The 112,860-nt window shown below is 65.4% G+C and carries 100 protein-coding genes (1 of these 100 only partly in view); 51 read left to right on the top strand and 49 right to left on the bottom strand.

Features of this window, described 5'->3' with window-relative positions:
* The 5 genes in view from CDV49_RS02675 to CDV49_RS02655 are tightly spaced (at most 54 nt apart) and all read right to left on the bottom strand, a layout consistent with a single transcriptional unit that may run on beyond the window.
* Positions 1–1,207: the 5' portion of a gamma-glutamyltransferase family protein gene (locus tag CDV49_RS02675; protein ID WP_088214038.1), read on the bottom strand. The gene continues 575 nt to the left of window position 1, outside the view; the window shows 1,207 of its 1,782 coding nt (coding positions 1–1,207); the start codon lies at positions 1,205–1,207; its stop codon lies beyond the left edge, outside the window.
* Positions 1,208–1,216: 9 nt separating this feature from the next.
* Complete coding sequence (locus CDV49_RS02670) at positions 1,217–2,089, bottom strand: ABC transporter permease (protein ID WP_088214037.1); 873 nt, start codon at positions 2,087–2,089, stop codon at positions 1,217–1,219.
* Entirely contained in the window at positions 2,086–3,033 is a 948-nt protein-coding gene (locus CDV49_RS02665; protein ID WP_088214036.1) for an ABC transporter permease, read from the bottom strand. Before CDV49_RS02665 ends, CDV49_RS02670 begins: the two co-directional genes overlap by 4 nt.
* 54 nt (positions 3,034–3,087) lie before the next feature.
* Positions 3,088–4,593, bottom strand: a complete 1,506-nt coding sequence (locus CDV49_RS02660; RefSeq protein ID WP_088214035.1) for an ABC transporter substrate-binding protein — start codon at positions 4,591–4,593, stop codon at positions 3,088–3,090.
* The gene (locus CDV49_RS02655; RefSeq protein WP_088214034.1) at positions 4,590–5,381 is read right to left on the bottom strand and encodes a FadR/GntR family transcriptional regulator; all 792 of its coding nucleotides are present in this window, start codon (positions 5,379–5,381) and stop codon (positions 4,590–4,592) included. Before CDV49_RS02655 ends, CDV49_RS02660 begins: the two co-directional genes overlap by 4 nt.
* Positions 5,382–5,726: 345 nt before the next feature.
* Between CDV49_RS02655 and pdxY the strand changes: the two genes are divergently transcribed.
* A complete protein-coding gene (gene pdxY / locus CDV49_RS02650; RefSeq protein WP_088214033.1) occupies positions 5,727–6,548 on the top strand; it encodes a pyridoxal kinase in 822 nt (273 codons plus the stop codon).
* Here the strand turns inward: pdxY and CDV49_RS02645 are convergent.
* On the bottom strand, positions 6,545–7,423 hold the full coding sequence (locus CDV49_RS02645; RefSeq protein WP_179209098.1) for an alpha/beta hydrolase: 879 nt from the start codon (positions 7,421–7,423) through the stop codon (positions 6,545–6,547). The genes pdxY and CDV49_RS02645 overlap by 4 nt on opposite strands.
* Positions 7,424–7,596: 173 nt before the next feature.
* Between CDV49_RS02645 and CDV49_RS02640 the strand changes: the two genes are divergently transcribed.
* The 5 genes from CDV49_RS02640 to CDV49_RS02620 all read left to right on the top strand — a co-directional run bounded on the left by CDV49_RS02640 (position 7,597) and on the right by CDV49_RS02620 (position 10,651).
* Complete coding sequence (locus tag CDV49_RS02640; protein ID WP_088214031.1) at positions 7,597–8,022, top strand: acyl-CoA thioesterase; 426 nt, start codon at positions 7,597–7,599, stop codon at positions 8,020–8,022.
* A 75-nt stretch (positions 8,023–8,097) separates the two neighbouring features.
* Positions 8,098–8,625 carry a sigma-70 family RNA polymerase sigma factor gene (locus CDV49_RS02635; RefSeq protein ID WP_088214030.1) on the top strand — a complete coding sequence of 176 codons (528 nt, stop codon included), beginning with the start codon at positions 8,098–8,100 and terminating at the stop codon, positions 8,623–8,625.
* Complete coding sequence (locus CDV49_RS02630) at positions 8,612–9,364, top strand: anti-sigma factor family protein (RefSeq protein ID WP_088214029.1); 753 nt, start codon at positions 8,612–8,614, stop codon at positions 9,362–9,364. Before CDV49_RS02635 ends, CDV49_RS02630 begins: the two co-directional genes overlap by 14 nt.
* A 16-nt stretch (positions 9,365–9,380) precedes the next feature.
* Positions 9,381–10,106: a Bax inhibitor-1/YccA family protein gene (locus CDV49_RS02625; protein ID WP_088214028.1), complete on the top strand. Its 726-nt coding sequence runs from the start codon at positions 9,381–9,383 to the stop codon at positions 10,104–10,106.
* A gap of 20 nt (positions 10,107–10,126) precedes the next feature.
* Positions 10,127–10,651 carry a DUF2076 domain-containing protein gene (locus tag CDV49_RS02620; RefSeq protein ID WP_088214027.1) on the top strand — a complete coding sequence of 175 codons (525 nt, stop codon included), beginning with the start codon at positions 10,127–10,129 and terminating at the stop codon, positions 10,649–10,651.
* Between the two features lie 35 nt (positions 10,652–10,686).
* Here CDV49_RS02620 and CDV49_RS02615 read toward each other — a convergent pair whose 3' ends face one another.
* The 8 genes from CDV49_RS02615 to CDV49_RS02580 all read right to left on the bottom strand — a co-directional run bounded on the left by CDV49_RS02615 (position 10,687) and on the right by CDV49_RS02580 (position 19,821).
* Complete coding sequence (locus CDV49_RS02615; RefSeq protein WP_088214026.1) at positions 10,687–11,478, bottom strand: SDR family NAD(P)-dependent oxidoreductase; 792 nt, start codon at positions 11,476–11,478, stop codon at positions 10,687–10,689.
* Positions 11,475–12,317 carry a PCC domain-containing protein gene (locus CDV49_RS02610; RefSeq protein ID WP_088214025.1) on the bottom strand — a complete coding sequence of 281 codons (843 nt, stop codon included), beginning with the start codon at positions 12,315–12,317 and terminating at the stop codon, positions 11,475–11,477. The genes CDV49_RS02615 and CDV49_RS02610 overlap by 4 nt, the downstream gene beginning before the upstream one ends.
* Entirely contained in the window at positions 12,314–13,891 is a 1,578-nt protein-coding gene (locus tag CDV49_RS02605; protein ID WP_088214024.1) for an acyl-CoA synthetase, read from the bottom strand. Before CDV49_RS02605 ends, CDV49_RS02610 begins: the two co-directional genes overlap by 4 nt.
* The gene (locus CDV49_RS02600; protein WP_088214023.1) at positions 13,888–15,057 is read right to left on the bottom strand and encodes an acetyl-CoA acetyltransferase; all 1,170 of its coding nucleotides are present in this window, start codon (positions 15,055–15,057) and stop codon (positions 13,888–13,890) included. The genes CDV49_RS02605 and CDV49_RS02600 overlap by 4 nt, the downstream gene beginning before the upstream one ends.
* On the bottom strand, positions 15,057–15,884 hold the full coding sequence (locus tag CDV49_RS02595) for an IclR family transcriptional regulator (protein ID WP_088214022.1): 828 nt from the start codon (positions 15,882–15,884) through the stop codon (positions 15,057–15,059). Before CDV49_RS02595 ends, CDV49_RS02600 begins: the two co-directional genes overlap by 1 nt.
* A gap of 2 nt (positions 15,885–15,886) precedes the next feature.
* A complete protein-coding gene (locus CDV49_RS02590) occupies positions 15,887–16,903 on the bottom strand; it encodes a TRAP transporter substrate-binding protein (protein ID WP_088214021.1) in 1,017 nt (338 codons plus the stop codon).
* Between the two features lie 37 nt (positions 16,904–16,940).
* On the bottom strand, positions 16,941–18,806 hold the full coding sequence (locus CDV49_RS02585) for a TRAP transporter large permease (protein ID WP_088214020.1): 1,866 nt from the start codon (positions 18,804–18,806) through the stop codon (positions 16,941–16,943).
* A 220-nt stretch (positions 18,807–19,026) separates the two neighbouring features.
* The gene (locus tag CDV49_RS02580; protein ID WP_088214019.1) at positions 19,027–19,821 is read right to left on the bottom strand and encodes an SDR family NAD(P)-dependent oxidoreductase; all 795 of its coding nucleotides are present in this window, start codon (positions 19,819–19,821) and stop codon (positions 19,027–19,029) included.
* 408 nt (positions 19,822–20,229) lie between these two features.
* On the opposite strand from CDV49_RS02580, the gene CDV49_RS02575 reads away from it, so the two are divergent.
* The 3 genes from CDV49_RS02575 to proX all read left to right on the top strand — a co-directional run bounded on the left by CDV49_RS02575 (position 20,230) and on the right by proX (position 23,469).
* Positions 20,230–21,453: a quaternary amine ABC transporter ATP-binding protein gene (locus CDV49_RS02575; protein ID WP_088214018.1), complete on the top strand. Its 1,224-nt coding sequence runs from the start codon at positions 20,230–20,232 to the stop codon at positions 21,451–21,453.
* Complete coding sequence (locus CDV49_RS02570; RefSeq protein ID WP_088214017.1) at positions 21,440–22,378, top strand: ABC transporter permease; 939 nt, start codon at positions 21,440–21,442, stop codon at positions 22,376–22,378. Before CDV49_RS02575 ends, CDV49_RS02570 begins: the two co-directional genes overlap by 14 nt.
* Positions 22,379–22,440: 62 nt before the next feature.
* On the top strand, positions 22,441–23,469 hold the full coding sequence (gene proX, locus CDV49_RS02565) for a glycine betaine/L-proline ABC transporter substrate-binding protein ProX (protein WP_088214016.1): 1,029 nt from the start codon (positions 22,441–22,443) through the stop codon (positions 23,467–23,469).
* Between the two features lie 45 nt (positions 23,470–23,514).
* Here proX and CDV49_RS02560 read toward each other — a convergent pair whose 3' ends face one another.
* On the bottom strand, positions 23,515–25,248 hold the full coding sequence (locus CDV49_RS02560) for an FAD-dependent oxidoreductase (RefSeq protein WP_088214015.1): 1,734 nt from the start codon (positions 25,246–25,248) through the stop codon (positions 23,515–23,517).
* A 131-nt stretch (positions 25,249–25,379) separates the two neighbouring features.
* Here CDV49_RS02560 and CDV49_RS02555 point away from each other — a divergent pair, with 131 nt between their 5' ends.
* From CDV49_RS02555 to CDV49_RS02540, 4 genes are all read left to right on the top strand, one after another.
* Positions 25,380–26,270: a helix-turn-helix domain-containing protein gene (locus tag CDV49_RS02555; RefSeq protein ID WP_256947203.1), complete on the top strand. Its 891-nt coding sequence runs from the start codon at positions 25,380–25,382 to the stop codon at positions 26,268–26,270.
* A 74-nt stretch (positions 26,271–26,344) separates the two neighbouring features.
* Complete coding sequence (locus tag CDV49_RS02550) at positions 26,345–26,920, top strand: NIPSNAP family protein (RefSeq protein ID WP_088214014.1); 576 nt, start codon at positions 26,345–26,347, stop codon at positions 26,918–26,920.
* Positions 26,921–26,937: 17 nt separating this feature from the next.
* Positions 26,938–28,107 carry a 4-hydroxybenzoate 3-monooxygenase gene (gene pobA / locus CDV49_RS02545; RefSeq protein WP_088214013.1) on the top strand — a complete coding sequence of 390 codons (1,170 nt, stop codon included), beginning with the start codon at positions 26,938–26,940 and terminating at the stop codon, positions 28,105–28,107.
* A gap of 93 nt (positions 28,108–28,200) precedes the next feature.
* Complete coding sequence (locus tag CDV49_RS02540) at positions 28,201–28,713, top strand: MarR family winged helix-turn-helix transcriptional regulator (protein WP_088214012.1); 513 nt, start codon at positions 28,201–28,203, stop codon at positions 28,711–28,713.
* A gap of 30 nt (positions 28,714–28,743) precedes the next feature.
* On the opposite strand, the gene CDV49_RS02535 is transcribed toward CDV49_RS02540, so the two are convergent.
* The 4 genes from CDV49_RS02535 to CDV49_RS02520 form a co-directional block, all read right to left on the bottom strand.
* A complete protein-coding gene (locus CDV49_RS02535) occupies positions 28,744–30,060 on the bottom strand; it encodes an MFS transporter (RefSeq protein WP_088214011.1) in 1,317 nt (438 codons plus the stop codon).
* 142 nt (positions 30,061–30,202) lie between these two features.
* Complete coding sequence (locus CDV49_RS02530; RefSeq protein WP_088214010.1) at positions 30,203–31,699, bottom strand: acetyl-CoA hydrolase/transferase family protein; 1,497 nt, start codon at positions 31,697–31,699, stop codon at positions 30,203–30,205.
* A 158-nt stretch (positions 31,700–31,857) separates the two neighbouring features.
* Positions 31,858–33,117: an MFS transporter gene (locus CDV49_RS02525; RefSeq protein ID WP_218821870.1), complete on the bottom strand. Its 1,260-nt coding sequence runs from the start codon at positions 33,115–33,117 to the stop codon at positions 31,858–31,860.
* 273 nt (positions 33,118–33,390) lie between these two features.
* Complete coding sequence (locus CDV49_RS02520; protein WP_373447779.1) at positions 33,391–33,993, bottom strand: lytic transglycosylase domain-containing protein; 603 nt, start codon at positions 33,991–33,993, stop codon at positions 33,391–33,393.
* Between the two features lie 152 nt (positions 33,994–34,145).
* Between CDV49_RS02520 and ssb the strand changes: the two genes are divergently transcribed.
* From ssb to CDV49_RS02475, 9 genes are all read left to right on the top strand, one after another.
* Positions 34,146–34,667 carry a single-stranded DNA-binding protein gene (ssb, locus tag CDV49_RS02515; RefSeq protein ID WP_088214008.1) on the top strand — a complete coding sequence of 174 codons (522 nt, stop codon included), beginning with the start codon at positions 34,146–34,148 and terminating at the stop codon, positions 34,665–34,667.
* A gap of 557 nt (positions 34,668–35,224) precedes the next feature.
* Positions 35,225–36,121 (top strand): LysR family transcriptional regulator, encoded by an 897-nt coding sequence (locus CDV49_RS02510; RefSeq protein ID WP_088214007.1) that lies wholly within the window; start codon positions 35,225–35,227, stop codon positions 36,119–36,121.
* A 66-nt stretch (positions 36,122–36,187) separates the two neighbouring features.
* Positions 36,188–36,676, top strand: a complete 489-nt coding sequence (locus CDV49_RS02505; protein ID WP_088214006.1) for a formate dehydrogenase subunit gamma — start codon at positions 36,188–36,190, stop codon at positions 36,674–36,676.
* Positions 36,673–38,199: a formate dehydrogenase beta subunit gene (locus CDV49_RS02500; RefSeq protein WP_088214005.1), complete on the top strand. Its 1,527-nt coding sequence runs from the start codon at positions 36,673–36,675 to the stop codon at positions 38,197–38,199. The genes CDV49_RS02505 and CDV49_RS02500 overlap by 4 nt, the downstream gene beginning before the upstream one ends.
* A gap of 85 nt (positions 38,200–38,284) precedes the next feature.
* The gene (fdhF, locus tag CDV49_RS02495; protein WP_088214004.1) at positions 38,285–41,176 is read left to right on the top strand and encodes a formate dehydrogenase subunit alpha; all 2,892 of its coding nucleotides are present in this window, start codon (positions 38,285–38,287) and stop codon (positions 41,174–41,176) included.
* A gap of 40 nt (positions 41,177–41,216) precedes the next feature.
* Positions 41,217–41,423, top strand: coding sequence for a formate dehydrogenase subunit delta (locus CDV49_RS02490; protein WP_218821869.1), 207 nt, complete (start codon positions 41,217–41,219; stop codon positions 41,421–41,423).
* Entirely contained in the window at positions 41,424–42,038 is a 615-nt protein-coding gene (gene mobA / locus CDV49_RS02485; protein WP_088214002.1) for a molybdenum cofactor guanylyltransferase MobA, read from the top strand. It begins immediately after the preceding gene.
* Positions 42,035–43,375, top strand: a complete 1,341-nt coding sequence (fdhD, locus tag CDV49_RS20640) for a formate dehydrogenase accessory sulfurtransferase FdhD (protein ID WP_088214001.1) — start codon at positions 42,035–42,037, stop codon at positions 43,373–43,375. Before mobA ends, fdhD begins: the two co-directional genes overlap by 4 nt.
* A complete protein-coding gene (locus CDV49_RS02475) occupies positions 43,372–44,499 on the top strand; it encodes a molybdopterin molybdotransferase MoeA (RefSeq protein WP_179209097.1) in 1,128 nt (375 codons plus the stop codon). The genes fdhD and CDV49_RS02475 overlap by 4 nt, the downstream gene beginning before the upstream one ends.
* Here CDV49_RS02475 and CDV49_RS02470 read toward each other — a convergent pair.
* A complete protein-coding gene (locus tag CDV49_RS02470; protein ID WP_088213999.1) occupies positions 44,496–45,254 on the bottom strand; it encodes a nitrilase-related carbon-nitrogen hydrolase in 759 nt (252 codons plus the stop codon). The two genes, CDV49_RS02475 and CDV49_RS02470, sit on opposite strands and share 4 nt — an antisense overlap.
* 95 nt (positions 45,255–45,349) lie before the next feature.
* Between CDV49_RS02470 and CDV49_RS02465 the strand changes: the two genes are divergently transcribed.
* A complete protein-coding gene (locus CDV49_RS02465; protein WP_088213998.1) occupies positions 45,350–47,023 on the top strand; it encodes a flavin monoamine oxidase family protein in 1,674 nt (557 codons plus the stop codon).
* A gap of 205 nt (positions 47,024–47,228) precedes the next feature.
* Here CDV49_RS02465 and CDV49_RS02460 read toward each other — a convergent pair whose 3' ends face one another.
* Both CDV49_RS02460 and CDV49_RS02455 read right to left on the bottom strand, forming a co-directional pair.
* On the bottom strand, positions 47,229–48,068 hold the full coding sequence (locus CDV49_RS02460) for a hypothetical protein (protein WP_088213997.1): 840 nt from the start codon (positions 48,066–48,068) through the stop codon (positions 47,229–47,231).
* A 1-nt stretch (position 48,069) separates the two neighbouring features.
* Positions 48,070–48,618, bottom strand: coding sequence for a TetR/AcrR family transcriptional regulator (locus tag CDV49_RS02455; RefSeq protein ID WP_218821868.1), 549 nt, complete (start codon positions 48,616–48,618; stop codon positions 48,070–48,072).
* 93 nt (positions 48,619–48,711) lie between these two features.
* Here CDV49_RS02455 and CDV49_RS02450 point away from each other — a divergent pair, with 93 nt between their 5' ends.
* Positions 48,712–49,161, top strand: coding sequence for a MaoC family dehydratase (locus CDV49_RS02450; RefSeq protein WP_088213995.1), 450 nt, complete (start codon positions 48,712–48,714; stop codon positions 49,159–49,161).
* A gap of 5 nt (positions 49,162–49,166) precedes the next feature.
* On the opposite strand, the gene CDV49_RS02445 is transcribed toward CDV49_RS02450, so the two are convergent.
* The 3 genes from CDV49_RS02445 to CDV49_RS02435 all read right to left on the bottom strand — a co-directional run bounded on the left by CDV49_RS02445 (position 49,167) and on the right by CDV49_RS02435 (position 51,821).
* The gene (locus tag CDV49_RS02445) at positions 49,167–50,447 is read right to left on the bottom strand and encodes a DUF3422 family protein (RefSeq protein WP_088213994.1); all 1,281 of its coding nucleotides are present in this window, start codon (positions 50,445–50,447) and stop codon (positions 49,167–49,169) included.
* An 81-nt stretch (positions 50,448–50,528) separates the two neighbouring features.
* Positions 50,529–51,161 carry a GntR family transcriptional regulator gene (locus tag CDV49_RS02440; RefSeq protein ID WP_088213993.1) on the bottom strand — a complete coding sequence of 211 codons (633 nt, stop codon included), beginning with the start codon at positions 51,159–51,161 and terminating at the stop codon, positions 50,529–50,531.
* Positions 51,162–51,218: 57 nt separating this feature from the next.
* Positions 51,219–51,821: a GNAT family N-acetyltransferase gene (locus tag CDV49_RS02435; RefSeq protein WP_088213992.1), complete on the bottom strand. Its 603-nt coding sequence runs from the start codon at positions 51,819–51,821 to the stop codon at positions 51,219–51,221.
* 140 nt (positions 51,822–51,961) lie between these two features.
* On the opposite strand from CDV49_RS02435, the gene CDV49_RS02430 reads away from it, so the two are divergent.
* The gene (locus CDV49_RS02430) at positions 51,962–53,140 is read left to right on the top strand and encodes a pyridoxal-phosphate-dependent aminotransferase family protein (protein WP_088213991.1); all 1,179 of its coding nucleotides are present in this window, start codon (positions 51,962–51,964) and stop codon (positions 53,138–53,140) included.
* 31 nt (positions 53,141–53,171) lie between these two features.
* Complete coding sequence (locus tag CDV49_RS02425; protein WP_088213990.1) at positions 53,172–53,525, top strand: YigZ family protein; 354 nt, start codon at positions 53,172–53,174, stop codon at positions 53,523–53,525.
* A gap of 12 nt (positions 53,526–53,537) precedes the next feature.
* Here the strand turns inward: CDV49_RS02425 and CDV49_RS02420 are convergent, their stop codons facing one another.
* The gene (locus CDV49_RS02420; protein ID WP_218821867.1) at positions 53,538–56,591 is read right to left on the bottom strand and encodes a hybrid sensor histidine kinase/response regulator; all 3,054 of its coding nucleotides are present in this window, start codon (positions 56,589–56,591) and stop codon (positions 53,538–53,540) included.
* A 155-nt stretch (positions 56,592–56,746) separates the two neighbouring features.
* Between CDV49_RS02420 and CDV49_RS02415 the strand changes: the two genes are divergently transcribed.
* From CDV49_RS02415 to CDV49_RS02405, 3 genes are all read left to right on the top strand, one after another.
* On the top strand, positions 56,747–57,706 hold the full coding sequence (locus CDV49_RS02415; RefSeq protein ID WP_088213988.1) for a 3-hydroxyacyl-CoA dehydrogenase NAD-binding domain-containing protein: 960 nt from the start codon (positions 56,747–56,749) through the stop codon (positions 57,704–57,706).
* A gap of 74 nt (positions 57,707–57,780) precedes the next feature.
* Positions 57,781–58,104 (top strand): GNAT family N-acetyltransferase, encoded by a 324-nt coding sequence (locus CDV49_RS02410; protein ID WP_088213987.1) that lies wholly within the window; start codon positions 57,781–57,783, stop codon positions 58,102–58,104.
* Between the two features lie 9 nt (positions 58,105–58,113).
* Positions 58,114–58,752 carry a hydrolase gene (locus CDV49_RS02405; protein WP_088213986.1) on the top strand — a complete coding sequence of 213 codons (639 nt, stop codon included), beginning with the start codon at positions 58,114–58,116 and terminating at the stop codon, positions 58,750–58,752.
* A gap of 16 nt (positions 58,753–58,768) precedes the next feature.
* Here the strand turns inward: CDV49_RS02405 and CDV49_RS02400 are convergent, their stop codons facing one another.
* The gene (locus CDV49_RS02400; RefSeq protein WP_088213985.1) at positions 58,769–59,668 is read right to left on the bottom strand and encodes a LysR family transcriptional regulator; all 900 of its coding nucleotides are present in this window, start codon (positions 59,666–59,668) and stop codon (positions 58,769–58,771) included.
* 135 nt (positions 59,669–59,803) lie between these two features.
* Here CDV49_RS02400 and CDV49_RS02395 point away from each other — a divergent pair, with 135 nt between their 5' ends.
* The 5 genes from CDV49_RS02395 (at position 59,804) to CDV49_RS02375 (ending at position 65,743) form a co-directional block, all read left to right on the top strand.
* Positions 59,804–60,736, top strand: a complete 933-nt coding sequence (locus CDV49_RS02395; protein ID WP_088213984.1) for a ring-cleaving dioxygenase — start codon at positions 59,804–59,806, stop codon at positions 60,734–60,736.
* A 68-nt stretch (positions 60,737–60,804) separates the two neighbouring features.
* Positions 60,805–61,410, top strand: coding sequence for an alpha/beta hydrolase (locus tag CDV49_RS02390; protein WP_088213983.1), 606 nt, complete (start codon positions 60,805–60,807; stop codon positions 61,408–61,410).
* A gap of 123 nt (positions 61,411–61,533) precedes the next feature.
* On the top strand, positions 61,534–62,490 hold the full coding sequence (locus tag CDV49_RS02385) for a bile acid:sodium symporter family protein (RefSeq protein ID WP_088213982.1): 957 nt from the start codon (positions 61,534–61,536) through the stop codon (positions 62,488–62,490).
* Positions 62,491–62,546: 56 nt separating this feature from the next.
* On the top strand, positions 62,547–63,176 hold the full coding sequence (locus CDV49_RS02380; RefSeq protein WP_088213981.1) for a TetR/AcrR family transcriptional regulator: 630 nt from the start codon (positions 62,547–62,549) through the stop codon (positions 63,174–63,176).
* A 137-nt stretch (positions 63,177–63,313) separates the two neighbouring features.
* Positions 63,314–65,743 (top strand): membrane-bound PQQ-dependent dehydrogenase, glucose/quinate/shikimate family, encoded by a 2,430-nt coding sequence (locus tag CDV49_RS02375; protein WP_088213980.1) that lies wholly within the window; start codon positions 63,314–63,316, stop codon positions 65,741–65,743.
* A 56-nt stretch (positions 65,744–65,799) separates the two neighbouring features.
* Here CDV49_RS02375 and cydX read toward each other — a convergent pair whose 3' ends face one another.
* The 5 genes from cydX to cydD all read right to left on the bottom strand — a co-directional run bounded on the left by cydX (position 65,800) and on the right by cydD (position 72,068).
* Complete coding sequence (gene cydX / locus CDV49_RS02370) at positions 65,800–65,925, bottom strand: cytochrome bd-I oxidase subunit CydX (RefSeq protein ID WP_088213979.1); 126 nt, start codon at positions 65,923–65,925, stop codon at positions 65,800–65,802.
* A 12-nt stretch (positions 65,926–65,937) separates the two neighbouring features.
* Positions 65,938–67,089, bottom strand: coding sequence for a cytochrome d ubiquinol oxidase subunit II (cydB, locus tag CDV49_RS02365; RefSeq protein WP_088213978.1), 1,152 nt, complete (start codon positions 67,087–67,089; stop codon positions 65,938–65,940).
* 4 nt (positions 67,090–67,093) lie between these two features.
* Entirely contained in the window at positions 67,094–68,674 is a 1,581-nt protein-coding gene (locus CDV49_RS02360) for a cytochrome ubiquinol oxidase subunit I (protein WP_088213977.1), read from the bottom strand.
* An 83-nt stretch (positions 68,675–68,757) separates the two neighbouring features.
* Positions 68,758–70,434: an amino acid ABC transporter ATP-binding/permease protein gene (locus CDV49_RS02355; RefSeq protein ID WP_088213976.1), complete on the bottom strand. Its 1,677-nt coding sequence runs from the start codon at positions 70,432–70,434 to the stop codon at positions 68,758–68,760.
* Positions 70,431–72,068: a thiol reductant ABC exporter subunit CydD gene (gene cydD / locus CDV49_RS02350; RefSeq protein WP_088213975.1), complete on the bottom strand. Its 1,638-nt coding sequence runs from the start codon at positions 72,066–72,068 to the stop codon at positions 70,431–70,433. The genes CDV49_RS02355 and cydD overlap by 4 nt, the downstream gene beginning before the upstream one ends.
* 141 nt (positions 72,069–72,209) lie before the next feature.
* Here cydD and CDV49_RS02345 point away from each other — a divergent pair, with 141 nt between their 5' ends.
* The 3 genes from CDV49_RS02345 to CDV49_RS02335 are packed head-to-tail and all read left to right on the top strand — an operon-like array spanning position 72,210 to position 76,355.
* Complete coding sequence (locus CDV49_RS02345) at positions 72,210–73,544, top strand: c-type cytochrome (protein WP_218821866.1); 1,335 nt, start codon at positions 72,210–72,212, stop codon at positions 73,542–73,544.
* A gap of 20 nt (positions 73,545–73,564) precedes the next feature.
* A complete protein-coding gene (locus tag CDV49_RS02340; protein ID WP_088213973.1) occupies positions 73,565–74,035 on the top strand; it encodes a (2Fe-2S)-binding protein in 471 nt (156 codons plus the stop codon).
* A complete protein-coding gene (locus CDV49_RS02335) occupies positions 74,028–76,355 on the top strand; it encodes a xanthine dehydrogenase family protein molybdopterin-binding subunit (RefSeq protein WP_088213972.1) in 2,328 nt (775 codons plus the stop codon). The genes CDV49_RS02340 and CDV49_RS02335 overlap by 8 nt, the downstream gene beginning before the upstream one ends.
* Here the strand turns inward: CDV49_RS02335 and CDV49_RS02330 are convergent.
* Complete coding sequence (locus CDV49_RS02330) at positions 76,352–78,586, bottom strand: glycoside hydrolase family 3 N-terminal domain-containing protein (protein WP_218821865.1); 2,235 nt, start codon at positions 78,584–78,586, stop codon at positions 76,352–76,354. The two genes, CDV49_RS02335 and CDV49_RS02330, sit on opposite strands and share 4 nt — an antisense overlap.
* 262 nt (positions 78,587–78,848) lie before the next feature.
* On the opposite strand from CDV49_RS02330, the gene CDV49_RS02325 reads away from it, so the two are divergent.
* On the top strand, positions 78,849–80,339 hold the full coding sequence (locus tag CDV49_RS02325) for an MDR family MFS transporter (RefSeq protein ID WP_088213970.1): 1,491 nt from the start codon (positions 78,849–78,851) through the stop codon (positions 80,337–80,339).
* 9 nt (positions 80,340–80,348) lie between these two features.
* Here CDV49_RS02325 and CDV49_RS02320 read toward each other — a convergent pair whose 3' ends face one another.
* From CDV49_RS02320 to CDV49_RS02310, 3 genes are all read right to left on the bottom strand, one after another.
* Positions 80,349–81,026, bottom strand: coding sequence for an SDR family oxidoreductase (locus CDV49_RS02320; protein WP_088213969.1), 678 nt, complete (start codon positions 81,024–81,026; stop codon positions 80,349–80,351).
* A gap of 36 nt (positions 81,027–81,062) precedes the next feature.
* Positions 81,063–83,099 (bottom strand): NADH:flavin oxidoreductase, encoded by a 2,037-nt coding sequence (locus CDV49_RS02315; protein WP_088214177.1) that lies wholly within the window; start codon positions 83,097–83,099, stop codon positions 81,063–81,065.
* A gap of 128 nt (positions 83,100–83,227) precedes the next feature.
* A complete protein-coding gene (locus CDV49_RS02310; RefSeq protein ID WP_088213968.1) occupies positions 83,228–83,845 on the bottom strand; it encodes an NAD(P)-dependent oxidoreductase in 618 nt (205 codons plus the stop codon).
* Positions 83,846–83,950: 105 nt separating this feature from the next.
* Here CDV49_RS02310 and CDV49_RS02305 point away from each other — a divergent pair, with 105 nt between their 5' ends.
* The gene (locus tag CDV49_RS02305; RefSeq protein WP_088213967.1) at positions 83,951–84,334 is read left to right on the top strand and encodes a winged helix-turn-helix transcriptional regulator; all 384 of its coding nucleotides are present in this window, start codon (positions 83,951–83,953) and stop codon (positions 84,332–84,334) included.
* A gap of 35 nt (positions 84,335–84,369) precedes the next feature.
* Here the strand turns inward: CDV49_RS02305 and CDV49_RS02300 are convergent, their stop codons facing one another.
* From CDV49_RS02300 to CDV49_RS02270, 7 genes are all read right to left on the bottom strand, one after another.
* Positions 84,370–84,771 (bottom strand): type II toxin-antitoxin system VapC family toxin, encoded by a 402-nt coding sequence (locus CDV49_RS02300; protein ID WP_088213966.1) that lies wholly within the window; start codon positions 84,769–84,771, stop codon positions 84,370–84,372.
* Positions 84,771–85,016 (bottom strand): type II toxin-antitoxin system Phd/YefM family antitoxin, encoded by a 246-nt coding sequence (locus tag CDV49_RS02295; RefSeq protein ID WP_088213965.1) that lies wholly within the window; start codon positions 85,014–85,016, stop codon positions 84,771–84,773. The genes CDV49_RS02300 and CDV49_RS02295 overlap by 1 nt, the downstream gene beginning before the upstream one ends.
* A 128-nt stretch (positions 85,017–85,144) precedes the next feature.
* Complete coding sequence (locus tag CDV49_RS02290) at positions 85,145–86,524, bottom strand: aminotransferase family protein (protein ID WP_088213964.1); 1,380 nt, start codon at positions 86,522–86,524, stop codon at positions 85,145–85,147.
* Positions 86,525–86,609: 85 nt separating this feature from the next.
* Positions 86,610–87,920 (bottom strand): glycolate oxidase subunit GlcF, encoded by a 1,311-nt coding sequence (gene glcF / locus CDV49_RS02285; RefSeq protein ID WP_088213963.1) that lies wholly within the window; start codon positions 87,918–87,920, stop codon positions 86,610–86,612.
* Positions 87,920–89,005 (bottom strand): FAD-binding protein, encoded by a 1,086-nt coding sequence (locus CDV49_RS02280; RefSeq protein WP_088213962.1) that lies wholly within the window; start codon positions 89,003–89,005, stop codon positions 87,920–87,922. The genes glcF and CDV49_RS02280 overlap by 1 nt, the downstream gene beginning before the upstream one ends.
* A gap of 11 nt (positions 89,006–89,016) precedes the next feature.
* Complete coding sequence (locus tag CDV49_RS02275; protein ID WP_088213961.1) at positions 89,017–90,453, bottom strand: FAD-linked oxidase C-terminal domain-containing protein; 1,437 nt, start codon at positions 90,451–90,453, stop codon at positions 89,017–89,019.
* A 172-nt stretch (positions 90,454–90,625) separates the two neighbouring features.
* A complete protein-coding gene (locus CDV49_RS02270; protein ID WP_088213960.1) occupies positions 90,626–92,782 on the bottom strand; it encodes a malate synthase G in 2,157 nt (718 codons plus the stop codon).
* A gap of 106 nt (positions 92,783–92,888) precedes the next feature.
* Here CDV49_RS02270 and CDV49_RS02265 point away from each other — a divergent pair, with 106 nt between their 5' ends.
* Complete coding sequence (locus CDV49_RS02265) at positions 92,889–93,698, top strand: IclR family transcriptional regulator (RefSeq protein ID WP_088214176.1); 810 nt, start codon at positions 92,889–92,891, stop codon at positions 93,696–93,698.
* A gap of 506 nt (positions 93,699–94,204) precedes the next feature.
* Here CDV49_RS02265 and CDV49_RS02260 read toward each other — a convergent pair.
* Positions 94,205–96,526 carry a molybdopterin-dependent oxidoreductase gene (locus CDV49_RS02260; protein WP_088213959.1) on the bottom strand — a complete coding sequence of 774 codons (2,322 nt, stop codon included), beginning with the start codon at positions 96,524–96,526 and terminating at the stop codon, positions 94,205–94,207.
* 406 nt (positions 96,527–96,932) lie between these two features.
* On the opposite strand from CDV49_RS02260, the gene CDV49_RS02255 reads away from it, so the two are divergent.
* A complete protein-coding gene (locus CDV49_RS02255) occupies positions 96,933–97,118 on the top strand; it encodes a hypothetical protein (protein ID WP_088213958.1) in 186 nt (61 codons plus the stop codon).
* Positions 97,115–97,339: a hypothetical protein gene (locus CDV49_RS02250; RefSeq protein WP_088213957.1), complete on the top strand. Its 225-nt coding sequence runs from the start codon at positions 97,115–97,117 to the stop codon at positions 97,337–97,339. The genes CDV49_RS02255 and CDV49_RS02250 overlap by 4 nt, the downstream gene beginning before the upstream one ends.
* 263 nt (positions 97,340–97,602) lie before the next feature.
* On the opposite strand, the gene CDV49_RS02245 is transcribed toward CDV49_RS02250, so the two are convergent.
* Positions 97,603–98,616 (bottom strand): zinc-binding alcohol dehydrogenase family protein, encoded by a 1,014-nt coding sequence (locus CDV49_RS02245; protein WP_088213956.1) that lies wholly within the window; start codon positions 98,614–98,616, stop codon positions 97,603–97,605.
* A gap of 260 nt (positions 98,617–98,876) precedes the next feature.
* Between CDV49_RS02245 and CDV49_RS02240 the strand changes: the two genes are divergently transcribed.
* From CDV49_RS02240 to CDV49_RS02220, 5 genes are all read left to right on the top strand, one after another.
* Entirely contained in the window at positions 98,877–99,902 is a 1,026-nt protein-coding gene (locus tag CDV49_RS02240; RefSeq protein ID WP_088213955.1) for an ABC transporter substrate-binding protein, read from the top strand.
* A gap of 6 nt (positions 99,903–99,908) precedes the next feature.
* A complete protein-coding gene (locus CDV49_RS02235) occupies positions 99,909–100,676 on the top strand; it encodes an ABC transporter ATP-binding protein (RefSeq protein WP_088213954.1) in 768 nt (255 codons plus the stop codon).
* A 289-nt stretch (positions 100,677–100,965) separates the two neighbouring features.
* A complete protein-coding gene (locus CDV49_RS02230; protein ID WP_088214175.1) occupies positions 100,966–101,706 on the top strand; it encodes an ABC transporter permease in 741 nt (246 codons plus the stop codon).
* Positions 101,707–101,790: 84 nt separating this feature from the next.
* Positions 101,791–102,948, top strand: a complete 1,158-nt coding sequence (locus tag CDV49_RS02225; protein WP_088213953.1) for an Hsp70 family protein — start codon at positions 101,791–101,793, stop codon at positions 102,946–102,948.
* A 130-nt stretch (positions 102,949–103,078) separates the two neighbouring features.
* Positions 103,079–104,146: an AI-2E family transporter gene (locus CDV49_RS02220; RefSeq protein WP_088213952.1), complete on the top strand. Its 1,068-nt coding sequence runs from the start codon at positions 103,079–103,081 to the stop codon at positions 104,144–104,146.
* 9 nt (positions 104,147–104,155) lie between these two features.
* Here CDV49_RS02220 and CDV49_RS02215 read toward each other — a convergent pair whose 3' ends face one another.
* Together CDV49_RS02215 and rocF are read right to left on the bottom strand one after the other, a co-directional pair.
* Complete coding sequence (locus CDV49_RS02215; protein ID WP_088213951.1) at positions 104,156–105,202, bottom strand: ornithine cyclodeaminase; 1,047 nt, start codon at positions 105,200–105,202, stop codon at positions 104,156–104,158.
* A 6-nt stretch (positions 105,203–105,208) separates the two neighbouring features.
* Positions 105,209–106,135 carry an arginase gene (rocF, locus tag CDV49_RS02210; RefSeq protein ID WP_088213950.1) on the bottom strand — a complete coding sequence of 309 codons (927 nt, stop codon included), beginning with the start codon at positions 106,133–106,135 and terminating at the stop codon, positions 105,209–105,211.
* Between the two features lie 119 nt (positions 106,136–106,254).
* On the opposite strand from rocF, the gene CDV49_RS02205 reads away from it, so the two are divergent.
* Positions 106,255–106,689, top strand: a complete 435-nt coding sequence (locus tag CDV49_RS02205) for an Lrp/AsnC family transcriptional regulator (RefSeq protein ID WP_088214174.1) — start codon at positions 106,255–106,257, stop codon at positions 106,687–106,689.
* 50 nt (positions 106,690–106,739) lie between these two features.
* Here the strand turns inward: CDV49_RS02205 and CDV49_RS02200 are convergent, their stop codons facing one another.
* Positions 106,740–107,618 (bottom strand): universal stress protein, encoded by an 879-nt coding sequence (locus tag CDV49_RS02200; RefSeq protein ID WP_088213949.1) that lies wholly within the window; start codon positions 107,616–107,618, stop codon positions 106,740–106,742.
* Complete coding sequence (locus CDV49_RS02195; RefSeq protein WP_088213948.1) at positions 107,615–109,084, bottom strand: amino acid permease; 1,470 nt, start codon at positions 109,082–109,084, stop codon at positions 107,615–107,617. Before CDV49_RS02195 ends, CDV49_RS02200 begins: the two co-directional genes overlap by 4 nt.
* A 428-nt stretch (positions 109,085–109,512) precedes the next feature.
* Here CDV49_RS02195 and CDV49_RS02190 point away from each other — a divergent pair, with 428 nt between their 5' ends.
* The 3 genes from CDV49_RS02190 to CDV49_RS02180 are packed head-to-tail and all read left to right on the top strand — an operon-like array spanning position 109,513 to position 112,059.
* Complete coding sequence (locus tag CDV49_RS02190) at positions 109,513–110,616, top strand: methionine ABC transporter ATP-binding protein (protein WP_088213947.1); 1,104 nt, start codon at positions 109,513–109,515, stop codon at positions 110,614–110,616.
* A complete protein-coding gene (locus tag CDV49_RS02185; protein ID WP_088213946.1) occupies positions 110,585–111,259 on the top strand; it encodes a methionine ABC transporter permease in 675 nt (224 codons plus the stop codon). Before CDV49_RS02190 ends, CDV49_RS02185 begins: the two co-directional genes overlap by 32 nt.
* Positions 111,260–111,282: 23 nt before the next feature.
* Positions 111,283–112,059, top strand: a complete 777-nt coding sequence (locus tag CDV49_RS02180) for a MetQ/NlpA family ABC transporter substrate-binding protein (RefSeq protein ID WP_088213945.1) — start codon at positions 111,283–111,285, stop codon at positions 112,057–112,059.
* The last annotated feature ends 801 nt before the right edge of the window (positions 112,060–112,860 follow it).

Raw genomic sequence — 112,860 nt, 5'->3', positions numbered from 1 at the left:
TGTCCCCCCGCTTCTCCGTCAGGTGCGACATGGTCGGTTCGTAAACGGCGCCCTTCTCCAGCCCGCCAATGACGGAGAGCGCAAGCTTCCGCTGGGCCTCGAAACCGGGCACGACACCGGGGCGCAGCTCCATCGACGCCTCCGCCCCGATCAGCTTCCGCCGCGCGTCGTTGTAGCCGTCCGACAGCAGCGCGCCGAGCGGGACATCCGCGAAATCCGGGTCACCGTAGTAAACCTCGCGATCCGCATAGGCGAGCTTCATCGCCTCCACCACCGTATGCACGAAATCAGGGCCCAGCGGGTCCATGGCGGCAAGGTCATACCCCTTCAGCAGCGCCAATGCCTGCGCCATGACGGGCCCCTGCCCCCACGGCCCCGTCTTGGCAACCTGCCAGCCGTGGTAATCATAGGTCAGCGGCTCCTCCACGGTCGCCTGCCAACCGGCCATATCTTCGGCCGACAGCACGCCCTTGTGCCGCGCGCCGGTCGCATCCATCACTTCTGCCGTATCAAGGTAGCTCTGAATCGCCTCCGCGACAAAGCCGCGATAGAAGGCGTTCCGGGCCGCTTCGATGCCCTTCTCGCGGGAGCCGGCTGCTTCCGCCTCCGCCACTATGCGCTTCCACGTCTCCGCCAGCACCGGATTGCGGAAGTTCGATTCCGGCGCAGGCGCGGAGCCCCCCGGCAGCCACGTTTCATGCGAGGTCGGCCATTCCTTCTCGAAGAACTCGCCCAGCCCCTCGATGGTGGCCGAGACGCGGGCCAGCACGGGATGACCGTCCTCCGCATAATGGATCGCGGGTTCCAGCACCTCGCGCACCGTCATCGTGCCATAATCCCGGAGCATCAGCATCCAACCGTCGAATGCACCCGGAATGACCGTGGAGAGCAGCCCGTCACCGGGGATCAGGTCGATGTCCTCGGAGCGGTAATGTTCGATGGTGGCTTTCGCAGGGGCCGGTCCCTGGGCGCAGATCACGTCCACACGATCATTGGCGGCGGAATAGACGATGGCCGGCATGTCGCCGCCCGGCCCGTTCAGATGCGGCTCCACGATCTGCAGCACGAAGCCGGTGGCGACAGCGGCGTCGAAGGCATTGCCGCCCTTCTCCAGTATGCTCATGCCAACCGCGGTGGCGATCCAGTGGGTGGAAGTGACAGCGCCGAAACGGCCGAGGATTTCGGGACGGGTGGTGAACTTGGTCATCTCTATCTCTCAGTTTTCGCGCGGGTCGAGCGCATCGCGCAGCCCGTCGCCGAGCATGTTGAAGCCGATCACGACAAGGAAGATCGCAACCCCCGGCCAGAGCGCGAGCCACGGCGCCTGGCTGAGGAAGTTCTTGGCGGTGTTGAGCATGGAGCCCCAGCTCGGCGCAGGGGCCTGCTGGCCAAGGCCGAGGAAGGACAGCGACGCCTCCGCGATGATCGCGGTCGCCACGGTCAGCGTCGCCTGCACGATGATCGGGGGGATGATGTTCGGCAGAACGTAACGACCCATGATCTCTGTGTGCGACAGGCCGATGGAGCGCGCGCCTTCTACATAGTCCTCGGTCTTGACGGCCATCGCCTGACCACGGGTCAGCCGGATGAAGATCGGCATGGCGGAAAGCCCGATGGCGATCATCGCGTTTGTCAGGCTCGGCCCGAGGAAGGCGGCGAGCGCGATCGCCATGATGAGAAACGGCATGGCGAGCAGCGCCTCCGTCACCCGGCTGATGACCAGATCGACCCAGCCGCCGAAATACCCGGCCAGCAGACCGAGCGGCACGCCGGTCAGTACCGCGATGGCCACCGACACGATCCCCGCCATCAGGGATGCCTGTGCACCCCAGATCATGCGGGAGAACACGTCGCGGCCGATCTCATCGGTCCCCATCCAGTGCTCGGCGGAAGGCGGAAGGCGAATGGCCGTCCAGCTCGTGGCGAGCGGATCGGCGATGGGCAGCAGAGGTGCCAGCATCGCGAGCGCGGCAAAGAAGGCGATGACGATAAACCCCGCCAGAGCCGCGCGGTTGCGCTTGAACTTCCGCCAGGCCCGGCTCGGGGACCGGGCGGCGACGGGGGCGATTGTGGTGTCGGCGGCGCTCACAGCGTTGACCTCATACGCGGGTTCAGCACGACGTAGAGCACGTCGGCAATCAGGTTCATCAGGATGAAGGCGACGGCGGTGCACAGCACCACGCCCTGCACGACGGCGTAATCCCGGTTGAAAACGGCATCCACGATCAGTTTGCCGAAACCCGGAATGGTAAAGATCTGCTCTGTCAGCACCGCCCCGGCCAACAGTTCTCCGAACAGTAAGGCGGAAAGCGTGATGATCGGCAGCAGGGCGTTACGGAAGGCATGGCCCATGACGATCTCCCGCCGTGTCAGCCCCTTCGCCTTGGCGGTGCGGATATAGTCGCTCCGCAGCACACCCAGCATGGCGGAGCGCGTGTGCCGCATCAGCGCTGCGGCAAGCCCGGTCCCCAGTACGAAGGCCGGCATCACCATGGTCTGGAGCGAACGCACCGGATCGACGAAGGGCGACTCGTAACCGGAAGCGGGCAGCCAGCCGAGATTCACAGAAACCAGCAGGATCAGCAGGATGCCCAACCAGAAGTTGGGGATAGAAAGCCCGCTCAGCGCCACGAAGTTGGCGGCATAGTCGATGAAGGTGTTCTTTCGCGTGGCCGCAAGGATGCCGAAGGGCACACCGATCACCAGTGCGAAGGCCATCGCCATCACCGCAAGTTGCAGCGTGACGGGAAGTTTCTCGAGTATCAGCTCCAGCACCGGCTGACCCGTGCGAAGCGATGTGCCGAAATCACCGGTAAGCACCCCGCCCAGCCAGCGGAAATACTGACTGATGAGCGGATCGTTCAGATGATACTGCTCCCGCAGGAAGTCGAGCGTCGCCGCATCACGCTCCTCCCCCGCAAGCGCGAGGATCGGATCGCCGGGCAGCAGCTTCTGCAGCAGAAAGACGAAGATCGACACCAGAAGCAGCGTCGGCAGCGCCACCAGAAGGCGGCGGGCGATGTAGCGGAGCATGTCGCTCTCCCTTGCGTGGGACGTCGCGCGACCAGGCCGCGCGACGCCAAAGGCTTACTCGACGTTGACGCCCGTAAGGCGGATCATCCCATCCGGATAGGCGGTGAAGCCGGTCACCGACTTCTTGAAGCCGAACACATAGGACTGGTGGCCGAGGTAGATGATGGGCAGGTCACGATCGAGGATCGCGGTCGCGGCGGCGTATTTCTCCTTCCGCGCGGCGGTATCCGTCGCAGCGCGGGCTTCGTTCAGAAGCTGGTCCACCTCCGGGTTGCAGTATTTCGTATCGTTGATCCCGCCGTTGCAGGTCACGAACTGATGGAGGTTTCCGTCCGGGTCCGGCCGCCCGGACCAGTCGGAACGGCTGAGCTGGTAGTTGCCCGCCGTCTGCTCGTTCAGCAGCGTCGCGAACTCCGTCGCGCGGAGCGTGACGTCAAAGCCCGCCTCCGCCACCATCGCCTGTATCATCTGCATGACCTGCGAGACGACGGGGTTGTTGGCGTGCTGGATCTCCACCTGCACCCGATCGACCCCCGCTTCCTTCAGGAGCGCCTTCGCCGCGGCAACGTCGCGCTTGGGAACCGGGATGTCCTTGTCATACCACGGGCTGGTGGGCGGCCAGGGCTGGTTGCCCGCGCGCCCGATGCCCGCAAACACGACCTGGATCAGCGCGTCCCGATCAATGGCGAGCGAGAAGGCCCTGCGCACGCGCGCATCCTGCCCGATCGGATTTTCCGCCCGCGGCCCGTTCGCCACATTGGCATAGATCGCCATGTAACCAAGCCCCACGGACTCGGCAGTCTGGAGACCGGCATCGCCCTGCACCGTGGCGACATCCGTCGCGGCGACGCGCTCCACCATGTCGAGGTCACCCGACCGCAGGTTCGCCACGCGCACCGAGGTATCGGGGATCGGCAGATAGGTCACCTTGTCCAGATGGATGTTGTCGGCGTTCCAGTAGTCCGCGAATTTCTCCAGAACGATCCGGTCCTGCTGCACGCGCTGAACGAATTTGAACGGTCCCGAGCAGACAGGGTTGGAGCCGAAATTCGCGCCCAGCTCCTGCGCGGCCTTGGGCGACAGCATCATTCCAGCCCGATCCGAAAGCTGCGCGAGAAGCGAGGCATCGGGCGCCTTCAAGGTAAAGGTCACTTCAAGCGGACCGGTTACCTCCACCTTCTCGACAGAGGAAAGCTCGCTCTTACGACGGGACTCCGGCATGGTCATCGCACGTTCGATGTTGAACACGACCGCTTCCGCGTTGAACGGCGTGCCATCGTGGAACTTCACCCCGTCGCGCAGCTGCATGACCAGCACCTTGCCCTCCTCGCGATACTCCCACGAGGTCGCAAGTTGGGGGACGATCTCCACGTCCTGCGACACGTCCACCAGCTTGTCGCACAGGCCGGTGTAAACAATGCGCGCGACGAAGGCGCGGGACTGGTGCGGGTCCAGCGTGTCGGGATCGTCCTGAAGCCCGATGCGGATATCCGCGGCACTGGCAGGCATCGCGGCCATCAGCGCGACAAGCGCGGCGGCGGACAGGAGAGAGGTCTTCATGGCGTCGGGTCTCCGTCTGGCAGGGACTGTGAAAGATTGGAGTTGTGCTGTGCCTCGCGAAAGAGCGCGGCGTCGTAGATTGTCTGACCGATCAGCTTGTTGTGGAGGAACATCAGGTGGTCACGCATGGCCTCCCCCGCAGCGCCCGGATCCCGGTCGGCGATGGCCTGCACCACGGCGCTGTGCTGCTCGAAGATCGGGGCGCGGGATGTCTCGCTTCGCATCTGATCCCGTGTCCGCTGCCAGGCATCGTCCTGACGGATGCGGTTCACGATGTCGAACAGCGACAGAAAGAGCGTGTTGCCCGCCGCCTGTGCGATCAGACGGTGGAGCGCGCCATCCCAGAGTTCACCCTCGTCGGGATCCTGATAATCGCGGATCCGCTCCGCGATGACCCGCATCCGCGAGACCTGCTCGGGACGCGCGCGCAGGGCAGCAAGCTGGGCGAGTTGCGGCTCCAGGCGCAGGCGGACTTCCATGATCTCCAAGAGATCTGTCATCGTCACCAGATCGCGCGTGGCTTCTGGAAGCGGGTGCAGGCCGCCCACGAACGTCCCTGCTCCTTGCTTGCGGCGGATAAGACCTTCGGCTTCCAGCACCTCCAGCGCGCGCCGAACTGCCCGCCGCCCCACGCCCAGCTCCACGACGAGTTGGCGCTCCGTCGGCAGGCGCGCGCCCGGCTGATGCAGAAGATCGTCGATATAGCGGCGCAGCCGCTCCAAGGCGTAGGTGGAACTGCCACTCGCCTCCTCAGCCGGCGCGGACTTCGTATGAACCAATCTCGTCATTTGGTTCTTCTTGAACCAATAGCCGCATTGGTTCAACTGGTTCGCTTCTTCTTCTGCAACATTCTTTTCAATCCTCTTATTATTGCACATTAATAAGGCATATATCTGCGGAATTTGTCATCATATTAATCAGAGTATCCCTCAACCCCTCATCTCAGACAGAATCAGATCCCAAGACCGCGTCAAAAGAAAGGACTGGCCAGAGATAGGAGGCATTGCGCTGAAGTTTGCGCGTGAACCATTTACCGGGATGAGCATGTTGCACTTTCTTCCCCGCTGCGCGGCAAGTATTGAAGGCCAGGCGTGGGGACACGCCAATTCTCCAATTCCATGCCAGGAGGCCCGATGCACGTCATCTCGATCCAGAGCCAGGTAGTGCATGGTCATGTCGGCAACAGCGCCGCGCTGTATCCGATGCTGGCCACTGGCGTGAGCGTGGCGCCGGTGCCGACCACTCTGCTCTCAAACCATCCACGCTATCCCACAACCCGCGGTCGGGTGCTGGACGCCGATCTGGTGGCCGACCTTCTGCGTGGCGTTGAGGAGCGCGGATTGGTCGATACAGCGTCCGTGGTGTTGTCGGGCTATCTCGGCTCCGCCGCCAATGCCGGGGCGGTGGCGGATTTCATAGAACGCGCCCGGTCCCGCAATCCGGCGCTGCGCTATGTCTGCGACCCTGTGCTCGGCGATGACGGCAAGGTTTTCGTCGCTCCGGGCATCGAAGAGACCGTGGCCACGCGCCTGCTACCCTGCGCAGATGTCATCACGCCGAACCAGTTCGAGCTTCAACGCCTCTCCGGCTGCGACACCGCTACCGAAGACGACCTTCGTACCGCCTGCGCGACGCTTGCCAAGCGGGGGCCGCAGGTCATCGTGGCGACGGGATGCACGCTCACCGACACGGGGCAGAACCAGCTCGAGACCGTTCTCTGGCAGGACGGAAACCTTACCCGGATCGCAACGCCCCGCCTGCCCATCCGGCCCTGCGGAACGGGAGACCTTCTGGCCGGGCTGTTTGCGGCACATCTGGCCTTGGGAAAACCCGTCGAAGGCGCACTTCGCGCGGCGGTTGCCGCGACTCTGGCAGCCATCGACCTCACCTGGCGCTCGGGCGAGGCGGAACTGCGCCTGACGCCATCCGAGGGCGGACCGGCTTTCGCGCCCTAAACCGCCCCGGCGGCAAAGGCAGCCGGAAACGAAGCGGCAAAGGTCGCGCCGTGTCCCAGACCCTCAAGCACGGTCACGCGGACGGCCAGGTCCGGTCGTTCGCCCAACCGCTCTACAAGGGCCATTGTCTGCGGAGAGGGAGCGGGCGTGGAAGCCGCGGAGCTATTGCGCCTGCGCTCCCGGTCTCCCAGCAGGATATGGACCGGTGCGATACCGCCCGGCACCCGACGCGCTGTCCGCTCCGCCACAAAGAGCGCCCCTTCACCGAACCCTGTCGAGGGGCTGACGGGCACCCAACAGCGGAAGCTTTCCGGTGACGCGAACAGGGTCGAGATCGTAAATAGCCCGCCGTAGGAGTGCCCCCAAAGCGTGCGCCGCGCAGGGTCGAGGGGCATCCGCTCCTCCACCGCCTGCCGGAGCGGGCCGGTCAACGCCGTACGGAAAGACGCATCGCCGCCAGTCTGCCGGTCGGGGTGACGAGGATCGACATTGGAACCGGCGGTCGCAGGCGTATAATCGAGGGTTCTGCGCCGCAGGTCCACCCCCTCCCTCGCGGGATAGCCCACAGCGATGACTGCAACATCGGGATGGGCCGCAAGCAACTCAGGCGACAGGCGGTCGAAGACCGAATTTCCATCGAGCATCCAGAGGGATCTCCACCCCTTTGGCGGCGGCTCTCCCCGTGGAGTGAAGAGAAAGAGCCAGTAGGCACCCGCCGCGGTGGAAATCTCCAACCGGGAAAAATCGTGACTGGCGTGGGAAGCATCGACCGATGTGTCTGAAAATGGCGCAGCCTCGGCTGAGGCAGAAGACGCCATGGCACCAAGACCAAAAGCGAGGGGTGTCATCATCAACTGGCGCCTGGTCAGGGTCATCGCGGCTCCACAAGCGCAGAACATTGGCTGGCGACGGCTGGCTCTGGATCGTCTAGACCGGAATGGCGAACCATTGCAAGCCATTGGAGCGCCTTCCGCCGCTTGCACAAGGGAAGGACCGCCGCTACCGTCCGGCGGCTGACAACCGCCAGCCTCGCCCACGGAGATGCAGAATGACACAGACCCCCGAGCCCGCGCCAGAGGATTTCCAGCTGCTCAGCCGCGACAAGCTGCGCTACGGCGACACGGACCGGCAGGGCCATGTCAACAACGCGGTGTTCTCCACGCTTCTGGAGACGGGGCGCGTGGAGCTGCTGTTCGATGCCGCCTCTCCCCTGCGTGAGAATGGCGCCTCCTACGTCATTGCGCGGCTGGAACTGGACTTCCGGGCGGAACTGCGCTGGCCCGGAGAGGTGCAGATCGGCACGTCCGTGGCACGTGTCGGGCGGAGTTCGCTCACGCTCCGGCAGGCGATCTTTCACAATGGACGCTGTGTGGCGACCGGCATTTCCGTTCTGGTGTTGATGGATGAAGAAACGCGCCGGTCCCGCCCGATTTCGGAAGCGGCGCTGGCCTATCTGCAGTCCGTCGCTGTCTGACCGGCGCGGCCTGCGACAGTTTGTCAGCCCCTGAGCAGGGAATGTTTCGCACCGTGACTCCGTATATGGAGCACGATGACCCGCAAGACCGACCCGATCCTTGACGATCTCCCCGCGCTCCGCCGCTATGCCCTGACCCTTTCCCGCGATGAGGGAGAGGCCGAAGACCTCGTGCAGGAGGCCCTGTTGAGAGGGCATGAGGCACGCGGCACGCTCCGGGCAGGCGGCAATATCCGCGGTTGGCTGTTCGGCATCCTGCACAACGTCTTCGTCGACCGCTACCGCAGCCGGACGGCGGAGGCGCGGCGGATCGTGGCAACCAGTCTTGCCGCCCCGCAAAGCGCCGAGGCACCGCAGGAAGCCGTCGTCCGCCTGTCACAGATCCGCACGGCCTTTCTCGATCTTCCGCAGGACCAGCGCGAAGCACTGCACCTCGTCGCGATTGAGGGGCTCACCTATGCGGAGGCCGCCGACGTCGCGGGGGTTCCGATCGGCACCATCATGTCGCGCATTTCCCGCGCCCGCGCGCGACTGCGGGAATTCGAGGAAGGGCCCGCGCGGCCGGCACTTCAGGTTGTCGGAGGGCGCAATGGCCGCGGCTGATCAGGTAACGGAGATCGATCTCGACGCCTATGTGGATGACCAGCTCGACCTTTGGCAACGCGCGCGGGTGGAGCAGTGGCTCGCAGCGCGCCCGGATGCCGCCGCGCGGGTGATGGCCGATTTGCGCATCCGCGACGAGCTTCGCCTCGCAACGGCCGTACCGGCTGCCGGAAACCGCAGGACGGGCCGGGCCGCAGGGAAGCTCGCGCGGGGTATCGCCCGTGATCGCCATCTTCGCCGGGCGCTGCGCCTCCTGCCGGCCTGCGCGCTGATGGTTGCGGGTTGGGTGGCGCATACGGGGATCCGCCCCCTGTCGGCCTCTGTCCCGCCGCCGGCCGTCGTGGAAGCTGCCCTTGCGGCACGCGATGCGGGCAACCTGCGCTTTTCCATGCCGTCACAACCGCCGTTCCAGCACATGGATCGGGGGGAAATCCGCGCCGCCACCGGCATCATCCTGCCGCTCTACGACAGCGGCTGGACCCTCCGGGACGCGCAGATCTTTCCCTCCCCGCAGGGACCGGGCGTGGAGATCACCTTCGACACCGAAGACATGGGTCGCCTCCATGTCTTCGCCGCGCGCCCGGGTGGCTTTGCCGTCACTCTGCCAGCGTCCGAGCAGCGGGGCGGCATCGCCATCGTCTGGTTCCAGATCGGCGAGACGGCGCATGTCCTGCTCGCCGAAACGGATACCGAACGGCTGCGTGTCGCAGCGGAGCGGCTGTCCAGAACCCTCTATTGACCAACAGGAGTATCCCATGAACGACAGTTATCGCGGGCGGAGCGCCGGCTTCGCGCCCGCGGCGGCAAACCCTGCTGCCTTCGACGCGGGTCTGCGCGCGCATATGCTGCGCGTTTACAACTACATGGGCATCGGGCTCGTGCTTACCGCGGCGGTGGCAATGCTGGTGGCCTCCGTGCCGGCGCTCTATGTTCCCATCTTCTCCACCCCCTTGAAATGGGTGGTGATGTTTGCGCCGCTGGCGTTCATCTTCTTTTTTTCCTTCCGCATCGAGGCCATCAGCGCGAGCACGGCGCAGACGCTGTTCTGGGCCTTCTGTGCGGTCATGGGACTGTCGCTCGCCTCCGTATTCCTCGTGTTTACCGGCGTATCGATCGGGCGCGCGTTCTTTGGTGCGGCGGCCATGTTCGGGGCGATGAGCCTCTACGGCTACACGACCCGGCGCGACCTGACCAAAATGGGCAGCTTCCTGTTCATGGGCCTGATCGGCGTGGTTCTCGCCAGCGTCATCAATATCTTCCTTGGTTCCTCGGCCCTGCAGTTCGCGGTCTCCGTCATCGGCATCATTGTGTTTGTCGGGCTGACCGCCTGGGACACGCAGAACATCAAGCTTCAATACTCCGAGCATCATGACAGCGAAACGCAGGGCAAACTGGCCGTGATGGGTGCGCTGTCGCTTTATCTGAACTTCGTCAACATCTTCCAGCTCCTGCTGAGCCTTACCGGCGAGCGGGAGGAATAACCGAAAGGACATCGGCTCTCATGGATCACAACGACAAACAGGCGATCGCGGGCCTTTTCGGCAAGCTCGCGGATGTAGAGCGTCAATCCCCCCAGCGTGACGGAGAGGCGGAAGCCTTCATTGCGCAGCAGGTCGCCCGTCAGCCCGGCGCACCCTATTATCTGGCCCAGACGGTTGTCGTGCAGGAGCAGGCCCTGAACGCTGCGGAGGCACGGATTGCCGATCTGGAAGCGCAGGTCCATGCGGCGCGGCAAGGCGGTCAGGGCGGTTTTCTCTCGCGTCTTCTGGGCGGCCCCGGGGCTGCGCCTCGGCCCCGTCAGCCGGTCGGCCAATCCCTCGGTCAGCCGGCGCCGGGCATGGCACAACCCGGCCGGAGCGGCGGCTTTCTGGGCGGTGCGGCGCAGACAGCAATGGGCGTCGCGGGCGGCATGATGCTTGCCAATGCCATAGGCGGCATGTTCGCAGGCTCTGCAGAGGCAGGCGAAAGCCCTGAAGAGCCAGCGGACATGGGGTTTGACGACGGCGGAGACTGGGAGGAGTTCTGATCTCTCCCGCGGGGTGGGCAATCCACCCCGCACTGTCAAACCGCGGCGTTGGCCTCCGCAGCCGTGCCGCTCATGATCCCCGCGATCGTGAAGCCGCCATCGACGGCGAGCGTCTGCCCCGTAACATAACCCGAACGGCTGGCATCCAGAAGAAACAGCGCCACCTGCGCGATGTCCTCAGGCGCACCATAGCGCCGCATGGGAACAGTGGACATCCATGTCTCCCTGACCTCCGGCGTGTGCACCTCGCGGACCATGGGCGTTTCGATGGGGCCGGGCGCGATCACGTTCACCCGGATGCCAAGCGGCGCAAGTTCAACCGCCATCACCCTGCTCATGGTGATGACAGCTCCCTTGGACGCGCCGTAGGCCACCCGCCCCTCATTCCCCTTTATACCGGAGACGGAGGCCACGTTCACAATGGCGCCGCCCCGCCCCCGCATGACCCGCGCAGCCTCCCGTGCCATCAGGAAGGATCCGACCACGTTCACGTCGAGTATACGGCGGAACAGCCCCGGATCGGTCTGCATGACCGCCACGTCCCGCGCGATACCCGCCGAATTGACCAGTCCGGTGATGGGGCCCAGTTCATCTTCCAGCTGCGCAACGGTTTCCACCACGCGGCCCTCATCAGCCACGTCGAGCGCGACTGCACGCGCCCGCGTATTGTCCAGCCTGGCCGCAAGACGGTCGAGCGGTTCACCGGGCAGGTCGATCGCCACGACCCCCCAATTCTCCGCCAACGCTGCATCCACGACCGAAAGACCAATGCCGGATGCCCCGCCGGTGACCAGAACCGTGCCCTTTTCCGGGATAGCGTCTTTCATTGATCCTCCAAGTTTTCTACCAATATTTCAAAGGTTACTCCGACGATATTCTCACCTTTGGTGAGCTTTCCGGAGTGGACGCGCCCCTCGACATCGACAAGAGACACAGTAAGCATGCAGACGCCGTCCACGATATCACCCGCATCGATACGGACTTCGGTTGCAACACAGTCCACCTGCCTGCCATCAGTGAAGACCGGATCGCAGATGGACCCGATCCCATGGACACGACCGCGACTCAGACCGTGCGTTGCCGCGACCTGTTCAATTGCCGTCACCACGTCCTCGCCGGGGCGAAGACGGAGCAGGATTGAGCCTCCGTTACCGCCTCCTGCAGCCGAAAAGAGTGTGAAATTCGTCTCCTCATCCGGCAGTGCCTCGAACCAGGCCGCGGGCGCGCCCAAGCCACGAACGCTGACCGGCTTCGCAACCCGACTTTCGAGCGGCAGCAGATGTCCCATCGCGACCGCGCCGTCCTCCATCTGCCATTCACCGTGGCAGTGAAGAAACCGGGCACCATCCCGCCAACCGACAACGGCCACGCAGGAGCCAAGCGTGACCCGCCCGGAAGGTGCATGGGTCTTGCTGTAATAGGCCGCGTGAACCCCGTCGGTGGAAAGTGCGGGCAGGACGTAGCGGAACGGGTCCGCCGTTACTCCGTCAAGCCACATGACCCCGCCCATGCAGCCTGCGTCGTCGAAGATGCGCGCGACTTCGTCCATCAGAACGCGGCCCGCCACCAGATCGCCCTCCAGCGGCTGAAGCCGGGTCGGGACAGCCTGCCGTCGATCAGCCGCGGGGGGGCCGGGATGTCGCAGCCCCTGGCGAAGCGCTGTCATGCCAGGTGCCTTTCCAGCTCTGGCATGCCCCGGCGCTCGATCTCCTCCCGCACCAGCTTCTTGGTGATCTTGCCATAGGCGGATTTCGGTAGCTCGTCCCAGAACAGGAAGCGCTTGGGCATCTTGTAGCGCGCTATTCGCCCGTCGAGATGGGCGGAAAGCTCTGCCTCCGTCACCGTCGCATCAACCACGCAGACCGCAACGCCAACCTCCCCCCAAAGCGGATCCGGCAGACCCAGAACCGCCACTTCCCTTACCGCCGGATGGGTGAGAAGCTTCTCCTCGATCTCACGCGGATAGACGTTGGAGCCGCCGGAAATATACATGTCCGAAGCGCGCCCGGTGATGTAGAGGAACCCCTCCTCATCGACATGGCCGAGGTCGCCGGTCCTGAACCACCCGTCCCGAAACGACTTGGCGTTCGCCTCCGGATTTTCCCAGTAACCCGCGAATACGGCGGGTCCGATCACGCAGATCTCTCCCGTCTCGAAGGGCTGAAGCGGCCGGCCGTCGTCGCCCTGTATCTGCAACTCCATCCCGGTCCGTTCAAATCCGCAGGTGGCAAGACGAACATCCGGCCCGTCCTCCGCCGCATGCAGCCGATTGGGGAGCACGGTGATCGCGCCGGTCACTTCGCCCAGACCGAAGTATTGCACAAGCACGGGACCAAGAGCGGCCAATGCACGCTTCTGATCCTCACGATACATGGGCGCGCCCGCATAGATCACGTAGCGGAGGGATCGGTGATCGAAACGCCCGACACTCTCATGCTCCACCATCAGTTTCAGGATAGTGGGAACGGTGAAGATCGTGGAGATATGCCAGCGCTCAACCAGATCCCACGCAGTCGCCACATCGAAACGCTCGGAGGGCATGAGCACCGTCTTGACGCCCCGCGCCACCTGGGTGAGCTGATGCACACCCGCGCCATGGCTCAGCGGCGCCACCACCAGAGACGCGTCCTCGGGCGTCAAACCCGGCATCAGGTCAGCCAGATGGTTGGTCACCACAAAAGCCATCTGACCATGCGTCAGCACAGACGCCTTGGGCCTTCCGGTTGTTCCAGAGGTGAAGAAGAACCAGCAAGGATCATCGCGGTCCACCGCCACGGGTTGCGGCTTTCTCCCCAGAAAATCCGCCACGATGGCGTCGTAGGAGGGGCCGAAAGCCGCATCCCCGATGGCGATTGTCAGGCCCATGCCGGTGCAGGCCGCCGCATGCTCCGGGAATGTGGCATTGCATATCAGTGCCCTGGCCCCCGAACTCTCCGCCAGAAACGCGACTTCCTCGGGGGTCTGGCGGAAGTTGGTTGGAACATAGATCGCACCGATGCGGAAACAGGCGAACATCGTTTCGAACATCTGGTTGCAGTTCTGCGACTGGACGAGAACACGGTCACCCTTGGCGATGCCGTAGCTTTGCAACGCGGCCGCCATGGCATCGATACGGGCGTCGAACTCCGCCCAGGTCCAGACGTTCTCGCGCCAGACGATAGCGATGTCTTCCGGCGCGCGGCGGGCGTTCTGGCTGACGAAGGTCGCGAGGTTCATCACCCGTGTCGAACAGGGTTTCATTTCACGCGCTCCAGAATGGAAACATAGTTGGCCACCGCAGCGCCACCCATGTTGAACACGCCGGCCAGTTCCGCCCCCGGCACCTGCATGTCGCCAGCCTCACCCATCAATTGCATGGCAGCCATCACATGCTGGGAAACGCCGGTCGCCCCGATCGGATGCCCGCGGGACTTCAATCCGCCGGAAGGGTTCACGGGCAGGTCGCCCCCCATCCGCGTGCGCCCTTCGCGGATGACCTTCCAGCCTTCGCCCCGCGCGGCAAGGCCCATGATCTCATATTCGATCATCTCGGCCATGGTGAAGCAATCATGCGTCTCCACGAGATCGAGATCGCCGATACCAAGGCCCGCATTTGCCAGAGCCCCCGCCCAGGCACGACGCCCGCCTTCAAAGGCGGTCGGATCACGGCGGGAAAGCGCGAGGATATCGTTCGCCTGAACACGGGAGCGGAAGCCGATGGCACGTTGCAGGGAGGCCGCAGTCTCGGCATCCGCCAGCACGAGAGCCGCCGCCCCATCGGAGACGAGCGAGCAATCCGTCCGCCGCAGCGGCCCGGCGACATAGGGGTTCTTGTCCGAGACCGTATTGCAGAAGGCGAGACCGAAATCCTTCTGCATATGAGCATAGGGATTGTTCATGCCGTTCGCATGGTTCTTGGCCGCGATCATGGCCAGCTCCTCAGAGCGGTCGCCATTCTGCTGGAAATAATGGTTGGCGATCTGCCCGAATATCCCGGCGAAACCACCCTCGACCCCGCCTTCCTCCTCACGGTAGCAGGCGGTCAGCAGCACATCGCCGACATCCGCCGTTGGTATGGCAGTCATCTTTTCCGCGCCGACGACCAGTGCGACCCGCCCTCTGCCCGCGGCGATGAAGTCCATGGCCGCGTGAAGGGCTGCGGAACCCGTGGCACAGGCGTTTTCACATCTCACGGCCGGAACATGCGTAAGTTCAGGCAATCCCATCGCAACAAGGGAACCTTGAAAATCCTGACGTTGGAAGCCATTATTAAAGCTTCCTACAAAGATTCCATCTACGCTCCCGGCAGGCAGCCCCGCATGGCAGAGCGCGGGCGCAGTTACTTCCGCCATCAGCGCCATGGTGTCCTTTGCCTCGGACTTCCCGAACTTCGTGTGCGCCCAGCCGACGATCATCGGATCTGCCATCACTTCCTTCCTTCCTCAGTGCCCCCTTGCGGAGCAAAAACCTTTTGCAATCGCGCCTCTATTGCCGCGCCCTCGCGCGCCAGAAGCGTGGCCAACTCTTCCTGGCGCTGCGGGCCGAGCCTGCTATCCACTGCCGCTATGGAAATCGCGCCCGCAACCTCACCATCGGGCAGGCGGATCGCCCGACCGATCCCCCAGGACGAACTGACGAACAGGCCCGGATTGAGCGCATGCCCCGCCTTGATGGTCGTCTCCACATCCAGCCGGACCTGATCGGCGGAGTAGCTGCCGATCAGAGCGTATTCCTGTGCCATCTGCGCGATGATCGCGCTCCGTTCCTGCTCCGGTAGGGCCGCCAGAATAGCCATCGCGCCTGCGCCCACTCCGAGCGGATGCTGATCGCCAACCTGCAACGCATGGGTACGGACAGGATGAGAGCCTTCCTGCCGGTGCAGGCAAAGCGCGTAACTGCCTTGCCGCACAGTCAGGAAACTCGTGTCACCCGTCTCTTCCGAAAGACGCCGGAGCGCGTCCATGGAATGGGCGAGCAGCCCATGCCGCCGCCCTGCCAGAACCCCCAGCACATAGAGCTCCGGCCCCAGCGTGTACTTGCGGCTCGCCGGATCCTGATCCACCAGCCGGGCACGCATGAGCGCCATCAACAGGCGTCGGGCTGTTGGCTTGTTCAGGCCGCTTGCTCCGACGATCTGTGACAAACTGGCACCGCTGTCCCCGTTGCGACCCACGAGCGACAGCAGTGCCAGTGCCCGTTCCACCGATTGGGCGCCGGTAACCTGACTTTCGGCAAAGGGACCGGGCTGGTTCATGATCAGCCGAGCGTCAGCCCTGTCGCCTTTTCAAGGATCGACCAGGCCTCATCACCAAACTTGCCATGCCACTCCTTGTAGAAGCCCGCGTCCAGAAGTTTCTGCTGGAAAGCAGCCGGATCAACGGAGTTGAATACCATACCATGCCCCTCAAGTTCTCCTTGAAGAGAAGCATTCAACGTCATGATATCTTTTCGCTGATCAAGAGCAGAGGCATTGAAGTTCCGCGCCACGATCTCTTTCAGGTCATCCGGCAGAGCACCCCAGGCACGCCGCCCCGACAGCATCCAGAATCCGTCCCACATATGGTTCGTCATCGAGACGTATTTCTGTACCTCGAACAGCTTGAAGTTTGACAGGATCGCCAGCGGGTTCTCCTGCCCGTCCACGATCCCGGTCTGAAGCGCCGTATACACCTCGGCAAAGTTGATGGAGGCGGGAGCGGAGCCGAAGGCCGAGAACATGGATGTCCAGAGCGGACTGACCGGAACCCGGATCTTGAACCCTTCGAGATCCGCGGGCGATGCGATCGGCTTGGTAGAGCTGGAAATCTGACGGAAGCCATTGTCGTAGATCCGGTCGAAGGCGTAGAGGCCCTTCGCCTCGATCTCCTTGCGGACATAGGCGCCCAGTTCGCCGTCCATCGCCGCCCAGACCGCGTCATAATCCTTGAAAGCGAACCCGATGCCGTTCAGCGAAGCATTCGGCACAAAGGTGGAGAGGATCAGCGGCGAGAGCATGAAGAACTCGACACCCCCGGAACGGAGCTGCCCCAATACTTCGGTGTCACCCCCGAGCTGGCTCTGCGGAAACACGTTGATTTCCATCCGGCCACCGGATTCCTCGCGGATCTTCGCGATCGCCTCAGCCACGCGGACGTTGGATGGATGCGACAGCGGCTGATTGTTCGCAAGCTTGTAGGTATACTCCGCGGCCATTGCGGGGCGTACCCGGATGAAGGGCGCGGCCAGCGCACCTGCGGACGCGCCGATGATCAGCGAACGACGGCTGAGGGTCATGGGTCTCCTCCCTGAGACATGACGAAGTGATATGCCTTCAGAGGAAGGCGAGCGAAAACCAGGGGACTGCCGCGATAATGACAAGTCCGATGAACAGCGCCCCCAGATAGGGCCAGATTGCGCCCATCGCGGCATCGGGCGGCACGTTGCCTATCTTGCAGGCGAGGTAGAAGCCGATGCCGATGGGCGGGGCCATCAGACCAAGATTCATCGCGACAACGATCACCATCGAATAATGGATGTCGTTGATGCCAAGGGCGCGGGCCATCGGGAACATGATAGGCGCCATGAGCACGATCGCCGGAATCCCCTCAAGAAAACAGCCCAGAACAAGGAAGATCGCAATCGTGACCGCCATGAAGGTGAAGGTCCCCCCCGGCAGGTCGGACACCGCGCTCAGCAAGTGCCCCGCGAACCCCGACTGGGTCAGCGCCCAGGCCATGGCGGAGGCCGTGCCGAGGATGAGCAGGATCGCACCGGAAAGGGCCGCCGTCTCCACCAGCATCGTCCCCATGCGCCGGAGCGGGATGCCACCGTAGAGCACCATCCCGATGAAAGCCGCATAAACCACGGCGACAGTGGACACTTCCGTCGCCGTGGCGATCCCGCCGCCCACGAACCAGCGGATCAGGAACGGCAGCGTCAACGCGGGCGCCGCAATCAGCAGCGTATTCCACATCATGCGAAGCGGAACACGGCGCGCATGGGTCATATCCTCTCTCCGCGCCTGCCAGCGGGCAAGCAGAGCCAGCACCACAAGCAACACCATCGCGATGGCGAAACCGGAGGTAAACAATCCGGCGATGGAAACACCAGCCGCAGAGCCCAGCACGATCAGCACGATGGAAGGCGGAACGGTATCCGCCATGGCGGCGCCGGTGGCGAGCAGGGCAATCATGTTGGAGGGTTTATGGCCCCGCCGCTTCATCTCCGGGAAAAGCGCGGGCGCCACCGTGGCCATGTCCGACACTTTGGAGCCGGAAATACCCGAAACAAGAAACAGCGACCCGAGCAGGACATATGACATGCCTGCCTTCACATGGCCGAGCAGAGAGGCAAGGAATTCCACGATGGCCTTGCCCATGCCCGTCGCATCCAGAATGCAACCGAGCAGCACGAACACCGGAACAGAAAGCAGGATGAGCGCCGACATCCCTTCGTCGATGCGCCCGATCATGACGAAAACAGGCACATTCGTCGCGAATGTTAGATAGGCCAGCGTGCCCAGCCCGAAGCAGAAGGCAATGGGCACACCCATGACCAGCAGCGTTCCCACACCAAGCGCGAGGAACAGCGGCAGATTCCAGTTGCCAAAGCCCAACAAAACGGGCCGGGCGAGCCAGAGCACCCCCACCAGAATGGCAATCGACACCGCCGCCATGACGAGCGGCTTCAGCCGCGTCTCCCGCACCGCCTGCACGAGGGCGAGGAGAGCCATCAGCACCATGCCCGCGGGCAGCGCCGCAGCACGATACGTCATCGGCAATTCCAGCGCGGGCGAGGTGATGTAGCTTTCCTCGTAGGCATATTCAAAGGCAGTGGGCAGCAGCGCCACGAGGAATGTCACCACCAGCAGGAGCGCAAGGCCGTTCAAGAACTCCTGCACGCGTGCGGGAAAGAGCGCCACGAACACCCCGAGCCGCATATGTTCATGACGGTCGATCGCCAGCGCAGCGCCGAGCATCGCGAGCCAAAGAAAGCTCATGGACGCGATCTCATCCGCCCAGATGATCGGACGCGCGAAAACGTACCGCGAGGCGACGTTGGTGAGGATCATTGTAATCATCGCCACCAGCAATGCAGCGGCGATCACTTCCACCGGTCTCATCCAGCGTGAGCCGGGATGTGATGTCTCCAGCTGAGCGAGATCCTCAGCGGGAATCGCTTCATAGGCCATTGTCATGGCTCCCCTCCCCCAATGGCGGCTCCTCTCCGCCAGATGGTGCGGTCTTGCGCCGCTACGCCAAGCGCGACCCTCCCAGATACGCGCCTGACATCCATATGGTGGACCAAATTCAGGCCCTCACAGCGCTACATTGTCGCGACTCGGCAGTAGATGCAATGGATCCGTGTGAATTTAACTGACTTTCTTTCGGATGTGATCCATATTATGGAATAATCGATCACTGAACCGAGCCGGCCATTGTGCAGGACTGACCGCCGTCGACAGGAAGCTCAACTCCGGTGATGAACTTTGCCTGGTCGGAGGCAAGGAAAACCGACGCCCATGCGATGTCCCAGCCGTCTCCCTGACGCTTCATCGGAACCATCGCGGCCCGCCTGCGCCGCATGTCTTCCGCATCGGCATGATAGCCGCCGATCTGCTTCACCACATGCGGCGTGTCGATGAGGCCGGGAAGGATGACGTTCGCCCGGATACCCTGAGCCGCATATTCAATGGCAATGCTTCGCGTCAGCTGGTTCAAGCCGGCCTTGGAGGCGCAGTAGGACACGTAGGGATAGCCCGTCCACCTTATCGAGGCGAGCGAAGAGACATTGACGATTGCCCCGCCTCCCTGCCGGACCATCCAGGGGAGAACCGCCTTGCACGTGAGGAACACGGACGTGAGGTTCACGTCGAACACGCGCCTCCAGCTTTCCTCCGTTGCCTCCGTGACGCCCCCGGGCAGGTTCATGCCGACGTTGTTGTGCAAAACGTCGATGCTCCCCCACCGATCCGTCATGCTTTGAACAACGGCATCAATCTGGGCGGCACAGGTCACATCCGCTGACAAGGCGAGCGCATCACCCCCCTCCGACCGGATGATGGCGGCGGTGGTTTCCGCAGATGCGGCGTCGATATCAACGCAGGCGACCCGACCTCCCTCACGCGCATAGGCGACCGCGGCCGCCTTGCCATTGCCCCAGCCATCTCCGACAGAGCCCGCGCCGAATACCAGCACGGCCTTTTCCTTCATTCGTTCCACTTTTCCTCCTCAGGACCCGCATGAATCCCCGCCCTCTCCCCAGGGCCGGGCGAGAGTGGCGCTCCGTTGCCGAACTGTCAAACCGGCGTGAAGTGGGAAACCGGCCAAATCCCGCCATGACTTGGAAAAATCTTCGCTTCTCCGCGGCGAGCAATCGCCGATCGATCAGGCGCGCAATTGCCTTTGCGGGGCTTCCGATCACGCGCGCGCTCACGTTTCATCACAACGCAGGGAACCAAAATCTGGGCTTTTGGTTGTAAAATCGAGCACTATGCGCTAAATGTAGGGGCATCTGACATATCGGTGATCATTCGCACATGGGGCAAGGCGGCCTTCCCGCTCTGCCACAAAGGGCATTTTCATGTCGCCCCAAGACGCGAGAAAACAGCAAGGAGAGGCATGCAAGCCAAACTGAGTGTAAAGAACGTCAGCAAGATTTTTGGCGACAAACCGGAGGAGGCCCGTGCGCTTCTCCAGAAGGGCGCCACCAAGCAGGACATCCTCGAAGCAACCGGCGCCACAGTCGGCGTGAGGGACGCGACGTTTGACGTGGCCGAGGGCGAGATCTTCGTCATCATGGGGCTTTCAGGCTCTGGCAAGTCCACCCTTGTGCGGATGCTGAACGGGCTGATCCCTGCCACCTCGGGAAGCATCCTGATCGACGGCGACGATATCGCATCCGCTTCCCCCAAGGAGCTCCGCCGCATCCGTCGCGACAAGATCGCAATGGTGTTCCAGCATTTCAGCCTGTTTCCGCACTGGACTGTCGCCCAGAACGTCGCCTACGGGCTGAAGGTGAAGGGGGTTGACGCCGCGAGGCGTGACGCCGAAGCGCGCGAGGTGCTCGACCGTGTGGGCCTCGCTGCCTGGGCGGATGCGCTCCCCTCCGATCTTTCCGGTGGCATGCAGCAGCGCGTGGGGATCGCACGCGGGCTGGCGTCCGGGCCCGAGATTCTGCTGATGGACGAGCCGTTTGGCGCCCTCGACCCGCTTATCCGCCGCGAGATGCAGGAAGAGTTGATCCAGTTGCAGCGCAAGATGCGCAAGACCATCGTCTTCATCACCCACGACCTGAACGAGGCGATGATGCTTGGCGACCGCATCGCCATCATGAAGGACGGCGCCATCGTGCAGATCGGCACGGCGCAGGAAATCGTGACCTCGCCGGCCGACGACTACGTCGCAGCTTTTGTCGCGGATATCGACCGGGGCCGCGTCTTTACCGTGGAAGACATTTCCCTTCGTCCTGCGGCGATCCAGCTCGGCCGTCACACCGCCGCCGCCGCGCTCAAGAAGATGGAAGAGAGCGAAGCAGGCGCGCTTCATGTGCTGGACGGCGACCGTATAGTCGGCATCGTCACCTATCGCGATCTCGCGGCCATCGTTTCGCGCAAGGGCGAAGGTCCCGGAGCGGTGCTTGAGGCGATGCGGGAGGATTTCCCCTCCGTGGACACGAAATCAGCGCTTGCGGATGTGTATGAGGCCGCCGGCACCGGTCTTCCCGTTGCGGTGACGGACCGCCATGACCGTCTTGTCGGTGTCGTCGAACCCAAGGACGTGCTGGCCCAGCTTGCCACCGCCAAAACCGAAACAAACGGGGAGGCCGCCAATGAGCCCCGCTGATATTGCGACACTACCTTTCGACGAGTGGGTGAACGGCTTTGTCCGGGGCTGGCTTGTTCCCAATTTCCGTACTTTCTTCCGGGCGGCTCAAACCCCGATCACGAGCGTTCTGAACGGTCTGAATGGCTTCCTGCTGGCAGTCCCCATGCTGGTGATGCTGCTGGGTTTTGCCGCGGCGGCCTGGCGTTACGCAGGCAAGGGCATGGCGATCTTCGTGATCGTCGGGTTTTCCTTCATCGACATGATCGGCCTCTGGCCGCAGACGATGACGACGCTCGCCATGATCCTGACTTCGGTCTTCTTCTGCGCGATCATCGGCATCCCTGCGGGTATCCTTGCCGCACGCTCCGACATCACGTGGAAGATCATGCGCCCGGTGCTGGACGTGATGCAGACGATCCCGTCCTTCGTCTATCTGGTGCCCATCGTGATGCTTTTTGGTGTCGGCATGACGCCCGGCATCATCGCGACGATCATCTTTGCCTTGCCGCCCATCGTGCGGCTGACCAATCTTGGCATCCGCAACGTCCGGGCCGATCTTATCGAAGCTGCACAGGCCTTTGGCTCCACGAGCTGGCAGATGCTCTGGGATCTTCAGCTTCCGATGGCGATGCGGACAATCATGGCCGGCCTGAACCAGACACTGATGATGGCGCTTTCCATGGTGGTCATTGCCGCGCTGATCGGCGGCGGCGGACTCGGGCTGGTCGTGAATACAGGCCTCGGTCGACTGGACGTGGGTTCCGCAACTGCGGGCGGTGCGGCCATCGTGATCCTCGCCATCACGCTCGACCGTATCACGCAGGGTCTGGCGGATGAAAACGGGGCGCGCCGCGTTTCCCTTTTCCAGACGCTGAAAGGCTTCTTCGGCGCGGGATCCACCGCGTCTGTTGCCGAGCCTGCCCGTGAGCCGAAGGTCGGCTGATCGAAACGGCGGTCCTTCAGGATCGCCCCTTCCCTCCCATTAAACAGAAAGGAGACGATCCTATGTCCCGTCTCAAATCCTCTCTTGCCACCACGCTTTCCGTTGCCGCTCTGGTGCTCGGCGCTCCTGCTGCGATGGCACAGGACCGGCCCGGCGAAGGCGTTTCCTACATCATGGCGCAGCCGAGCTGGGATACCGGCTGGTTCCACACCGAGATCGTCAAGCAACTCATGGCCGAACTGGGGTTCAGCGCGGGTGCGACGATGACGCTCGACAATCCCGCCTTCTACCAGTCCGTTGCGTATGGCGATGTGACGATGTGGGTCGATGGCTGGTTCCCCGGCCACGATATCTACCGTCCCGTGTTCGAAGGCCAGGCCGAGACGGTTGGCGCTGTTGCCAAGGGGGGCGCGCTGGAGGGCTATCTGGTGGACAAGGCCTCCGCCGAGAAATTCGACATCAAGACACTGGACGATTTCAAACGGCCGGAAGTTCAGGAAGCCTTTGACCGGAATGGCGACGGCAAGGCCGACATGGTCGCCTGCCCTCCCGGCTGGGCGTGCGAAACCAATATCGAACACCATATGAAGGCCTATGACCTGCTCGACCACGTCAACCCGATCAAGGCGGGCTATGCGGCGGCTATGGCTGATGCGATCGCCTCTTATCAAGCCGGCGAACCTATCTTCTTCTACACTTGGACGCCGAACTGGACCATCGACCAGCTCAAGCCCGGGGAGGATGTCGTCTGGATCGAGGTTCCGCGTATCGACCTGCCGGAAAACCTGATGCCGCTGGCGGATAATGCCGTGCAACCTGACATCGAGGGATGCGTCGCAAACCCCTGCATGCTGGGTTTCCCTGCGAACGACATCGTTTCCGTTGCCAATACGGAATTCCTCGACGCCAACCCTTCGGCACGGGCACTGCTGGATGCAGTGGAGATCCCCCTTGCCGACATGTCGTCGCAGAATGCCAAGATGAATGCCGGTGACCGCAACATCGAAGCACATGCGGCTGCCTGGATCGAAGCGAACCGCGAACTTGTGGATGGTTGGATGGAGCAGGCGCGCGCCGCCGCCACTCAGTAATCACCGGTAAAGAAAAACGCCGCCCCACGGGGCGGCGTTCTGGTCTCAGGCAGAGGCGATCTTCTGCGGTACCTCAGGTTGCGCGCTCGCGCCAAGGCCAGCAAGATGGCGCCCGGTGATGTAGCCAAACGTCATCGCTGGCCCCAGGGTGATACCCGCTCCTGGATAATTGCCCCCCATGATCGAAGCCCGGTCGTTACCGACCGCGAACAGGCCCGGGATCACCTGCCCCTGACGATTCAGGACTTCCCCCGGCACAGTGGTTTCGAGCCCGTCGAAGGTGCCAAGGTCACCCATCTCCAGCTTTACAGCGTAATATGGCCCATCGCCCACCGGCGCGACCGCCGGGTTCGGCTTGTTGTCCGGGTCGGCAAGATAGCGGTTGAAAGCCGTGCTGCCCCGCCCGAACTGACGATCCTCGCCGACGCGCGCACCGCTATTGTAGTCCGCCACGGTTTTCTCCAGCCCCGCCGGGTCGATGCCGCATGCACTGGCCAGATCGGCGAGCGTCTTGCCCTTCTTCAGATATCCGCTGCGGAGCCAGGAGCCGAGTGGCATCGGCGCAGGCTTTGCATGGCCAAGGCCGTATTTGCGTATCGCCCGGTGATCGCAGATGAGCCATGCCGCGCCTTCACCGGACGCGCTCATGGCCGCGCCGACATCATGATAACTGTTCGACTCATTGGTGAACCGCTTGCCCGTGGACAGGACCGCCATCATTCCGGGTTTGTAACGGTCGAGCAGGTGCGGGAAGATGCCCTCCCTGCCGCCCCGTCCCGGAACACGTGAAACCGGCATCCATGCCGCGGGCTCGGGATAGCGGGCGTCAAACGCGCCGCCGACCTCCTCACCAAGACGGATACCATCGCCGGCGTTCTCCGCCGGAACAGGAGAGTGATGTGTCTTGCCCCCGCGAAGGTGCGAATAGGACTGCGCCCGACGTGCGAGGTCGTGGGCATAGCCGCCACAAGCCAGAACGACACCCTTCCGCGCCGTGATCCGCGCCTTGACCTCACCGCCGACTTCGGCACCCACGACACGGTCTCCTTCACGGACCAGAGACAGAGCGGGGGCGTCCGTCAGGATCGGAATGCCCAGCGACAAGGCCGACCGGGCCAGCCGCGCGGCGAGCGCATTGCCGCTTGTCACCTGCACACCCCGGCCATGGCGCACGACCTCGACCCCGTGCGCGGCGAGCCGCTTTGCCACATAGGCAAAAGATTTCAGAGACTTGGTTGCATTGAAGAAATGCTTGATGTCTGCGTTGGAGGAGTTGAACATCATCCCCATGAAGGTGATGGTGGACAGCGGCGGACGCAGGCGCTTCAGATCATCGCCCAGCACACTCGCGTCATAAGGCGCCGCGAGCACGGAACGCCCGACATCCACGCCGCCTTCGACATCGGGATGATAATCGGGATAAAGGGTGGGAACGAACTTCACATCCGTCTCCCGTTCGAACCAATCCACCATTTCGGGGCCGGTCTGCAGGAACGCTTCCACCGCTTCCGGCTGATACCAATTTCCGGTTTCGGCACGCATGTAGCGGCGGGCGGCGTCGATGGTGTCGGATGGGTTCTGCGCCTTGCCGTAGTGGCTGCCGGGAATCCAGAGGACGCCGCCCGAGAATGCCGTCGTGCCACCAAAGACCGGCGCCTTTTCGATCACGATCACCTCAAGCCCGAGCTTCCGCGCAACGATCGCGGTTGCCAGACCGCCGGCACCGGAACCGATCACGAGCACGTCGCAGTGTCTGTCTGTCGTGGAGACTGTCGCCATGGCTCCCCTCCATGAGTTCTATGTTGCGTTCGCAACAGTGGATAGCTTAGGGCCGCCGGGCGATCAATGGACCTTTCACGATCCCTATGGCACAATTCCGTAACGAAACGCATGACGGGCGACAGAGTCCCATGATGGATCGCCCCGCGGCCATCCCTCGCTATTACCTGTATGGCGATCCGGCCCGGGACGTGGAGCTGGACTTTCTGCACGTGGAGCCGATCCTTGACCGTTCCGGACCGAACGACTGGACGATCCGCCCGCATTTTCATCCCGATCATTCACAGGTGATGTTCGTGGCACAGGGCGGCGGCGAGGTGCGGCTGGAGGAGGCGGTATACAAGCTCTCCGCCCCGACCTTCATCGTCATTCCCGCAGGCGTCATTCATGAAATCCGGTTTCAGGAGAATACCGAGGGCCACGTCCTCACGGCAGCGCTCGTAGGCTTGCGCGCGGCTGCACGGGACGATGTGGGACTGCTGCGGGTGGGCACGACGGCGGGCGTGCTGCCCCTCCGGCATAGCGGTCTGGACCCGGCCGGTGTCTCGCTGCTGCTGAACGACATGACGCGGGAATTCGTCTGGCAAGCACCGGGGCGGCGCGCGGCGCTGCTTGCACAATACACGCGGCTTCTGGTCTTCGTGCTGCGCGCGGGCGACGCCGCAGAAGCCCCGCCGCCCGACCGGGATCTGGATCTGCTGAACCGATACCGGGGGCTGATCGAGACCCACTTCCGGCAGGAGCGGGCGCCCTCTTTCTATGCGCGGGCGCTTGCCGTCACCCCTGCGCGGCTGAACGCCGCGTGTCGGGCGCGGGCGGAGACCACCGCCTCGGACCTGCTTTACCAGCGCATCCTGATCGAGGCGAAGCGCCACCTGGCCTATACCGACCATACGGTGGGTGAGGTGGCGCATATCGCGGGTTTCGACGATCCCGCCTATTTCAGCCGGTTCTTTTCCCGCCATGTGGGACTTTCGCCCGCGGCCTATCGCCAATCGGTGCGCGCGGGCGCGGCGGGCTGACGTCCAAGCTTTTCACCCGATCGTCCATTTTCCTTTTTCGCCGCTGCTGACAGGGTTTGCGACGGAGGACTTCCATGCTTTACGAACTTCGTACCTATCGGCTTCGGCCGGGCACGGCACCGCGCTATCTCGACCTTCTCCGGCGGGAGGGATTGCCGCTGGTGACCCGCCATCTGCCGCTCCTCGGCTACTGGATGACAGAGACCGGACGGCTCAACGTGATCCACCATCTCTGGGCCTACGAGGGTTGGAACGACCGGGCTGCCTGCAGGGCGAGCCTCGGGACGGAGAAAGCCTGGGGCGAAGGGTTCATCCCGCGCGCCTTCGTGGATGTCGTGGCGCAGGAGAACCTGTTTCTGACCACGGAGCGGACGGCGCCCGCCTTTGATACCGCCGTGGCCAACCGCCGCACGGAATATCCTGTGGAAACAGCCGAGATGCCGCTCTTCTCCGCCGATTGCGGGGCGCTGGCCCTCTCAGATGCGCCGCTCGCCGAAGACGCTGACGCCATCGCCGTGTTTCGCGTCCAGTCGGGAGAGCGTCCGGGGAGCGTGGTGACGCTCTGGCCAGCGCGCGCGGGACTTCACATTGCTCCGGGCGCGGCCGCCCGGCACGAAATCATCCGGCCGCTCGGCTTTTCGCCGCTCTGATGGCCAAGGGAGGACAGATGAAAACTCAAGTCTGCATTATCGGCGGCGGTCCTTCCGGCCTGTTGCTGTCGCAAATCCTGCATCGCGCGGGCATCGACACCGTCGTGTTGGAACGCAAGAGCCGGGACTACGTGCTCTCCCGCATCCGCGCCGGCGTTCTGGAGCAAGGCACCTGCGAGATGCTGCGCGAGGCAGGTGTCGGCACCCGCATGGATGCCGAAGGCTATGTCCATGACGGCACGATCTTTGCCGCGGGCGGGCGTCAGATCCACATCGACTTCAAAAAGTTGGTGGACAAGAGCGTCATGATCTACGGTCAGACGGAAGTGACCCGCGATCTGTATGAGGCACGCGACGCCATGGATGGGGTCGTCGTGCATGACGCGGACGGTGTGACTATCCACGACGCAGACAGCAACGCCCCCTATGTCACCTACGTCAAGGATAGCACGGAGCACCGCGTGGACTGCGATTACGTCTGCGCCTGCGATGGCTTCCACGGCGTCGGCCGCAAGACCATCCCGGAAGGTATCCGCAAGGAATACGAGCACGTCTATCCCTTCGGTTGGCTGGGCATTCTCTCCGAAACGCCGCCGCTGCTCGATGAGTTGGTCTATGCGCGTCATGAGCGCGGGTTCGCGCTCTGCTCCATGCGGAACGCTCATCTGAGCCGTTACTACCTTCAAGTGCCGCTGACCGACCCGATCGAAAGCTGGACCGATGAGCGTTTCTGGGATGAACTGAAGCGCCGCCTTCCTGAAGAGTTGGCGGACAAACTGGTCACCGGCCCCTCCATCGAGAAATCCGTGGCCCCCCTTCGCAGCTTCATCAGCGAGCCCATGCGCTGGGGCAGGCTGTTCCTTGCGGGAGACGCGGGTCACATCGTGCCCCCCACCGGCGCGAAGGGCCTGAACCTGGCCGCATCCGACGTCTATTACCTGTCACGCGCTCTCAAATCCCGCTATGCGGGCGAGGGAGAGGCGCTGCTCGACGGTTACTCCGAAACCGCGCTGGCACGGGTGTGGAAGGCTTCCCGCTTCTCCTGGAGCATGACGCGGATGCTCCACAGCTTCCCGGAGGAAGGCGAATTCCTCAAACGGATGCAGGAGACCGAACTGGATTACCTTGCCGGTTCACGCGCATTCCAGACCTCCATCGCCGAGAATTACGTGGGCCTCCCCTACTGATATTCCCGGTCCGGGGCACATCGCCTTTCCTGGCCCCGGCTGGACAGAGAGGCTTTCTGAGGCTATCACGGCGGAAACCAAAGGTTTCACGCCGTGGATCAGATTTCTCATCAGCATCTGCCGGACGCACCGGATCGAGGGGAGCCGTTCGACCTCGCCCGTTGCATTGGTGCCATCACGACAAGTCTCTCCAACAAACTGTCGAGCGGTGCGTCGCATGAATATAGACGGCTGTTCGACTTCGGTGTCGTCGAATGGCGGGTGCTCTGTCAACTTGCCGCCGAGCCATGGTCCATCGGGGCGCATCTTTCCAACAGCATCGGATTGGACAAGGCTTCCATCAGCCGGAGTCTTAGCCTCCTTGCCGACCGCGGGCTGATCGAGATGCGGGAGGGCGACGGTCGGCGGCGCGAAGCCGCCCTCACCGAAGCGGGTTGGGCCATGCACCGGCAGGTGCTTACCGTCGCGCGTGCGCGGGAGGCCGCGTTGCTCACGGGGTTTTCCGGCGAGGACGTCAATACGCTCCTCAGCTTGCTGAACCGCCTGCTCGCCAATCTGCCGGAGGTGGAGGCGGACGGGGCGCGGCGGATGAACGGCGAGAAATAGGGGGGCAGGCCCGCAGACCTGCCCTCACCCTCACCGTGCGCGGATAAACCAGGCTGCGGCTGCGGCGATCAATAGCGGCAGGGCAAAGATCGCCATCAGCGTCGAGAGCGTGACGCCCTGCCCGATTAGCCAACCGCCCAGAAGCGGCCCGATCACCGCGCCGAAGCGCCCGACGCCCATCGCCCAGCCGATCCCCGTGCTCCGCACCGCTGCAGGATAAAGCTCCGCAGCAAGACCATAAAACGCGTTGAACCCCCCATTCGTCGCCATCCCGGCGAGGAACGCCATCGTCAGCGTCATTGCGAGCGGCATGGAAAGCGCGCCAAACAAGGCGATCAGGCAGGCCGCGATCATCATGGTGATCGTGGTCACACGCGGCAGGCCGTGCCGGCTCCCGAGCCAACCCACTATGAGCGTGCCGACGAAGCCGCCAAGGTTGAACAGCGCACCCGCATAGATCGCCCGATCCAGCGGCAGCCCGGCACGAACGGAAAGCTGCGTGATCCAGGAGACGACGAAGTAGAAGGTCATGAAACCCATGAAGATGCCGAGCCAGAGGCAGAGCGTCCCGATCTTGCGACCGCCGCCGAACACTTCGCCCGCGTCATAGGTGCGCGTTGCGGCAGGCTTGGGAGGCAGGCGGTCCAGCACCTCCTCCCCCAGCCGGGCCCGGAGCCTGTTCAGCCGCGCAAGCGCATTGCGTGGCTGTTTTCGCATCAGATAGTCTTGGGATTCCGGCAGGATCAGGAAGATCACCGGGATGACGATGAGCGAGATGGTTCCCGCCCCCAACAGCATGAAGCGCCAGCCGTGCACGGGCAACAGATGCGCGCTGAGCAGGCCTGTCGTCACGGCGCCCAGCGGGTAGCCGGCAATGGCCATGCTGACCACCAGCCCCCGACGTGCCGGTGGCGCGAAATCCGCAGCAATCGCTGTCACGCCCGCCAGAATGGCGCCGATGCCGATACCGATGACGAACCGGGCCGCCACAAGCTCTGTCAACGTCTGTGCGAAACTGCTGATCAGCATGCAAAGGGTGATGATGCTCAACATGCCGAGGATCAGCGGCCGTCGTCCCCATTTGTCCGCCAGCGGCGCAACGAAGAGGCAGCCGATCGTCATGCCCGCGAGGCTCGCGCTGAAGACGATGCCGAGGTTTTCCGGTGTCAGGCCCCAATCCGCTGCCAATACAGGCGCGATATAGGACATGATGACGATATCCATCCCGTCCAGCGCGTTCAGCAGAAAGCTCAACGCCACCACGGCGATGCGAACGGGCGTCCAGCCGATATCGACAGCAGCCATCCCCGGGCGCGCGGCAGGCGACGAAAAGTCAGCGCTGCTCATGCCTTGAGCTCATGCGATATCGCGCGGGCCGCTAGGCCTGCGGTGCAACTCCTCCACAACACGGATTTCCTCCCTCAAGGACCGCAATATATGTTGCGATCCCTACTATATCGGTGTTGTGAAAGCAACATTGAACGCTGCGTCAGTCCATCCGCCCTGTTTCCTGCGAGCGGACATGCCAGGACAGCGCTTCTTCCAGCACATGCGGCGTATGACCGCTCCGCGTCAGAGCGCGGGCATAATAGTCCTCGATCCGCGGGCGCCATGCGGGATGAACACAATTGGCGATGATTACCCGCGCCCGCTCCCGCGGGGCAAGACCGCGCAGATCGGCCAGGCCCTGTTCGGTCACCAGAATGTCCACGTCGTGCTCGGTATGATCGACATGGCTGACCATCGGCACAACGCAGGATATGCTGCCACCTTTTGCGATGGATTTCGTCACGAAAACAGAGAGGTAGGCGTTCCGGGCAAAGTCGCCAGAGCCCCCTATGCCGTTCATCATCTGCGTCCCGGTTACATGGGTCGAGTTGACGTTGCCATAGATGTCGAACTCCAGCGCCGTGTTGATGGCGATGATCCCCAGACGCCGAACGACCTCCGGGTGGTTGGAGATTTCCTGCGGGCGAAGCAGAAGTTTCGGTTTGAACTCCGCAAAGCGCGGGAGCATCTGCGCATATTTCCGGGCGGAAAGGGTCACCGAGGAGCCGGAGGCAAAGGTCATCTTGCCGGCATCCATCAGGTCGAAGGTCGAGTCCTGCAGGACCTCGGAATACATCTTCAGATCATGGAACGGTGTATCCAGAAACCCGTGCAGCACAGCATTTGCGATGGTGCCGATCCCTGCCTGAAGCGGAGCGAGCCGCTCGTCAAGTCGCCCCTGCCGCACCTCATGCATCAGAAACTCGGTGAGGTGACCCGCAATGGCGCGCGTATCCTCATCGGGGTCGAGGATGGTGGATGAGCTGTCCTGCTTCTCCGTCAGGACGATAGCCGCGATCTTTTCCGGCGGGATCGGGATATATGGCAAGCCCACGCGGCTTTCGGGCGTGACGACGGGGATGGGCATGCGGTTGGGGCGATAGCTTGGTATATAGATGTCGTGAAGCCCCTCCAGCCCGACCGGCTGGCTCAGGTTGATCTCCACAATCACTTTCGGCGCGAGAATGGCGAAGGAGGCGGAGTTCCCAACCGATGTCGTGGGCACCACCCCGCCATTCTCGGTGATGGCAACCGCTTCGATCACCGCTATGTCCACACCGGGGATCTGGCGATTTCTGAGCTGTTCGACGGTTTCGGAGAGGTGTTGATCTATGAACATCACCTCTCCCGCATTGATTTTTTTCCGCAGGAAAGGATCGGACTGGAAAGGTATGCGCCGGGAGATGGCATGAGCTTCGGCTAGGGTCTTGTCCAGATCGTTGCCAAGACTCGCGCCCGTCATCAGGGTGATCTGCAAAGGCTCCTTGCGCGCGCGCTCGGCAAGCGCAAGCGGCACGGCCTTTGCCTCTCCAGCCCGCGTAAAACCCGACATGCCGAGCACCATGCCATCCCCGATAAGCCGCGCAGCCTCCTCAGCCGACATGATCCGGTCACGAAGGCCAGCATGGCGTATCCGATCATCGAGGTTATGGGTCATGGGCTCCTCCTGACATGGCTCATTTGAAAAGTGCTAAGTGGCGGGGGCAAGAAACTCAATCTGAGGCAGCCATGCAAAGTTTGCATGGCTACGCCGAAAAGCAAACGGCCCCGACAGCAACCGGGGCCGAAAACAAGGTCATGCCGTCCTGTGATACGTCAGCGATAGACGCGAACCACGCTGAGCGAGAGGGCCAGTGCCCCGACAAGGCCAACCGCCGCGAAGATGAAGAACCCCCACGGATGGCCAAGACCAAGCCCCACCAGCATACCGCCAAGGAGCGGCCCCATGATGGCACCGAGACGACCGACCCCTGCCGAGAGGCCGATAGCCGTCGCGCGGACTTCCGGAGGATGGTTCGCGGCGGTGAAGGCATATACCAGCACCTGCGCCGAAAACACGAAGCAGCCCGTGAGGAACACCACCGGATAGAGCAGCGAAAGCGGCATACGGATCGCCAGCAGCGCGAGCAGAACGGCACCGGCGAAGAACCACAGGCAGGCCGCGCGCTTCAGCCCGATCGCGTCACCGACGCGCCCGGCGACAATGAGCCCCACGATCGCCCCGACGTTCAGCAGGAGCAGGAACCACAGCCCGCGTTGCAGCCCATAGTCCGCCGCCACCATCAGAGCGGGAAGCCAGGTGTTCAGACCGTAAACCAGCAGCAGCCCCATGAAGGAGGTCACCCAGATCGCGAGGCTGTTGCGCAGAAAGCCGGGGCCGATCAGTTTGCCGGGCGAGACGCGCTCCGCCTTCGGCGGGGGTTCCGACAGGGTCAGACCATAGGCGTCGGCGATGCGCTCGGCCTCTGCCCGCCGTCCTTGCGACAGAAGGAACGCCGGGGACTCAGGCAGCCATTTCATCATGAGCGGGATGAGCACGAAACCCGGAATCGCCCCTGCCAGAAACATGGCGCGCCAGCCGAACGGCGCAAGCAGAATAAGACCAAGGATCGCCGTCGCCACCGCGCCCACGTGATACCCGGTCATCACCGTGGTGCTCGCCTTGCCCGCCTTGCCGCGGGAGAACTCCGTCACCAGTGCGATGGCCGTCGGCAGGCACCCGCCCAGACCAAAGCCAGCGAGGAAGCGGAACGCCCCGAGCTGGAATGGCGTCGCGGCGATGGCGCACCCCAGCGTCATCACCGAGAAAAATCCCACCGCCCAGAGCATCGCCTTGCGCCGGCCGATCCGGTCAGTCGCCCAGCCGATGGAAAGCGCCCCCAACGTCATGCCGACAAGGCTCGCCGTCGAGATCGCGGTAGCTTGAGCCGTACTCATCCAAGGCCCGGCGGGATCGGTCATCGTCGGGATAAGCGCACCCAGGACGACCAGATCGAACCCGTCCAGCACGACCGCTGCCCAGCAGAGTATCGCCACCATGCCCAGACCGCGCGAGGCGGTCGAATCTTTTGTCATAGTCATGTCTCCCCTCGATCCCCTGCCGCGCTCCTCAGAAACGCACGGTGGTCGGACCTGCGCCATGGCGCCGCATTCATCCGAAAGATGGAGGGTTCGGTAATGGATCACACGCTTCCGGGCAATTCTGGAACAGGAAGCGCCTGCATTTCAGGCGATAATTAAGAAGTTACCGGCATCCCCCATAACACCAAGGTAATAACTAGCTGCCGGACGGATTATTGATACCGCAACATATGGGAAGCATGAGCACGCAACCGCATCAGCCGCGAATCATCCGTTGCCGAGAATCGCGACAACATACGACTGGGTTTCCTGATATGGCGGCACGCCACCATGCTGTTCCACAGCGCCCGGCCCGGCGTTGTACGCCGCCAGCGCCAGCCGCCAGTCCCCAAACCGCTCGAACATCCGGCGCAGGTAACGGGCCCCTCCTTCGAGGTTCTGATGCGGGTCGTTGACGTCCACGCCCAGCAGCACCGCAGTATCCGGCATAAGCTGCGCCAGCCCCGTTGCACCCTTGTGGGAAACCGCCTGCGGATTCCAACCGGATTCACGCTGCACAAGGCGAAGGAACAGGTCCTCCGGCACATTGTGCTTGCGCGCCGCGCCGCGGGCGACCGCCAGATATTGGCCTTTGTAATTTCCCGCATACTTGGGAAGTGTAGGTGCCTTGCGATCCACGGTCTTTGGCTGAAGCCGCGTGGAGCTCTGGTATTGATCGGAGAGGCGCGTATCCAGAAGCCGGGTCTGGCTCTGGAAAAGCTGCATTCGGGATTTGGTTGACCGTGTTGCGGTCAGCCCTTCTGCCGCAACCGTACTTGCACCGCCCAGCATCACCGCAACCGCAGTGAGCGTCATGACTGTGTGACGCATATTCAGATGTCCCCCGCTCGGGTTCTTCTTATCGGTCGCAATCTTAGTAATAATCTTCGCCCTGACCAGCGGAAATCTGCAGGAGCGCAATAGTCGGTTGGCCTCCCCCCCTCGTCGCGGTTATGTGGAGCAAGCAATGAATCGGAGGCGAAATGGCGGGTTCGGTCAACAAGGTTATTCTGGTCGGCAATCTGGGCCGCGACCCGGAAGTCAGGAGCTTTCAGAACGGCGGCAAGGTCTGCAACCTGCGGATCGCCACCTCGGAGAATTGGCGCGACCGGCAATCCGGTGAGCGCAAGGAACGCACGGAGTGGCACACAGTCGCAATCTTCTCCGAACCGCTGGTCAAGATTGCCGAGCAGTATCTCCGCAAAGGGTCCAAGGTCTATATCGAGGGCCAGCTTGAAACACGGAAGTGGCAGGACCAGTCAGGTCAGGACCGCTACTCCACCGAGATCGTCCTGCGCCCGTTCCGCGGTGAGCTGACGCTTCTCGACGGTCGCGGCGAGGGCGGAAGTGGTGGAGGCGGCGGAAGCCAGGGCGGCGGCTACGATGGCGGCTACGACGAGGGTCCCTCGTACGGCGGTCAGGGCGGTGGTCAGGGCGGAGGGCGTTCGGGCGGTGGCTACGGCGGCGGACGGTCCAACGATCTTGACGACGAAATTCCTTTCTAAACAATTAGATATACCACCATTTTCAAGTGGTATGTGAGAATTGTTGAGATTTTGAGAAGCGAATGCGGCGCATGCCTTGAGGGTCGGAGGGGATACCGCCGGCTCTCAAGGCGGCATTTCAGCCCTTCCGCCACAAGCTCACCGCTCACATAAAATCCGCTATCCGCATCCGTCATCAGCACTACGAGGAAATCCGGCCCGACCGCCCTAAGCTGCGTATCCTGCACGGCACGTGTTAGGCGGGGCGTTCCCCGTCATCGATGCTTGAAGTTTCGAAGAGGCGAAACCGCTTCCGCCATTATGGGGGCATAGACGCGGGGGCCGCGATCGCCAGCCGTGCTAAGCACCGGGGGAGCCGGGGGGATGGGGGAATAGCATGGACCGCAAGCGCACGCCGAACACTATCCCTTTGCACACCCAACGCTCCATCCCCGATGGCGGAGCAGGTCAGGCAAAACAAGGCCGGACTTGATGCCTCGCCCGACCGGAGTGCCGCGGGTGTCGCCTGACAGAGTTCCCATCCCAGCTTGCACGACAGGGCCACAGGAGGAAGCGCCATGATCGACAAACTCGAGATGTTCATCGCTTTGGCCAACGAGCGACACTTTGGGCGCGCAGCAGAGGCCGTGGGCGTAACGCAGCCGACGCTCTCCTCCGCCATCCGGCAGTTGGAGGATATCCTTGGCGTGCAACTGGTGCGTCGTGGTGCCCGATTCGAAGCGCTGACGCCGGAGGGGGAGCGCGTCTATGAACGGGCGCTCGTCATCGTCGGGGATGTGCGGGCCATGCGGGAGGAGATGCGCGCGGCCCGGATCGGCTTGTCAGGCGAGTTGCGGATCGGGGTCATCCCCACCGCGCTGCCCATGGTTCACCGGCTGATCGCGCCCTATAGCGAGCGTCACCCGGAGGTGACGTTCCGCATTCTCTCCCGCGCCGCAACGGAGATCATGGAGGAGATCGACCGGCTCGAACTGGATGCAGGCATCACTTATACCGGGGACAGCAAACGTCACCTCGAAATCCCGCTTTATGAAGAGGACTACTGTCTCCTCGTGGCCGCCGATGCCGAAGAGGCGGGCCGGGACAGCATAAGCTGGGCGGAGGTGGGACGCCTGCCACTCTGCCTGCTGACCACCGACATGCAGAACCGCCGGATCATCGACCGTCTGCTGGACGCGGCAGGCACCCCGGCCCGCCCGATCGTCGAGTCGAATTCCACCATCGTTCTGGCGAGCCACGTTGCCACGGGTCGTTGGGCCTCCGTCATGCCGGTGCTGATTGCGGAAAGCCTTGGGACCGGGCGCGGGCTTGTCGCCATTCCCATCCGCCGGTCCCGGGCTGGCAATCCGGGGCGGATGGTGGGCCTGATCGTGGCGCGGCGGGATCCGCACAGCCCGACCGTGAACGCGCTTCTTACGGAAGCGAGAACGCTGGTTGATAGAAAACTCCTATAGCTCCACGGAAAGTCGGAATTGATCGGGCCCCCATGATGCCTAGAATGGCGCTTGAGGGAGGAGCCGATGCAAGCACTCAAGCCAGCCGCGCCCATTGCCGATCTGGAAGCCCAGATGGCCGCGATCATCGCAAATCATATTGGGCGGGAAGGCCCGTTGCTGGCGCTTCTGCATGAGGTTCAGGAAAGCTTCGGCTTTGTTCCTGATGGCGCCGTACCGCTGATCGCGGAGGCGCTCAATCTCAGCCGTGCCGAGGTTCATGGCGTTGTCAGTTTCTATCACGACTTCCGCAAGGCTCCTGCCGGGCGGCACGTCCTGCGACTGTGCCGGGCGGAAGCCTGTCAGGCGGTGGGCGCAGACGCTTTGGGCGATCATGTTCGCCGGGCGCTTGGCATCGACTGGCATGGCACGACGCCGGACGGGGCCGTGACGCTGGAGCCCGTGTTCTGCCTCGGCCTGTGCGCCTGCGGCCCGTCCGCGCAAATCGACGGGCGGTTGGTCGCGCGGGCAGATGAGTCGCTGATGGATGGCATCATCGCGGAGGCACGGGCATGAGGATTTATGTCCCGAGAGACGCTGCTGCGAAGGCGCTTGGTGCGGACAAGGTGGCTGCCGCGGTCCTCGCGGAAGCGGCGCGGCGCGGGTTGCAGGTGGACCTGATCCGTAACGGATCCCGCGGCATGATTTGGCTTGAGCCGCTGGTGGAGATTGTCACCGACCTTGGCCGCATGGCCTTCGGCCCCATGGAACCGGGCGATGTGGCCCGGCTGTTTGATGCGCCGGACAGCCATCCGAAGGCCCTTGGCCTGACGGAAGAACTGCCGTGGATGGTGCGCCAGACGCGGCTGACATTCGCGCGTGTCGGCGTCATCGACCCGCTGTCTCTCAAGGAGTACGAACTTCATCACGGGCTGAACGGGTTGAAGCGTGCCCTCTCCATTACGCCCGCGGAGGTGGTGAAGGAGGTGACGGACTCCGGCCTTCGGGGCCGCGGCGGTGCAGGCTTTCCGACCGGCATCAAGTGGAAGACCGTTCATGACGCGCCCGGCTCCCGGAAATACATCGTCTGCAACGCCGATGAGGGGGATAGCGCCACATTCGCGGACCGGATGCTCATGGAAGGCGATCCCTTCTGTCTGATCGAAGGTATGACCATCGCGGGCATCGCCGTGGGTGCAACGCGCGGATATCTCTACACCCGCTCCGAATATCCTGACGCGATAGAGATGATGGAGTCCGCCATCCGCGTGGCGCGGGCCGAAGGTCTGCTTGGCCCGAACGTGCTGGGATCGGGCCATGCCTTCGACATGGAGGTCCGCACGGGTGCGGGCGCCTATGTCTGTGGCGAGGAAACCTCGCTCCTGAACAGTCTCGAGGGGAAGCGCGGGACGGTTCGGGCCAAGCCGCCACTCCCGGCGCTTGAGGGTTTTCTGGGCCGGCCGACCGTGGTCAACAACGTCATATCGCTCGCCTCCGTGCCCATCATCATGGATCGCGGCGCGGCGTTCTACCGGAACTTCGGCATCGGACGCTCGCATGGCACCATGCCTCTTCAGATCGCCGGGAATGTCCGGCATGGCGGGCTGTTCGAGACGGCCTTCGGCCTCACGCTGGGCGAAATCGTTGAGGATATCGGCGGAGGCACCCGCACCGGCAGGCCGGTCAAGGCCGTGCAGATCGGTGGACCTCTCGGCGCCTACTTTCCACGCGATCTCTTCGATACCCCATTCGGCTACGAAGAATTCACGGCGGCGGGTGGTCTCATCGGCCATGCGGGGCTGACCGTGTTCGACGACAGTGCCGACATGCTGAAACTCGCCCGCTTCGCGATGGAATTCTGCGCCATCGAGTCCTGCGGCAAATGTACCCCCTGCCGCATCGGAGCGGTTCGGGGCATGGAGACGCTGGACCGGATCGCCGCAGGAGATGCGGCGGCCATGCCGGTTCTGGCATCGCTCTGCGACACGATGAAGGCAGGCTCGCTCTGCGCGCTCGGCGGCTTCACGCCCTATCCCGTCATGTCCGCAGTCACCCATTTTCCCGATGACTTCGCACTTCAGAAGGAGGCTGCGGAATGATTGCCCTCATCGCGCGATGGCTCGGCCTCGTGGCCCCTGTTCCTGTGCGCATCCCCACCCGCAACCGCCGCATCGGAGACAGGTCATGAAGGATTTCATCATCCCCGATGATCGCGATTTCGGCACCCCCCGGTCAAAGTCGAAGACGATGGTCAGCCTGACCATCGACGGGTTCGAAGTGACGGTGCCGGAGGGCACCTCGATCATGCGGGCGGCTGCCGAAATCGGCATTACCGTGCCCAAGCTGTGCGCCTCCGACAATCTGGAGGCCTTTGGCTCCTGCCGGCTGTGTCTGGTGGAGATCGAGGGTCGGAACGGCACGCCTGCTTCCTGCACCACGCCGGTGGCACCGGGCATCAAGGTAAAGACCCAGACCGGACGCCTGAAGGACCTGCGGCGCGGGGTGATGGAGCTTTACATCTCCGACCATCCGTTGGATTGCCTGACCTGCGCCGCGAACGGAGATTGCGAGCTGCAGGACATGGCCGGTGCAGTCGGCCTGCGCGAAGTGCGCTATACCGCGCCCAAGGGCGGCATGGCCACGCATTTCGCCCGCAACACATCCGGCGAGGCCAATCCGCAATGGCTCCCCAAGGACGAATCGAACCCGTATTTCACCTATGATCCCGCGAAGTGTATCGTCTGCAACAGGTGCGTGCGCGCCTGCGAGGAGGTGCAGGGAACCTTCGCCCTGACCATCACCGGGCGCGGCTTCGACAGCCGGGTAGCGGCGGGTGCCGCAGGCGACAGCTTCCTCACCTCCGATTGCGTATCCTGCGGAGCCTGTGTGCAGGCCTGCCCGACGGCAACGTTGCAGGAGAAATCCGTCATCGAAATCGGCACGCCCGACCGCTCCATCGTGACGACCTGCGCCTATTGCGGTGTCGGCTGTCAGTTCAAGGCGGAGATGCGGGGCGACGAGCTGGTCCGCATGGTGCCATGGAAGGAAGGCAAGGCGAACCACGGCCATTCCTGCGTGAAGGGCCGGTTCGCATGGGGCTACGCCACGCACCCGGACCGCGTCCTGTCACCCATGATCCGCGAAACCATCAACGACCCGTGGCGCGAAGTGTCGTGGGAGGAGGCGATGACCTTCGCGGCGGCTCGGCTGAAGGGCATCCAGCAGCGGTACGGCCGGAATTCCGTCGGCGTCATCACCTCCTCCCGCTGCACGAACGAGGAAACCTACCTCGTGCAGAAGCTGACCCGCGCCGTTTTCGGCAATAACAACACCGATACCTGCGCCCGTGTCTGCCATTCGCCCACTGGCTACGGGCTCGGCCAGACCTTTGGCACCTCTGCGGGGACGCAGGATTTCGACTCGGTCGAGGCTGCGGATGTGATCGTGGTGATCGGCGCCAATCCGGTTTCCGGCCATCCCGTGTTCGCCAGCCGGATGCGGAAGCGGCTGCGGCAGGGCGCGAAACTCATCGTGATCGACCCGCGCCGGACAGAGATGGTGGAGGGTCCGCATGTGAAGGCGGACCACCATCTCCCCCTCCGGCCCGGGACCAACGTGGCCGTCGTCACCGCCATCGCCCATGTGATCGTGACCGAAGGGCTGGTAAACGAGACTTTCGTCCGTGAGCGCTGCGACTGGGACGAATACGAGGATTATGCCGAATTCGTCTCCGACCCGCGCCACAGCCCCGAGGCGACGGAGGCGCTGACCGGCGTTCCGGCGGCAGAGCTCCGCGCGGCGGCCCGGCTCTATGCCACGGGTGGAAACGCGGCGATTTATTACGGACTGGGCGTGACGGAGCACAGCCAAGGGTCCACCACCGTCATCGGCATAGCGAACCTCGCCATGCTGACCGGAAACATCGGGCGTGAGGGCGTAGGCGTAAACCCCCTCCGCGGTCAGAACAACGTTCAGGGTTCCTGCGACATGGGCTCGTTCCCGCATGAACTGCCGGGCTACCGCCATGTGAAGAACGCCGACGCGCGGGCGATCTATGAGACGGAATGGGGAGTGTCCATAGACCCCGAGCCGGGCCTGCGCATCCCGAACATGCTGGACGCGGCGGTTGAGGGTGGTTTCAAGGGACTTTACTGTCAGGGTGAGGATATCCTGCAGTCGGACCCTGACACGAAACACGTCTCTGCCGGGCTGGCGGCGATGGAATGCGTTATCGTCCACGACCTGTTCCTGAACGAGACGGCGAACTACGCGCATGTCTTCCTGCCGGGTTCCTCCTTCCTTGAAAAGGACGGCACCTTCACCAACGCTGAACGCCGGATCAACCGCGTGCGCAAGGTGATGGCACCGAAGGCGACCTATGCGGATTGGGAAGTCACCCAGATGCTGGCGAATGCCATGGGGGCGGATTGGCGCTACACCCACCCCTCCCAGATAATGGCGGAAATCGCCCGCACCACGCCGACCTTCACCGGCGTCAGCTATGACCGGCTGGACTGGATGGGGTCCGTGCAGTGGCCCTGCAACGATGAGGCCCCCGAGGGCACGCCGATCATGCATGTGGACCATTTCGTGCGCGGCAAGGGCAAGCTTATCCGCACCGAATACGTGGCAACGGATGAACGGACCGGGCCGCGTTTCCCCCTGCTCCTGACCACGGGGCGGATCCTCAGCCAGTATAACGTCGGTGCACAGACCCGGCGGACGGCCAACACCGTCTGGCACGCGGAGGATGTGCTGGAGATCCATCCCCACGACGCGGAGGTGCGCGGCATACGGGAGGGAGACTGGGTCCGGCTTGCGTCCCGCGCCGGAGAGACGACCCTCCGGGCGGAGCTGACGGATCGGGTAAGTCCGGGTGTGGTCTATACCACCTTCCACCACCCCGAAACTCAGGCTAACGTGATCACGACCGACTATTCCGACTGGGCCACTAACTGTCCGGAATACAAGGTGACGGCTGTGCAGGTGGCGCCCTCCAACGGGCCGAGCGCCTGGCAGGAGGAATATGCCGCTCTGGCGGAACGCTCCCGCCGCGTTCTGCCAGCGGCGGAGTGAGTGAGGGGTCATGAGCAATACGGACGAACGGCTGGTCCGCATGGCGAACCAGATCGCGCTTTTCATGGAAACCAAGCCCCCGGAAGAAGCGGCCATCGGCTTGGCTTCACATATCAACGATTATTGGGAGCCGCGCATGCGATCACGGCTTCTGACCCTTGCCAAGGAACCCGAGGGTGATGCGCTGCGCGCCCTTGTCCGGGAAGCGCTGCCGGCGATCCGCAAGCCTGCAGCCGAGCGGGTCTGAATGGTCGGCACAGGGCTGCCTGCGGTCATCCTAGCCGGGGGTCTGTCGCGGCGGATGGGCGGGGGCGACAAGGCCCTCAGACGTCTAGGGGGCGGAACACTCCTTTCACATGTGATCACACGCTTGGGCGCGCAGGCGTTTCCATTGGCACTGAATGCCAACGGAGACGCCAAGCGTTTCGACGTTGACCTGCCGGTTCTCGCCGACAGCATTTCCGACCATCCGGGGCCGCTTGCGGGCATACTGGCCGGGATGGAATGGGCGGCCGCCAGAGAGGCCGACTGGATCGTCACAGCGGCCTGCGACACACCCTTCCTGCCGGCCGATCTGGTTGCGCGGCTTCGGGCGCGGCAGGAGGAAACCCGCGCCGCCGTGGTCCTTGCGGCCAGCGGATACGACGGCAGGCCCGTTGCCCATCCCACCTTCGGCCTGTGGTCCACCGCGCTCGCCCCTGCCCTGCGCCGGGATATCACGGAGGGCACCCGCCGTATCCGTGATGTGGCAGAACGCGCCGGGATGGTGCTTGTCATGTTCGACGGCGATCCATTCTTCAACGTCAACACTCCCGAAGATTTGGATGAAGCCCGCCAACGGCTCGCGGCGTGCCCGGTATGAGGGTGTTCGGCATCACCGGCTGGAAGAACAGCGGGAAGACCGGGTTGATGGAACGGCTCGTCACGGAATTCACCCGCGTCGGCTACCGCGTCTCCACGCTGAAGCATGCCCATCACGACGCCGACGTCGATGAGCCGGGCCGGGACAGCTATCGCCACCGGGCAGCCGGGGCGGAGGAGGTGCTGCTTTCCACCTCGCAACGCTGGGCGTTGATGCATGAGCTGCGGGGTGCGGCGGAACCCTCCCTCGCGGATCACCTTGCCCGATTGGCGCCTGTTGACATCGTGCTGGTGGAGGGCTGGAAGCGTGATGCGCACCCCAAGATCGAATGCCACCGGGCGGAGACGGGAAATCCCCTGATCCAGCCCGGCGATTCAACGATCCGGGCCGTGGCGAGCGACAGCCTCCCTCCCGGCAGCCTTGCGGTTCCCGTGCTTGATCTGGACGACACCGCCGCCATCGCCGCCCTCATCCTCAGGGAGACGGAACCGCAAACGACACCCGCCCTATCGCCGCCCTTCCCCAGTCAGCGCAGCATCCGCCGCCTGCGGTTCGGAGACGATCAGGTCAGCGAGGGAGAGCGTGTTCTGCCCGCGGAAACGGCGGTCGCCCTGTCCTATAACGGGTCGACGCAGGCGGTGATGATGGCAACGCCGGAGGACCTGCACGACTTCGCCCTGGGCTATTCCCTGACCGAAGGCATCGCCCGTCCCGCTGAAATCGAGCGGATCGAGGCTGTCGCAACCTCCCGTGGGATCGACCTTCAGATCTGGCTGGCCCCGGGGGCCGAGGCCCGGCAGGTGGCCCGGCGGCGGCAGAGCTTCGGTCCGATGGGATGCGGTCTTTGCGGGATCGAGAGCCTTGAGGAGGTGCTGCGGGACGTGCCCCGCGTCGCGACCCCGCCGTGGACCGTGAGGGCGGAAGACATCGCCCCTGCGGTGGCGGGAATCGGGGCGCAGCAGCGGCTCCGCGCGCAGAGCGGTGCTCTCCATGCGGCCGCCTTCTGGCAACCTGCGCGGGGTATCGTCATGGTGCGGGAGGATGTCGGACGCCACAATGCGCTCGACAAGCTCTGCGGGGCGTTGAAGACGGCCAATATGGATCCGGCCTCGGGGGGCGTGGTGATGACAAGCCGCCTCTCCATCGACCTCGTGCAGAAATGCGCAATGCTGGGTGCCCCCCTGCTCATTGCCGTCTCCGCCCCTACCGCAGAAGCGGTGGCACTTGCGGAGCGGTCCGGTATCACGCTCATCACCCTCGCGGGAGCGGCGGGATGCGATGTCTGGAGCCATCCGGGGCGGGTGACAGAACCTGCCTTGCCGGATCCGCTCCGATGACAATGCCTGCGTGCATCGGCCCGGTCTCCCTCTCCGTGGCGGAAGCGGCGGCAAGGGCACTCGCCCAACCCGTGACCGGAGTGGAACGGGTTCCGCTGGCTGCGGCCAAGGGCCGAGTTCTGGCGGAGCCGCTTCTCTCCCCGCTGGACCTGCCGCGTTTCGACCTTGCCGCGATGGATGGTTATGCACTCGCCGGGGATGCGGCGGCGGGGGCCATAGTGGAGAATGCGCTGCCCATCCGAACCGGTGCCCCGCTCCCGCCCGGAACGGACCGGGTGGTTATGCTGGAAGACGTGGAGCATCGAACCCCCGGCATCCGCTGTCGCCGCCCCCCCGCGATGTGGGAGAATGTGCGCCGCGCAGGATCCGAGCTTAGCCTCGGCGACGCCGTGTTGAGCGCGGGGATCCGCATCACACCCGCCGCAGCCCTCGCGGCGGCCATGGTCGGCGCCGACACGCTTTCCCTTCGGCGGCGGGTCCGCGTGGGGTTCTTCTGCACCGGAAACGAAATCGCGCCTCCCGGCGCTTCCCTCGCGCCCGGGCAGGTCTGGAACGCAAACCGCCCCTTTCTTCTGTCCACACTCGCCCGCACAGAGGTCGATCTTCAGGATGCCGGCGATCTCCCCGACGATCCGGCTGCGATCACGGCCGCTCTCACCGATCTGGCGGGATGCGACTTGATCGTCACCACCGGCGGGTCTTCTGTCGGAGAGGCTGACTATATGGCGGAGGCTTTCCGTCGGGCGGGCGGGCGGTTCGCGGTGCGTGGCGTAGCCCTCAAGCCCGGAAAGCCGGTCATGATCGGACAGATCGGCGCAGCTCTCTGGCTCGGTCTGCCGGGGACGCCGGTTGCTGCCTTCACCTGCTGGCATCTGTTCGGCGAGCCGTTGCTGCGCACGCTGGCGAGCCTGCCGATGGTCGAGCGTCGCACCGAAACCGCCGCCTTCGCCGCCTTCCCCCGCTGCGGTCGGTCGGAGGTCGTGCTGGTGCGGCTGATGCAGGGCGTGGCACAGGCGCTCCCACTCCTGCCCACCGCCACCGCGATCGCGGATGGCCTCGCGATTCTGCCCGACACGGGTTCAGAGCTGCATCCGGGCGATGCCGTCACCGTCCTGCCCGTCTAGCCGAGCCGCCGCGCCTTCAACTGTCGTGCGCCCTCTGTCTCAGCGCGTGGCGGAAGTTCCGCGATCAGCAATGCCTCCCCCGCCCCGGCAGAGGCCAGGATCATCCCATCGGGCGCCACGATCACCGAGCCGCCGCCATAAGTCAGCCCTGCTTCCGTTCCCGCATAATTGGCATAGGCAATGGCCACACCCGACTCCGCCGCCCGCGCGCGCACGAGAATTTCCGGCACATGGGAGAAACCTGCTGGATTGGCGGTGGGGACGAGCAACATCTCCACACCCTGCACCGCCAAGGCCCGTGCATGTTCGGGAAATTCGATGTCATAGCAGATCAGCAGCCCGGCAGACCGATCCTCCAGTGAAAACGTCTCGTAGTCGTCTCCCGGAGCAAATGTCCGCGTCTCATCCGGCCCATAGGGCTGGATTTTGCGGTAATGCGCGCGCACCGCGCCATCCGCATCAAAGAACGTCGCCGCGTTCCACAACCGGCCTTCCGCCCGCTCGGCCCAGCCGACCACCAGGCCCGCCCCCGCTGCACGTGCCAGAGCGGAGAGCCGCGCCCGCCAACCAGCGCCATCCGCCTCGCTCACCTGCGAATGAAGCTCGAAACGGTTGTAGCCCGGCAGGTAAAGCTCCGGCGCTACCAGAACATCTGCCCCGGCAAGCGCTGCGGCACGGAGTTGGGCTTCGAGACGGCGAAAGGCGGCCTCCACATCTCCGTCGGTCGGCGGCGCCTGATAGACGGCGAGTTTCATGGGCTTTCCTCCCGAGCGAAATTTTGAGCATAGTTCTGCCACGAGACAGGCGCTCTGGCCAGCAGCGGCGCGCAGGACAGCACAAGGCAAGACCGATGACCCTCCTCGACACCGACACCCAGCCGGGCGTAAGCGCCTTCGGCCCGGACTTCCCCTTCGCTTATGATGACTGGCTGGATCATTCCTCCGGCCTCGGGGCGATACCGGAGGAGCGGTATGGAACGCAGGTCGCGGTGATCGGCGCGGGGGCTGCGGGAATCGTCGCGGCCTATGAGCTGATGAAGCTCGGCCTGCGGCCTGTGGTCTACGAAGCCGCGCGCTTCGGGGGCAGGCTCAGGTCCGAGCCTTTCGAGGGTGCGGACGGCATCGTCGCGGAACTGGGCGGCATGCGTTTTCCCGTCTCGTCCCGCGGATTTTATCATTATATCGACCTTCTGGGGCTGGAAAGCCGCCCGTTCCCCAACCCCTTGACCCCGGCCGCAGGGTCCACGGTCGTCGATCTGGAAGGGGAGACGCATTATGCCCGGACACTCGCCGATCTGCCCCCGCTCTACCATGAGGTCGCCGCCGCCTATCGCGACGCGCTGGAGGAGCATGCCCGCTTTTCCGACCTGCAGGCCGCCATGCGCGACCGCGACGCGGCACGGCTGAAAGAGCTTTGGGATCCGCTGGTGCGGGACTGGGACGAACGGACCTTCTACGATTTCGTCGCCTCCTCCTCCGCCTTCTCCCGCCTCGGCTTCCGGCACCGGGAGGTCTTCGGGCAGGTTGGCTTCGGCACAGGGGGCTGGGACAGCGATTTCCCGAATTCGATGCTCGAAATCCTGCGCGTCAATCTGGCCGAACTGGATGACAACCAGCGGTTCATCGTGGGCGGGGTGGAGCAGATGCCGCAGCAGCTCTGGCGTCACCCGCCGGAGCGGCTGGCACATTGGCCCCGTGGCACGACGCTCGCCTCCCTGAACGGGGGCGCGGCGCGGGGCCGCGTCATGGCGATTTCCCGGTCGCCCGCGGGCGATCTTCGCATCCGGGATCGCTGGGGGCGGGAGGATGATTACCCGGCCGTGATCGTCACCTGTCAGAGCCACCTTCTCACCACTTCCATCAGCGTGGACGAGACGATCTTCGACCAGAAGCTGTGGATGGCGCTGGACCGCACGCGCTACATGCAGGCCGCCAAGACCTTCGTCATGGTGGATCGTCCGTTCTGGCGCGACATCGACTCCGACACCGGGCGAGAGCCACTGTCGATGACCCTGACCGACCGTATCACCCGCGGAACCTATCTTTTCGACAACGGCCCCGATCAGCCGGCGGTGATCTGTCTCAGCTATTCATGGATGACAGACGCGCTGAAGGTGCTGCCGCTGTCCTGTGAACGGCGTGTGGAGCTTGCGCTTGCCGCACTGAAACAAATCTATCCGACGACCGATATCGCCAGCCATATCGTCGGCCAGCCGATCTGCGTGAGCTGGGAGGCCGACGAAAACTTCCTCGGCGCGTTCAAGGGCGCGCTTCCGGGCCACTATCGCTACAATCACCGGATGTATGGACATTTCATGCAAGCCGGCCTGCCTGCCGCCCAACGCGGCATCTTCCTTGCGGGTGACGGGATAAGCTGGACGCCGGCCTGGGTCGAAGGTGCGGTGCAGACCGCCCTGAATGCTGTCTGGGGGGTCATGACGCATCTTGGGGGTCAATCTCCGGCGGATAACCCCGGCCCGGGAGATATGTATCCGCGTCTGGGGCCGCTCCGCCTTGACGACTGATCTGAATGGGTCTTTCCGCGCGGATTAGTCTCTCTGCGAAAAGCGGTTGGGGATGCAAGGAAGGACCGCGAGCAATGCTGACCTTGATGAGAAACCGACAACCATCGGCGCGACGCACGGCGCTTGGGTGGATCCGCGCGCGGGCCCTCCAATCTGTCTGCCGCTTTTCATCGGGGCTGCGATCGGCCAAGGAAGCCTGCGACCGCTAGAGCGTCAGGCATCCGGCAAGAGCGCCGCGCAGGGCTGAGGTCGAACCGCGCAGCGGCAGTGCCCCTTGCGATACGCCGTTGACAGACAGCCCAACCGTCCCATCCCGGCCGGACAGTTGCCGCGCCAAGGCCCCTCCCGCGAGGCTGATGACATAAGCATCGGACGTTCCCCGCTGGCGGCTGGCCGGGCCGCCCAACACGCCCTCCGCGAACGCGAAGTCGATCCGAACGGTGGTTTCGCGCGGGCGCTCCCTGAAGACCACGGCAAGCCATGGCTGATCCCCGAGGCAGAAGGCGGAAATGGAGAAGATGTTTCCCGGCCCCGGCGATATGGCGACGGGCGGCAGCCCCTGGGTTCGGCGCAATTGCCAGCCCTGAGTCGCGGCGGGGCGTGCTGCGGCGGGACGATTGACCCCCGCGAAGGATCGGCGGATCTCGCAGCTTCTGCGTTGTGGAGGGCTGCAAAGCTGCCCGTTGATCCGGCGGACGACGGTCGTACCCTCCAGCCGCCAAGCTTCGGCATGGCCCGCATCGGCAGCAAAGTACCCGCCGGGCCCAGACAACCAGACTGTAACCGGACAGCCCGCGGTGCCACAGAAGAAACCGGCCACCCCCTCACAGGACAGATGGGCAAGATCGGTAACGTAGTCGGGACGCCCATCCCCATTCAGATCCGCCGCGACAAGATACCCCGCTTCAGCGACCGCCCGGCCGCCTGCCTTCTGACAAGCAGCCATATCCTCTGCCTGCACGCGGGCCACCTCGCGCGGGACAGTGCTGGCCACGGCGGTAAAGGGCACGAGCAGGGCCGCGAGAAACAGTAGCACGATCTTCATTTCATTTTCCCTCGGGTCGGGCCTGTGCGCAATCGGCGGGTTCGTCCGGGAAACTAGCCGCCCCGTCCCCATCGTCCAGCAAAGCATCGCCGAAACCCAGCAGCCGCGCGCCTGCAAGCCCGGCCACGCCAGCCCGCGCGATGTCGGGAGGAACGCCCGTCAGGTCCCCGTAAAGCGCCACAAGCCGTAAAATTCCGTCCCGCCACGCGGCGGCGAGCAGGGTGTCTGGCGCGTTCCGCACGTCTGCCGCAAAGGACAGGATCGGGCAGGTCCGCTCCGCAGGGCGGGGGCGGAGATAGAAGGCACGGAGCCGTTCCGTCACGTGACCCTCCCCCTCCGACGCTCCCCCGCGCCAGGCCTGTTCAGCCTCGGCAAAGGCCGCGGCGCAGGCCGCTGCGGCCAGCGCGTCCTTGCTGACAAAATGCCGGTAGAAACCGCCCTGCGTCATTCCCGCACGTCCCATGACCTCGGCAATACCCACCGCCGTCACACCACGCGCGCGAAACAGCGCCATCGCCGCAGCGAGGATCTGCTCTCGGTTCGCGGCCATCTTGCTTCGGCTGGATCGGGTCATGTGCCACCGTCCCGGTTGACAGCTTTGCGCATTTGGCGTTCGCTCATACTCTAAACTTGGAGGAGCCCGATGGAACCACTTTATCTGGAGGATATCGCGCCGGGGTTGCAGTTCCGCAGCGGCGAGCATCGCATGGAGACTGCGGATATCCGAAGGTTTGCCGCCGATTACGATCCCCAACCCTTCCATCTTGACGAAGAAGCGGGTCGTGCCTCCTTTTTCGGCGGGCTGGCGGCGAGCGGATGGCATACCGCGGCTGTCACGATGCGGCTCCTCGTCGGCGGCGGGGCACCGCTCGCAGGGGGGATCATCGGCGCGGGCGGCGAGATACGCTGGCCGCAGGCGACCCGTCCCGGCGACGTGCTTCATGTGGAATCCGAAGTGCTTGACGTCGCACCGTCCCGGTCGCGACCGGATCGTGGAATGATCACCTTGAGAAGCCGGACGCTCAACCAGAAGGGTGAGGAGGTACAGGTGCTCACCGCCAAGCTGGTCGTGTTCCGCAAGCCCGCCGATTGAGATCTTCAGTCGTGAAAACCGGCCCTGATGCGACGAAGCATCAGGGCCACACCCAACATGATGACCGGCACCAGCCCTGCCGTCAGCAGGGATTTTGGCAGATGCCACATCTCGGCGAAGGGCAGCAGGAGATATGAGGCGAGGCTCACCGCGTAATAGCTGATGGCGGCGATGGACAGACCCTCCACGGTGTGCTGCAGGCGCAGTTGCTGATCCGAGCGGCGGTCCATGCTGGCAAGCAGGGCCTGGCTCTGCGCGGAACGGCCGACATCCACCCGCGTGCGCAGCAGGTCACCCGCCCGCTCCGCGCGATCCGCCATGGAGGTCAGCCGCCTTTCTGCCGAACGCGCCGTACGCATGGCCGGGTCATAACGACGCTGCATGAACTCCGCGAAAGTCTGGTAGCCGGGTATCCGCTCCTCGCGAAGCGCAGTCACCCGATGATGAACGATCGCCTCATAAGCGCCCGTCGCGCCGAAGCGGAAGCTTTCGCCCGCGATCAGCCCTTCCAGCTCGGACGACACGGAGAGTAGCTGCCCCAGCGTTTCCTCTGCGCTCGTCCCGCCCGTGGCAAGGCCGGAGACGATGGCGGTGAGCCGCGCGTCGATCTCCGCCATCGGGGCCGCGATCCGCTGCGCCGCCGCAAAACCCAGAAGCGAGAGGGTGGCATAGAGTTCGATCTCGCACAGGCGCTGCAGCAACCGCCCCACACGTCGCGGCCCGGTGCCATGCTCCACGAAAAGCGCAAAGCGTGTATGGCCTGCCTCATCCAGGCGGAAATCGCTGGCCGCCACGGCATGACGGTCGATCACCCGCGCGGCGGCAAGGCTCTCGGCCACAAACCAGTTCGAGAGCTTCTGGGAAAGCGCGGCCTCCGTCTCCGGCATCTCCTCCACCCGGAAGCAGGCGGAAACGAGACGCAGCCCTGGGGCCGACGCCAACCACTCGGCCGGTATCAAGGCCTCTGGCGAAAAGGGCACGGCCCCGAGCCGCGGCATGATGACGGTATAACTGAATACCTCGGCATGGCTTTCCCACTTCAGCACCGCATCGCCGATCTGGCCGGTGAAATGGGTCGCACCGGGCGGCGGGGCGGGCAGGTCGTACCGGGCCAGCAATTCGGCAAGATGGGCCCGTTCGGCTGTCCGGTCACGCGGGCCGATGGGGCTTGCAGGCGTCAGCGCGATGTAGAATGCCTCCGCCGGCACCGGCACAGGGGGCGAGGGCCGCGCATGCAGCTCATCGCTCAAAGTACGGCGAAGCGGATGGTCGGCCAGTTCCGGCATTGGTATGTCCCTCTCTCCTGCCCCGACACTGACGCAGCGGGCAGAAGACGGCAATCCGCCCTTTAGCCGGGTTTTACGCCTTCATGCCCCGGCGCGCACGGCGTCGATCAGCAGGCCCACATGCCGCCGCCCCGCCTCCTCCGCGGCTTCGCCATTTCCCGAGAGCACGGCCTCCCGTATCGCGCGGTAGGACGACACATGCGCCGCGCGCGGAATGGCGGTGTAGGCGCGAATGAGATGGAGTTGCAGCTTCGGCAGGCTACGCCCCAGTTCGACGCTGCCGCCCGCCCGAAGCAACGCGCGGTGGAAGCGCGTCCTGAGTCGCGCATAATCCACGCCCTCGCTGTCGGGAGCAGCATCCAGCATCGCGGCCGTCTCCTCGGCAAAAGCAAGACGGATGCCGGGATCGCTCATCCGCTCGGCCGCCAGGCGGGCGTTCAGGCCCACCAGCGCCTCCGTGACGCGGAGAAGGTCGATCATCTCCTCCTGACCGGGGCGGCGGATGGTCGCGCCCTTGTGCAGCACGATATCGACCACCCCTTCGGCGGCGAGGCGGCGAAACGCCTCCCGCACGGTGGAGCGGCTGACACCGTGGCGCGCCATCACCTGCGCCTCTACCAATCGCTGCCCCATGACAAGGTCGCCATCATAGATCGCACGGATGATGGCACGGACAAGCATGTCCGGCGCGCCCTTTGCTTCCTCGCTGGCCATGTCGTCCTCCACATCGCGCTTCCGGTCCTAACCGAGCGCGTGCGTCGTGAAAAGGCATCAGTCGATCAGGGGAACCTGCGGGGCGGCTTCGCGGGGCAGCAGGCCGGACAGGCGTGGATCGTCGAGCACCTCGACCCGGATCTCCACGGGCCGGAACCCCATCCGCTGATAAAAGGCCAGAGCGGAGGGATGGTCGAAATGGCAGGTGTGCAGCCACACCTTGCTCACCGGGTGCGACCAGGCGGCGGTGAGCGCCGCGCGCATCATCGGCTTGCCAAGACCGCGGCCGGTTTCCCCCTCCACCAGTCCGAAGAAGGCCAGTTCGCAAACACCCGGCGTGCGGAAGTTCAGCTCCACCAGCCCGATCGGCACACCGTCCCGCAGCAGGTGGAACAGCTCCACCTCCGGGTGGGAGAGCGTGGCTGCCAGCGTTTCGTCCGGCATCTTCAGCCGGGACACCCACAGCAGGTTCTGCCCGATCGCCCGGAACAGCGTGCGGTACTCGGCAGGAGCGGGCGGGGCGATCTTCTGGAACGTGACGCCCTGCGGCCAGTCCGGCGACGCGACGGGAGGAGGGGACGTCATCTCCAGCCAGGTCACCACTGTCGCCAGCTTGCCTTTCGGCACGGGGGTATAGCCATCCTCGAGTGTGCCGGTCATCACCTGCTCCGCTACTCTCCATCACGCGGCCGGAGTGAGCCGGGGCGCCAGCGTTGTCAAGCGGAGGCGCCGCCTGTGTCATGTGCATTGCCTGCCCGTCGCGCCGGGTCTAGGGTCGGCGTGACCTGATGGAGATCAAGATGCCCCTTCCCCCAGAGGCCGGCAGTCTTTTCACCCTGACGACCGGCCCTGTCACCTGCTACCCGGAAGTGCTTTCGGCTCTCGCCCGGCCTGTGCTTTCCGATGCCGACCCGGCCTTTCGTGCCCTTTACACTGCGACGCTGGAGAAACTGCGCCGCGCGCTGCCTGCCCCGACGGCCGTGATCCTGCAAGGTGAACCCGTGCTTGGGCTGGAAGCTGCGGCGCTGTCGCTGGTCGCGCCGGGAGACGCGGTGCTGAACCTAGCATCGGGCGTTTACGGGGCGGGTTACAGCCAGTGGCTATCGCGCAACGCCGGGGTGGTGAGAGAGATCCGCACGGCCTTCGACGCCGTGATCGACCCGGAGACCGTCCGGCAGACCCTTCTCCGCCATCCCGAAACCGCTGTCGTCGCGGTCTGCCATCACGACACCCCTTCCGGGACGGTGAACCCGTTGCCAGAGATCGGCGCGGTGGTTCGGGAGCATGGCGCACTCCTTGTGGTGGATGCGGTGTCGTCCTGGGGCGGAATGGAAGTGGACATGGCAGGCTGGGGGATCGACCTGCTGGTTACCGGCTCGAACAAATGTCTGGGGTGTCCGCCGGGGCTCACGTTGCTGGGTGTATCCCCGCGGGCATGGGAGAAGATGCGGGCCAATCCGGCGAGCCCTCGCGGATCCTTCCTCTCGATTCTCGACTGGGAGGGTATGGAGGACCCGGCGCGCGCCTTCCCGTTCTCCCCCTCGGTCGCGGAAGTTCACGGCCTCGCCGCGGGGCTGGACCGCTACCTTGCCGAAGGGCCCCGGGCGGTGTGGGCGCGTCATGCGCTCACCGGCGCTGCCATGCGGGCGGGGGTAAAGGCGATGGGCCTTGCCCTGTGGCCCGCACGGGAGGAAACCGCCGCCGCGACCTGCACCGCCATCCGCCTGCCGGACGGCGTGGAGGAAACGGCGCTGCGGAGCGCAATGCGGCAGCACTATGGGGTCGTCATCTCCGCCGGGCGCGCGGATACCTGGAACCGGCTTGTCCGGGTCGGACATATGGGTCCGACGGCAGAGCCGATTTACGTACCGCTTGCCCTCACCGCACTCGCGGGGGCGCTCGGCCGTGTCACGGGGCGGAAGTGGGATCTGGGCAGCGCCGTGACCGCCGCCCTCGATGTCATCGACAGCGCCACTTGACGCGGGGCCAAGGACGGGTCACCCCCTCCCTGTGCTGACGCTCGACAACATCATCTCAGACCGCGGCTCCCGCTACGCCGTCTCCGGCGCGCCCTGTCACTCGGCGGCGGAGGCGACCGCTTTGCTCACCGAGTTGAAGCGCCACCGGAAATTCGCCAAGGCCACCCACAACACATGGGGGCTTCTGACGGCGGGGGGCCCGCTCAAGAACGATGACGGCGAAAGCGGGGCTGGCATGGTCATCCTGCGGATGCTCGAGCGGGCAGAGCTCCGCGATCACCTGATCGTCGTGACGCGGTGGTATGGCGGCAAGCACCTGGGCGGTGACCGGTTCCGGCATGTTCAGGAGGCGGTGAGGCTTTACCTCGCCGCCCTCTCCGGCTGACATGGTGGGAAGTCAGCTCTCGACCGCCCCCTGCCCCCTGACGGCATTCACCAGCGCCTCTACCGTATATGGCTTGGCCAGCACGCTTTCCGCCGCACCCGGCGCCACGGCCGCTGCGTCTCCCGTGGCGAAGACCACCCTGATGGTCTTCTGAAGCTCAGCCGCCTGCCGCGCCAACGCCGCCCCGGACAGCCCGGGCAGGTGATAGTCGCTCACCAGCACATCGAACGATTGGGAGGAGAGCAGCCGCAACGCGGCTTCCGCGCTCCCCGCCTCTTCAACGGTCATGCCTTCTTCCCGCAGGATTTCCGCCGTGTCCATGCGGATCAACGGGTCGTCCTCCACGAGAAGCACCCGGAGAGCGGAGCGTGCCGTTGCACGGGTGTCGGCACTGCCGCTGCGCCCTCCACCCGCCTGCTGATCGCGGTTGGCAAGCACATGGCGGAGCTTCCGGGCCAGAGCCTCGCGGGTGTAGGGCTTGGAAAGCAGCTCCACGCCCGCGTCGAGCCGCCCCCCATGCACGATGGAGTTCTCCGTATAGCCGGAGGTGAACAGCACTGCGACGCCCGGTATGCGCTCCCGCGCCTTGCGGGCGAGATCGGGGCTTTTCAGCGGTCCCGGCATGACGACATCGGTAAAGATAAGGTCGATGGGCACACCACTTTCGACGACATTCAGCGCGGCAGAGGCGTCTGGCGCCTTCAGCACGCGATAGCCGAGGTCTTTCAGCATATCCACGACGATGGCGCGCACCTCGTCATCATCCTCGACCACCAGCACAGTCTCATGACCGCCGACGATCTGGCCCTCATCGCGCAGGACCGCGATATCCTCCGCCTCCAGCGAACGCGGCAGATAGAGCTTGATCGTGGTGCCATGCCCCTGCTCCGAATAGAGCTTCACATGGCCCCCGGACTGTTTGACGAATCCATAGACCATGGAAAGGCCAAGGCCGGAGCCCTTGCCCTCCCCCTTGGTCGTGAAGAACGGCTCGAACACCTTCTCCGCGATCTCGGGCGGAATGCCGCAGCCGGTGTCCGAGACGGCGATCATCACGTATTGACCCGGGGTCACTTCGTCATGCTGCCGGGCATAATCGTCATCCAGATGTGCGTTGGCCACCTCGATCGTCAGCCGCCCGCTTCCCTCCATCGCGTCCCGCGCGTTGATGGCAAGGTTGAGGAGAGCATTCTCCACCTGCGCCTGATCGATGAACGTGTTCCACAACCCGCCGCCAAGGATCGTTTCCACCTCCACCCCTTCGCCAAGGGCACGACGGAGCAGCTCGTCCATTCCACTGATGAACCTGCCGACATTGACCACTTTCGGCTCCAGCGCCTGCCTCCGCCCGAAGGCAAGAAGCTGAGCGGCAAGCTTCGCCCCCCGCTGCAGCCCGGCCATGGCGCTTGCCACACGCGTTTCCGCGCGCGGAATGCCGCCGACATCGCGGGCAAGCAGCTGCAGATTGCCGGAAACCACCTGCAACAGGTTGTTGAAATCATGCGCGACCCCGCCGGTGAGCTTGCCCAGCGACTCCATTTTCTGCGCATGGGCGAGCTTCTTTTCCGCATCGCGCCGTTCGGAGATCTCGCTGATGACGCGTGCTTCCAACGCTTCGTTCAGCAGGCGAAGATCGGCCTCGGCGCGCTCGCGCTGACGGACCTCGGCGGCAAGCGTCTCGGCCTGCTCGCGCAATGCAGCCTCGGCAGCCCGCTGATGGGTGATGTCGGTATGGACGCCCACCCATTCGCGAATCTGCCCGTCCGAACCGATGACCGGCACGGCACGGACCGCGAAGGTCCGCCAGACGTCATCGTGACGGCGGACGCGGTGCTCGTATTCGAACACACCCCTTGTCGCCACGGCCCGTTGCCATGCCGCGATGCTCGGCTCCACATCGTCGGGATGCAGCGCGTTGGCCCAGCCATAGCCCTGATACTCACCCTCGGACTGACCGGTCAGGCTGGCCCAGCCGGGTTGCTCCCCGACCATCCGCCCATCGGCGCTGTTGGTCCACAGCACTCCATGAACCGCATCGATGGCGCGCCTGAAGCGGTGGTTGGAATAGGTCAGCTCTTCCTGCCGGGCAACACGATCCGTTTCGTCAAAGGCGAGAATCATGATCCCCATGATCTCACCCGTCGTAGCATCCCGCTGAGGCAGATACCTCACGGCAAAGTAATGCAGTTCCCCCTTGAGATCGCGCAGGTGGAAATAGTCCTGCACGTCTTCGCCCTGCAAGGCTCTCCGCAGTCCGGGTTCCCGGTCCTCCATCAGCGCGGGCCCGATCATTTCGGGGATGGTCCGGCCGATCATCGCCGCCGGGTCATGACCCAGAAGCTGTCGGTAGTAGTCGTTGGCGAAGCGATAGGTCAGATCGGTATCCACGAGCGCGACAAGCGCAGGCATGGCATTGGTCAGCGAGGCGAGCTCCGCTTCGCGCCGCGCAAGGGCGGTTTCCGCGTTAATCCGGGCGGTATTTTCCACCACCTTGCACAATGCACCCCTGATCTCGCCGCCGAAGTCCCGCACCGGCGCATAGAACAGGTCGAACACATGTTCCGTCTCATGGTCTCCATCATGCAGCCGAAGACGCTGGTTCCGGTAGGCAGGCGTCTCTCCCGCAAAGACCCGGCGCAGAATGTCACCGTTCCAGTCAGCAACCTCCGGCAACACGGAGAGAGCAGAGCGCCCCATCGCCACAGGATGCCGCGAGCCGAGCAGCGGCGCATAGCTGTCGTTATAGAAAAGGGCGCCGGCCGTCCCCCACATCAGCGCCGTCGGGACGGGTGTCTCCAGCATGTTCGCCACAGTCATGCGCATCGCGGCGCCCCAGTCCGACACCGGACCCGCCAGCTCCGTCGAGAAAGCCCCCCGGCGCAATATCTCGCCGCAGGCGCCGCCGCCGAGAGGCCAGCCGGAATTCTCGCCCGCCTGCCGCATGGCTTCATTGGCTGCCGACAGTGTTGCACCGAGCCGCGCCTCGTCCTCGATCATCAGGAGATCAGACAGGAACGCTTCGATTTCACTGCGGAGGTGCGGGTTCTGGGTCTTGGGTTCCTGCATGCCGGAAAGAAGCTCCACGGAGGATCGCTGCCCGTGAGGGATATGGCATGGAGGGGGCAGATGGCAATGCCGACAATTCCTCTCTCTCCTCTGCCGTTGCAGGGCAACCATTACACCGCTAGCCTCCGCAGTGCATCATGCACGGGAGGGGCCTTATGCCGTTGATCGATCTTGAGAATGTAAAAACAGTAGCGGTGATCGGCGGCGGCACGATCGGCGCGTCCTGGTCCGCATGGTTTCTGGCCCAGGGTTTCACAGTTCGGTGCAGCGACCCCTCGCCCGCCGCTCGGGAGGCAGCACCCGGACTGGTGGCCGCCTGCTGGCCCCAGCTTGCGGCACTTGGCGCGAGCGGCAGTGCGCAGGAGGCTCTGGCCCGCTTCTCCATCTGGGAGAGCCATATTCAGGCCGTCGAGGGGGCTGACTACGTTCAGGAGAACGCGCCGGAGCGGTTGGAGCTGAAACAGAAACTGCTGTCCGAAATCGACGCCGCGCTGCCGGTCGATCGGGTCATCGGCTCCTCCACTTCCGGCCTGAAGGCGAGCGACATGCAGACCGGCATGGCGCATCCTCAACGGCTGGTCGTCGCGCATCCGTTCAACCCCCCGCATCTCATTCCACTGGTGGAGATCGTCGGAGGGCAGCAAACCTCCGAGGAGGCGGCGGCGGATTGGGCGGTCGCCTTCTTCAATGCGCATGGCAAGCGCGCGATCCGCGTCCGCAAGGAGGTGCCGGGGCATATCGCCAACCGCCTACAGGCCGCGCTCTGGAAAGAGGCCGCCTATCTCGTGCAATCCGGTGTGGCGAGCGTTGAGGATGTGGACCTCGCGATCAGCGAGGGGCCGGGCCTCCGATGGGCAATCATGGGGCCGCATCTGACCTTTCATCTTGGCGGCGGCACGGGCGGCATGGCCCATTTCTACGACCACCTCGTGCCCGCGATGCAGACATGGTGGGCCGATCTGGGTACGCCGGTGATGGATGCCGCGCTCCGTGAGCAGCTTGTCGAAGGCGTGCAGCAGGAAGTGGGCGACCGCAGCATCGCCGATCTTGCGGCGGAGCGGGACCGGAAACTCATCGACATCCTCAACGTTCTCTCCCCGGATCCGCAAAGTTGAAGGACCGGCACCCGAAGAGCAGCACTTGAAGAACTGTCCAAAGACCCATCTTCCGGGAGAGGGGGAAGCACTGCATGAACGATTTCATTTTCGGCCGGGAAGAGCGCGATGCCCGTCACGGGCGGTTCACCGCCAGTCTGGCAGACCATGATGGCGTGGCGGAGATCACCTATACCCGCCGGGGCAATGGGGTGATCTCGGCCGATCATACCGGCGCGCCAGACAGCCTCCGCGGGACCGGCGCGGCGGCGGCCCTCGTGGCACATATGATTGACGATGCGCGGGCAAGCGGCACCCGGATCATTCCGCTCTGCCCCTATGTCCGTGCGCAATATGAGAAACATCCCGAATGGTCCGATGTCATGTCAGTGGCGCCGGGCGAAATGCCGCAAATCTGAGGTGCGACCATGCCGAAACTCGATCCCGAACCGATCCGCGATCCGAAGGCCGACAGCCTTCTGACGCCGGAGAACTGTGTGCTCGTCATCATCGATTACCAACCCGAGCAGGTGCGGACCGTGAAATCCGCCCCGCAGGAGGTGGTGATGATGAACGTCGTCGCGGCGGCGAAGCTGGCAAGGGAATTTGACGTTCCCGTCATCCTTTCGACCGTAGCGGTGGATATGGGCGTGAACGAGGGGACGGCGCAGGAAATCCTCGATGTCCTGCCGGGAGTGCCGGAGATTGATCGAACGGGCGTGAACGCGTGGGAGGACGCGGACTTCCGTGCCGCAGTGGAGGCGACGGGCCGAAAGAAGGTCGTGATCGCAGCCCTCTGGACTGAGGTCTGTCTTGCCTTCCCCACCCTCGACATGCTCAGGGAGGGATACGAGGTCTATCCGGTGGTCGATGCGGTCGGCGGGATTTCCCCCGTTTCGCATGAAAGCGCCCTTCGCAGGATCGAAGCTGCGGGTGCCCAGCCGACCACTGCCATCGCTTTCGGCTGCGAACTCATGCGGAACTGGGCACGGCCCAATTCGGATGAGCTGCGCAAGGTGATGCGCTGGTATTTCCCGAAGAAGCGAGAGCTTGACGCCGCGCGATGACTGTGGCCCCAGAGGCTTACAGGGGACGCGTCTCCTTCACATAGACCTCGAAGAAGTCCGAGAACGTCGCGACTCGCACCGGCAACCGCTCATAGGGCGGGTAATAGAGCGTGAGCCAGACCGGGGGAGGCCGCCAATCCGGCAGAACCGGTCTCAACCGGCCCTCGGCCAGCGACTGGGCGACAATGAAGCGGGGGAGGAGCGCGATCCCCTCTCCGCTCAACGCAAGATCGGCCAGCAGATCACCGTTGTTCGCGCTGAATATGCCTTTTGCGCGGTGGCTCCTGCGACGGGCGCCCGAAGACAAATCCCAGATCGGTTCGCGTGCATCCTCGGCATATCCAAGGCAGTCATGCTCCGTTAAGTCTTCCGGTTCCTGTGGCGTGCCCCGCGCGGCGAGATAACGGGGGGAGGCCACCAACAGCCGGGGGACATCGCAGAGCTTTCGCCAGACAGTGGATTTATCCGCCGGTGGCCCAGAGATTCGGATGGCGAGATCGAAATCTTCTCCGACAATATCGATGAAACGATCCGACAGAACGACGGAGACATGCGTGCCGCCGTGACGCGCCGCAAACTGTGACAGCACGGCAGGCAATACCCGCTGACCGAGCGACATCGGCGCGGCGATGCGCAACGTTCCGGCAGTCACCCCATGCTGGGAACGTGTCTCCTCCGTCGCGACTTCGATCTGCCTGACGAGTGGCGCCACGCGCTCAAGATAGCCTGCTCCCGCCGATGTCAGCGACACCTGCCGGGTCGTCCTCAGCAAAAGTTGGACGCCCAGCCGATCTTCCAGCGCGGCAATCGTCCGGGTGACGGAGGCGGGTGTGGTGCCAAGCAACCGCGCTGCGCCGGTAAAGCTCCGCGTCTCTGCGACGGTCAGGAAGGTGCGGAGGGATTCGAGTTCGCCCATATCTTCATTATTACGTCACATGCAATAATCAATGCAATATTATGAATGTTCTCTTGTGGGGTGATCCGACCCATCTTGTTCCCAAGACAGCAGGAGGTGCTCCATCGGCCCTCCGTTCTCGGAAAGGGATCGACCATGCTGAAACAGATCAAAGGGCTTCACCACGTCACCTCCATGGCCGCGGATGCCCAGCAGAACAACGATTTCTTCACCAAGACACTCGGCCTGCGTCGGGTGAAGAAAACGGTGAACTTCGACGCGCCCGATGTCTATCACCTCTACTATGGTGACGAAGTGGGCACGCCCGGTTCGGTTATGACCTATTTTCCCTTCCCCCATATCGTGCGCGGTCGTCCCGGCACGGGAGAAGTGGGCGAAACGGTCTTCTCCGTGCCCAAAGGATCGCTCCCCTACTGGAAGGAGCGGCTGTCGGGTTACAATATCGGCGGCATGAAGGAGGAAGAGGTCTTCGGTGAGAAACGCCTGCGCTTCCAGGGGCCTGATGGCGATGGGTTCGTTCTGGTCGAAGTGGCAGACGACAGTCGCGCCCCTTGGGCGGGGGGCCCGGTCGCCGCGGATGAGGGCGTTCACGGCTTCCACAGCGTTTCCATGCGGCTCCGCGACGGAGGGGCGACGAGCGAGCTGCTCCGTTTCATGGGCTATGAGGAAATAGACCGGCAGGGCGACATCACGCGCTTTGGTGTGAAGGACGGCAACGGCGCCGATTTCATCGACCTTGAAGTGCTGCCCGGCGCACCGCCCGCCCGTCAAGGTGCCGGTTCCGTACACCACGTGGCCTTCGCCGTGCCGGACCGTGCCGCGCAGCTTGAGGTGCGCAAGGCGTTGATGGACACGGGCTATCACGTGACGCCGGTGATCGACCGGGACTACTTCTGGGCGATCTACTTCCGTACCCCGGGCGGTGTGCTGTTCGAGGTGGCGACCAACGAGCCGGGTTTTGACCGGGACGAGGATACCGCGCATCTCGGCGAAGCCCTGAAACTGCCGACGCAGCACGCCCATCTCCGCCCGCAGATCGAGCGGCTCCTGACGCCTATCACGGATTGAGCCATCCCGTTTCACGGCGCGCCGCAGGCCACAGGGCGGCGGCGCGCTCCACACGAAAGGAGCATTCCATGCCCCTCGACAGCTATCACCATATCGCCCGCGCTCCCGCCCCCGGCCAGCCGCTGGTGCTTGCCCTGCACGGCACCGGCGGGGACGAGCATCAGTTCGCCGGACTGGTGGAGCAGATTCTGCCCGGCGCGGGCCTTGTCTCGCCCCGTGGCGATGTGTCCGAACACGGGGCCGCGCGCTTCTTCCGCCGCACGGGAGAGGGCGTCTATGACATGGCCGACCTGGACCGGGCGACGGAAAAGATGGCGGCCTTCATCCGCCACCATCGCACAGCGCATCCAAATGCGGCGGTCTATGCCTTGGGCTATTCCAACGGGGCGAACATTCTTGCCTCCGTCTTGTTCCGGGCCCCGGAACTGCTGGACCGCACGGTACTCATGCATCCGTTGATCCCATGGACACCCGAACCGAACGCCGGGCTCGCCGGACGCGAGGTACTGATCACCGCGGGCAGACGCGATCCGATCTGCCCCCTTGCCCAAACCGAACAGCTCGCCGGCTGGCTCAGGGGTCAAGGCGCGGATGTGGACCTTCAGCTGCATGATGGCGGCCACGAAGTGCGTCAGGAAGAAATATCGCGGATGGCCGCGTTCCTGCGCTCCTGATCGGGACAGTCAGCAGGAAGGGGTCCGCCACAGCGGGCCCTTTTGCCATGCGCCATGGCTTGCCTCCCGCGTGTAAAGCGCCTATCGCCCTCCGGAATAAAGTTGCGAGAGGGGGGAGACCTGATGAAAGCAATTGAACGTTTGTCCACCTTTGTGGGCAAGACATTCGCCCTCTGGGTGATCCTGTTTGCGGTGCTCGGCTTCCTGCTTCCCGATGTGTTCCGCCTTGTGACGCCGTGGATCGTCACGCTGCTCGCCATTATCATGTTCGGGATGGGGTTGACGATCTCGGCCGACGATTTTCGCGAAGTTGTCCGCCGCCCCTATGATGTCGGCGTAGGCGTGATCGGGCAGTTCCTCATCATGCCGCTGCTTGCGGTGCTGCTTACCAAGATCATCCCCATGCCGCCCGAGGTCGCGGCGGGTGTGATTCTCGTGGGGTGCTGCCCGGGCGGCACGTCCAGCAACGTGATGACCTATCTTTCCAAGGGCGATGTGGCGCTGTCGGTGGCCTGCACGAGCGTGACCACACTGCTTGCACCCGTAGTCACCCCTTTCCTCGTGTGGATGCTGGCAAGCGAATTCCTTCCCGTGGACGGCTGGGCGATGTTCCTGTCGATCGTGAAGGTCGTGCTGGTCCCCCTCGCCCTCGGCTTCGCGGCGCAGAAGATCATGCCCGGGCTCGTGCGCAAGGCCGTCCCCGCCCTGCCGCTTGTGAGCGTGATGGGCATCGTGCTCATCGTCGCGGCGGTCGTCGCGGCCTCCCGCGGCTCCATCCTCCAATCGGGCCTGATGATCTTTGCGGTTGTCGTCCTGCACAACGGGCTTGGCTACCTCATCGGCTTCTTCGCCGCCAAGGCGGCGGGTCTGTCGCTGGCCAAGCGCAAGGCGATCGCGATCGAAGTCGGGATGCAGAACTCCGGTCTTGGTGCTGCGCTGGCGACGGCCTACTTCTCGCCCCTCGCAGCCGTGCCGAGCGCGATCTTCAGCGTCTGGCACAATATCTCGGGCGCGCTGCTGGCGAATTATTTCGCCGGCAGAACCGACGAAGAAACCACCGCCAAAGCACGAAACGCCTGATCGGAGAACAGCGCCCCTCGCCGGGGGGCGCTTCTTCTGCTATCTTCCTATCCCTCATGCCGACCGATGCCTCGCTCCCCCGGCCTGCCACGCGCGGCCCAAGCCCTGCCAAGACCCAGCGGACCCAGACCGCAATTCTTGATGCAGCCATGGCGGAGTTTCTGGAATACGGCGTCGCGGGCGCACGTATGGACAGAATCGCGCGTCGCGCGGGAATGGCCAAGGGTACGCCCTACCGCTATTACCCCACGAAAGAGGCCCTGTTCGAGGGTGTTGTCGAGCGCGCGATGGACGAGCGGAACGCGCTCCGCGATACTCCGGTATTTCTGCCCGGAGAGACGCTGGGGCAACATTTTCGCCGTGTGATGCTGCCGGTTGCGGAACAGCTCGAGGCCTCCGGTCGCGCCTCGCTTGCGCGGCTGGTGCTCGCCGAAGGCGGCGCGTCGCGCTTTCTGGCCGAGACCTACTTTCGCAGCATCTACGAGCCCACCAACGCCTATATTTCCGCCGCGATCCGCATAGGCATTGCCCGTGGCGAAGTTTGTGACCCCCGGCTCGCGGAAAATCCCCAGCTGCTCGTCGCGCCTCTCTGGGTTGCGATGGTCGAAGGCGGGGTGCTGAATCCGGGCGGGGAAATCTCGGCGGCCCATCTGCTGGAGCTGCAGATCTCGCTGTTCTTTTCCTGACGCGGGCGGATCACGTTCAAGGCGCGGGGTTGTGATAACCGCGACAACCTCATAAATGACCCACCAGTCATTTATGTTTGACGGAAGTCTCACCGCAGTCTCCCGATTGCGGTTCGAGCATTCGGAGGGTTGTCCCCGTGACACCGACAACAGAACGCCGCCATCGCGGCGCGGCGAGGGTCTTTGCGACCCTTTTCGTGCTGATCGGACTGGCCTACGTCTGGGGGGGCGCGCAGCTCGCGCTTCTGGGCGGATCACTCTATTTCCTTATCACCGGCCTTGCCGTGATCGTGTCCGGTATCCTTGTCTGGCGCGGCAACGGCTGGGCCGGATGGCTCTATGCCGTTATGCTCGCCTGGACCTATGTCTGGGCTGTCGACGAGGTTGGGGTCGATTTCTGGACATTGCTGCCCCGCTTGTCGGGACCGTTCCTGTTCGGGCTGTTCTTCCTGACCCCTTGGTATCGCCGCGGCCTGATCTCGGGTCCGCGCCCCCCACTCCTGGGCCGCGCCGTAGTGGGTGGCTTTGCCCTCGCCCTGCTGGGTCTTTTCGGTTGGGGATTCGCACAGGGCGATATCCATGAGATCGCCGCGACCCGGGCCCTGCCGGAGGCGAAGGCCAACTATGTCCCGGACACACCCGAGGGCGAATGGCACCATTATGGAAACGACCAGCATGGCACGCGTTTTTCGCCTCTGGAGCAGATCACCCCGGAAAACGTCCGGGATCTGCAAGTCGCCTGGACCTATCGCACCGGAGATTACCCACCACCCGAAGGACCGGTGCGGCGTCTGCAGGCCACTCCGCTGAAGATCGGACGCTCGCTCTATCTCTGCACGGCGCGGAACGACATCGTCTCGCTCGACGAGGAAACCGGGCAGGAAAACTGGCGCTTCAACAGTCATACCGACCTGACGGGTGTGACCGGCTCGGCCGCCTGTCGGGGTGTGGCCTATTATCAGGCGCCCGAAAGCGAGGTTCCGGCCGGGGCCGCATGCGCGGCGCGCATCATCGGCGGAACGGTGGACGCACGCCTTCTGGCGATCGATGCGGCGACCGGCGAGCCTTGTGCGGACTTCGGCCAGAACGGCCAGGTCGATCTCAAACAGGGTCTCGGCCATGTCATCCCCGGTTACTCCTATGTTTCCTCCGCCCCGCAGGTCGTGCGCGGACGGGTGGTGATCGGCGGCTGGATCTCTGACGGCCAGATGACGGATGAACCTTCGGGCGTGATCCGCGCCTTCGACGCGGTTACCGGCGCGTTCGACTGGGCATTCGACATGGGCCGCCCGGAAGACCACTCCATGCCCGCGGAGGGGGAGGAGTTCACGCGCGGCACCCCGAACTCATGGGCGCCGATCTCAGCCGACGATGAGCTGGGGCTGGTCTATATGCCGACCGGCAACGCGACGCCGGACTATTGGGGCGGCCACCGCCGCGACTTCGACAACCGCTACTCCGGCTCGATTCTCGCTCTCGACGCGGAAACCGGAGCGCTTCGCTGGCATTTCCAGACCATTCACTACGATGTCTGGGACATGGATGTCGGCTCTCAGCCAAGCCTCGTCGATCTTCAAATCGGAGGGGAAACCGTTCCAGCTCTTGTGCAGCTCACCAAGCGCGGGCAGAATTTCGTTCTCGACCGCCGCACAGGCGAGCCGATCTACGAGGTTCAGGAGCGCCCGGTTCCGCAAGGCGGCGCAGAGGCCGAGCGGATTTCCCCGACCCAGCCCTTCTCCGTTGAGATGCCGGAGTTTTCGGGCATCGATCCGAAAAAACCCCTCGGTGTTGACGAAACGGACATGTGGGGAGCGACACCCTTCGATCTGATGTGGTGCCGCATCCGCTTCCGCGAGGCCCGCTGGGACGGGCCGCTCACCCCTCCGGGCGAGGATCCCGTGTTTTTCTTCCCCGGCTCGCTCGGCGGTAACAACTGGGGTTCGGGCTCCTTCGACCCAGAGCGCAAGATCCTTGTCGCGAACTGGAACCGGGTGCCCATGTACCTGCGGCTGATGCCCCGGCCGGAAGCGGATGCGGCGGGTCTCAGGGCTGCAGACGGCCGTCCCGGTGTCAGCGTGGGCGGAGCGGTCCCGCAGGAGGGCACGCCCTATGCCGCGGACCTGAAACCCTTCATGTCGCCCTTGGGGGCCCCTTGCCTCGCACCGCCATACGGCCTTGTGACAGCGGTTGACCTCACGACGAAAGAGGTGCTCTGGCAGCGCCGCTCGGGCACGGCCGAGGACAGCGGTGTAACCATTGCGGGCAGCACCATCCGCTCGCGCCTGCCGATCAGCCTGGGCGTTCCGGGGCTTGGGGGATCCATCACCACGAAGTCGGGGCTCGTGTTCATCGCGGCCTCGGGGGAGCAGTCGCTCCGCGCGATGGACCTCGAGACGGGTGATATCCTGTGGAAAGGACGCCTGCCGGCGGGCGGAAATGCGACCCCGATGACCTATCTCTCGGAGGAGAGCGGGCGGCAGTTCGTGGTCATCGCTGCGGGGGGTCATAACCTCATGCAGACGCAACCGGGCGACTACCTCGTCGCCTATGCCCTGCCGAAGCAGTAACACGCTGCGACCGAAGAAGCCGGCCCGGATCGCTTCGGGCCGGCTTTCTCATGGCGTCAGCGCCGGTTGCGGCCGTCGTCCAGCGTCTCGCGACCGTCCTCGAGTATCTCGAACCACATTGCATTCAGCACGGCAAAGGTAACGGCCAGCGGCAGGCCGAGTATCCAGGCGAAGTACCACATATTCCGATCCTTTCAGTAAGCGTGGCTGTCGCCGGTCACATCCTCTTTCTCCACCTTGCCCCAGAGCAGCTTATAGGCCCAGGCGGTGTAGAGGGCGATGATCGGCAGGAAGACCACCGTGACCACCAGCATGATGAACAGCGTCAGGTGGCTTGAGGATGAATCCCATACGGTTATGCTCGCCCCCGGCATTTCGGAGGAGGGCAGGATGAACGGGAACATGGAAAGCCCGACGGAGGAGATCACTCCGAAGATCGAAAGCTTGCTCAGCAGAAGCACCCCGACCTCCCGCTTCGCCGCGATCATGCCCAGAACGCCGAGCGCGCCCACGACGCCCGCTACCGGGGCGATCAGCATCCACGGATGGGCGGCGTAGTTGGTGAACCAGGCGCCCGCATAGACCTCCACCGTCTTGGCCAGCGGGTTGGAAGGCCCGTTCTCGGGGAAGGTGCTCGTGACCACATAGCCGTCGATGAAGGCCCAGAGCAGCAGCCCGCCAAGGGCGTAGAGCAGCAGCGTCGCTATCGCCGCCCATGTGCCGAACCGCCGTGCCCGCGCCTGCACCGGCCCCGTAGTCTTCACGATGAGCCACGCTGCGCCGTGCATGGCGAGCATCGCGACTGACAGCACGCCGCAGAGCAGCGCATAGGGGTTCAGCAGGCCGATGAACCAGCCGTCGTAATAGATGCGCATGTCCGGGCCGAACCGGAAGGGCACCCCTTGAAGCACGTTGCCCACCGCTACGCCGAAGATGAGCGCAGGCACGAAACCCCCGATGAACAACGCCCAGTCCCAGTTGTAGCGCCAGGTCAGACTCTCCCGCTTCGAACGATATTTGAAGCCGACGGGCCTTAGGATGAGCGCGAACAGGATCGCAAACATCGCGAGGTAGAAGCCCGAGAACGAGACCGCGTAGAGCGGCGGCCAGGCAGCGAAGATCGCGCCGCCGCCCAGGATCAGCCACACCTGGTTACCCTCCCAGACCGGCCCGACCGTGTTGATGACGATGCGCCGCTCGACATCGTTCTGACCCGCGAAGGGCAGGAGCATCCCCACGCCCAGGTCGAACCCGTCCGAAAGCGCAAAGCCGATCAGAAGGACGCCCAGAAGAACCCACCAGATGAGGCGGAGCGCGTCGTAGCTTAGCAAATCATGCAGGATCATGGCATCACTCCGCTGGCGTCACGATGGGTTTCGGGATGAGCGGCGCCTCCGGCTCGTAATCCGGCTGCGGGCCCTTGCGGATGGCGGCCAGCATGAGCTTGACCTCGATCACGATCAGCGTGGCATAGATCAGAGTGAACCCGATGACCGTCATCAGCACCGTTCCGGCCGACAGGTCGGAGACGCTGAGGAATACCGGCAATACCCCTTCGACTGCCCAGGGCTGACGGCCGTATTCGGCCAGGATCCAGCCGCATTCCGCCGCAATCCAAGGCAAAACCATTGCCCAGACCGCCACTTTCAGCAACCAGGGGTGCCGATCGAGTGATCGCCTCGTGCTCATCACGAAGAAGGTGCCCATCAGCAGGATGTTGAAGAACCCGACAGCCACCATGATCCTGAAGACCCAGAACAGCACCGGCACGTTGGGCACCGTGCTCCAGGCGGCGCGGTCGATCTGATCCTCCGTCGCCAGCCGCGGATCGTCGATATACTGCTTGAGCAGCAGCGCATATCCGAGATCGTCCTCCCTCTCGGCGAAGGAAACACGCGCCGCACCGGAAGCGGCCGCGTCAGGCTCTGCCCGGATGGTCTGGAGCGCGTCATAGGCGATCATGCCCGACCGGATCCGCTCCTTCGCATGTTCGACAAGATCGAGGATCCCCGGAATTTCGGTGGTGAGCGAGCGCGTGCCGATCAGCCCCATGACCCACGGGATATGGATCGCGTAACGGTTCTCCCTTGCCTCCATGTCGGGGATGGCGAACAGGGTGAAGGGAGCGGGCGCAGGTTCCGTTTCCCACATGCCTTCCAGCGCCGCCATCTTCATCTTCTGATGCTCGGAGGTGAGATAGCCCGACTCGTCGCCCAGCACCACGACCGACAGCGCAGCCGCAAGCCCGAAGGAGGCCGCGATGGTGATCGACCGTTTGGCGACGGCGACGTGCCAGCCGCGCAGCAGATACCAGGCCGACACTCCCAGCACGAATACCGACGCCACGACATAGCCCGCAGAAACGGTATGCACGAACCGCGCCTGCGCGACGGGGTTCATCAGCACCTCGAAGAAGCTGCCGACCTCCATCCGCATCGTATCGGGGTTGAAATGCGCGCCCACCGGGTTCTGCATCCAGCCATTGGCGATAAGGATCCAAAGGGCCGAGAAGTTTGAGCCGATCGCGACGCAATAGGTTGCGATGAGGTGGCCCACCTTCGACATCTTGTCCCAGCCGAAGAAGAACAGACCGACAAAGGTCGCCTCCAGAAAGAACGCCATCAGCCCCTCGATGGCCAATGGCGCGCCGAAGATGTCGCCGACGTAATGGCTGTAATAACTCCAGTTCATGCCGAACTGGAATTCCATCACGATGCCGGTCGCCACGCCGAGCGCGAAGTTGATGCCGAAGAGCGTGCCCCAGAACTTGGTCATCTGGCGCCAGATCACCCGGCCCGTCATGACATAGACGGTCTCCATGGCGGCAAGCATGACGGACAGGCCAAGCGTGAGCGGCACGAACAGGAAGTGGTAGAGCGCCGTCAGGGCGAATTGCAGGCGCGAGAGGGTAACGACGTCAAAAAAATCCATGGCTGGCCTTTCCGGGCGAGCTCTTGCTCCGTTCCAAGGCGTCCGCGGCGCGCGGGCGTCGGTCTGGCAGGGGCGCGGCCGTCCTAATCGGGACGCAGCGCCGAAAGGGCGGCGGTATAGCCCGCCTCCCCTGGCCGATGGATGCGGGCGATCCGGCCCTCCTCCATCGCGATCAGCAGGTCGGCGCCGTCCGCCTCCCGCTGCACATGGGTCACGATCACCATTGTGTGACCGGACCGGTGCAATTCAAGCCGCTGGGCGATATCCCGTGCCGTTGTTGCATCTATGCCCTCCGTCGGCTCATCGAGCAGCCAGAGCGGCGCGGGGCGCAGAAACAGCCGTGCGAGGGCCAGCCGGCGGGCCTCTCCTCCCGACAGGCCGATACCCCCCTCGCCCAGCGGAAAGGCAAGGCGAGCGGTGAAGGGATGAAGCCCTGCGTCCTCCAGCCCGCGGACCAGCGCCGCGTCATCGGCGCAGGGGGCAGCAAGGCGGAGGTTATCGGCGAGGCTGTCCTGAAAAAGCTCGTTCCGCTGGGTCAGCAAGGTAGACGGCAGGGCGGCCACCTCTCCCCGCCTCGCCCGGATCTCCCCCGCGAGCAGCAGAAGAAGCGTCGATTTACCCGCCCCTGACGGGCCGATGACGGCGGCCTTCTCCCCCCTCCGCAGGGTCAGTGTGATGTCATGCAGCGTTTCCCCCCGCGTGACGGGACCAGCGGCCACATGCCGCAACACCACGGCCTGCCCCTCAGGCGGGAGGGGAAGCGGCGCGGGCGAAGGCAGCATCCCCAACCGGGGGCCAAGCCGCCGCGCCGCCACCCGCGCGCGGGCCGCCTCCGCGCCCACCCGCCGCAACGCGGCCAACGGATCACCTGCCGCCACGGCCAGCAGAATGCAGAAAGCCGCCACCGGCACACCGATGCGGTTTTCCGCCACCATCCCTGCAACGGCGAGTGTCACAGCCGCGATCAGCACGGCGCTGATGGCGGTCGCGCCAACGCCGGCAGCGACCTCGACGCGATTGGCACGGTCGTCGGCGCGCCCCAGTGCGTCATCCAAAACGGCAATCCGCTTGCATTCTGCCGCAAGACGGCCGGTCATCGCGTAATCCGCCTGATTTCGCACAAGCGTGATCACATGGCCGCGCAAACCCTCCAGCCATCGGCTGCGCGCATATATCGCGGATGACCCCGTCCGGAGCGAGAGCAGCGGAATGATCGCCATCGCCGCCATCAGCACGATGAAGGCGCCAACACCCAGCACCGGAAAGACCAGCGACAATGCCAGCCCGACCGCCAGCCCCGCCAGGCCCGCCGCCGCCAGCGGGACGGCAACCCGCAGATAAAGGGAATCCAGCGCTTCGCTGTCGGCGCTGATCCGAAAAAGCAGGCGCGAGGGGCGGGTGGCAAGCGCGCCTGCCGCCTCGGCAGGGCTCCACCCCCGGAACAGGCGCACCCGCAGCTCCGCCAGCGCGCCCAGCGTCGCGCCGTGGGTCACCAGCCGCTCACCATAGCGGGCCACGGTGCGGAGAACGGCGAGCAGACGAATTCCCGCGGCAGGCATCAGGACACCGAAGCTCAACGCCGTTGCCGTCGACAACCCCGCGAGCGCCGTCGCGGTGATGAACCATCCCGAAAGACCCAGCAGCGCGACACCCGCCAGAGCCGTAACCGCGGCAAGCCCTGCGCCGAGCAGAAGCCGCCGTTCCCGCCCTGCCGCAAGCGCGCGAACCACCGGGGCAAAGTCCTTGCGCATACGGGTCATGCCGCAGCCTCCCTGCTTGCGGGAGCCATCGCGATGGTGCGGTCCAGCCGCGCGACAAGCCGGGGATCATGGGTGGCGACGATGAGCGTGCGCCCGCGGGCAAGCCTCAGTAATCCCTCCGTCACTGCATCCGCGGTCGCTCTGTCCAGATGGGCGGTTGGTTCGTCCGCGAGGATCAGGCCCGCAGGCGATGCGGCGGCGCGCGCCAGCGCCAGGCGCATCACCTCCCCGCCGGAGAGCCCTGCGCCGTCCTCACCAAGCGGCGTGCCACCGCGCAACGCGGCGAGGCGTGACAGCCCGGCCAATGACAGCGCCGCGGCGACGTCCTCATCGGAGATCTCCCGGCCTGCCCGCACATTCTCAGCGAGCGACAGCGGAAGAAGGTGCGGCTCCTGCCCCAGCCATGCCATCCCCGCGCGCAACGTCGCGGCGCCCTCCCCCGCCATGGGCACCCCGCCCAGGAGCACCCGGCCGGAGGCGAGCGGCACGAGACCCGCGATCAGGCCGATGGCAGTGGACTTGCCGGACCCGCTTGGCCCGGTCAGGGCGACGTGCTCACCCGCCGCCACGCTGAAGCTTACCGGGCGGCTGTCCTCCCGTGCGGGCTGTGCTGCTTCCAGCAGCACCGAGGGCGGTTTCACCTCCTCCCCCGACCGGATGGGCCGGGACAGAGCACCGGCGAACGTCATCCCGGAAGGGACAAGCCCGCCCAGCTTGTCGAGCGCCGCCTCCCCTGCCGCCCGATCGTGCCACACCGCCGCCAGATCCCGCATCGGTTCGAAGAACGCGGGCGCGAGCAGCAGAATGAACATCCCTTCCGGCAGCGAAAGCCGCCCCCCCCAGGCCCCGAAGGGCAACTGTCCCAACAGGTGAAAGCCCACATAGACCGCCACCATCGCCACCCCGAGAGCCGAAAAAAGCTCCAGCACCGCGGAGGAGAGAAACGCGATCCGCAGCACTGCCATGGTCCGGTCCCGAAGATCGCCCGCCATCGCGGCCAGCCGGGCCTCCGCCCCGCCCACGGCGCCCAGCCCCCGGATCGTCGCCATGCCGCGCAACCTGTCGAGCAGGAAACCGTTGAACGTGCCGACTGCGCCCAGTTGCGCCTCGCTCGCCGCCTTTGCCCGCCAGCCGATCAGCGCCATGAACAGCGGGATGACCGGGAGCGCGATGAGCAGCGCCAGCGCCGCCAGCCACGACAGCGGAAAGATCACCAGAAAGATCACCACCGGCACCACCGTCGCCCGGAACCGCGCGGGGCGGAAGCGGCTCAGGTAGGGCACGATCAGTTCGGCCTGCTCGGCCAGCGCACTTGCCGCGAGCCCGGAGGAGGGGCGCGCCGCATCGAACGGGGCATGGCCGGCCAGCGAGGTGACCACCCGCGACCGGAGCCCGGACAGTTCCGCCCTGGCCGCGCGAAAGGCCAGCCGCTCCGACAGCGCCTGAGCACCCGCCTGGACAAGGCGGAGAAGCACAAAGCCCGCAACCGGCAGGAGAACGTCGCCGGAACCGGCCGCCATCCGCCCGATGCACACCGCAAGCAGCGCCGCCTGCGGCAACCACAGAAGTGACGCCAGCGTGGAGAGCGCCGAGGCCGCAGTGATCCTGTTCTTGTTCGGCAGAGTTTCCGTCATGGCGGACCGCCTCGTATGGACGTGTGTGATCTTCACACTAACCTTGAGGCGGAGGAAGGACTTATTCCGCCGACATAATGCCGCAGGCGGCGGAGAGGCTACTTTCAAAGTGGATTGCACTCGCCCGCAGCGGGTGAGAAGATGACTGGACCCAGCGGAAGCGAGGCGAAAATGATTGGGCGCGTGCTCGGTGGACTTGCGGCGATCGCTGTGGTGGGCGCGATCGGCTTCGGTATCTACGCCTGGCATCCAGCCATCGCGCCGGTGGCAAGGCCCGCGCCGGACAGCTTCGACCCGGCACTGGTTGAAAAAGGCCGAATTCTCGCTGCGGCCGGCTATTGCGCGACCTGCCACACCGCCTCCCGCGATGCGGCGCCCTATGCGGGCAACTACGCGATGAAGACGGATTTCGGCACGATCTACTCCAGCAACATCACGCCGGAGCCGGAGACCGGGATCGGCACATGGTCTGAAGCGGCCTTCGCCCGCGCCATGCGCCAAGGTATCGGGCAAAAGGGGGAGCATCTCTTTCCCGCCTTTCCCTACGACCATTTCTCCCGCATCACGGATGCTGATATCTCGGCGCTCTATGCCTATATCATGAGCAGTGTGCCGCCGGTGAAGGCCGTGAAGCAGACGAATGAGCTGCCCTTCCCGCTCGACCTGCGGTTCCTTCAGGCTGGCTGGAAGCTCCTCTTTGCGGATCTGCATCCCTTTGTGCCCGACCCCGGAAAACCCGTAGAATGGAACCGTGGTGCCTATCTGGCGGAAGGCATCGCCCATTGCGGCGCCTGCCACACGCCGCGCAACCGTCTTGGCGCGGAGCAGAGGGCCGCGCAGTATGAGGGCGCGCCCATCGACAACTGGTATGCACCGCCCCTGACCGCGCGGAACCCTGCGGGCGTTCCCTGGCGCGCGGCGGACTTTCACGACTACCTCGCAACCGGGGCGACCACCTACCACGGTGCGGCGGCTGGGCCGATGGCGCCTGTCGTGCATGCGGGGATCCGTGAGCTCCCCGACAGCGACCTCTGGGCCATCGGCATCTATCTGGGCGATATCGTCGGCGCCCCTCCCGCAGATGAAGGGCAGAGCCCCGCTGTTCTCGCCGCCTTGCAGGCGGAGGCGCCGCAGGCGGACTACCGGCTTCAGGAAGGGCAGCGTCTCTATGCGACGGCCTGCGCCTCCTGCCACTACAACAGCGGGGAGATCGTGAAGGGGCGGCCCGATCTGGGCATCAACTCCTCCACGCGGCTCTCCGATCCGGCCAACCTGATCCACGTGATCCTTGACGGGCTGCGCGCCGATCAGGGAATGACGGGCATCGTCATGCCCGCCTTCGGCCATGCGCTTGATGACGGTCAGGTGGCCGCCATCGCCGCCTATCTGCGCGCGACCCGCACGACGGAACGTCCTTGGCCCGATCTGGAAAAGGCCGTGGCGCGTATCCGTGCGGAGCCGCCGCTTGCACATTGAACGGGTCAGGAGGTGACCAGATGACCAAGTTCACCCTGAACGGACAGCCGGTGACAGTGGATGCCGAGGATGACACCCCGCTCCTCTGGGTGATCCGTGACATCGCCGGGCTTACCGGGACGAAGTTCGGCTGCGGGATCGGCATGTGCGGGGCCTGTACCGTGCATGTCGGCGGGCGCGCGACGCGATCCTGCATCACGCCGCTTTCGTCGGTGGAAGGCACGGAGATCACGACGATCGAGGGTTTGCACCCCGACGGCGCCCATCCCGTGCAGAAGGCATGGCGGACAATCCGCGTGCCCCAGTGCGGCTATTGCCAGCCCGGCCAGATCATGCAGGCAGCGGCCTTTCTGAAAGACATCCCCGACCCGACCGATGCCGACATAGACGCGGTGATGACGGGCAATCTGTGCCGCTGCATGACCTATGTCCGCATCCGCAAGGCCATCCGCGCGGCTGCGGCCGAACTCCGGGAGACGACCAATGGGTAACCTCCGTCTTCCGCCGCGGGGAGAGGGCATCCGTGGCCTGACCCGGCGCGGTTTCCTCATCACCATGACAGCCGCGGGCGTCACTTTCGGCTATGCCCGCCACGCATTCGCCGCGATGGACCCGGCCCAGCCGGATGGGGTGCCGGTGCCGCCCGTGGGTGCCGTCTTCGAGCCGACGATCTGGTACACGATCGACAGTCAGGGAAAGGTGGAGGTCAACATCATCCGGGCGGAGATGGGCCAGCATGTCGGCACCGCCATCGCCCGGATCCTCGCGGACGAACTGGAGGTTCCATGGGCGGATGTGCGCATCACCCATGTGGACAGCGCCGCGAAGTGGGGCATGATGGTGACGGGCGGAAGCTGGTCCGTCGCACAGAGCTGGGGAATATACCGGCAGGCGGGCGCCGCCGGGCGCACCGCCCTGACCGAAGCCGCCGCCGCCCGCTGGAACGTATCGCCGGCAGATTGCGTGGCGCGGGAGGGGCGCGTGACCTCGGGCGCCAATTCCCTTTCCTACGGAGAACTGATCTCGGACGGCATCACGCGCGCTTTCACGGAGGATGAGCTGAAGGCGCTGCCGCTGAAGCCCGTCGGCGATCTGCGGCTCGTCGGTCAGGATGTCGAGGCGCTGGACATTCCGAACAAGATCACCGGCAAGACGATCTTCGGCATCGACGCGAAGATCGACGGCGCGGTCTGGGCTGCACCCATCCTGCCGCCGACGCGCGTCGGCTCCAAGGTCAAGGCCGTTGACGACAGCGCCGCAAAGGCGGTGAAGGGCTATCAGCAGACCATCACGCTCGACGATGCCTCCGGGACCGTTCCGGGATGGGTCATGGTCATCGCCTCAAGCCACCTTGCCGCGCAAAGGGCGGCGGCACAGGTCAAGGTCACCTGGGACGCGGGGCCGACCGCCAAGGTGACGGAGGGCGATATTCTCGACCACGCGCGCAAGCTCATAGCGGACGGGAAAACCGGTGCGATCCTCGACACGGGTGACAGCGACACAGCCCCCGCCTTTGCCGCTGCGGCGGACAAACTGGAGGCGGAATATACCACGGCGACCGTGCTTCACTTCCAGCTGGAGCCGCTGAATGCCGCCGCCTTCCGCAACGCCGACGGCATCTGGGAGATCCATACCGGCAACCAGTGGCAGTCGCTGATCCTGCCAAGCCTCGCCGCCGCGCTCGGCGAGCCGGCGGATCGGATCGTGATGCGCACCTATATGCTGGGCGGCGGATTCGGACGGCGGCTGAACGGCGACTATGCCGTTCCGGTCGCGCTCGCCTCCAAGGCGCTGAACGGCAAACCGGTCAAGATGATCATGACGCGCGAACAGGACGTGCTGTTCGACAGCCCCCGCTCCGCCTCCGTGCAGCGTGTGGCCATGGCCTTCGACACGCAGGGGCAGGTCACCGCGATGGAGCATGACGCGGCCGCCGGCTGGCCGACACAGGTGATGGCACCCCCTGCCTTGCCCAAGGCCGCGAATGGGGAACCCTACGATCCCTTTGCGATTTCCGGCGCCGACCATTGGTACAGCGTGGGCAAGCAGAAGGTCCGCGCGATTTCCAACGATCTTGCCAATGCCACCTTCCGGCCTGGCTGGCTCCGGTCTGTCGGGCCGGGCTGGACGATCTGGGCGGTGGAGAGTTTCATGGATGAGGCGGCCCACAAGCTCGGCCGTGATCCGCTTGAGTTCCGCCTGTCGCTGCTCCGCCCGGAGGGAAGGAACGCGGGGAGCGCGCCGCTTGCGGTGGGCGGTGCCTCGCGGCAGGCAGCCGCCCTCCGCCGTGCGGCAGAGATGATCGGCTGGGGCAGCGAAATGCCGGCCGATACCGGCATCGGCCTTGCGACCAGCTTCGGGCAGGAGCGCGACATGCCGACATGGGTGGGCTGCGGCGCGCGTGTGCACGTGGACCGCAAAACCGGCTATGTCCGGGTGGAGAAGCTCGCAATCGCCACGGATGCCGGCATCATCGTGGACCCGGATGGCGCGCTGGCCCAGACGGAGGGCGCAACTCTTTGGGGTCTGTCCATGGCGCTCTATGAGGGCACGGCGTTCGAAGGCGGAAATGTGCGCGATCACAACCTCGATACCTATACACCGCTCAGGATGATCGACACGCCGGAGATCGACATCGCCTTCCTGCCCAGCACGGAAGCCCCCGTGGGGCTGGGAGAGCCGGCAACCACGGTCGTGGCTCCGGCCATCGGCAATGCGATCTTCAACGCGGTCGGTATCCGAATGCGGCACCTGCCCATCATGCCGGACGCCATTCTGGCCGCTCTCGGCCAGACGGCACAGAAAATCTAATCGAGACGGAAGGCGGCGGCGACGCCGCTTTCCGCATTGGGCGCGATCCACAGATCGAACCAGCCCGGATCGGCGGTGGGCTGCATATCCGGCCCGAGATAGGCCAATTCACCCACTCCCAGATCGAAGCTCACCTCAACCGCGCCGCCTGCGGGTACGGTGACATGACTGAAGGCCTTCAGCAGTCGCCGTGGTTGCACCACCCGGGCGGCCCTGTCGCGCAGGTAAAGCTGCGCCACCTCATCCGCATCCCGGGCCCCGTCATTGACCAGCCGCGCCGTGGCCGTAAGCCGACCGCCCGCCATCAGCCGCTCCGCCGTCAACCGGGGCGGCTCATAGCGCACCGACCCGTAGGTCAGACCATGTCCGAAGGGATAGAGCGCGCCATCGGGCAGGTTGCGGTAATGCGCTGTATAGGCCTGATCCGCTGCCTGCGCGGGCCGGCCCGTGGACAGGCGCGCGTAGTAGAAGGGCTGCTGCCCCGTCCTGAGCGGAAAGCTCACCGGCAGGCGACCGGAAGGGGCGGCCGAGCCGAACAGCAGGTCAGCCACGGCATTCCCCTCCTCCTGCCCCAGAAACCATGTGACCATGATGGCATCGGCCTCTGCCACACTGCCGGTCAGGGCCAGGGCGCGCCCGGTTTTGAGCAGGACCACAACGGGCCGACCGGCCTGCATGACGGCCTCGACCAGCGCGGCCTGCGGCGGCGGCAGGTCGATTTCGGTGCGGGAATGACCCTCGGCGGACATCCACTGGCTTTCCCCCACCGCCAGCAGGACGACATCCGCGGCGCCTGCCGCAGCAACCGCCGCGTCGATGCCGCCCGGCAGGTCGCTCTCGATCCCGGAGCCGGGGACCACCGTCAGCCGGTCGGGATCGGCGATGGCCGCCCGAATACCAGCCTCCAGCGTGACCGCATGCTCCCGCTCACCGAAGATCGACCACGGGCCGAGCACGTTGTCCGCATCTGCGCCGAAAGGGCCGATCAGCGCGAGCCGAAGATCGGGGCGAAGCGGCAGCAGCCCCCCCTCGTTCCTGAGCAGAACGACAGAGCGGCGCGCCGCGTCCCGCGCCAGCGCGACATGGGCGGGCGCGCGGACCACCCGCGCCTCCCGTTCTGAATCCATCCCCCGCCACGGATCGTCGAACAGTCCGAGCGCCTCCTTCACCCGCAGGACGCGGCGCACCGCATCATCCAGCCGGGCCATCGGCACCACGCCTTCCGCCACCAGCTCCGGCAGGTAGCGCTGGTAGAGGCGGCTGTTCATCGACATGTCCACTCCCGCCAGAAAGGCCAGACGCACCGCATCGCGCGCGTCCTCTGCAAAACCATGCGAGACAAGCTCCGCATCGGCGGTGTAATCGGACACGACATAGCCGCGGAAACCCCATTCCCGCCGCAGCACCTGTTGCAGCAGCCAAGGGTCGGCGGTGGCTGGGATTCCGTTGACCGTATTGAACCCGCACATCACCGAACATGCGCCCGCGTCGAACGCAGCCCGAAAGGGCGGCAGATACACCTCTCTCAGCGCCCGCTCTGACAGCTCCGCCCCCGCATAATCCAGCCCGCCTTCCGCCGCGCCATAGGCCGCGAAGTGCTTCGGCGTGGCGACGAGGGAGGAGGCGTCCCGCAGCTCGTCTCCCTGAAACCCGCGCACCCGGGCTGCAGCGAAAAGGCGACCGAGAAGGACGTCCTCTCCCGCCCCCTCCACCACGCGGCCCCAGCGTTGATCCCGCGCGATATCCACCATCGGGGCATAGGTCTGATGGATGCCGGAAGCGCCCGCTTCCGTTGCGGCGGCGCGGGCCGTGCGGGCGGCGAGATCGGGATCCCAGCTCGCCGTCTCCGCCAACGGCACGGGAAAGATCGTCCGCAACCCGTGAATGACATCGGCGGCCAGCAGCAGCGGTATGCCCAGCCGGCTTTCCTGCACGGCCAGATGCTGGGCATACCGCGCCTGCGCCGCGCCGATTCCGTTGAAAAGCGCGCCGATCCGGCCCTCACGGATCTCCTGCGCCACGGCCTGCTGGCCGGGATCGAAGGCGTCGGGATTGACGTTTCCCGGCCGCCAGCGGAACGGGTCGTTGACGAGCGTCAGTTGCCCCGCCTTTTCCTCCAGGGTCATACGGTCCAGCAGTGTCTCGATCCGCTGCGCCTCGCCCCGTGCGGGAACAACCGAAAGCAGCACCGGCATCGCGGCCCCAGCCAGAAGAAGATCACGCCGGCTCATTCGGAGGCTCATGGTTTCGCTGTTCAGGGAGGTCCGTCGCGATTTAGACCTCACGCGCGCCGCTTGGCAAGCCTCGCCCCATGCTCGCCATGGGCCACGTCCATATGGGCCACCTCCCTGCTCTGCTGCGCTGACGCGCGGCTGCACCCGCCACGTCGCACCTTGCCGAGAGGCAAAAATGCCGCATGTTGTCGCAGGGTGGATTGCCTCTCGCCGTCGTCAGGCTTAACCCGCCCCCAATATCTCCATAGCGGAAAAGCCGATGAGCGATACCACAGTCGCAGCTCCCTCCGATCTGCCCCCGGCGGCGCTGCTGCCGCATTCGCGCAAGATGACGATCTTTGCTCTCCTGATGCTCACGATCTTCATGGCGATGCTTGACGTGCAGGTGGTCTCCACGGCGCTGCCCGCGATCATCGGCGACCTGCAGGGGGCGGAGCGGATCGGCTGGATCACCGCCGCCTACATGCTTGCCCAATGTGCCACCATGCCGATCTACGGCAAGCTCGGCGACATGTTCGGCAGGAAGCCCGTGCTGTTGTTTGCCGTTGTGCTGTTCCTCGTCGGCTCCTTCGCCTGCGGCCTCGCGCCGGACATAAACTGGCTGATCGCGGCCCGCGTTCTCCAGGGGCTTGGCGGTGGTGGCGTCATGGTCAGCGTCTTTTCGGTGAACGCCGACCTTTTCGAGCCGCGGGAACGGGCGAAATATCAGAGCTTCACCAGCCTCGTGCTCATGTGCGCGGCTTCCATCGGCCCGGCGCTTGGCGGAACGCTCACGCAGATATGGGGCTGGCGCAGCATTTTCCTCATCAACCTTCCCATCGGCGCGGTGGTGATCCTGGGCCTTACCTTCCTGCTACCGCGGCGGCGCAATTATGTGCGGCGCAAGATCGACGTGGCGGGGGCGGTGACGCTGACAATCGCCATCATCAGTATCGTCATGCTCGCGGACGTGCAGCAGGTGTTCGAGGGACACGCGGCCCTCGGCGCGGCGGGGCTTGCAACGCTTGCGATCGTGAGCATCCTGCTTTGGGTGCGGTTCGAGCGGCGGGCGGCGGAACCGATCATCCCGCTGTCCCTCTTTCAGAGCCGCAGCTTCCCGCTTCTCCTCCTCATCGGGGCGGCGAACGGGGCCATCGCCATCGGTCTCGTGAATTATCACGCTATCTATCTTCAGCTTTCGACAGGTCTCGCCCCCGCGAAAGCGGGCCTGTTCTTCATCGCGATCACCTGCGGCATGGCCATAGGCTCGCTCATCGCGGGGCAGGTCATCTCCCGGACGGGACGGCTGCGGGAACTGTTGTTGATCGGCATGGGCTTTGCCTCGCTCGGGCTGTGCATATTGGCCTATCTCCCGGCGGGGCAAACTTCCTATGGGGTGGTGGGCGCCGTCATGATGGCAATCGGCTTTTCCAATGGACTCGTCCAGCAGTCGCCGGTGATCGGCGTTCAGGCAGAGGCGCCGCGCAAGGATGTAGGCGCCGCGACCGGGGCCGTTACGCTCGTCCGCATCGCCGGGGCGGCCGTCGCGGTTTCCATCTACGGCGCAATCGTGTCCGCCCATCTGGAGAGCGCCGGATCCCCCGGGCTGGAAGGCCTGCGGGCCGAGGTCGCGGGTGGAGGTCCGGGGGCGCTCGCGGCGGAGGCGCTCGTCTCGACGACCTATCACACGCTTTACCTCACCTCTGCCACCATTGCTCTCGCAGGGCTGATCCTTGCGATCCTGCTGCCCCGGAAGCGGCTGGCGGGTTAGCAGGGCAGGTCAGTCCTCGTAGATCATCTTCCGGGTCATGCCGCCGTCAAGCACCAGAACCTGACCGGTCATGAACCCGGCAGAAGCAAGATATAGGACCGCCTCCGCTACATCCGCAGGCGTTCCCACCCGTCCCGCCGGATGCTGGGCATGGTCGCGCGGGCCAAGGCCAGCACCCTCCGCGATCCATCCCGGTGCAATCGCATTCACCCGGATACGCGGGCCAAGGCTCACGGCAAGCGCGTGGGTCAGCGCGATCAACGCGCCCTTGGACGCGGCATAAGGTTCGGTCTCCGGCTCCGACATGACGGCGCGGGTGGACGCCATGTTGACGATGGACCCGCCCGCCCGAAGCCGGGGAATGGCCGCCCGCGTGACAAGAAAGGCCCCGGTCAGATGGCTGTCCACCACCCGCCGCCATTCGGCAAGCGACATCTCCGCCAGAGGCCCGCCATAGGGTTTCGCGATCCCGGCGTTGTTCACCAGCAGGTCGATCTCGTCCCAGCCCAGCATGTCGAAAGCCGCTGCGACGGAACCCTCGTCCGTCACGTCGCAGATCACCTGCTGCGCAGCGCCCGCCCCCTCCCGAAGGTCGAGTGAGGCGACATCCCACCCTGCCGAGGCCAGGGCCTCGCAGAGTCCCGTGCCGATGAGGCCGGCACCCCCTGTCACGATCGCGCGTTTCATGGGCGGGAGATAGCGCTTCCTCCCGCCGCTGCCAGCTCAGATCAGCCGCACCAGCCGCAGCGCATCATGGATGGCCGCGTGAACATTCCGCGCGGCCACAGCATCGCCGATCCGGTAAAGCCGGTAGCCCCCGGAGGCGTTCGCGACGATCCCCTGCGGCGCACCCGTGACAAGCGCCGCGTAATCCACGGCACCCCCGTTCAGCGACCCTGGCTTCAGCGCGAAGTAGATATCATCAAGGGGTCGTGTGCCATGGTTGACAACGACCTGATCCACCCGCCGCTCCTGCACCGCGTCGCCATAATCGCTGCCCAGCCGCGCGATAAGGCCGTTCCCGTCACGCGACACCTCCTGAACGCGCCAGGTCACGGTCATGACCGCGCCTGCCTTCTGCAGGGACCGCACGTAGGGAACGAGGTTCATGCTCATCACCTCCGGGGCGACGTTCCGGTCGGGGAACACGATCTCCACCTGCCCGCCGTTTCTGGCGATCATGTCTGCGGCCTGCAATCCGGCATGGTCGCCCGCATCGTCGTAGATCAGCACGTTCCGTCCCGGTGCCGCGTCGCCCGACAGGATATCCCAGGCAGAGACGGTCAGGTCATCGCCCCTGGCAAGGACGGGGCCGTCCGGCATTCCCCCGGTCGCCACGACCACCACATCGGGCCGGGTTTCCGCCACGGTCTCCGCTTCGGCATAGGTGTTGAAACGGAAGCTGACACCCCGCCGCTCGCATTCCGCCATACGCCATCCGATGACGGAGAGCATCTCCCGCCGCCGCTCGCTGCGCGCGGCAAGGCGGAGCTGCCCCCCGGGTTGGGCGGCTGCTTCCAGCACGGTCACCGCATGACCCCGCTCCGCCGCCACCCGCGCCGCTTCCAGACCCCCGGGGCCTGCGCCGACCACGGTCACGCGCAGCGGGTGCTCCGACGGCGCGATGCGATGCGGAAGCTCGATCTCGCGCCCGGAGGAGGGGTTGTGCAGGCAGAGCGCCATGCCACCCTGATAGATGCGGTCGAGGCAATAGTTCGCCCCGACACAGGGACGGATGCGGTCCTCCTCCCCCGCCAGCAGTTTGGCCACCAGATGCGGGTCGGCCAAATGGGCCCGCGTCATCCCGACCATGTCGAGCGCGCCGCTCGCCACCGCGTGCCGCGCCGTGGCAAGGTCCGGTATCCGCGCGGCGTGAAACACCGGAAGCCCGGTCGCCGCCCGGATACGGGCCGCGAAATCCAGATGCGGCGCCGCGGGCATGCCCTGTATGGGAATGACATCGGTCAGGCCCGGATCGGTGTCGATATGCCCCCGGATGACGTTGAGGAAATCGACCATGCCGGAGGCCGTCAGCCGCTCCGCGATCCGAAGGCCCATCTCGCCGTCGATCCCGCCGGGCAGCCGCTCGTCAAAAGTCGCCCGCAGCCCCACGATGAACTCCGGGCCGCAGCGCCTTCGGATCTCCGACAGCACATCGAAGGTCAGCCGGAGGCGGTTGTCCAGATCGCCGCCATAGGGCGCCTCCAGCGTATTCGTCAGCGGCGACCAGAACTGGTCGAGCAGGTGGCCGTAGCACTCGAGTTCGATCCCGTCGAGACCCGCCGCCTGCATCCGCTCCGCCGCGTCGGCATAATCTCCGATGATCCGCGCGATGTCCCACTCCTCGACGCGCTTCGGAAACGCCCGGTGCGCCGCCTCCCGCTCCCCGCCGGAGGAGACGACGGGCAGCCAGTCCCCCTGGTCCCACCGTGTCCGGCGCCCCAGATGGGTGAGCTGGATCATCACCGCGGCCCCTGCCTCATGGCATTCGTCGGCCAGCTCGCGCATCCACGGCACGACCTCATCCTTCCAGGCGAGAATGTTGTTGAACGCAGGCGGGCTGTCGCGTGAAACGGAGGCCGATCCGGCGGTCATCGTCAGGGCCACACCCGCCCGCGCCCGCTCGCCGTGATAGGCGCGATAACGCGCCTTCGGCATGCCGTCCTCGGCATAGGCGGGTTCGTGGCTGGTGATGAGGATGCGGTTGCGAAGCGTGAGATGCTTCAACTGGTAAGGCTGGAGGAGCGGATCGTTGGACATCATGACCTCTGGCTATCGGCCACAGGCTTCTCCCAAATCCCCTCGCAGGCAAGCACTGAACTGCCGTTGGCGCGCATGTGATTGCCCGGGGGCAGCAGGGTGTTGCCCCGCCGCCCCGGCCCGCCCTTTCAGTAGGCGATGGTGAAGCGGGCGCGGCTGTGGTGCGGAGTATCCACCTCATCCAGCAGGGCGACAGCGAAATCCTCATAGGAAATCCTGCTTTCGCCCGCCGCATCGACCAGCAACTGATCCCCGCCAAGGCGGAACGTCCCGGTCCGCTCCCCGGGGCCGAACATCGCGGCAGGAGAGAGGAAGCTCCAGTCCACATCCGTCACGCCCCGCAACGTGTCGAGGAAATCGGCACCCGGCAGCGCCTCGGACTTGTAGGCATCCGGGAATTCCGGCGTATCGACCAACCGCTTTCCGGGAGCGACCTCCAGCGACCCTGCCCCTCCCACGACCAGCAGCCGCGGAATGCCCGCCTTCCCCACGAGGGTCAGCACCTGATCCGCCGTCACATCGGCAAACCGTGCGGCGCTGATGAGCAAGTCGGTGCCGGCGAGGGATTTCGCCAGCGCATCCGTCTGCGCCGTCACATCGCCCTGCACGAAAGTCACACCCTGCGGAAGCGCTGTCGCCGGCGCCTTGCGGCCGATGACGGTGACCGAATGGCCGCGCCGCAGCGCTTCCGCCACCAGCCTTTGTCCGACATTCCCCGTGCCGCCCAGAATAGCAATCTGCGCCATGATCCGTCTCCATATGGTAACAAAACGTAACCTGCATATTGACGCAAACGGGAGACAGGCTCAAGAAGGGCCAACAACGTTGCAAGGTAACCTTGGAGACCCCCGATGACGCTCCACCGATCCACAGCCATCTATGCACATGACTGTCCCGTCCGGGACGTTCTCGACAGGTTGGGCGATCGGTGGAGCACGCTGATCCTTCAGCATCTGGCCGAAAGACCCCTCCGGTTTTCGGAACTGCTCCGCGCGATCGACGATGTCTCCAAGCGCATGCTTTCCCGCACCCTGCGCGCGCTCGAGGAAGACGGGCTGATTACCCGCACCGTCTATCCGCTGAAGCCGCCCGCGGTGGAATATGCGCTCACCCCCTTGGGAGAGAGCTTCCTGCCGCATATTGAGGGATTGGTCCGCTGGGCCGGGGAACACCATACGGCCATCCGCGCAGCCCGCGCGGCCTTCCAGCAGGCACGGGAGGAAACGCTGGTCTGATCAGAGGGCTGGCCTGATCCAAAGGGCCGGTATGATCAGAAAGGGTTGTCCAGCCGCACGCCTGTCGGCAGAAAATCCGCGACATTGCCTGTCACCACCACCGCATCGCGAGCCAGTGCGCTCGCGGCGATCATCAGATCGGCCCCGTCATGGCCGATCTCCGCCGAGAGCCGCCCCCAGATCAGCGCGTCCTCCGCGCCGAAGGGCAGGATCCGGTCGGAGAACAGCAGGACCGTGCGCTCCACCCAGTCGCGAAGGTCGGCGGCAAAGGCGGGGTTCCGCGCCTCCTGCCGACGGATGCCGCGCTCGATCTCCCCCAGCGTGATGACGGAGAGGAACAGCTCCTCCTCCGGGCGGGCCGCCAGCCAGCGCGCGACCTGCGGGGCCCTGTCCGGTCGTCGCACGGCGGAGATGACATTGGTATCAAGGAGATACATCAGAAGTCCACGTCGCGCGGCCTGACCTTCGGGCGTGAGACATCCTCCAGCCCGGGAAAATCCAGCAGATGCGACACGAAACTCCGCCGTCCCGCCTGCGCATCACGGACCAGACGCTGATATTCAGAAGCGGAAAGGACGACGACCGCCGGCTTCCCGCGACGGCTCACCTCCTGAGGGCGCCCGGAAAGCGCGGCGTCCACCACAGCGCTGAACCGGTTCTTTGCATCCTGTAGCGTCCACATGACACACCTGTCTAGCTATCTGGCTAGATAGATAGGACAAATGGTGCGCAAAGTCAAAGCCCGTGCGTGCTTTGAGCCGGGGCATCGAGCCCCGCCCCAAAGCGCTGCCGCGGACAAGACGGACGGGATCAGCCAAAGACCTTCGTCAGCGCCACGTCTATCGCGTCGGTGATCCGGTCGATATCATCGGGCGTGGCGATCAGCGCGGGGCTGAGACAGAGCGTATTGTTCAGCCCCGGCAGCGACCGGTTCGTCACCCCGATGATGACACCCTGCGCATTGGCCTCCGCCACGACCCGCTGGGCCAGCTTCTCGTCCACCGGCTCCTTCGTCTTCCGGTCGGCGACCAGTTCTGCGCCCTGGAACAAGCCCTTGCCGCGCACGTCCCCCACGACGGCATGCTTCTCCTTCAGCGCCTCCAGGTTGGCCATCAGCCGGCCCCCCATGGCAAGCGTGTTGTCCAGAAGCTGTTCGTCTTCGATGATCCGCATGTTCTCAAGCGCGGCAGCGGGGCCGGAGGCGCAGCCGCCGAAGGTGGAGATGTCGCGGAAATAGGACAGGGGATCGGCGGGATCGTCCTTGAACAGATCGAACACCGCCTCCGTCGTCACGGTGCAGGAGATGGCGGCATAGCCGGACGCGACACCCTTGGCCATCGTCACGAAGTCCGGCTCCACCCCGTAGTTCTGATAGCCGAACCACGTGCCCGTCCGGCCAAGACCGCAGACCACCTCGTCGATATGCAGCAGCACGTCATACTTACGGCAGATTTCCTGCACGCGCTCCCAATAGCCCTCCGGCGGCACGATCACCCCGCCCCCCGCGGTGATCGGCTCCAGGCAGAGCAGGCCCACCGTGTCCGGCCCTTCGCGCAGGATCACTTCCTCGATGGCATCGGCGGCCCGCTGGCCGTAGTTCTCGACATCCCATTGCTTGCGGTATTCAAGGCAATGCGGCACCTGCACGAACCCCTCCGGGAAGGGGCCGTAGAGCGCCGCGCGCTCCGGCTGCCCGGCGGAGGCCAGCGCACCGATGGTGGTGCCGTGATAATCGCGCTCCCGATACAGGATCTTGTTCTTGCGGCCCTTGTGATGGCGCGCCGAGATCTGGCGGACCATCTTGAACACCTTCTCGTTCGCCTCGGAGCCGGAGTTCGAGTAATAGACCCGCGTCAGACCGGGCATCTTCTCGATCAACTTTTCGGCGAACAGCGAACCGGGAATGGAACCCGCCGACTGCGCGAAATAGTTCATGCGGATCAGCTGGTCGCGCACGGCATTGGCAATGCTCTCCCGACCGTAGCCGACGTTGACCGTCCACACGCCGCCGGAGACGGCATCCAGAAACTCCCGCCCCGCCGCGTCCCAGACGCGCATCCCCTTGCCTTCCACGATGATGCGCGGATCGGCCGTTTCCAGCGCCTTGTGCTGCAACAGGTGGTGCCAGACATGGGCACGGTCGGTTTCGATCACATGGGAGAGATCGTTCTGAGAGAAGGGCAGGTTCATGGGGCAATCCGGGTCAAGAGTGTCCCGCGGTCAGCGGGCGATCCGGTGAGGATCGCGCGAAGCGCGCCGCGGATCAAGCACCGCATCACGCGGCGGGCCTGGAATGGCCGGGAAAATCGCGCCCCGCCAGCTTTCGCGGCATCGGCCCGCCCGTCGCCCAGTCGATGAGCTCCACCGTATGGACGACCGGCACGGCAGTGCCCGAGCCGATCTGCATCATGCAGCCGATATTGCCCGCCGCGATGACCTCGGGCGCCTTCGCCTCCAGCGTGGCAACCTTCCGCCGCTTCAGCTCGGCCGAGATCTCGGGTTGCAGCAGGTTGTAAGTGCCGGCGGAGCCGCAGCACAGATGCGGGTCGGCAGGCTCCACCACCTCGAACCCCGCGCGTTTCAGGGCGGCCTTCGGCGCGGTCTTCACCTGCTGGCCGTGCTGGAGCGAGCAGGCGGCGTGATAGGCCACGCGGATGCCCTGCGGGGCCTGCTCCGGCACCCCCAGCCGCTCCAGCAGCTCGGAGATGTCGCAGGCAAGGCGCGACACCTCCGCCGCCTCCGCCGCCAGCGGGTCATTGCGGAACATGTGGCCGTAGTCCTTCATCGTGGTGCCGCAGCCGGAGGTGTTGATAACGATGGCGTCCAGCCCCTCCACCCCGGTGAAGGCCCGGATGGCGGCGGCGGCCTGCGCATGGGCCTCCCCCTCCCGGCCCATGTGATGGACGAGACTGCCGCAGCAGCCCAACCCGCGCGGGATCACCACCTCGCAACCCAGCCGGGTCAGCAGACGGATCGTCGCATCGTTGATATCGCTGTCCAGCGCCCGCTGCGCGCAGCCGATGAGCAAGGCCACGCGCATCCGCCGCTCCCCCTCCGCCGGAAAGGTCTGCGCCGCATCGTTCGGGCTGGGCTTCGGCAGCGTCCGGGGCGCCATGTCCAGCATCGCCCGCAGCCGCCGGTCCGGCATCAGCGCCGCGAAGGGCCGCGCGAGCTGCGCGCCCCTGAGCGCCAGCCGGAAGCGCCCGGGATAAGGCAGGATCCGCGCCAGCATTCCCCGCAGCAGCCGGTCCATCCACGGGCGGCGATAGGTCTTTTCCACATGCGCGCGCGCGTGGTCTATCAGGTGCATGTAATGCACGCCGGACGGACAGGTGGACATGCAGGACAGGCAGGACAGGCAGCGGTCCAAGTGCTTGACCGTCTTTTCATCCGCCGGGCGGTTCTGCTCCAGCATGTCCTTGATGAGGTAGATGCGGCCGCGCGGGCTGTCCAGCTCATCGCCCAGCACCTGATAGGTCGGGCAGGTCGCGGTGCAGAAACCGCAATGCACGCAGGCGCGGAGAACCTGATTGGCCCGGGCAGTGCCCGGATCCTCCAGTTGCTCGGGCGTGAAATTGGTCTGCATCAGCCCATCCTTCCGGGGTTGAGAATGCCGCGCGGGTCGAACTGCGCCCGCAGACCCGCCGTCAGCGACGCGATCGGCGGCAGTTCGGGCGGGAACGCTCCAGCTCCCGCGCCGCGTATCCGCGTGGCATGTCCGGCTAGCGGGCCAGCAAGCGCACGCGCGTCCGTTCCCTCGGGCAGCAGCGCCCAGACCAGCCCGCCGCCCCAGTCCAGCACCACGGGCGCATCCAGCCGCGCGACAAGGCGCGGCGCTTCCGAGGGCCGGATGTTGAAACGCCAGACATCACCCGCCTGCCCGTGGAACGGCCTGACCTCCGCCAGAGCACGCCACTGGTCCTGCCCGTCCACGATCTCAGCGGCACCAAAGGGCGCGAGCCGCCGCGCCAATGCGCCCGACCTGTGGCGGACGGAGCCTTCCAGCCCCTCCAGCCGCAGCATCGCACCGACGCCCGGCAGCCAGCCAGCCCCGCTCACGTCATAGGGCGAGGTCAGCCCGGAGGCGAGCGCCGGCACCGCTTCTCCCGCGCCGAGATCGGGGAGCACCACCGTGGCCTGGGCCTGCGCGGCAGGGAGCAGCTTGAACGCCACCTCCGTCAGTACGCCGAGGGTGCCCCAGCTCCCCGCCATGAGCTTGACGAGATCATAGCCGGTGACGTTCTTCATCACCCGTCCGCCGTTCTTCACCACCGTGCCGCTGCCATCCACGAACCGCACCCCGATGAGGCTGTCGCGGCAGGCCCCCGCCTGCACCCGTCGCGGCCCCGAGGCATTCGCGGCAACCACCCCGCCGATGGTGCCGATCCCCGGCGCGCCGGTCAGCCCCGCCCAGTCGGCAGGCTCGAACGGCAGCCGCTGACGCTCCGCCGTCACCGCCGCTTCGACCTCCGCAAGCGGCGTGCCCGCGCCCACCACCAGCGTCAGCGCGCCCGGCTCATAAAGGCGGATACCCCGCAGCCCGCCCGTCTCCAGCACGGCGGCGTTGGTTTCCTGCCGCCCCGTCGTCCTGGTGCCTCCGCCGCGGATTTCCAGCGGATCGGTCGCAAGGCGGATCGCCTCGGCTAGCTCTTCTTCACTTTCAGGTCGCATTCCGTCTCCGTTCAGGCCGCGACACGGCGCGAGGCGGTGACATGCAGCGGGAACACCTTGGCCGGGTTCAGCAGCCATTTCGGGTCGAACACGTCCTTCACCCGCAACTGCGCCTCCAGATCGTCGGGGTTGAACTGCGCCTCCATCAGGTCGCGCTTCTCCACACCCACGCCATGTTCGCCGGTCAGGCAACCGCCGACCTCCACGCAGAGCCGCAGGATATCCGCGCCGAGCGCTTCGCAAAGCTGCAGGTCGCCGGGCTTGTTCGCATCGAACAGGATCAGCGGGTGCATGTTGCCGTCGCCCGCATGGAACACATTCGCCACATCCAGCCCGTAATCGCGCGACATGTCGCCGATCCGGCGGAGCACCTCCGGCAGCGCGCTAACGGGAATGGTGCCGTCGAGACACATGTAATCGCCCATCTGGCCCATCGCGCCAAAGGCGGATTTCCGGCCAAGCCAGATGCGCCGCGCCTCATCCTCGGTCCGGGCCTCGCGGAATTCGACCGGGTCGTGGCGCTCCGCGATGGCCCGGATCAGCGCGATCTGCTCCGCGATCTCCGGCTCCGACCCCTCGACCTCCACGATCAGGAGCGCCTCGCAGTCGGGATAGCCCGCATGGGCAAAGGCTTCCGTGGCCACGATGCAGGGGCGGTCCATGAACTCGATGGCCACGGGCAGCACGCCCTCCCGGATGATGTCGGAGACACAGGCCCCCGCCACCTCGTTCGCGGCAAAGCCGATCAGCACGGGGCGCGCACCTTCGGGCTTGGGCAGGATGCGCAGCCACGCCTCCGTCACGATCCCGAGCTGTCCCTCCGAGCCGCAGACGACGCCGAGCAGGTCGATCCCCGGTGCGTCGGACCACGGCCCCCCGATTGTCACAACCTCTCCCGCCATGGTCACCAGCGTGACGCCCAGCAGGTTGTTGGTCGTCACCCCGTATTTGAGGCAATGCGCCCCGCCGGAATTCATGGCGATATTGCCGGAGATCGCGCAGGCAAGCTGCGACGAGGGGTCGGGCGCATAGAAGAACCCGTCCGCCTCCACCGCCCCGGTGACGGAGAGGTTGGTGCGTCCTGCCTCCACCCGGATGAAACGGTCGTCGTAATCGACCTCCAGCACCCGGTTCATGCGCGCGAGGCCCACCACCACCGCATCCGCCGTGGGCATGGAGCCGCCCGCGAGACTTGTCCCGGCGCCCCGCGGCACCACCGGCACACCCTCGGCATGCAGGATTTTCAGCGCCGCCGCGACCTCCGCCGTCGTGCGCGGCAGCACCACGGCGAGCGGCGGACAGCGATAGGCCGAAAGCGCATCGCATTCATAGGCCAGCGTCTCCGCCGGATCGTCGATCACCGCATCCGCAGGCAGCGCGGCGCGAAGGGCCGCCACGACCGCAGCCTTGCGGGACAGGATCGCCGCATTCGGTTCCGGCATCTGCATGGTGGCTCCTCCCCTTCGCTCCCACAGGCCACAGTGGAGCCGCGCGGCGGACCGCGCAACCCCCTCAATCCATCCGCCAAACCCTCACGGGCCGGCGGGATGGTGTTCCCTTCCCGTCAGGCGGGTGGCACACCGCGCGTTCGGCCGTGCCACCCCCGCGTCACTCCGACGGTCAGGCGGCCTGCAGCGCCTTCGCCTCCCGGCGGCGGGCATGGAGCACCGGCTCCGTATACCCCGAAGGCTGCTCCACCCCTTTGAAGATCAGGTCATGCGCGGCCTTGAACGCAGGCCCGTCGAAGGCCGGAGCCATGGGCCGATAGGCCGGATCGCCCGCGTTCTGCCGGTCCACCTTCTCCGCCATGCGGCGCAGCGCGTCCTCCACCTCGGCCTTCGTCACCAGCCCGTGCACCAGCCAGTTGGTCACGTATTGCGAGGAAATCCGGCAGGTCGCGCGGTCCTCCATCAGCGGCACGTCGTTGATATCCGGCACTTTGGAGCAACCGATCCCCTGATCCACCCAGCGGACGACATAGCCAAGGATACCCTGACAGTTGTTGTCCAGATCACGCGCCACCTCCTCCGCCGAGAGGTTCCGTCCCGCCAGCAGCGGCGGCGTGAGGAGGGTAGCGAGCGCCGGACGCTTGCGGGACTTCAGCGCCTCCTGACGGTCGGCCACGTTGACCAGGTGGTAATGCGTGGCATGCAGGACGGCGGCGGTCGGCGAAGGCACCCAGGCCGTCGTGGCGCCTGCTTCGGGATGGCCGATCTTGACCTTCAGCATCTCCGCCATGGCATCGGGCTTCGCCCACATGCCCTTGCCGATCTGCGCGCGCCCCTCGAAACCATCGGCCAGCGCCACATCGACGTTGCCATCCTCATAGGCCTTGAGCCAGGCCGCGCCTTTCATCTCCTCCTTGGGAATGAAGGGGCCGGCCTGCATGGAGGTATGGATCTCGTCGCCCGTCCGGTCGAGGAAACCCGTGTTGATGAACACGATCCGGTCCTTCACCGCGCGGATGCACTCGCCAAGGTTGGCCGACGTGCGCCGCTCCTCATCCATGACGCCGAGCTTCACCGTGTTGCGCGGCAGGCCGAGGATATCTTCCACCCATGCATAGGTGCGGTCGGCGAAGGCGACTTCCTCCGGCCCGTGCATCTTGGGTTTCACCACATAGACAGAGCCTTTGCGGCTGTTGCGCGGCCCCTCGCTCTTGCGAAGGTCATACATCGCCGCGGCCACGGTCATGATCGCATCCATGATGCCTTCGGGCGTTTCCTGCCCGTCCAGCAGCACCGCATCCGTGGTCATCAGATGGCCGACGTTGCGCACCAACATCACCGCGCGGCCCGGCAGGGTGAGCGTGGAGCCATCGGGGGCGGTGAAGGTCCGGTCCTCCGCCAGACGGCGGGTCATCGTCTCGCCGCCCTTCTGGAAGGTGTCGGTGAGCGTTCCGGTCATCAGGCCCAGCCAGTTGCCATAGACCTCCGCCTTGTCGGCAGCATCCACGGCGGCGATAGAATCCTCGCAGTCCTGAATGGCGGTCAGCGCGGCCTCGACCACCACGTCGCGCAGCCCGGAGGCGCTGGCCTTGCCGACCGGATGGGCCGGGTCGATCACCAGTTCGATATGCAGACCGTTCTGACGCAGGAGCCAGCTCTTTTTCTCACCGTCTTCGGTGAAACCCACGAAAACCGCCGGATTCTCGAAGGGATGTTCCGCATCCCCCACCAGCGCCACCAGCGATGCGCCGTCGCGCTTCCAGCCGGTGACATCCTTATGCGCCGCTCCCGCGAGCGGCACGGTCCGGTCGAGGAAATCCGCCGCCCAGGCCACCGCCTGCGCGCCCCGCTTTGCGTCGTAGCCCTTGCCCTCTGCCTGTCCGGGCAGCGCATCGGTGCCGTAGAGCGCGTCATAGAGCGAGCCCCAGCGCGCGTTGGCCGCGTTGAGCGCGAACCGCGCGTTCATCACCGGCACGACGAGCTGCGGCCCCGCCACGGAAGACATCTCCGGGTCCACCTCGGGCGTGCCGATGGTGAAGGCCGGGCCTTCGGGGACCAGATAGCCGATCTCGCGCAGGAAGGCCTCATAGGCGGCGGCATCCCACGGCTGGCCCTTGCGCTCCAGCACCCAGGCGTCGATCCTGGCCTGAATATCCTCGCGCTTCTTCAGAAGGCGGCGGTTCTCCGGCGCGAGCGCGGCCAGCATCTCGCCGTAGCCCTTCCAGAACGCCTCGGCCTTCAGGCCGATACCGGGCAGCAGCGTCTCCTCGACAAAGGACACGATTTCGGGCGCGACGCTCAGGTTCGCGCGGGTCAGGTGGTTGGTCATGTGACTCTCCCTCTCTTGGAGGAGAGCATAGGGCCGGGGGTTGCGTGGCGGCAGGGGTTTCGGCAAACTTTTCCACGATGCGGAAAATCAGGAATCGATTCTGGAAATGGCAGATCACGGCTCCGTCCAGTCGGTAGAGCGGGCGCTCACCCTGCTGGAACTGCTGGCCCGTCAGGAAGACGGCGCGCGGCTTTCCGATCTCGCGGCGGAGGCAGGGCTGGCCGCCTCCACCGTTCACCGCCTGCTGACCACGCTCGAACGCCGCCGCTATGTGCAGACGGATGCCGCTGGCCGCTGGCATGTCGGACGGCAGAGCTTTGCCGTGGGACAGGCCTATTCGGCGCGGCGGAGCTTCATCGCCCCCGCCATGCCCTTCCTCCGCCAGCTGCGCGACCAGACCCGCGAAACAGCCAATCTCGGCATTCTGGAGGAGGGGGAAGTCGTGACCATCTGCCAGGCGGAGAGCCGGGAAATCACCCGTGCCACCGCCGCACCCGGGGGGCGGACGCCGGTGCTTTCCTCCGGCATGGGAAAGGCCATCCTCGCCACGTGGGAGGACGAGGCGATCGCCCGCTTCATCGACCGCTTCGGCATCAGGCCCGTGACGCCCCGGGGCCTGACCTCTGCCAAGGCGGTGATGCAGGAGATCGCGACGATCCGCGCGCGGGGCTACGCTGTGGATGACGAGGAGTTCGTTCCCGGCCTGCGCTGCGTCGCCGCCGTAGTGCGCGACCCGAACGGAGACGCGGCCTGCGCCCTTTCCATCTCCGGCCTCGCCGCCCGAATGCCGCCCGACCGGGTGGAGGATTTCGGCCGTCGTGTCGCCGGTGCGGCCGCAAGGCTGACGGAAGCGCTCGGCGGCCAACCAGAGGGTCAACCGGAGGGACAGCAGCCCTCCGCACCGGCCTTCCGCTGAGTCACCGGCGCTCCAACATACTCCCTGAACGCTACGCGCTGCCCAAACGCGACCGGGGGGGGCCGCCGCTCATATTGGCAGGCTGAAAAATCCCTACCAAGCCGCTGAAAAAGTCGTGGATCTACCCGGCCTCGCGTTGAAAATCAGAAAATCGGTCCGGTCACGAGACAAAAACTGCGGTTTCCGGGGAGATCGTCAACCATGTTGGGAAGATCTTCGCCCCGGAGAAACCTCGGAATACTTTTTCAGCAGCCTGCCAGAGCGGATGCGGCGCTCCAGTTGACAGACAATTCCACATAATTTTCGCGGTTTTGCCTCCGGCATCCGCACCTTCCCCAGCCGGGGACCAATCCCGGCCGGGATCATTGCGGAACCAACCCGCAACCCGCAACCCGCAACCCGCAACCCGCAACCCGCAACCCGCAACCCGCAACCCGCAACCCGCAACCCGCAACCGAACGCCTCGCTCCCCTGCCCTGCCTGCGCAAGGGAGGAACCCGCGTTCTCTACGCCGTCCGGCGACGCAGCTCCTCCAGATAGGTCTCGGCGGGGTCGGGCGCATTGCCGCGATAAGGCTCCACCCTGACGACACAGGTATGTGCCGAACAGCCCTGACCGAAGCGCGACGTGCCGATGTCCAGCGTGAGCACGTTGGGATTGCCCGACAGTTCCGGCCCGTCATCCGGCGACGTGAGCCAGGAGCCGGTCGGCAGGAAGACGACACCCTGCGCGATGCGTCCCGTCACCTCCGCCGTGGCAAGACAGGCGCCGCGCGTGTTCCACAGACGCACGGCGTCGCCATCGCCGATATCCAGCGCTTCCGCGTCCTCGGGGTGGATCCGCATCCGCTCGCGCCCCGACCGCTTCCCAGCGCGACTGGCGGCAGCGCTTTCAAGCTGGCTGTGCAGCCGCCCCTCCGGCTGGCCCGAGATCAGGTGAAAGCCTTGCGCTCCGCCCCCAAGCCACTCGGCAGGCGGCAGCCAGGCCGGATGGGCGCGGCAATCCTCGTAGCCAAGCTCGGCGAGCCGCTTGCTCCCCAGCACGATGCGTCCGCTCTCCGTAGGCAGGCGGTGCGTCTCGGGATCCGCGCGGAACGCGGCGAGATAGACATGGTCCGCCTGCACGGGAACGCTGGTGGTTCCTGCCTCCCAAAAGGTATCGAAACCGGGCATTTCGTGGCCGAAGCGGGTCGCCGCGTCGGCGCGCGCCTCCTCATAGAGATGCCGGATCCAGCCCATCTCGTCCCGCCCTTCGGTGAAGGCCGCGCCGACCCCCAGCCGCCCGGCAAGCGCCGCGAAGATGTCGTAGTCGTTCCGTGCCTCGCCCAACGGCGGGATGGCCTGCTTCATCGCGGCCAGGATGTCCGATCGCCGGTTGCCCGCCAGATCGTTCCGCTCGATGGAGGTGGTTGCCGGCAGCACCAGATCCGCCCGGAGCGCGGTCGCCGTCCACATCGGATCCTGCACGATGACCGTCTCCGGCCGCTGCCAGGCCAGCGCCAGCCGGTTGAGGTCCTGATGATGGTGGAACGGGTTGCCGCCCGCCCAGAACACCAGCCGTGTTTCGGGGTAGCGATAGGTCCGGCCTTCGTAGTCGAAAGGCTCACCGGGTTTTTCGAGCAGATCGGTGATCCGCGCGACCGGGATGAAGCTCGTGTTCGGCTTGCGCCCCTGGCTGATCGCGGGCGAGCGCGAGACGGCAAACGGCGCGCCTACCCCCCCGAGCGAGCCGTAGCCATAGCCGACCCCGCCCCCCGGCAATCCGATCTGTCCGATGACCGCCGCCAGCCCCAGCGCCGCCCAGAACGGCTGCTCTCCATGATGCGCGCGTTGCAGCGACCAGCTCACCGTCAGCATGGACCGCGTCCGCGGAAGCGCCGCCGCCAGCGCCCGGATCGCGCCCGCGTCCAAGCCGGTGATCGCGCCCGCCCATTCGGCATTCCGGGGCACGCCGTCCGCGCCCTTCAGATAGTCGAGATAGACCTCCGACCCGCTCGTGGCGCGGGCAAGGAAGTCCCTGTCCTCGCCCCCCGCCAGAACGATCTCCCCCGCCAGGCCGAGCATCAGCGCGGTATCGGTATTGGGCCGGATCGGCCACCATTCCGCGGGCACCCAGGCCGGCAGATCATCGCGGGAAGGAGAGACGAGCACGATCCGCACCCCCCGCTCGACCATCCGCGCGAGATATCCTTCCAGCCGGTGCGCGCCGATGCCACCCGCTTCGTTCTGTGCCGTCCGCGGCGTCAGCGCGCCGAAGACGACGAGCGTTTCTGTGTGCTCCGCCACGCTGTCCAGCGTGTTGGCCCTGCCCGCGCAGGCATCCTCCGAGCCGAGGACATGGCGCAGGATCACCGGCCCCGCCGCGACAGAGTAAGTATCTACATGCCCCGTGTAGCCGCCGACGAGGTTCAGCATCCGCTTCAGCAGGCTCGGCGCATGGTGGAAGCGGCCGCAGGATGTCCAGCCATAGGAACCCGCAAAGATCGCGTCATTGCCATGGTCCAGCCGCACCCGGTCGATCTCTCCGGCGGCAAGCGTCAGCGCCTCGTCCCAGTCCAGCGGCACAAACCGCTCGCGTCCGCGCCCGAGACCATCGGGAACCCGGCCCGCCCGCTTCGCCGCAAGCCAGCCCTCCCGCGCCATGGGGCGCAGGATGCGGCGCTCCGGCTTTGCCCAGTCCGGCACCGAGGCGATGATGGGCGAGGGCGAGGGATCGTCGCCATAAGGTTCCACCCCCACGATGCGCCCACCACCGACCCCGCCATCTACAAGGATCGAATAGGTGCCCCAGTGGCTGCAATGCGGCACGCGGCGAATGGCGTCTGTCATGGTTGGCCCCCGTTGGATCCCGCAGCCCTGCGGGTGCGACGACCATAACCCCGCCAAGCGCCGCCGCAAGGGGCCCCCATGACAACCGCCATGACAACCGGCACGACAACACCATGACAATCGTCGCTCCATGACGAAGGGATCCCGCTGCGCGCGCGACAGGAGCACCGCGCAGCGATCCGCCTTGAAAACGGCACGCCCTCGCCGCACGCCAGTTCAGGGTTGCACCACCCGCAAGGGTTGAACGCGCGCGCGCCGATGATTCTCCGTCCGCCCGTCCCGCCGCAGCCCTTGGCGGCAACCCCTTCCACGCGGCCCATGCGGGGCGAGCGTACTCGCGCCAGTCTCCTGCGCCGGAACCCCGGGAGGGGCTGTGCCAGCGCGCCACGGAGGCAAAGGCGTTTCGATGACAAGCCGCTCCTCGCAGATCGCCCTCGCGCGGATCACCGAATTGAGGACACGAGAGGATGTGGCCGACCCGAGTCCGCCGGAAGCTGTCCTGCCCGGCGGCGGTGGATTTTCTGGTATGTGGAAAGGCCAGACCCTTGAGGCAATCACGGAAACCATTGGCAGGCCGATGAAAAAGACTTGAAGCGCCATGCCCGGCAACCGGAAGGTCGGCCCGGGTTCGCCGGAAATGAATGGATTTTCGGCCGGATTGGTCACCTCGCGAACGATTTCAGCGCCATCGCAGAATTGGAAAGCCTTTTCCGCAGCCTGTTAAGCCCGGTTCAGACAGCAACCGTGCTTCCCGGAACCCCGCAGCATCCTTCAAACACGCAGCGCGTCCAATCGGAACGGGAAGGCGGTTGAGCACTCGCGCTCCTCCTGCAAGGCCCCGGGAAGCGGCGCGCTCCTCCCCGGGGCGGCAGCAGGCGGGCGAAGCCGAGTTCGGCCCGGCCCGAAGGCAGTCCGCTGGCTCTAGCAGGCTGCCGTAAAAGTCCTGACTGTCATACTCTGGAAACTGGCAAATCGGCTCCCGGATGACCAGAACCGCGTCAATTTCCGGCTGTATTTCGTCAGATGCGAATGATCTTCGCCTCAATGCAGACCTGAAAGCCTTTTCCAGCAGCCTGCTAAAATCCCTCAAGAACGATCTTGCCGCGCGCGGTGCCGCTCTCGATCTTGGCATGTGCCGCTTTCAGATTGGCAGCGTTGATCGGTCGCATGACCTCCGTCACCGTGGTGCGAAGGCGACCGGCGTCCACCATGTCGGCGACTTGCGTCAGCAGCTTGCCCTGCTCTCCCATATCCGGCGTCTGAAAGACGGCGCGCGCGAACATGGATTCCCAGTGGACCGACACCGCCTTCGGCTTGAACAGCAGGATGTCGAACCCGACCGGATCGTCGATCAGCCCGTAGCGGCCCTGCGGCGCGATGGCCTCTGCCGCCTCCGCCGCATGCGCGCCGCTCTGGGTGATGGAGAAGACCCATGCAGGCGCGCCGATCCCCAGTGCCTCCACCTGCGGGGCAAGCCGCTGGCGGTGGTCGATCACGTGGTGCGCGCCGAGTTGCCGCACCCAGTCCTGCGTCTCGGGGCGGGAGGCGGTGGCAATGACCGTCACATCCGTCAGTGCGCGGAGCAGCTGGATGGCGATGGAGCCGACGCCCCCCGCCCCGCCGATGATGAGGATGGCATTCGCCGCCCCCGGCACGGGACGGCGCACGTCCAGCCGATCGAAGAGCATCTCCCACGCCGTGATCGCGGTCAGCGGTAGCGCCGCGGCCTCCGCCATCGACAGGCTGGCAGGCTTCCGCCCGACGATCCGCTCATCGACCAGATGGAACTCCGCGTTGCTCCCCTGACGGGTGATGGAGCCGGCATACCAGACCTCGTCCCCCGGTTTGAAGGCGGTGACGGCCGCCCCCGTCTCCACCACGCGGCCGACGGCATCCCAGCCCAGCACCTTCCAGCCGTCGCCCCCGGCTCCGGCCCGCCGCCGCACCTTCGTGTCGAGAGGGTTGACGGAGACCGCCGCCACTTCCACCAGCAGATCGTGCGGGCCGGGTACGGGCCGGGGCAGCTCGATATCCTGCAACGCGTCCCCCCGGTCGATGGCGCCCGGCTCCCGGTATCCAATGGCTTTCATCGGCTTGTCTCCCTCTCGCATCCGCCCCTCCGGCGTCGGGCGACAGTGCCGCCGCAACCCCGCGAAGGCAAGCCGCACAGTAGCTGAGACCGCCCCTTGCACCCGCGAAAAGCCAATGGGCATTGCATTCTCTGCCGCAGGAGGGCATGGGGAACGCAAGCTGCGCCCTCCCCCGTGCCTCTGGCCCCGCGACGAGGCGCGGCGCACGACCCGTGCCGGGGAAGACCTCCCCGCGCGACACGACCGGAGGAGGAGAGACGATGACCATCACCCTGAACCGCCGCCAGACGCTGATCGGCCTGGGCGCGCTTGGCACCGCTGCAGCGGTCGGCCTGCCCGCGCGGGCAGCCCAGACACGCAATCTTGCCGTCCTGCACCTTGCCAGCCACGCGCCGAGCTTCATCGCCTTCGAGCGCGGCTACTACAAGGACGCGGGTCTCGACATCGAGCTGAAATTCTTCGAGGCGGCGCAGCCCATGGCGGTCGCCATCGCCTCCCGCGATGCCGATTTCGGCGTCACGGCGATGAGCGGCGGGCTCATCAGCCTTGCCGAGAAGGACGCGATCAAGGTGATCGGCGGCGCGCTGTCGGAGGAGAAGGGCCTTGTCGGCAACGTCATCCTCGCCTCCAACAAGGCGCATGAGGCAGGGCTGACCGATCCTTCCAAGCTCGGGGGCCACAGCTTCGGCATCACCACGGCGGGGTCGTCCTTCCACTTCATGGCGCACAAGATCGCACAGGCCAACAACATCCCGATGGACGAGATCCAGCTCCGCCCGCTCCAGAAGCTCGGTGCCATCGTGGGCGCGCTCTCCACCGGGCAGATCGACGCCTGGGCCATTCAGCCGAACGTCGCGCGCAAGATGATCCGGGAGAATGCGGCCCAGCAGATCGGCCTCGTCTCCGATTACGCGCCCGATTACCAGGTGACGACCGCCTTCACCTCCACCCGGAACGCGGCGGAGGAGCGGGCGATGACGGAGGCTTTCGTCGCCGCCTATTCCCGCGCGATCGCCGATTACAACGCGGCCTTCGTGGACAATACCGCGACGGAGGAGGAGCGCGACGCGCTGGCCCGGATCGTTCACAAATATGTGGAAAGCGACAGCCCGTTCGACACGGCGAAGCAGAACCTGATCGACGGCGCGATGCGGATCAACCCGGGTCTCGCGCTCTCGCTCGGAAGCTGCGTGGAGCAGCTCAACTGGTTCAGGTCGGAGGGCATGGTCAAAGACACCGTGACCGAAGCGCAGCTGTTCGATACCAGCTACGTCAAAACGCTCTGACCCGCCATGGACCTGAAGCTCGACCAGATCAGCCATTCCTACGGGCCGGTGGAGGTGTTGCGCGACATCTCCCTGGAGATACCGGAGGGACAGATCCTCTGCCTCATCGGGCCCTCCGGCTGCGGCAAGTCGACGCTTCTGCGCTTCCTCGGCGGGTTGGAGCGGCCCACGTCCGGGCAGGTGCTCCAGATCGGGGCGCCGCCCGCGGGATCGCTGAACCCCCTCACCTACGTGTTCCAGCACTTCGCGCTGCTGCCGTGGCGGAGCGTGGAGGGCAACATCCGCCTCGTGCTGGAGGATCATCGCCTGCCCCGCCGGGAGGTGGAGGAGATCGTGACCGACGTGCTCGCCCGCACCCGGCTCAGCGATTTCCGCAAGGCGCTGCCGAAGCAGCTTTCCGGCGGGATGCGCCAGCGGGTCGCCATCGCGCGGGCGCTGGCCGTCCGCCCGGCCGTCATGCTGATGGACGAGCCGCTCTCCGCGCTCGACAGCCAGACGCGCGAATTGCTGATGGACGATCTCGTCACGCTCTGGACACGTCAGCCCTTCACCTCCGTTTACGTGACGCACAACTTGAACGAGGCGGTGCGGCTCGGCCACCGGGTCGTCGTCCTCTCCCGCCGCCCCGGCCGGATCCGGGAGATCGTGGAGATCGACACCCCCCTCGCTGACCGCCGCTTGGGCGATCCCGCGCTGGAGGCCAAGCAGCAACAGCTGTGGTCGCTCATGCGCGATGAGGCCGCCGCCGCTGACAAGGAGCTGGTCAATGGCTGATCCGACCCGCCGCCCGACGACCGTGCCGATGCCTGACATCGACGGAGCCACCGACCACAGCGCCCCGAACCCGCAGCCCGCATCCGCGCCGAGAGTATTTGCGCCCGCAGCAGCACGGACAGACGCGCCCTCCTCCGCCGCGTTGCAGGCCGCGACATCCTCCGAACCTGCGCCTCATACTGCCACGGCGGGCGCGGGCTCCGATACGCCAACCGCGATCCCGGGCCGCTCCGGCACTGCGGCGGCAGAGACCCGGCCCGTCCCGTTTCGCGGCGGCGGCTTCGCGCCCATGCCAGTGCGCGGCGTGGCGCTCGCCCTCTTTGCGCTCATCCTCCTGCTGGCCGAAGTCGGCACCCGCACGGGCGTCATCTCCAGCCTCACCCTGCCCCGGCCCTCCGCGGTGCTGGAGACGCTGGTGCAACTGTGGCAGAGCGGAAACCTCTGGCGTCACCTGCTGCCCTCGCTCCACCGTCTGTTCGTGGGGGCGAGCCTCGGCATCGTCGTGGGCGTTTCCGTCGGCGTGATGATCGGGCTGTTCAGCTATGTCCGCGCCGGGCTGGTCCCGCTGGTGGCCGCGCTGTTCCCGATCCCGAAGATCGCCCTGCTCCCGCTTTTCGTGATCTGGTTCGGCATCGACGAGACATCGAAATACGCGCTGATCGCCTTCGGCACCTTCACTCCCACGGTGGTGGCGACCTATGGGGCGGTGGATAACGTGGACCGGTCGCTCATCCGCATGGGGCAGAGCTTCGGCCTGTCATGGTGGTCGATCGTGCGCAAGATCGTGCTGCCGGGCGCCTTCCCGGCCATCCTCTCGGGGCTTCGGGTATCCATCTCCATCGCCATCATCCTGCTGGTCGCGGCGGAGATGCTGGGCGCGCAATACGGCATCGGCTCCTATATCCTCGAAGCCGGGTCGCTCTACGATCTGGAGAAGCTCTTTGCCGGCGTCACGATCCTGTCGCTCATGGGGCTGATCGTGAATTTCGTCATCGGCCTGATCGAGAAGCGCTTCCTTGCCTGGCGCTGAGCCTGGCGCTGACGGGATCTGCGGTTGAACCCGCTCCGGCTTCTCTGATACCTCCCCTCCTTCGCGCCGCCACGGGAGACAGAGATGCCGACGCTTGCCATCGACTTCGGGACATCCAATTCCGCCGTCGCCATCCTGACGCCGGAGGGGCTGCGCCGCCTGCCGCTCGAAGCGGACAGCGACACCCTGCCCACCGCCGTGTTCTTTCCCGCGCGGGGCGGCGCGATGAAGATCGGCGAGGCGGCGGGCGAGGCGTTGATCGCCGGAGAGGAAGGGCGCTACATGCGCGCGCTGAAAAGCGTCCTCGGCACCGCGCTGTTCCATGACTCCCGGCTCATCGGAGGGCGGCGCCGCACGCTGGCCGATGTCGTCACCGCCTTCCTCTCGACCGTGAAGGAGCGGGCGGAGGCCGACCTCGCGGCCTGTTATGCCGCGGCGGGCTTCACCTCCGTCCGTTTCATGCCGGAACCCGAGGCCGCGGCCCTCTCCAGCCACGGGCTTGGCGCCACGGGGAAGGTCGGTCTGGTCGTCGATATCGGCGGCGGCACGTCCGACTTCTCCGTCTACCGGATGGAGGACGGAAGGCTCCGCATCCTTGCCAGCCACGGCATTCGGCTTGGCGGCACGGATTTCGACGAATCCGTCTCGCTCTCCCATGCGATGCCTGAACTCGGCCACGGCAGCAGCCTGCGGCGGGAGATCGGACCGGGCACATTGCCCATGCCGAACGCGCTCTATGTCGATCTGGCGACGTGGAGCCGCATCCCCTTCGTCTATACGCCGGAGAACCGCCGGGAGGTCGCGCGGATGGTCCGTCTCGCGACGGAGCCGGAGAAACTGGAGCGTCTCTCTGCTGTGCTGGAGGAGGAGCTGGGCCACGAACTCGCCTTCGCGGTAGAGCACGGCAAGATCGCCGCAAACGGGCCGGAGGGTGCGGGCGTCATCGACATGGGCATGATCGAGCGCGGCCTTGCCCCCGTGGTCACCGGCGCCTCGTTGGACAAGGCGCTCGAAAATCACCGCGCCGAACTGGCCAGAGCCGCGGCAGACACGCTGCATCTCGCCGGCATTGCGCCGGAAAGCGTCGGCACCGTCATCCTCGTCGGCGGCTCCAGCCTCATGCGCCTTGTGGCGGAGGAGGCCCGCCGCCTGTGCCCCGCCGCCCGCATCGAACGCTCGCATGCCTTTACGGCGGTGGTGGATGGCCTCGCCCTCGCCCTCGCGGAAGAACCCGTCGCCTGACGGCCTTTCTCGCGGGCGGGATCGCGCTATCCTGCATGGCAAGTAAAACGCGAGGGACAGAGATGACGAACGGCGATCGGATCGCGGCAGCCGCCGACAGGCGAATGCACCGCCAGACGAGGGCTGGACGATGACGCCGCCGTCCGTTCAGCGGGCCAGCTTCGTCACCCTGATCGTCCTTGTCACCATCGCCTTCGCCTGGCTCCTCCTGCCCTATTACGGCGCGGTGCTCTGGGCGGTGATCCTCGCCATCCTGTTCAATCCGCTGCAACGCTGGCTCACGGCGAAGCTCAACCAGCGTCGCGGCTATGCCGCTCTGGGCAGTCTGCTCGTCTGCGTCTGCATCGTGGTGATTCCGGGCGTCATCATCCTTGGCCTTCTGGCGGCGGAGGCGGCCAGCCTCTACCAGCGGCTTTCCAGCCAGCAGATCGATTTCAGCGAAGTCTTCAACACCTTCCGCGAAAGCATGCCCGATTTCGTCAACCGGGCGCTGGAAGGGCTTCAGATCGGCAGCCTGGAGGACATCCAGCAGCGCGTGACCTCCTTCCTTGCCAGCGCGAGCCAGACCATCGCCACCCGTCTGGTCTCCATCGGGCAGGACACGCTCCAGTTCACGGTGAGCCTGGGCGTCATGCTCTACGTCCTGTTCTTTCTGTTCCGCGACGGGCCGGAAATCGTCAGCCAGCTCCGCCGCTCCAGCCCGCTCAATCCCAAGCACACCGAATATATCGGCAGCCGTTTCGCCTCCGCGGTGAAGGCGACGGTGAAGGGCAACCTCATCATCGCGCTCGTTCAGGGGGCGATAGGCGGGGTCACGCTCTGGCTCATGGGGGTGGAGGCCGCGTTGCTGCTGGGTGTGGTGATGGCCGTGTTCTCGCTCCTGCCCGCGGTGGGGGCAGCACTCGTCTGGGGGCCGGTCGCCGTCTATTTCTTCATGACGGGAGATTATCTCAAAGGAGCGCTGCTGGTTGGGGTCGGCGTCTTCGTCATCGGGCTGGTGGACAACCTGCTCCGGCCGCCGCTGGTGGGCAAGGATCTGCGGATGCCGGACTACATGGTGCTGGTCTCGACGCTGGGGGGGCTCGCACTTTTCGGGATGAACGGTTTCGTCATCGGCCCGCTGATCGCCGCGCTCTTCATCGCGGTCTGGTCGCTTTTCAGCGGTGATGACCGGGCGGAGACAACGGCTGAGGAGTAGCGGAGCGGATTAGCGGCTCCGCATCAGCATCCCGTAAAGATCGCGCGGATCGTCGGGATCGGCCAGCAGGTCCAGATCCTGACGCATTCCAAGCGCGCCGGACTTCTCGTAAACGTAACGCAGGGCCGAGAAATCCTCGATCGCAAAACCCACACCATCAAAAAGCGTGATCTGCGCGGCCTCCCGGCGCCCCGGCGCTGCGCCCGTGATGACCTGCCACAGCTCGGTGACGGGGTGGTCGGGGTCGAGCTGCTGGATCTCCCCCTCCACCCGCGTCTGCTCCGGGTGCTCCACAAAGATGTCGGAGCGCAGCAGGATGTCGCGGTGGAGTTCCGTCTTGCCGGGACAATCTCCGCCGATGGCGTTCAGATGCACGCCCGCGCCCACCATGTTATCGGTCAGGATGGTCGCATATTGCTTGTCCGCCGTGCAGGTGGTGATGATCTCCGCGCCCTCGATTGCCGCCTCCGGCGTATCGCAGGCAGTAACGTGGAAGCCCTGTTCCACCAGATTGGCACGGCACTTCCGCGTCGCCGCGGGGTCTATGTCGTAAAGCCGCAGCGTGTCGATGCCGAGCACGGCCCGGAAGGCCAGCGCCTGAAACTCCGATTGCGCCCCGTTGCCGATCATCGCCATGGTCCGGGCGCCCTTCGGCGCCAGATACTTCGCCGCCACCGCCGATGTCGCCCCGGTCCTGAGCGCCGTGAGCAGCGTCATCTCCGACAGCAGGACGGGATAGCCGTTGGAGACCTTCGCCAGCAGCCCGAAGGCGGTCACCGTCTGCAGGCCCTCCCGCGTGTTCTTGGGATGGCCGTTGACATACTTGAACCCGTAGAGTTCGCCGTCGGACGTGGGCATGAGTTCGATCACCCCCACATCCGAATGGCTGGCCACACGCGGCGTCCGCTCGAAACCCTCCCAGCGCCGAAAGTCCTCCTCGATCGTCCCGGCGATGCCGGTCAGCATCGGTTCCACGCCGATGGCATGGACGAGCCGCATCATGTCGGCCACGGAGACAAAGGGAACGAGCGCGCGGGGAGAGGGAGCAAGGGTCATGTCAGATCATCCGAAACTGCGGGTCGGGCGGTCGAACACCTTCCGACCCATGAGGCTGGCGACGAGATCGACCATCAGCCGCGCCGTGCGGCCCCGGTCATCGAGGAAAGGATTGAGTTCGACAAGGTCGAGCGAGGTCACGAGGCCCGACTCATGCAGCAGCTCCATCGCGAGATGCGCCTCGCGGAAGGTCGCGCCGCCGGGAACCGTGGTGCCGACTGCGGGCGCTATGGAGGGGTCGAGGAAATCGACATCCAGCGAGACATGGAGCAGCCCGTTCTCCGCCCGGACCCGGTCCAGAAACTCGGACAGCGGCGCCACGATGCCCCGCTCGTCCAGCACCCGCATATCGTTGATCGCGATATCATGCCGGAGGAGGGCGGCATGTTCCGCGGGATCGACAGAGCGGATGCCGAACAGGCAGATCCGCTCCGCCGGAATGGGCGCGGGGAACGGCGGGAACGGCCCGAACCCGTCACGTCCGGCGATATAGGCCACCGGCGTGCCGTGGAGATTGCCCGACTCGGTCGTCTCCAGGGTGTGAAAGTCCGAATGCGCATCCAGCCACAGCAGAAACAGCGGCCGCCCCGCCGCTTTCGCATGGGCGGCGACCCCTGCCACCGATCCGAGCGCGAGCGAATGGTCGCCCCCCATCACGATGGGAAAGCCCTCGCCCATCGCCTCCTCCACCGCGGCGGAAAGCGCGGCGGTCCAGGCGATCGTCTCGGGCAGGGAATGCACGGCGGCATTGGCCACGCTGACCGGCGCGGGCGCGGCGGGAACGACATCGCCACGGTCCACCACGGTCCGGCCCAGATCCTCCAGCGTCCGGGAAATGCCCGCGACGCGATAGGCCGCCGGCCCCATCAGGCAACCGGCGTTCTTCTGTCCGCTGTCGATAGGCGCTCCGATCAGGATGCAGGGTTTCGCCACGAGCAGTCTCCTTCCGCTTTTCTGTATATGGTAACGGGGTGATGGCAATTTCCGCTGTAAATTTGCGCGAAACGCGTGCACAACTGTCCATCTTGATTACTATAATCGCCAGTATGGGCATGGACGATATCGACCAGCATATCCTTGCGGCGCTCCGGCGCGACGGGCGCGCCTCGCATTCGGAGATCGCCGCGGCGCTCACCCTGTCGCGGGCGACGGTGAGGGCGCGGATCGACCGCATGGTGGCGCGGGGCGACATCGCCGGTTTCACGGTGCTCACGCGGGCCGATGTGACGCAGGCACCTGTCCGGGGCCTCATGCTCATCGGGATCGAGGGGCGCGGCGCGGACCGGATCACGCGGCGGCTCCTCGGCATGGCGGAGGTGCAGGCCGTCCACTCCACCAACGGACGCTGGGACATCGTGGCGGAGATCGGCACGGAGACGCTGGCCGAGCTGGATGAGGTCATCGCCCGCATCCGCCGTATCGAAGGCGTGACCACCAGCGAAACCAACCTGCTGCTCTCCACGCGCCGTCCGCTGAGTTCGCGCTGACCGGAGGGCTGAGCGGAACGCAGGCAGGACAACGGAACCGCCAGCGCGGCTCACGCGATCCAGCGCGGCAACACCACCCTCGGCACGGGGGCAAGGCGCACAAGCCGCCCCGAATTCGACCCGATGAAGACCTTCAGCAGCGGCCCATACACGCTCGACCCGATGACCAGCAGTTCCGTCTCCTCCCAGCCCACGTCGTCCAGCGCCTCCTGCCAGCCCGCCCCGCGCCCGATCCGCGTCTCCAGCGGCACGGGCGATGTCCAGCGCTCCCGGATCGCTGCGTGAAGCGCCTCGGCATGGCGGCGGAACTCCCCGCTGACGAGGTGCTCCGCGTGATAGCCCGCCCCCGTCGGATACATCTGGTTCGCCCGCGTCACGAAAGTCAGCACTCGGAGCGGCAGCGACAGCGCCGCCGCCACCACGCCCGCCCGCTCCGCGATGGAATGGGCGGCCTCCGTCGCGGGCACGGCACAACTCACGCGCCGAAGCGCGACACCCGGGAGAAGCCCGCCGCGCGGGGCCAGCGCCACGGGGACGCCCGCCCCGTGCAGCACTTCCGTCGCAGTCGGACCCTCTGCGAAACGTCCCGGCGGGGCGGAGGCGGCAGACCCCAGCACCACGTAATCCGCGCCGATATCCCCCGCCGTAGCCAGCAGGCCCTTGGCGGCGGAGGGAGCGGTCCGCGTGACGAATTCCGCTTCCAGCCCCTCGGGGAGAAGCGCGCGCGCTGCCTCCTGGGTGCGGTCTGCATGTTCGCGCAGGAAACGGGCGTATTCGTAATCCACCCGCGCGGATGAGGGCGTCGTCCAGCCCTCTGCCGCGATGGTGCAGACGACCATCCGCCCCCCGGAAGCCTGTGCCATGATGCCCGCCAGCCCCAGCGCCTCGCGCCCGCCGTCATCGGCCGAAAGACCCACGAGAAGCATCATTCCCCCGTCTCCGTCCCCTGCTGCTCGCGCTCCAGCCGCGAATGGCGGACGGAATAGGTGAAGTAGAAGATCGTCGCCAGCGTCCCCCAGATCGCCGTCAGCTCGAACACGATCCATGAAAGGTTCGCGATGAGGTAAAGGCAGCAGCAGATGGACAGGATCGGCAGCACGGGAAAGAACGGCACCTTGAACCCCCGCGGCGCATGGGGGTTTCGGTAGCGCAGGATAATGACGCCGAGCGACACCACCGTGAAGGCGATCAGCGTGCCCATGCTCGTCATGTCCCAGAGCACCGCCGCGGGAACGAACGCCGCGACCAGCGCCACCAGCGTGGCCACGATGAAGGTATTGGCCACCGGCGTCATGGTGCGCGGATCGACGCGGTGGAAGATCGGCGGCAGCATCCCGTCCCGCGACATGGCGAACAGGATCCGCGTCTGGCCGTAGAGCACGATCAGCGTCACCGAAAAGACGGAGATCACCGCCCCCGCCGACAGCACGATGGCCGGAACACGCGATCCGGTGATGTTCTGAAGGATGAGCGCCAGCCCCGCTTCCTGCCCCTCGAACTGGTCGGGAGCCTGCGCCCCGATCGCCGTGAAGGCGACGAGCACGTAGAAGGTGATCACGATCAGCAGCGCGCAGATGATCGCCAGCGGCAGGTTCCGGCGCGGGTTCTCCACTTCCTCCCCCGCGGTGGAAACCGCATCCAGCCCGACGAAGGTGAAGAAGATGGAACCCGCCGCCGCGCTGATCCCGCCAAAGCCGTGGGGCGCGAAGGGGGTCATGTTGTCGGCGTTGAACGCCGTCAGCGCGATGGCGATGAAAAGCACCAGAACGCCAAGCTTGATGACAACCATGATCGCGTTGAGCCGCGCCGATTCCTTTGCCCCCCGGACCAGCAGCAGCGCGCAGAGAAACACCAGAACGGCCGCGGGCAGGTTGATCAGCCCTTCGCCGCCGAAGCGCAGGTCATAGCCATCCGCCAGCAGCGGCGCCGACAGCATCCAGCGCGGCAGTTCATGACCCGTCACGTTCCAGATCAGGTTGTGCAGATACTCGCTCCACCCCACCGACACGGCAGAGGCGGAGATGCCGTATTCCAGCACCAGACAGGCGGCCACCAGAAAGGCGGTCCCCTCGCCGAGCGTCGCATAGGCATAGGAATAGGACGACCCCGACACCGGGATCATCGAACTCATCTCCGCATAACAGAGCGCCGTCATCCCGGCGGTGACGCCCGCCAGCAGGAAGGAGATGAGCACGGCAGGCCCGGCGACCGGCACCTGCTCGCTCAGCACGAAGAAAATCCCGGTGCCGATGGTCGCTCCCACCCCGAACATGATGAGCTGAAAGAGCGTGATGGACCGCCCGAGATGTTCGGACCCTGTCTTTTCGCCGTCGATGGTCGGGTCGATGCTTTTCGTCCGGGTCAGTCGCCGGAGCAGGGGCACGGATGCGGCCATGCTGTGTCAGTCCCTCGTCAGCGCCGCGCCCTCTGCGGCTTGTCCTTGGAAAGTAGGCTCTGTTGGAGAGTAGCGCGGCGCGGCCTGCCTGCGACAATTCATTCGCATTCCAGCGCACGAACCCTTGCGCCGTGGCCGCGGCACTGCATGTGAAGGGGAAGATACGGCGGGGCGCGGGCCAGCGGACCGGATGGTAAAAAATGATGACGTTTGCCGCTTCCCCTCCCGCGGCGAACATTGTTTCCCGTGGCCCCCGCCCTGTCGCGACAGGATCGGGCCGGGGCGGGGCAAACGCGCCCGTTCTCCCCGCGGCATCCCGTCCCTCCGTCGCGCCTCGGCCCTGCCCGGCATTGCAGCGGGAGGAGTTACGATCTATCCCCCGCCGACCGGCTGATGGCCGGACAGTCCGAAACCCGAAGGGAAAAGCGATGGCACCGACCGACCACCCGGCAGACAGCACGACAGCGGCAGGCGCCGCCATCGTGTTCGACGCGGTCGGCAAGTCCTATCCCAAGCGCGGCAGCGGGACCGTCACCGCACTGGAGGACGTGAGCCTGACCGTCGCGCCCGGCGACATCACCGGCATCATCGGCCGCTCCGGCGCGGGGAAATCCACGCTGCTGCGCATGGTCAACGGGCTGGAACGCCCGACGACGGGCCGGGTGCTGGTCGGCGGCCGGGACGTGGGCGCGGCCAGCAATGCCGAGCTGCGCCAGATCCGGCGCGAAGTGGGCATGATCTTCCAGCACTTCAACCTGCTCGCCTCCCGCACGGTGTTCGACAACATCGCCCTGCCGCTGGAGATCGCCGGAACCCGTCCCGCAGAGATCGCGCCACGGGTGAACGAGCTGATCGACCTCGTCGGCCTTGGCGACCAGCGGAGCCGCTATCCCGCCGAACTCTCGGGCGGGCAGAAACAGCGGGTGGGCATCGCCCGCGCGCTGGCCACCCGCCCCAAGGTGCTGCTCTCTGACGAGGCGACCTCCGCCCTCGACCCGGAGACGACGCGCACGGTGCTGGCGCTGCTCTCCGACATCAACCGGGAACTGGGTCTGACGATCCTGCTCATCACTCATGAAATGGCCGTGGTGCGCGACATCGCGAGCCATGTGGCCGTGCTCGACAAGGGCCGCCTCGTGGAGACGGGGGAAACCTATGCCGTCTTCTCCCGCCCCGCCCATGCCACGACGCGCTCCTTCCTGACAGGCATCACCGGGGTCGCCCTGCCCCGGTTCATCGCCGACCGCATCCGGCCCGAGGCCGGAACCGGCGCGGCGGAGGAGGTGATGCAGATCACCTTCACCGGCAGCCATGCGACGGACCCGATGCTCGCCCGCCTCACAGTGGAGCTTGGCGTGCCGGTAAACATCCTCGCCGGCGCGATCGAGGAGATCGGCCCGCATCCTTTCGGCAGCCTCATCGTCTCCGTTCCGGCGGAGCGGGGGGAGGCATCGCGCGGCTTTCTTGAATCCCACGGACTACTGACGGAGGTGCTGGGCTATGTCTCCCGTGCTGATCAACCTTCTCTATGAGTCCACGCTGGAGACGCTCTACATGGTGGCGATGTCCACCGTGTTCGGCACGCTCGTCGGCTTGCCGCTCGGCGTCTTCCTCGCCACGTCGCGGCGGGGGGAGATCCTGTCCTCTCCGGCGGTGAACGGGGTGCTGGGGCTCATCGTGAACGCGACCCGCTCGGTGCCGTTCATCATCCTCGTCGTGGCGATCATCCCCCTCACGCGCGCGCTCGTCGGCACATCCATCGGCACCACCGCGGCCATCGTGCCGCTGACGATCGCCGCCGTACCCTTCATCGCGCGGCTGGTGGAAACCGCGATCCGCGAGATCGACAGCGGCCTGATCGAAGCCGCCCGCGCCATGGGCGCAACCCCCCTCCAAATCATCCGCAAGGTGCTGATCCCGGAGGCGTTGCCGGGGATCACGCTCGGCCTCACTCTCGCCGTGGTCAGCCTCATCGGCTATTCGGCCATGGTGGGCGCGGTGGGCGGCAAGGGGCTGGGCGATCTCGGCATCCGCTACGGCTATCAGCGCTTCATGCCTGAGGTGATGCTGGTCGTCGTCATCATCCTGATCGTGCTCGTGCAACTCGTGCAGACGGTGGGGGAATTCATCGCCGCCCGTCTCGACAAACGCGCCGCAAAGAACCGCGGCCGCTGATTTCACACGCAAGAGGTATTCCCATGCTGCGTCTCACAACCTTCGTCTCCGCCCTCGCGCTTTCGGCGGTCGCCGCCTTCGCCACCGACATCAAGGTCGGCGTGTCTCCGGGCGAACATGCCGAGATCATGGAAGAAGTCGCGAAGGTCGCGAAGCCCAAGGGGCTGAACATCGAAGTGGCCGAATTCTCCGACTACGTGGTGCCGAACCAGGCGCTGGCCGATGGCGACCTGAACGCGAACTCATTCCAGCACCAGCCCTATCTCGACAACCAGATCAAGGACCGCGGCTTCGATCTTGTCTCGGTCGCCAAGACGATCACCACGCCCATGGGCATCTATTCCAGCAAGCTGAAATCGCTCGATGAGCTGAAGGACGGCGCCAAGATCGCCATCCCGAACGATCCCACCAACGGCGGGCGGGCGCTCCTGCTGCTTCAGGATCTGGGGCTGCTCAAGCTGGCGGATGGCACGGGCCTTGTGCCGACCGTGCTCGACGTGACCGAGAACCCGAAGAAGTTCACCTTCCTCGAACTGGACGCGGCGCAGCTTCCCCGCTCGCTGCCCGATGCGGACGTGGCGATCATCAACACGAATTACGCGCTGGCTGCCGGTCTGAACCCCAAGACCGACACCATCGCGCGGGAAAAGGCCGAAAGCCCCTATGCCAATGTCATCGTGGTCCGCCGGGCCGATGAACATGCCGACTGGCTGCCCGCGCTGATCGAGGCGTACCACTCGCCGGAGATCAAGACCTTCATCGAGGAAAAATACCACGGCTCGGTCATCACCGCCTGGTAATCTCTCCCCGGTTTCCTCCCGGAAATCCCGCGGCCGGGGGCCTCATGCCTCCGGTCCGCCTGGCTCCCCTGTGAACGCCGTCGCGCTCCGATCCGCCTCTCTCGGATTGAGGCTGCATATCCCTCGGTCTGATCCACGAAGCAGGTTCCTCCGTGTGCGCGCGGCCCTACCCCCGCGGGGCGATCGACGCACCCGCAGACCGGGCTCCTCCGCTCGCGGCTCTGGATCGACGCTGCTCGTCCACCCAGCACCGAAGCGTTCCTCCGCACACGCGCGGTTCTGACGTACGGTCCTCTTCACTCATTCCAGACGCAGGGGTTCTCCCGCGCGCGCGGCCCTAACCGGCGCGTGTGCGACTTGCTGCCGGGGGTTCCTCCGCGTGTGCGCGGGGCTCTGCCCGACCTTACGCGCATACTCCTTGCCAATCAGAAGGGTTCCTCCGCGCGCGCCTCTGCCTTGCGGCCTCTCCCAATGTGCAAGTCATCGGTGGGTTCCTCCGCGTGCCCGCGCTCGGCTCCCTGCTTCCCTCGGCTTCGTGATAGCACACCCGGCCTTCCGCAGCGGATGCGCCCAGCCTGGACATCCGACCTCGCACATCCGGCCAGCAGTCCAGTTCCACCGTGCTTTCCACCAGTCCCTGAAAAGCCCGCGACAGCCGTTGCTGCCGCCTCCTCAAGTCACCACGCCGCACTAAAGCCGACAAGTAACGCGCCGGTCCGTCCAGCGGGCGTCCAACCTTGATGCTCACCCCCCTTTGCACAACCCGAAGGTCACGCCACACCGACCTGCCGACCTGCCGAC

Source organism: Haematobacter genomosp. 1, from assembly GCF_002196855.1.
In the GTDB taxonomy this organism is placed as follows: Bacteria; Pseudomonadota; Alphaproteobacteria; order Rhodobacterales; family Rhodobacteraceae; genus Haematobacter.
This window is presented reverse-complemented; position numbering and strand designations above follow the sequence as displayed.

What these genes read in the sequence shown, in the direction of transcription:
- CDV49_RS02180 (WP_088213945.1), top strand. Translation starts at nt 111,283, where the DNA reads ATGCTGCGTCTCACAACCTTCGTCTCCGCCCTCGCGCTTTCGGCGGTC.
- cydD (WP_088213975.1), bottom strand. Translation starts at nt 72,068, where the DNA reads ATGACGGAAACTCTGCCGAACAAGAACAGGATCACTGCGGCCTCGGCG.
- CDV49_RS02330 (WP_218821865.1), bottom strand. Translation starts at nt 78,586, where the DNA reads ATGAGCCGGCGTGATCTTCTTCTGGCTGGGGCCGCGATGCCGGTGCTG.
- CDV49_RS02220 (WP_088213952.1), top strand. Translation starts at nt 103,079, where the DNA reads ATGACGCCGCCGTCCGTTCAGCGGGCCAGCTTCGTCACCCTGATCGTC.
- CDV49_RS02270 (WP_088213960.1), bottom strand. Translation starts at nt 92,782, where the DNA reads ATGACCAACCACCTGACCCGCGCGAACCTGAGCGTCGCGCCCGAAATC.
- CDV49_RS02520 (WP_373447779.1), bottom strand. Translation starts at nt 33,993, where the DNA reads ATGCGTCACACAGTCATGACGCTCACTGCGGTTGCGGTGATGCTGGGC.
- CDV49_RS02315 (WP_088214177.1), bottom strand. Translation starts at nt 83,099, where the DNA reads ATGTCCAACGATCCGCTCCTCCAGCCTTACCAGTTGAAGCATCTCACG.
- CDV49_RS02620 (WP_088214027.1), top strand. Translation starts at nt 10,127, where the DNA reads ATGGATCACAACGACAAACAGGCGATCGCGGGCCTTTTCGGCAAGCTC.
- CDV49_RS02605 (WP_088214024.1), bottom strand. Translation starts at nt 13,891, where the DNA reads ATGAAACCCTGTTCGACACGGGTGATGAACCTCGCGACCTTCGTCAGC.
- CDV49_RS02415 (WP_088213988.1), top strand. Translation starts at nt 56,747, where the DNA reads ATGCCGTTGATCGATCTTGAGAATGTAAAAACAGTAGCGGTGATCGGC.
- CDV49_RS02320 (WP_088213969.1), bottom strand. Translation starts at nt 81,026, where the DNA reads ATGAAACGCGCGATCGTGACAGGGGGTGCCGGCCTCATCGGCACGGGA.
- CDV49_RS02300 (WP_088213966.1), bottom strand. Translation starts at nt 84,771, where the DNA reads ATGTATCTCCTTGATACCAATGTCATCTCCGCCGTGCGACGACCGGAC.
- CDV49_RS02295 (WP_088213965.1), bottom strand. Translation starts at nt 85,016, where the DNA reads ATGTGGACGCTACAGGATGCAAAGAACCGGTTCAGCGCTGTGGTGGAC.
- CDV49_RS02190 (WP_088213947.1), top strand. Translation starts at nt 109,513, where the DNA reads ATGGCACCGACCGACCACCCGGCAGACAGCACGACAGCGGCAGGCGCC.
- CDV49_RS02385 (WP_088213982.1), top strand. Translation starts at nt 61,534, where the DNA reads ATGAAAGCAATTGAACGTTTGTCCACCTTTGTGGGCAAGACATTCGCC.
- CDV49_RS02325 (WP_088213970.1), top strand. Translation starts at nt 78,849, where the DNA reads ATGAGCGATACCACAGTCGCAGCTCCCTCCGATCTGCCCCCGGCGGCG.
- CDV49_RS02560 (WP_088214015.1), bottom strand. Translation starts at nt 25,248, where the DNA reads ATGGCGACAGTCTCCACGACAGACAGACACTGCGACGTGCTCGTGATC.
- CDV49_RS02265 (WP_088214176.1), top strand. Translation starts at nt 92,889, where the DNA reads ATGGCAGATCACGGCTCCGTCCAGTCGGTAGAGCGGGCGCTCACCCTG.
- CDV49_RS02660 (WP_088214035.1), bottom strand. Translation starts at nt 4,593, where the DNA reads ATGAAGACCTCTCTCCTGTCCGCCGCCGCGCTTGTCGCGCTGATGGCC.
- CDV49_RS02430 (WP_088213991.1), top strand. Translation starts at nt 51,962, where the DNA reads ATGCCCCTTCCCCCAGAGGCCGGCAGTCTTTTCACCCTGACGACCGGC.
- CDV49_RS02380 (WP_088213981.1), top strand. Translation starts at nt 62,547, where the DNA reads ATGCCGACCGATGCCTCGCTCCCCCGGCCTGCCACGCGCGGCCCAAGC.
- CDV49_RS02455 (WP_218821868.1), bottom strand. Translation starts at nt 48,618, where the DNA reads ATGGCCGCGAACCGAGAGCAGATCCTCGCTGCGGCGATGGCGCTGTTT.
- proX (WP_088214016.1), top strand. Translation starts at nt 22,441, where the DNA reads ATGTCCCGTCTCAAATCCTCTCTTGCCACCACGCTTTCCGTTGCCGCT.
- CDV49_RS02200 (WP_088213949.1), bottom strand. Translation starts at nt 107,618, where the DNA reads ATGATGCTTCTCGTGGGTCTTTCGGCCGATGACGGCGGGCGCGAGGCG.
- CDV49_RS02195 (WP_088213948.1), bottom strand. Translation starts at nt 109,084, where the DNA reads ATGGCCGCATCCGTGCCCCTGCTCCGGCGACTGACCCGGACGAAAAGC.
- CDV49_RS02215 (WP_088213951.1), bottom strand. Translation starts at nt 105,202, where the DNA reads ATGACCCTTGCTCCCTCTCCCCGCGCGCTCGTTCCCTTTGTCTCCGTG.
- CDV49_RS02640 (WP_088214031.1), top strand. Translation starts at nt 7,597, where the DNA reads ATGACACAGACCCCCGAGCCCGCGCCAGAGGATTTCCAGCTGCTCAGC.
- mobA (WP_088214002.1), top strand. Translation starts at nt 41,424, where the DNA reads ATGGTCGGCACAGGGCTGCCTGCGGTCATCCTAGCCGGGGGTCTGTCG.
- CDV49_RS02225 (WP_088213953.1), top strand. Translation starts at nt 101,791, where the DNA reads ATGCCGACGCTTGCCATCGACTTCGGGACATCCAATTCCGCCGTCGCC.
- CDV49_RS02245 (WP_088213956.1), bottom strand. Translation starts at nt 98,616, where the DNA reads ATGAAAGCCATTGGATACCGGGAGCCGGGCGCCATCGACCGGGGGGAC.
- CDV49_RS02590 (WP_088214021.1), bottom strand. Translation starts at nt 16,903, where the DNA reads ATGACCCTCAGCCGTCGTTCGCTGATCATCGGCGCGTCCGCAGGTGCG.
- CDV49_RS02335 (WP_088213972.1), top strand. Translation starts at nt 74,028, where the DNA reads ATGGGTAACCTCCGTCTTCCGCCGCGGGGAGAGGGCATCCGTGGCCTG.
- CDV49_RS02355 (WP_088213976.1), bottom strand. Translation starts at nt 70,434, where the DNA reads ATGACCCGTATGCGCAAGGACTTTGCCCCGGTGGTTCGCGCGCTTGCG.
- CDV49_RS02440 (WP_088213993.1), bottom strand. Translation starts at nt 51,161, where the DNA reads ATGGCCAGCGAGGAAGCAAAGGGCGCGCCGGACATGCTTGTCCGTGCC.
- CDV49_RS02435 (WP_088213992.1), bottom strand. Translation starts at nt 51,821, where the DNA reads ATGACCGGCACACTCGAGGATGGCTATACCCCCGTGCCGAAAGGCAAG.
- CDV49_RS02600 (WP_088214023.1), bottom strand. Translation starts at nt 15,057, where the DNA reads ATGGCAGATCCGATGATCGTCGGCTGGGCGCACACGAAGTTCGGGAAG.
- CDV49_RS02345 (WP_218821866.1), top strand. Translation starts at nt 72,210, where the DNA reads ATGACTGGACCCAGCGGAAGCGAGGCGAAAATGATTGGGCGCGTGCTC.
- CDV49_RS02290 (WP_088213964.1), bottom strand. Translation starts at nt 86,524, where the DNA reads ATGAACCTGCCCTTCTCTCAGAACGATCTCTCCCATGTGATCGAAACC.
- CDV49_RS02465 (WP_088213998.1), top strand. Translation starts at nt 45,350, where the DNA reads ATGACCCTCCTCGACACCGACACCCAGCCGGGCGTAAGCGCCTTCGGC.
- CDV49_RS02615 (WP_088214026.1), bottom strand. Translation starts at nt 11,478, where the DNA reads ATGAAAGACGCTATCCCGGAAAAGGGCACGGTTCTGGTCACCGGCGGG.
- CDV49_RS02470 (WP_088213999.1), bottom strand. Translation starts at nt 45,254, where the DNA reads ATGAAACTCGCCGTCTATCAGGCGCCGCCGACCGACGGAGATGTGGAG.
- CDV49_RS02625 (WP_088214028.1), top strand. Translation starts at nt 9,381, where the DNA reads ATGAACGACAGTTATCGCGGGCGGAGCGCCGGCTTCGCGCCCGCGGCG.
- CDV49_RS02450 (WP_088213995.1), top strand. Translation starts at nt 48,712, where the DNA reads ATGGAACCACTTTATCTGGAGGATATCGCGCCGGGGTTGCAGTTCCGC.
- CDV49_RS02405 (WP_088213986.1), top strand. Translation starts at nt 58,114, where the DNA reads ATGCCGAAACTCGATCCCGAACCGATCCGCGATCCGAAGGCCGACAGC.
- CDV49_RS02305 (WP_088213967.1), top strand. Translation starts at nt 83,951, where the DNA reads ATGACGCTCCACCGATCCACAGCCATCTATGCACATGACTGTCCCGTC.
- CDV49_RS02230 (WP_088214175.1), top strand. Translation starts at nt 100,966, where the DNA reads ATGCCAGTGCGCGGCGTGGCGCTCGCCCTCTTTGCGCTCATCCTCCTG.
- CDV49_RS02535 (WP_088214011.1), bottom strand. Translation starts at nt 30,060, where the DNA reads ATGAGCAGCGCTGACTTTTCGTCGCCTGCCGCGCGCCCGGGGATGGCT.
- CDV49_RS02360 (WP_088213977.1), bottom strand. Translation starts at nt 68,674, where the DNA reads ATGGATTTTTTTGACGTCGTTACCCTCTCGCGCCTGCAATTCGCCCTG.
- glcF (WP_088213963.1), bottom strand. Translation starts at nt 87,920, where the DNA reads ATGCAGACCAATTTCACGCCCGAGCAACTGGAGGATCCGGGCACTGCC.
- CDV49_RS02400 (WP_088213985.1), bottom strand. Translation starts at nt 59,668, where the DNA reads ATGGGCGAACTCGAATCCCTCCGCACCTTCCTGACCGTCGCAGAGACG.
- CDV49_RS02610 (WP_088214025.1), bottom strand. Translation starts at nt 12,317, where the DNA reads ATGACAGCGCTTCGCCAGGGGCTGCGACATCCCGGCCCCCCCGCGGCT.
- CDV49_RS02460 (WP_088213997.1), bottom strand. Translation starts at nt 48,068, where the DNA reads ATGAAGATCGTGCTACTGTTTCTCGCGGCCCTGCTCGTGCCCTTTACC.
- fdhD (WP_088214001.1), top strand. Translation starts at nt 42,035, where the DNA reads ATGAGGGTGTTCGGCATCACCGGCTGGAAGAACAGCGGGAAGACCGGG.
- cydX (WP_088213979.1), bottom strand. Translation starts at nt 65,925, where the DNA reads ATGTGGTACTTCGCCTGGATACTCGGCCTGCCGCTGGCCGTTACCTTT.
- CDV49_RS02635 (WP_088214030.1), top strand. Translation starts at nt 8,098, where the DNA reads ATGACCCGCAAGACCGACCCGATCCTTGACGATCTCCCCGCGCTCCGC.
- CDV49_RS02255 (WP_088213958.1), top strand. Translation starts at nt 96,933, where the DNA reads ATGACAAGCCGCTCCTCGCAGATCGCCCTCGCGCGGATCACCGAATTG.
- CDV49_RS02280 (WP_088213962.1), bottom strand. Translation starts at nt 89,005, where the DNA reads ATGCGACCTGAAAGTGAAGAAGAGCTAGCCGAGGCGATCCGCCTTGCG.
- fdhF (WP_088214004.1), top strand. Translation starts at nt 38,285, where the DNA reads ATGAAGGATTTCATCATCCCCGATGATCGCGATTTCGGCACCCCCCGG.
- CDV49_RS02475 (WP_179209097.1), top strand. Translation starts at nt 43,372, where the DNA reads ATGACAATGCCTGCGTGCATCGGCCCGGTCTCCCTCTCCGTGGCGGAA.
- CDV49_RS02630 (WP_088214029.1), top strand. Translation starts at nt 8,612, where the DNA reads ATGGCCGCGGCTGATCAGGTAACGGAGATCGATCTCGACGCCTATGTG.
- CDV49_RS02395 (WP_088213984.1), top strand. Translation starts at nt 59,804, where the DNA reads ATGCTGAAACAGATCAAAGGGCTTCACCACGTCACCTCCATGGCCGCG.
- CDV49_RS02260 (WP_088213959.1), bottom strand. Translation starts at nt 96,526, where the DNA reads ATGACAGACGCCATTCGCCGCGTGCCGCATTGCAGCCACTGGGGCACC.
- CDV49_RS02655 (WP_088214034.1), bottom strand. Translation starts at nt 5,381, where the DNA reads ATGACGAGATTGGTTCATACGAAGTCCGCGCCGGCTGAGGAGGCGAGT.
- CDV49_RS02550 (WP_088214014.1), top strand. Translation starts at nt 26,345, where the DNA reads ATGCTTTACGAACTTCGTACCTATCGGCTTCGGCCGGGCACGGCACCG.
- CDV49_RS02420 (WP_218821867.1), bottom strand. Translation starts at nt 56,591, where the DNA reads ATGCAGGAACCCAAGACCCAGAACCCGCACCTCCGCAGTGAAATCGAA.
- CDV49_RS02575 (WP_088214018.1), top strand. Translation starts at nt 20,230, where the DNA reads ATGCAAGCCAAACTGAGTGTAAAGAACGTCAGCAAGATTTTTGGCGAC.
- CDV49_RS02410 (WP_088213987.1), top strand. Translation starts at nt 57,781, where the DNA reads ATGAACGATTTCATTTTCGGCCGGGAAGAGCGCGATGCCCGTCACGGG.
- CDV49_RS02310 (WP_088213968.1), bottom strand. Translation starts at nt 83,845, where the DNA reads ATGGCGCAGATTGCTATTCTGGGCGGCACGGGGAATGTCGGACAAAGG.
- CDV49_RS02390 (WP_088213983.1), top strand. Translation starts at nt 60,805, where the DNA reads ATGCCCCTCGACAGCTATCACCATATCGCCCGCGCTCCCGCCCCCGGC.
- CDV49_RS02445 (WP_088213994.1), bottom strand. Translation starts at nt 50,447, where the DNA reads ATGCCGGAACTGGCCGACCATCCGCTTCGCCGTACTTTGAGCGATGAG.
- CDV49_RS02235 (WP_088213954.1), top strand. Translation starts at nt 99,909, where the DNA reads ATGGACCTGAAGCTCGACCAGATCAGCCATTCCTACGGGCCGGTGGAG.
- CDV49_RS02595 (WP_088214022.1), bottom strand. Translation starts at nt 15,884, where the DNA reads ATGAACCAGCCCGGTCCCTTTGCCGAAAGTCAGGTTACCGGCGCCCAA.
- ssb (WP_088214008.1), top strand. Translation starts at nt 34,146, where the DNA reads ATGGCGGGTTCGGTCAACAAGGTTATTCTGGTCGGCAATCTGGGCCGC.
- CDV49_RS02555 (WP_256947203.1), top strand. Translation starts at nt 25,380, where the DNA reads ATGATGGATCGCCCCGCGGCCATCCCTCGCTATTACCTGTATGGCGAT.
- CDV49_RS02240 (WP_088213955.1), top strand. Translation starts at nt 98,877, where the DNA reads ATGACCATCACCCTGAACCGCCGCCAGACGCTGATCGGCCTGGGCGCG.
- CDV49_RS02525 (WP_218821870.1), bottom strand. Translation starts at nt 33,117, where the DNA reads ATGACAAAAGATTCGACCGCCTCGCGCGGTCTGGGCATGGTGGCGATA.
- CDV49_RS02645 (WP_179209098.1), bottom strand. Translation starts at nt 7,423, where the DNA reads ATGACCCTGACCAGGCGCCAGTTGATGATGACACCCCTCGCTTTTGGT.
- CDV49_RS02490 (WP_218821869.1), top strand. Translation starts at nt 41,217, where the DNA reads ATGGCGAACCAGATCGCGCTTTTCATGGAAACCAAGCCCCCGGAAGAA.
- CDV49_RS02585 (WP_088214020.1), bottom strand. Translation starts at nt 18,806, where the DNA reads ATGACAATGGCCTATGAAGCGATTCCCGCTGAGGATCTCGCTCAGCTG.
- CDV49_RS02185 (WP_088213946.1), top strand. Translation starts at nt 110,585, where the DNA reads ATGTCTCCCGTGCTGATCAACCTTCTCTATGAGTCCACGCTGGAGACG.
- pobA (WP_088214013.1), top strand. Translation starts at nt 26,938, where the DNA reads ATGAAAACTCAAGTCTGCATTATCGGCGGCGGTCCTTCCGGCCTGTTG.
- CDV49_RS02530 (WP_088214010.1), bottom strand. Translation starts at nt 31,699, where the DNA reads ATGACCCATAACCTCGATGATCGGATACGCCATGCTGGCCTTCGTGAC.
- CDV49_RS02500 (WP_088214005.1), top strand. Translation starts at nt 36,673, where the DNA reads ATGAGGATTTATGTCCCGAGAGACGCTGCTGCGAAGGCGCTTGGTGCG.
- CDV49_RS02580 (WP_088214019.1), bottom strand. Translation starts at nt 19,821, where the DNA reads ATGAAGGAAAAGGCCGTGCTGGTATTCGGCGCGGGCTCTGTCGGAGAT.
- CDV49_RS02275 (WP_088213961.1), bottom strand. Translation starts at nt 90,453, where the DNA reads ATGCAGATGCCGGAACCGAATGCGGCGATCCTGTCCCGCAAGGCTGCG.
- CDV49_RS02340 (WP_088213973.1), top strand. Translation starts at nt 73,565, where the DNA reads ATGACCAAGTTCACCCTGAACGGACAGCCGGTGACAGTGGATGCCGAG.
- CDV49_RS02570 (WP_088214017.1), top strand. Translation starts at nt 21,440, where the DNA reads ATGAGCCCCGCTGATATTGCGACACTACCTTTCGACGAGTGGGTGAAC.
- pdxY (WP_088214033.1), top strand. Translation starts at nt 5,727, where the DNA reads ATGCACGTCATCTCGATCCAGAGCCAGGTAGTGCATGGTCATGTCGGC.
- CDV49_RS02205 (WP_088214174.1), top strand. Translation starts at nt 106,255, where the DNA reads ATGGACGATATCGACCAGCATATCCTTGCGGCGCTCCGGCGCGACGGG.
- CDV49_RS02665 (WP_088214036.1), bottom strand. Translation starts at nt 3,033, where the DNA reads ATGCTCCGCTACATCGCCCGCCGCCTTCTGGTGGCGCTGCCGACGCTG.
- CDV49_RS02505 (WP_088214006.1), top strand. Translation starts at nt 36,188, where the DNA reads ATGCAAGCACTCAAGCCAGCCGCGCCCATTGCCGATCTGGAAGCCCAG.
- CDV49_RS02510 (WP_088214007.1), top strand. Translation starts at nt 35,225, where the DNA reads ATGATCGACAAACTCGAGATGTTCATCGCTTTGGCCAACGAGCGACAC.
- cydB (WP_088213978.1), bottom strand. Translation starts at nt 67,089, where the DNA reads ATGATCCTGCATGATTTGCTAAGCTACGACGCGCTCCGCCTCATCTGG.